A 113,444-nucleotide genomic window follows, 5' to 3' on the forward strand; every position below is an offset into this window, starting at 1 on the left:
CGCTCTGCTGAAAGGGCAAAGCGAATACCAACCAAAAGCGGCTTGAGGGCTTCCCCTCAACCATAGAATCTCCCACATTGGGTTTCCCGCATTTGGTTTTGTGGTGCATCAAGGCTGCGGCTTCTTGAACACGTAGAACAGGTTTGGCTCGCTCACCAGGTACAGGTTGCCATCGTCGTCCATGGCCAGGCCTTCGGCCTGGGGTACGGTTTGCTGCAGCCCCTGGCGGCCCTTGCTCAATGAGAGCGTGCTCAACGGTCGGCCGTCGATATCCAACTCGATAATCAACCGCGACTCATCGGACAGCGCCAGCAAATGGCCGCTGCGTTCATCGTATTGCAGGCTTGAAAGGTCGCGTACGAATAGCCCGGCATCGCGCTTGGGGTTGTTGATCACATGGACCGCGTAGGATTTTTCCGGATTGTGATGGGGAAACCCATGCACTTCATAAATCAGCATCGGGTCGCGTTCCTTTGCCACGAACAGGCGCTTGCCCACCGCATCGTAGGCCAATCCTTCGAACCCCTTGTTGCTCCTCATGTGCACGCCGAGGGTGATCTGTTCGGCGTCGGCGGCGTCGAGGAATTGGGTGTTGTCTTCCAAGTGAATCTTGATCAGCCGTTGCTGGCGCTCGTCAGTGATGACGTAGGTGTCTTCGCTGATGAACTCCACCGCCTCCGGGTCGCCAAAGCCGATCAGGGCGATGCGCCGCAGAATCTTGCCATCCAGCGACAGCTCGATCAGCTCGGCGTTTTTATTGGTGACAGTGAAAAGGCTCTTGCGGACCGGATCGAACGTCAGCGCGGAAACGTCATCGTCCAGGCCTTCGATCACCCGCGCCTCGACGGTGACTCGGTATTGATCCAGGGCAATGGCCTGTTCGCTGGTATTTTTCCAGAGCGTATTCAGGTTGAACCAGGCGCGTTCGAACAGGCGCAGGTGCTGGCCGACGGTGATCAGGCTGATCAGCACCAGCGTCAGCAGTATCAGCATCAAGGGTTTGGGGTGGGCGAGTCGACGCATGTTGGAGTGGGCTCGGATAAGAACAGGTGGGTGGAAATACCACGGCTGCCTGAACTGAAACTTAATGGCCGCGTGCCACACCCTACAACGAAGGAGGACTTATCCTACAGAGTTAGTTGTTAGCGCTGTTTTTCGAAACGATAGAACAGGTTCGGCTCGCTGACCATGTACAGGTTACCGGCCTCATCGATGGTGACACCTTCGGCACGAGGGATCGTGTCTTTCAGGCCGTTGAAGCCGCCCAGCAAGGTCATGAAGCTGACCTGCTCGCCTTCTTCGTCCAGCTCCAGCAATAGATGGGAGTCGGCTGACAGCACCAGCATGTGACCGGTGCGGGGATCTACGGCCAATGCTGAAAGGTTGCGCAGGTCCAATTCGTTGCTGACATGGATCTGCTTATCGCCCTTGAGCAACTGGCTACCGTCACTTTTCCAGGTGAACAGCGCAGGTGGGCGCTCCTCGCCGAGGACCAGTCGCTGATTTTTCAGGGCCCAGACGATGGCTTCGAATCCCTTGTTCTGATTCTTCGACGTGCCCAGGTCATAGCGAGGAAAGTCATTGATGTTCAGCGCGCGGGTGTCGTCATCGACCTGAACGATCGACAACAGGTGCTTTCGTTCATCGGTAATGGCCAGCAGACCGTTTTCCATAAACGCCACGCCTTCCGGATTGCCCCAGCCCACCAATGGCATCTTGCGCAATACATCGCCTTGCAGGGTCAGTTCCACCAGGAATGGGTTCTTGCCCATGACTGCGAACAGGGTCTTGGTCTGCGGGTTATAGGTCACATCGGACGCTTCGTCCTTCTCCATGCCCGGTAGCGGCTTGGCGTCGATCACGGCGCGATAGTCTGGCAACCAGATGCTTTCCTGGCGCTGGACCGGGCTCTGGAAGTGTTCCGACAGCCAAAGCAGGCCGCGGTCGTCCCAATGCATCGCAAACGCCAAGCCATAGGCTGCAGCCACCGCCAGCAGCGACCAGGCATACCAGGGCAGGGCGAAGCGAGAGCGGCGGGCAGGCTTGGCGGCAGGCAGTGTGTGGGTTTTGGCCATCGGGGAATGCGTTCCAGAAAGTTCGGCTAAGGGAGTGGCTGGCTCAGATGCCGCATTCCTCGGAATTATCCGGATGGCATGTGAATAAAACGGTAAATGATCGGATATGCACCCTCTATACCCTGTGGGAGCGAGCTTGCTCGCGATAGCGGTGTGTCAGCCCACATTGATGTGTCGGATAGATCGCTATCGCGAGCAAGCTCGCTCCCACAGGCGGCATAGGTGTAGCTGTTAGCGAACGCTGCTCTCGAAGCGGCTCGCCCCTGGCAGTTCCAGGACCAGTTCATCGCCCGCATTCAGTGGCCCGACGCCCGCCGGGGTGCCGGTGAGGATCACGTCGCCGGCCTGCAGCGAGAAGCAACCGGCCATGTATTGGATCATCGGCACGATGGGGTTGAGCATCAGGCTGCTGTTGCCGTCCTGGCGCACTTCACCGTTGATGGGCAGGCGCACGGGAATGTCGGTCAGGTCGGCAAACGTATCCTTCGAGACAAATGGCGCGATCACTGCCGCGCCGTCGAAGGACTTGGCGACCTCCCACGGCAGGCCCTTGGCCTTGAGCTCGGCCTGCTTGTCCCGCAGGGTCAGGTCCAGGGCCGGGGCGAAGCCGGAGATCGCGTCCAGCACCTCTTCAACGCTGGGCTTGGTGGACAGCGGCTTGCCGATCAACACGGCGATTTCCGCCTCGTAGTGCACCGAGCCACGGTCGGCGGGAATGCTGAAACCGCCTTCCAGCGGCACCACGCAGCTGCCCGGCTTGATGAACAACAAGGGTTCGGTGGGCACCGGGTTATCCAGTTCCTTGGCATGTTCGGCGTAGTTGCGGCCAATGCACACCACTTTCCCTAGCGGAAAATGAATACGTGTACCGTCGACATACTGGTGCTGATAGCTCATTTACCGACTCCTGCTCTGGGGTTCATCAGGTGTTTTTTAGGCGTTAACCGCGAAAATCTTGCCCGGGTTCATGATGCCGTTCGGGTCGAATACGGCTTTCACGGCTTTCATGTATTCGATCTCCACTGGCGAACGACTATAAGTCAGGTAGTCGCGCTTGGTCATGCCCACGCCGTGTTCGGCGGAAATCGAGCCGTTGTACTTCTCGACGGTTTCAAAGACCCATTTGTTCACGGTCGCGCACTTGGCGAAGAATTCATCCTTGCTCAGGTTTTCTGGCTTGAGGATGTTCAAGTGCAGGTTGCCGTCGCCGATGTGACCGAACCAGACGATTTCGAAGTCCGGGTAATGTTCGCCAACGATCCCGTCGATTTCCTGCAAGAAGGCTGGGACTTTGGAGACGGTCACTGAAATGTCGTTCTTGTACGGCGTCCAGTGGGAGATGGTTTCGGAGATGTACTCGCGCAATTTCCACAGGTTTTGCAGTTGGGTTTCGCTCTGGCTCATCACACCGTCCAGCACCCAGCCCTGCTCCACGCAGTGCTCGAAGGTCTCCAAGGCCTGGTTGGCGACCTCTTCGGTGGTGGCTTCGAATTCCAGCAGCGCGTAGAACGGGCACTCGGTTTCGAATGGCGCCGGTACGTCGCCACGACCGAGGACCTTGGCCAGGGCCTTGTCGGAGAAAAATTCGAAGGCGGTCAGGTCCAGCTTGCCCTGGAAGGCGTGCAGCACCGGCATGATGGAGTCGAAGTCCGAGGTGCCGAGCACCATGGCGGTGAGGTTCTTCGGCGCACGGTCCAGGCGCATGGTGGCCTCGACCACGAAGCCCAGGGTGCCTTCGGCGCCGATGAACAGCTGCCGCAAGTCGTAGCCGGTGGCGTTCTTGATCAGGTCCTTGTTCAGCTCCAGCAGGTCGCCCTTGCCGGTGACGACCTTCATGCCCGCCACCCAGTTGCGGGTCATGCCGTAGCGAATGACCTTGATTCCGCCGGCATTGGTGCCGATATTGCCGCCAATCTGGCTGGAACCTGCCGAAGCGAAGTCAACCGGGTAGTACAGCCCATGTTCTTCAGCCTTGTTCTGCAGTTGCTCGGTGACCACGCCCGGCTGGCACAAGGCAGTGCGGTCGGTAAGGTTCACGTCGAGAATCTGGTTCATGTAGTCGAATGACACCACCACTTCGCCGTTGGCAGCCACGGCGGCGGCGGACAACCCGGTGCGCCCGCCCGAGGGCACCAGCGCGACTTTGTGCGCATTGGCCCAGCGCACAATGGCCTGGACCTGTTCGGAGGTCTTGGGAAAGACGATGGCCGAAGGCGCCGGGGCGAAATGCTTGGTCCAATCCTTGCCGTAAGCGTTCAGGGAGTCAGCATCGGTCAAGACCTTGCCAGGCTCAACCAGGGTCTTCAGCTCATCTATCACGGCAGGATGGGTCATCGACAGAACTCTCGAACAATTCATGGTCATCCTGAGAACGCTTCACGTCGCAGGAATGAGTGTTTGCGGGGGGCATATGCTAGCATACCGACCCCGCAGCGTAGTGCCCAACGGCTGTTCTGCGGCGACGGCTGTCACGCCGGTCGGGCCAGCATGCGCTGTCCGATTCCCTGCCATTTTTCTCCGGGACACAGGTTTACGCAGATGAGCAAGACTTCTCTCGATAAGAGCAAGATCAAGTTCCTTCTTCTCGAAGGCGTCCACCAATCGGCTGTCGACGTCCTCAAGTCGGCGGGCTACACCAGCATCGAGTACATCACCAGTTCTCTGCCGGAAGCCCAGCTCAAGGAAAAGATCGCCGATGCTCACTTCATCGGCATTCGCTCCCGTACTCAACTGACCGAAGAGATCTTCGACCACGCCAAGAAACTGGTCGCGGTTGGCTGCTTCTGCATCGGCACCAACCAGGTTGACCTCAACGCGGCGCGCGAGCGCGGTATCGCGGTGTTCAACGCGCCGTACTCCAACACCCGTTCCGTTGCCGAGCTGGTATTGGCCGAAGCGATCCTGCTGCTGCGCGGCATCCCCGAGAAGAACGCTTCCTGCCACCGTGGCGGCTGGATCTAGAGCGCGGCCAACTCCTTCGAAATCCGCGGCAAGAAGCTGGGTATCGTCGGCTACGGCTCGATCGGCACGCAGTTGTCGGTACTGGCTGAAGGCCTTGGCATGCAGGTGTTCTTCTATGACACCGTGACCAAGCTGCCCCTGGGCAACGCCACCCAGGTCAACGACTTGCATGAGTTGTTGGGCATGTCCGACATCGTGACCCTGCATGTGCCGGAAACCGCTGCCACCCAGTGGATGATCGGCGAGAAGGAAATCCGTGCCATCAAGAAGGGCGGGATCCTGATCAACGCCGCGCGTGGCACCGTGGTCAAGCTCGACGCCCTGGCCGACGCGATCAAGGACAAGCACCTGATCGGCGCCGCCATCGACGTGTTCCCGGTGGAGCCACGCTCCAACGACGACATTTTCGAAAGCCCGCTGCGTGGCCTGGACAACGTGATCCTGACCCCGCACATCGGCGGTTCCACCGCTGAAGCCCAAGCCAACATCGGCCTGGAAGTGGCGGAGAAGCTGGTCAAGTACAGCGACAACGGTACGTCGGTATCGTCGGTGAACTTCCCGGAAGTGGCCCTGCCTGCCCACCCTGGCAAGCACCGCCTGTTGCACATCCACGAGAACATCCCGGGTGTGATGAGCGAGATCAACAAGGTCTTCGCCGAAAACGGCATCAACATTTCCGGTCAGTTCCTGCAGACCAACGAGAAAGTCGGCTACGTCGTGATCGACGTCGACGCCGAATACTCGGACCTGGCGCAAGAGAAGCTACAGCACATCAATGGCACGATTCGTTGCCGCGTGTTGTTCTAAACAGCTCTGGCTTGCAATGAAAAACGGGAGCCCCAAAGGGCTCCCGTTTTTTTTCCTGACACAATCTGGAAACCCTGTGGGAGCGAGCTTGCTCGCGATGGCGGTGTGTCAGAAAAAAGAGCTATCGACTGAACCACCGCTATCGCGAGCAAGCTCGCTCCCACAGGGGGGGCTGCACTTTCCCAGTCTTACTTCACATTGACAGTGATTTTCTTGGACACAATCGACGGGTCGAACGGCATGTGGCCGCTGTCGCCCAGGATCAATTGCAAGGTGTGCTTGCCCGGGGCCAGTTTGATGGTGGCCTCGGTCTGTGCCTTGCCGAAGTGCATGTGGTGGGCGTCGGTCGGAATCGGCGCGCCTTCGGCGGGTACGTCGTCGACATCGATCAGCAAATGATGGTGGCCGGTATTCTTGGTCACATCGCCCGCCGGGGCCAGGGCGATGTTCTTGACGCCGAACTTGACCTTGAATTCCTGGGCGACCGTGGCGCCGTCTTCCGGGGAAACGATGAATACTTCGGCGCCTTTGGGCGCCGGCGTCGCGGCGCTTGCCAGCATCGAAGCGCCCAATAACAGACCGGCCAACGCGGCACGAGACATAAAGCTTTTCATTTTTTTCTCCAGTTTTTCCATGAAATCCGCCTGGCCATCACAACTTCATGGCCAATCGTTGTCGAAGCCTGCAACAACCATAGCAAAGCGAGCCTGAAACGAGCGTCGCTTGTATAAATACTAGGAGTGACCATGCGTTTCCTGCCTGGCCTGATCTGCCTGCTACCCCTTTTGAGCCCCCTGGCTCATGCCGAACTGATCGACGACATCAATGACCGTGGCGAGCTGCGCATCGCTCTCGAGGCCAACACCGCGCCCTTCAACTTCAAGGAAGACGGCAAACTCACCGGTTTCGAAGTGGAGCTGGGTGAAATGCTCGCGGCCGAGCTCGATGTACGCCCCGACTTCGTCGTCACCGATGCCGCGGATCTGCTGCCCGGTGTGGAAAGCGGCAAATACGACGTCGCCATCAACCACATAGCAATGACCCCGGAACTGGCGGAACGGTTCGACCTCAGTGCGGCTTATAGCCGTCCGGATGCGCAACTGCTGGCGAGCAAGGAAGAGCCGCAGCGTCCGTTGGTCATGGCGCAGTCGTTCCAGCCGGAAGAAAAGAGCGGCCCGCCGCCGAGCCTGGTGATTCCGTTCCAGAAGGGCAACCCGGCGTTCAAGGCCAGCCTGGATAATGCCCTGGCGCGGATCATGGATGATGGGAGGCTGGAGCAGTTGTCGCAGAAGTGGTTGAAAAAGCAGGAGTGAGGAAAACCTTGAATCAAGCGCAACTCTTGTGGCGAGGGAGCTTGCTCCCGCTCGGCGGCGCAGCCGTCGTAAAGCCGATGACGCCGTCTGCCTGGAAAAATCACATCATCCGGATTGGGGCCGCTTCGCGGCCCAGCGGGAGCAAGCTCCCTCGCCACAGGGGCCAGCGTCCATCCGGTTCGGGCGGGTTTGCCTTCAAGGTCTACGCCACACACTCGCCAGCCAAGGCTGTTGCTCCCGTGGCAGCCCCGCCGGTCGGTAGTAGTGCTCCAGCTCCACGAAGCCTGCTTCGCCAAGCAGCGTTTGCCAGGCCGCGAGGTCGTGGTAGGCGCCGAAGCGCTGGCCATTCCAGCCTTCCTGGTTTTCGCCCCGGGGGTTGGAGCTGAACAGCACGCCGCCGGGCTTGAGCGTGGCGTGCAATTGCTTGAGCACCCGGGGCAGCTCCTGGACGGGGACATGAAACAGCACCGCGTTGGCGAAAATCCCGTCAAAACGTTCGGCCGGCAGGTCGAGCGCCAGGAAGTCTTGTTGCCACACCTCGCAGCCGCTGTCCTGGCGCGCCATTCGGGCAAATTCTTCTGAGCCGTCGAGGCCGACCGCGACATGGCCCAAGGCCGTGAATGTGCGCAGGTCGCGCCCCGGGCCGCAGCCCAGATCCAGGATGTGCAGCGGTGCCTGGCCCTGGATATGGCGCAGCAAGGCGTCGATGTTCTGGCTGACATCGTGGTCGCGGGTGCCTTCGCGGAAACTTTCCGCCACGGCGTTGTAGTGGCCCAGGGTCGTGGCGGTGATGGCGTGCAGGTCTTCGGAGGTGTGTTTCATGATCGCGGGCTTGGGTAGGGAGCGTCAGGTGACTATACCGCAAGCGTACTGACCGCTTTGCGGTCAATCGCGAGCAAGCTCGCTCCCACAGTGAAATGCATTTCAGCGTTTATTCAAGCCCCGTGCCAGGCGGTCACCACCCAACTGGATCACCGCCACCAACGCCACCAGCAATACGATCACCGTGAGCATGATCTGGCTGTCGAAACGCTGGTAGCCATAACGGTAGGCAATGTCGCCCAGGCCACCGGCACCGATCGCTCCGGCCATGGCCGAGGAGTTGATCATGGTCACCAGCGTAATGGTAAAACCACCGACGATGCCCGGCAGGGCTTCGGGCAGCAGCACATGCCAGACAATGTGCCAGCGCCTGCAACCCATGGCCTGGGCCGCTTCGATCAGGCCATGGTCGACTTCCCGCAGGCTGACTTCGGCGATGCGGGCGAAGAACGGCGTGGCGGCGATGGTCAGCGGTACGACCGCAGCCCACACGCCATAGGTGGTGCCGACGATCAGCCGGGTAAACGGAATCAGCGCCACCATCAGGATCAGGAACGGTATCGAGCGGAACAGGTTCACGAACGCGCCCAGGGCCTTGTTCAAGACTGGCGCTTCATAGATCCCGCCCTTGCCGCTGGTGACCAGGATCACCGCCAGCGGTATGCCCGCCATCAATGCGATCAACGACGACACGCCGACCATCAGGAACGTGTCGATGAAACCCTGCAACAACCGATCAAACCACATAACCCAGTACCTCCACCCGTTGCGCCCAATTGCCCGCCCGTTGGCGCAGCTCCTCGGCACCCCACGACGAACCACTCACGGCCAGCAGCAACTGACCCAGCCCGTGGCCCTGAATCCGTTCGATGCCGCCGTGCAGCAAGCGCACCCGCCCACCGAGGGCACTGAACAAGGCGGCCAGGTCTACTTCATCATCACCTGCGCCAGTGAATTGCAGGCGCAGCACCGTCGCCGCGTCAGCCGGCGCCGGCTGCACCTGCAAGCGACTTTGCAGTTCCTCCGGGATGGCGTGTTGCAACGGCGCCAGCCGCGTCCGGCTGACCTCGTGTCGAGGGTTGCCGAAAACTTCCCAGACCGGGCCCTGCTCGACGATTCGTCCTTGCTCGAGCACCACCACCCGGTCGCAGACTTCGCGAATCACCGCCATCTCGTGGGTGATCAAGACGATGGTCAGGCCCAGCCGCTGGTTGATCTCGCGCAGCAGCCCGAGGATCGATTGGGTGGGCTCCGGGTCCAGGGCCGAGGTGGCCTCGTCGCACAGCAGGATCTGCGGGTCGTGCACCAGCGCCCGGGCAATCCCGACCCGCTGCTTCTGCCCACCGGAAAGTTGTGCCGGATAGGCCAGGTGCTTGCCTTGCAGGCCCACCAGTTCCAGCAGCTCGCGGACTTTGCGCTGGCGCTGCGCCTTGGGCATGCCAGCGACTTTCAAGGGCAGTTCAACGTTCTGCCACACGGTCTTTGCCGACATCAGGTTGAAGTGCTGGAAGATCATGCCGATGCGTCGGCGCAGTTCCACCAGGTGGTCTTCATCGAATTCGCCAATGTCCACCCGATCGATCAACACCCGGCCGCTGGTGGGTCGTTCGCGCCGGTTGATGGTGCGGATCAGCGACGACTTGCCGGCGCCGCTGCGGCCGATGATCCCGAACACTTCGCCGTGTTGGATCGCCAGGTCGATGCCTTGCAGGGCAGCCACCGGCCCTTGGGCGCCATTGTAGGTCTTGCCCAGGCCGATGAAGCGCACGTGGGCGCGGTTCAGCTCCGGGTGCAGTTCGGTCTGGTCGGCGCTTTGCGGCGCGGGGGCTTCGTGGCGGAGTCGAGCGTTGACGGCGTTCATGTCAGCCTTCCCAGCCGGCTTGGTAGAGCTTGCCGTGGGCCTTGTCCAGGGCGGCGCGCACGGCGGGCGAGTGTTGGTAGATGTCGACGAACTTGATCAGCCGCGGGTCGTCCTTGCTCTTGGGCTGGATCACGAACTGAATCACGTATTCCTTGTGATCGAGGCCGTCGAACAGCAAGGCGGAACTGGCATCGAAAGTCTTGGCCAGGCGGATGTAGGCCGGATATCCCTGCACCAGGTCGGCGTCTTCATAAGCGCGCACCAGTTGCACGGCTTCGACTTGCAGGATCTTGAGTTGCTTCGGGTTAGCGACGATGTCGTCTTCGGTGGCCTTGTAGCCGACGCCCGGCTTGAGGCTGATCAGCCCGGCCTTGGCCAGCAATTGCAGGCCGCGACCGCTGTTGATCGGGTCGTTGGCGATGGCGCCGCTGGCGCCTTTAGGCAGTTCGGCGAAGCTTTTGTATTTTATCGATTAGAGGCCGACGTTGTTGATGATCCCCGGGGCGAAGGGCACCAGGTCGAATCCGGCGGCAGCCTTGGCATTTTCCAGGAACGGGATGTGCTGGAAGTAATTCACGTCGATATCACCGGAGGCCAGGCTGACGTTGGGCGCAATCCAGTCGCTGAACTCCACCAACTCGACTTTCAGGCCCTGCTTGTCGGCTTCTTCGACCGCCGCTTCCAGGGGAATGGCGAAGGCGGCGGTGGTGCCGATCTTCAACGGTGCGTCGGCGGCAAACAGCGCCGAGCTGAACAGGCCGAGGGCCAGGGCCAGGGTTTTGACTGGCAGGGTGAGGAAGTGTTTGGTCATGTCGGTTATTCCAGTCATTAATGGATGAGTCTCAGGCCTTTGTGGCGAGGGAGCTTGCTCCCGCTGGGCTACGAAGTGACCACAAAGCCTTTTTGGGCGGGCTTCGCCCACCAGCGGGAGCAAGCTCCCTCGCCACAGGATCAGTGTCGGTAGCCCCGGGGTCAGTGCCGGTAGGTCGAGCCAGTGTGTTGTTCGGGCAACTGGTCCCCGGCGTGAAACAGCTTCTCGCGCAGGGTGCCGCTGGCGTATTCGGTCTTGTACGAGCCGCGTCGCTGCAACTCGGGGATCACCAGGTCGATGAAGTCCACGTAGCTTTGCGGCGTGACGATGCGGGTCAGGTTGAAGCCGTCGAGGCCGGTTTCGGTGATCCACGATTCCAGCTCATCGGCCACCTGTTCGGGTGAGCCAACCACCGTGATGTAGCGACCGCCCAGGGCGTGCTGTTCGAGCAATTTGCGCCGGGTCCAATCGTTGTTCTGCAAGGTCTTGGTGGCCGACTGGATCGCGTTGCTCTTGACGTACTGGATCGGCTCGTCCAGTTCGTACTGGGAAAAATCGATCCCTGTTGACGCGGAGAAGTGCGCCACCCCGGCCTCGGCGCTGGCGTACCCCAAGTACTCGGCATGCTTGGCCCAGGCGGCGGCTTCGGTCTCACCGACGATCACGTTCAGGCCCATGAACACCTTGATGTCTTCGGGGTTGCGCCCGGCCTCGGCGGCGCTGGCGCGGACCTTGTCCACCTGGACCTTGGTCGTCGGTTTGTTCTGGCCACTGATGAACACGCACTCGGCATGCCGCCCGGCGAACGTCAAGCCGCGCTCGGAGCTGCCGGCCTGGAACAGCACCGGCGTGCGTTGGGGCGAGGGCTCGCACAGGTGATAGCCCTCGACCTGGTAGAACTCGCCTTGGTGCCGGACCTTGTGCACTTTTTCCGGTTGGGCATAGATTCGCTGTTCGCGGTCGTTGATGACCGCGTCGTTTTCCCAGCTGCCCTCCCACAATTTGTAGAGCACTTGCAGGTATTCGTCGGCCTGGTCGTAGCGGCGGTCATGCTCGACCTGCGCCGTCAGGCCCATGGCTTTGGCGGCACTGTCCAGGTAGCCGGTAACGATGTTCCAGCCGACCCGGCCGCGACTCAGGTGGTCGAGGGTGCTCATGCGCCGGGCGAACAGGTAGGGCGGTTCGTAGGTCAGGTTGGCGGTGAGGCCGAAACCCAGGTTTTTCGTCACGGCGGCCATCGCGGACACCAGCAGTAGCGGGTCATTGACCGGCAGTTGGATCGACTCCTTTAGCGTCACGTCCACCGACTGTTGATACACGTCGTAGACCCCGACGATGTCGGCGATGAACAACCCGTCGAACAATCCGCGCTCGAGCAATTGGGCCAGGGCGGTCCAGTATTCGATCGTGTTGTACTGGGTCGATGTGTCCTGTGGATGGGTCCACAGGCCATGATTGATGTGCCCGATGCAGTTCATGTTGAACGCATTGAGGAGGATTTTCTTCTTCCCGACCGCCATCAGATCGTCCCCCGCAGCGGCGGTTTTTCATCGTTGAGGTAGAAGTTGCCTACGGCGTGGTATTTCCAGCGCACCGGGTCATGCAGGGTGTGCACCCGGGCGTTGCGCCAGTGGCGGTCGAGACCATGCTCGGCCAGGGTCGCCTGGCTGCCGGCCAATTCGAACAGCGTGCTGCCGGCGGCCAGGGAAATCTCGGTGCTGATGGCGCGGGCTTCGGCCACGGCAATCGAGGCGGCGGCGACCGTGTCGGCCTGGGTGTCGGCCTGGGCCCGGTCGAGGAATTCACCAGCGCGTTCCAACAGGGCTTCGGCGGCGTGCAGGCGGATACTCAGTTGGCCGAAACTCTTGAGGGTGTGCGGGTCTTCGGTGGCGACATCGCTGGTGGCGTCGATCCAGGGACGGGTTTTGCTACGGACAAAATGCAAGGCGTCTTCATAGGCGGCGCGGGCAATGCCGGTGTCGATGGCGGCGTGAAGAATCTGCGCCAGCGGCCCCACCGGTGTGGGACGTTCGAAGGCGCTCTGGAAGGGCACGATGTCGTCGGCAGCGACGTACACGTCTTCGAACACCACCGAACCGCTGCCGGTGGTGCGCTGGCCGAAACCGCTCCAGTCATCGATCACCGTCAGGCCTTGGCTGTCGCGAGGGACGAACGCCAGTTGCTGCACGCCGTTTTCATCCACCACCGACGAGGGGATGCGCTGGGCGTAAATCGCACCAGTGGCGTAGAACTTGCGCCCGTTGATGCGGTAGCCCTCGCCGTCGCGTCGCAGTTGAGTGACGCGGTCGTGGGCGGTCTTGGTGCCAAGCTCGGCCAGGGCATTGCCAAAGCGTTGGCCGGCCAGGACTTCGGCGTACAAACGTTGCTTCTGCGCTTCGTTGCCATTTACCCGCAGCACTTCCAGCGCGTAGAAATGATTCTGGGGAATCTGCCCAAGAGAGCCGTCGGCCTGGGAAATCAAGGCGATCACTTTGGCCAGGGTGACGTTGGACACACCGGCGCCGCCGTAGGCCTTGGGCACACTGATGCCCCACAGGCCGGAGCGGGAGAAAGCTTCCAGTTCCGGATACGGCAAGCGGCGCTCACGGTCGCGCAGTGCGCTGTCGCGCTTGAAGTCATCGGCCAGGTCACTGGCCACGATCAGGGCTTGTTCATCGCTGGTGATCACCGCGACGTGTTGGGAAAACGGCATGTGCTGCTCCAGAGGTCGGGTCGTCAGATCCAGGAATGTCGGGCCGGCAAGGTGCCGTTCAGGTGGTAGGCGCCTATCGCGTGATATTTCCAGCGCACCGGGTCGTGCAGGGTGTGGACCCGGGCGTTGCGCCAGTGGCGATCGAGGTTGAATTCAGCGAGGGTGGCGCGGCTGCCGGCCAGTTCGAACAGTTTTTCGCTGGCTTGCAGGGCGATCTCGGTGGTGAGCGCCTTGGCTTCGGCCACGGCAATCGAGGCGCGGGCGGACGATTGCGCCGTGATGGGGGCGGCGCTGACCTGGTCCAGTACCTGTCCAGCCTTGCGCAGCAATGCTTCGGCGGCGTGCAGTTCGATTTTCAGCTTGCCGATGTCGGCGATCACGTAGAGGTCATCACGGGCCCGGTCGACCTTGGCGTCGATCCAGGGCCGGGCGCGTTCGCGCACGAAGGCGATGGCATCGTCGATGGCGCCGCGGGCGATGCCGGCATCGATGGCGGCCTGGATCAGTTGGGAAATCGCCCCTTGCACACCGGGCGTATCGTTGATGCGCCAGTTATCCAGGACCAACTCGGCATCCACCCGTACATTGTTCAGCAGCACGGTGCCACTGGCCGTGGTGCGCTGGCCGAAGCCTGACCAATCGTCGACGATCCGCAGGCCCGGGGTGCCGCGCCGCACGAACGCTAGCACCTGCCGACCTTCGTCGTTCAGCGCCTTGACCGCGACCCAGTGGGCAAACAGTGCCCCGGTGGAATAGAACTTCTGGCCATTGATGACAAACCCATCACCGTCGGCGCTGATCCGGGCCTTGAGTTCAAGGGTATTGCGAGTGCCACGTTCGGGCCCGGCGTTACCGATGCGCCAGCCTTCGAGCACGCTTTGCAGCAGGATTTTCTTCTGCCGCTCGGTGCCGGTGCCGAGAATCAGTTGGAGCACGCCAAATTGGTTTTGCGGAATCTGCCCGAGGGCCGGGTCGGCGGCGGAAATGATCGCGAACACATCGGCCAGGGTGACGAACGAAACCTGCGGGCCGCCGTATGCCCGGGGAATGGCGATGCTGCCCAGGCCGCTGCGGGTGAATTGCTCGATTTCAGCCCAAGGCAGCTTGCGTTGTTGGTCACGACGCGCCGCTTGTTGACGGGCGACCTGTGCCAGTTCGTGGGCGGCTTTGATCGCTTCGGCATCGTTGCGCAGCACTTGTGCGGGCAACAGCAGGGGTGCGATGTCCAGGTCGCTCTGGACCTTTGCTTGCGCCAGATCCGACATTACAGCCACTCCGTGGCTGCGGGCAGAGCCTTGGCATACTGCACTGGGCTGATTGTGTTCCGTTCCATACCCACCTCACATCTCAAGAAGCGCCGCGATGATTGCGGCGAGTAAAAATCAAGAATGTCCGGTGGTCCGGTTCATATACCCTAAGCGTGCATAAATTATTTTCAAACTAACTTTTAGGAATATGAATAGGTTGGTTTTAATTTGAAGGCCATACACTCAGCGAGGCCAGGCAGCTTTTGTGGCGAGGGAGCTTGCTCCCGCTGGGTTGCGCAGCGACCCTTCTTTGTTTGCCAGTGGGTGCTACGCACCCAAGCGGGAGCAAGCTCCCTCGCCACAAAAGCCTGTAGGCCGCAAAAAGGGTTGCATCAGGGCTCTCGGCGGCGCGTTTCAGCGACCATGAGCGCCTGTCTCGGTGAAGTGTCCAGATACGAATTGGCACAACCAATCTTCAACGTCCGTGGCGGTGCCCAGTGGGAGTTGTTGCCCACGCGGTCGAGGACGCAATAGGGCACTTCCAGGCGCAGGTCTTCTCCCGCTTCCAGAATGATCTGCGGCGGGACCCAGATATTGATTGGCTGGCCGACGTCGCTGGCGGTGACCGCCGGCAGGTCCATGCGCACGTCGCCCCAGCGCAGGGGCACGGCATCACCGGCGGCCATGTTCAGGTAGGGTTCGATGGTCAGCGGTACGCCACGTTTGATCTGGTTCGGGTTCACCCCTTGGCGTCGGATGGTGGCGGGAATGCGCACTGGCGCCAGGCCCTGGTTTTCATCGCCGCTCAAGGCCGAGGGCTGGCCGCCGGGACAGTCGAGCTTGACCTGCACGCGTTGCTTGGTTGACAGCGCCGGCCCGCGACCAACCCGCATCACCCGATAATGGATGCGCGAGGTCCCGTTGACGATGAAACTCTCCGGGATGCGCATCGTGATGCCGTCCAGCACGTCGGCCTGTGAGAGCACGCGCGAGCCGACGTAGCAGTCGTCCCAGAACAGTTCGATCAGGTCACCCGCGTCCATGCCGGGGTAAGGTGCGATGGCAACTTCCAGGTGAGCGGCGCTGGCGATGTTGATGCCCGCAGGGTGGGCATTGGCCAGGGTCGGGGCGGCCAGTTCGGGACTCTTCGACTTACATGTCATGGTGTTCTCCTTGATGCTTGAAAACTAAGTCCGTTTCAGAAAGATCAAAGGCGACGGATAATACGGCCTATTTTTATTTAGGCAGCTATATGGGCTGTCTGCGCTAAATCATTGCGCAACTAACGTCATGTACGTCGCCTGTTGGCCACTAGATAAGGCTCTATAGTTTCAGTGTCAATAGAGTGGGTTGCCTAATAACTCATTGTGAATGGCTTCAGAAACGTCCTACGCTTGTCTGTCAAGAATACTCGGCGCCACAGGTCGTTTTCCCAGGCTGTTCGGTATTTGAAACTGTATAAATAGTTGAGGAGGTTGGTGAGGCAGAAGTTGCAAGTTGTGTTGTCTGGATAAAATGAGTAGCGAGACGCGTTAGTTGTGTAATGGCATGACTTCCATCCCTGGAAGTGATGCACACTTACTTACTGATCGCCGTGTCCGGCAGAGAGGAACTTGCTGAGGAACTGTCGCGTGCGTTCTTCCTTGGGCGCTGCAAACAAGGCCTTGGCTTCGCCTTGTTCGACGATCACGCCTTTGTCGAAAAACACCACACGGTTGGCCACGTCCCGGGCAAAGCCCATTTCGTGGGTCACGATGACCATGGTGCGTTTTTCTTCGGCCAGGCCACGGATGGGTGCCAGGACCTCGCCTACCAGTTCCGGAGCGAGGGCCGAGGTTGGCTCGTCGAACAGGATCACCGCCGGCTCCATCGCCAGCGCCCGGGCAATCGCCACGCGCTGTTGCTGGCCGCCGGAAAGGCGCCGTGGGTAGGCGTCCTCCTTGCCGGCCAGTCCGACCTTGGCCAACAGCTTGCGCCCCAGGGCTTCGGCTTCGGCCCGGGGAACCTTCTTCACCACCTGCGGGCCTTCGGTGACGTTTTCCAACGCGGTGCGATGGGGGAACAGGTTGAAGTTTTGGAACACGAAGCCCACCTGCTGGCGCAAGCGGCGCACCAGGCCCTGTTGCTGGTTCAGCGGGCGACTGCCATCGATCTCGATGTCGCCGACCTTGATCCGGCCGCTGGTAGGCTCTTCGAGGAAGTTCAGGCAGCGCAGGAACGTGGTCTTGCCCGCGCCGCTGGGGCCGATGATCGCAACCACTTCGCCTTCTTCGATCTTCAGGTCGATACCGTTGAGCACCACCTGACCCTTGAACTGCTTTGTCAGTTTTTCCACGACAATCATGGGTCAGGACTCCTGGTCGTGCCGATTGACCCGGGCTTCCAATACGTTCTGCAGGTGCGAGAGCACGGTGGCAAGAACCCAGTAGATCAGCGCGGCGGCAAGGTACATGGTGAAGATATCGAAGGTTCGCGCGGTGATCAACTGCGCCTGGCGGAACAGCTCCGGTACCTGGAGGGTCGCCGCCAGCGCGGTGTCCTTGACCAGGGAAATGAAGCTGTTGCCCAGCGGTGGCAGGGCCGTGCGTGCGGCTTGCGGCAGGATGGCCCGGCGCAGGGTCTGCGCACGGGTCATGCCAATACTCGCCGCGGCTTCCCACTGGCCGCGCTCGATGGAACTGATGGCGGCCCGCAGGATTTCACACGCATAGGCAGCCATGTTCAGCGAGAAACCGATCAGCGCCGCCGGCAGTGGGTCAAGTTCGAGGCCCAGTTGCGGCAGTCCGTAGTAGATCAGGAATAACTGCACCAGCAATGGCGTGCCGCGAAAGAACGACACGTACATGCGGGCGATCCAGTTGATCACCTTGAGACGCGACAGGCGCATCAGCGCCAGGCCGAACCCCAGCAGCAAGCCGAAGAACATGCCGCCGAGGCTGAGGATGACCGTGTAGTACGCGCCCTTGAGCAAGAAGGGCGCGGAGTCCAGCGCGAGTTGAAGAGCTGCTTCCATTATTGGGTGACGTCAGCGTCGAAATATTTTTCCGAGAGTTTTTTCAGCGTACCGTCGGCGCGAAGTTTTTCGATGGCTTTGTTCACAGCGGCCAGCAGTTCAGGCTCGCCTTTGCGCAGGGCAATACCGGATTCCTGGCGCGAGAAGGCTTCGCCGGCGGCCGTCGTGTCCTTGGCTTTCTTGGCGTATTCCAGCGCGGCCAGACGATCGATCAGGATGGCGTCAATGCGGCCTACGCGTAGATCCTGGAACTTGGTCGGGTCATCTTCGTAGGTGCGCACATCGGCGGTGGGTACGTTGGCTTTGACCCACTGTTCGTAATTGGTGCCCAAGCCGACGCCGACTTTTTTACCGCCTAGGTCAGCTGCCGATTTGATGTTCAGATCGGCTGCTTTCTTGGTCAGGACCAGCGCTTGAATCCCGGAAACGGTGTACGGCTCGGAGAAATCGTATTTTTTCTTACGTTCCTCGGAGATGGTCACTTGGTTGACCACGGCGTCCAGACGCTTGGATTCCAACGCCGCGAGGATGCCCGCCCATGGGGTGGTCTGCAGTTTGACCTTCACACCCAGCTCCTTGGCCAGGGCTTCGGAAAACTCCACTTCGAAGCCGGTCAGTTTGCCGCTTTCATCCACGAAGCTGAACGGTGGATAAGTGCCTTCCAAGCCGATCTTGATTTCACCGGCATCCTTGATTTTCTGCAGTTGCTCACCGGCAACCGCTTGCCCCAACAGGCCGGCGCTCAATGCCAGGCCCAGCGAACCCACCAACAGGTTGCGACGTAATGCGGAAAAATTCATGACAAGCCCCTGTGTTTTCTTATGAAGAGGTTATTTTGGCTGAGATAAGGCGTAGCCGCGATCCAAAAAGATTGCCACATCCTGCCTTAAAGCAGCCTGGGCGTCTCGCGGCAAATGTGCCTGCGGCGAGACTATAGGGTGGCTTTTATAGATTGGAAAATAATATTAAATCAAGCATCTATGCTTATTTGGAATGAAAGCCTGTGGGAGCGAGCTTGCTCGCGATGGCGGTGTGTCAGTTAAACAATTGTCGGCTGATCGACCGCTATCGCGAGCAAGCTCGCTCCCACAAAAAGCCTTCCATCGAGTCTTCCACTAAGCCTGGAACGCTGCGTCATAGGCAAACAGCGCCGGTGCGCCGCCGGTGTGCAGGAAGATGATCGGGCCTTCGTCGAAACGGTTGCGACCCACGCCGTCAAGCAGGCCGGCCATGGCCTTGCCAGTGTAGACCGGATCGAGCAACAGCCCTTCCTGGCTGGCCAGCAGCTTGATCGCCGCCAGTGTCCCGGCGTTCGGTTCGCCGTAGCGGGGGGCGAAATACTCTTCCCACAGGTTCACTTTGAACGCTTCTGGAAGGGCGACTTCGAGTAACGCGGCCGTGCGCTCGGCCAGGCCCTGGACCTTCGGAAACTGGTCTTCCTCGCTGCGCGAAACCGTGACGCCAATGACCGGAAGCGCCGGCAGGCTTTCGCTCAAGGCCAACGCCAGGCCACTGTGGGTCCCGGCACTGCCCGAGGCCAATACCACGGCGGCGAACTCGATCCCGGTGTCCTTGATCTGCTCGGCCAGTTCCAGGCCGGCGCGTACATAACCCAGCGCACCCAAGGCGTTCGAACCACCAATCGGCACCAGATAGGGCTTTTTCCCATTGCTGCGCAGGCGACCGGCGAGGGCCTGCAATTGCTCATCGGCATTGTCCAGGTTTGCCACCAATTCGACCTTGGCATCGAACAGCTCCAGCAGCAGCCGGTTGCCGTTGCCCAGGTAATTGCTGTCTTCGGTGCCGATGGGGTTTTCCAGCAAGGCCACGCAACCCAGGCCGAGCTTCGCGGCCAGGGCGGCGGTCTGGCGCACGTGGTTGGATTGGATCGCCCCGGCGGTGACGAGGGTATCGGCGCCCTGGGCGATGGCATCGGCGGCCAGGTATTCGAGCTTGCGCAGCTTGTTGCCGCCCAAGGCCAGGGGCGTCAGGTCGTCGCGCTTGATATAGAGGTCGCGGCCGAGCCAGGTGGAGAGGCGGTCGAGTTTTTCCAGCGGTGTCGGATGGCCGAGCAGGTCGAGACGGTTAAAGCGAGACAGCTGTTGTTTGATCATGGGTCCGTACTGGTTGTAGGCGATGCCTGGACTATAGGCACGCCGATATTCAGGGGCAACCGGCATGTTTTTGTCCGAGCGTGAATCTGGCGACACCGTCGTCGGTTTGTCTTGTTGCCGGACCGTGGGGGCGGGCTGGTTTAGAGAACGGTACACGTCCCGTGGCAAGGGCGCTTGCTCCCGCTGGGGCGCGTAGCGGCCCCCAAAAAGTGATGAGTGCTTCGCACTCAAGCGGGAGCAAGCTCCCTCGCCACAAAAGCCATCACCCCATGAATCAGCCGACAACAAACACTGTGGGAGCGAGCTTGCTCGCGATAGCGGCATATCAGTAAATAAATTGCCGGCTGAACGACCGCTATCGCGAGCAAGCCCGCTCCCACATGGTCTCTGTTTGGCTGGACATATGTCTTTGAACGCTGAACGAATGCTCCCCAGGCACCGTCATACCCACCCGTAAGCTAGTGTAGGAAACATGCCGTTTAGCCCTGCGATTAGTCCTTAGCTGCCTATTCATGTTTAACTTGAACGTTCATTCAAGTTAAACCGTCGGTTTGCTGCCCGCTCACAACAGGAGGCTTGCCTTTGCCGAGTCCGTATTTCACTGCCGCCCTTTCGCTTCCCGAGGTGCTTCGTCCATGAGCGCTTCGTCCCTTCCACCCAGCGGCCTGGTCCGCATGAACCCGCCGGTCTTTTACTTCGCCGCGACTTTCATTCTGCTGTTCGGCCTGGTGGTGATCGCCATGCCCGCGCAGGCCGGCGCCTGGTTGCTGGCGGCGCAGAACTGGGCGGCCAATACGGTCGGCTGGTACTACATGTTGGCGATGACGCTGTATCTGGTCTTCGTGGTGGTCACCGCCTTGTCCGGCTACGGCAAGATCAAGCTCGGTGCCGACCACGACGAGCCCGAATTCAGTTATCTGTCCTGGGCCGGCATGTTGTTCGCCGCCGGCATCAGCATCACGCTGTTTTTCTTCTGCGTGTCCGAGCCACTCACTCACATGGTGCAACCACCCCAGGGCGAAGCCGGTACCGCGGAGGCAGCGCGCCAGGCCATGCAGATCTTGTTCTTGCACTGGGGCCTGCATGGCTGGGGCGTTTTTGCATTCGTCGGCATGGCCCTGGCGTACTTCGCCTACCGGCACAATTTGCCCCTGGCCCTGCGCTCGGCGCTTTACCCGCTGATCGGCAAGCGCATCAACGGTCCCATCGGTTACGCCGTGGACGGCTTCGGCATTATCGCGACGGTGTTCGGCCTCGGCGCGGACATGGGCTTTGGTGTGCTGCACCTCAATTCCGGGCTCGATTATCTGTTCGGCATCGCCCATACCCAATGGATTCAGGTCGGCCTGATCGTGCTGATGATGGGGGCGGCGATCATCGTCGCCGTGGCCGGCGTCGACAAGGGCGTGCGGGTCATGTCCGACATCAACATGCTGCTGGCCTGCGCGTTGTTGCTGTTCGTGCTGTTCGCCGGCCCGACCCAGCATTTGCTCAACACCTTGATCCAGAACATCGGCGATTACCTCGGCGCCCTGCCGATGAAGAGTTTCGACCTGTATGCCTACAACGAACCCAGCGACTGGCTGGGTGGCTGGACGGTGTTCTACTGGGCCTGGTGGATCGCGTGGTCGCCGTTCGTGGGGCTGTTCATCGCCCGGATTTCCCGCGGTCGCACCATCCGTGAATTTGTCTTTGGTGTGCTGCTGATTCCCCTGGGGTTCACCTTGGCGTGGATGTCGATCTTCGGCAACAGCGCCATCGACCAGGTGTTGAACCACGGCATGAGTGCCTTGGGCATGTCCGCCTTGGAAAACCCATCGATGAGCCTTTACCTGCTGCTGGAGACCTACCCCTGGAGCAAGACCGTCATCGCGGTCACGGTGTTCATCAGCTTCGTGTTTTTCGTCACGTCCGCCGACTCAGGCACCGTGGTGCTGTCGACGCTGTCGGCCAAGGGTGGCAACCCCGACGAGGACGGGCCGAAATGGTTGCGAGTGTTCTGGGGCGCGATGACCGCCCTGGTGACCAGTGCGTTGTTGTTCTCCGGCAGCATCGATGCCTTGAAGTCGGCGGTGGTGCTGACGTCCCTGCCGTTCTCGCTGATTCTCTTGCTGATGATGTGGGGCCTGCACAAGGCGTTCTACCTGGAATCCCAGAAGCAGATCGCACAATTGCATTCCCTGGCCCCGGTCTCGGGTTCACGTCGGGGCACGGGCGGCTGGCGCCAACGCTTGAGCCAGGCGGTGCATTTCCCGTCCCGTGATGAGGTGTACCGTTTCCTCGACACCACGGTGCGCCCGGCCATTGAAGAAGTGACCGCGGTGTTTGCCGAGAAGGGCCTGACGGTGGTGACCCAGCCCGACCCGGCCAACGACAGCGTCAGCCTGGAGATTGGCCATGGCGAGCAGCATCCGTTCATCTACCAGGTGCAGATGCGCGGCTACTTCACGCCGTCCTTCGCCCGTGGCGGCATGGGGGCCAAGCAATTGAACAACCGTCGTTACTACCGCGCCGAGGTGCACTTGAGCGAAGGCAGCCAGGATTACGACCTGGTGGGCTACACCAAGGAGCAAGTCATCAACGACATCCTCGACCAGTACGAGCGGCACCTGCAGTTCCTGCACTTGGTGCGGTGACCGAGGCGCCAGATCTTCCATCTTCACCGGCCTCATCGCGAGCAAGCTCGCTCCCACAGGGTTAAGTGGTTCCCTGTGGGAGCGAGCTTGCTCGCGATAGCGCCTTGACTGGCGACGCGGGAAAAAGTCTCAGACCAGCCCACCGTTGGCCCGCAAGATCTGGCCATTCACCCATCCAGCGGCCGGGCTCACCAGGAACGCGATGATGCTGGCAATGTCCTGCGGCTGGCCGAGGCGCTCCAGGGGCGGCATCTTGGCGTAGTGTTGCACTTGCTCCTCACTCTTGCCGTGCATGAACAACTCAGTGGCGACCGGGCCGGGAGCTACGGCATTGACCGTGATCTGGCGACCGCGCAGTTCCTTGGCAAATACCTGGGTCAAGGATTCCACCGCCGCCTTGCTGGCGATGTACACCGAGTAGCCGGGCAGGTTCAGGCCTACGGTGCTACTGGAAAAATTCACGATCCGGCCACCGTCGTTCAGGCGGGTCGCGGCTTCGCGCAGGGTGTTGAAGGTGCCACGGGTGTTGATGGCGAACGTCTGGTCGAACAACTCGTCGCTGTGCTGCGCCAGGGGCATCACTTGGAGGATGCCGGCGTTGTTGATCAACACATCGACCTTGCCCAACTGCGCTTCGGTCTCATCGAACAACCGACGCACATCGGCGGCAGATGACACGTCGGCCTTGACCGCTATGGCTTGGTGGCCGGCCTGGCGCAATTGCACCACCAGCTTGGACGCTTCGCTGGCGCTGTTGGCGTAATTGACGACAACGGCGAAGCCTTCGCTGGCCAGGTGCTTGGCGATTTCGGCGCCGATGCCGCGGGAGGCGCCGGTCACGATGGCAACTTTCGAGTTTTGAACAGTCATGTGAGGGTTCCTTTGTTGTTGAGGCTTGAGTTGTTGAAGCCAGATTCACATGTTTACTCTTGACGATAAATGCCGGAAAGTTGCCTTGACTGTTCAACATTTCCCAACAATCAGAGCGCAGGATTCAGATGGATCAGGTCAAGGCAATGAGGGTGTTTGTCCGCATCTACGAGCGCAGCAGTTTCACCCTGGCCGCTGAAGACCTGAACATGCCCCGGGCCACGCTGACCCACACACTCAACCAATTCGAAGCCTGGCTGGGCGTGCGTTTGCTGGAGCGCAGCACCCGCAAGGTGCGCCCGACCCTCGACGGCGAAGCCTATTACCCGCGCTGCGTGCAATTGCTGGCGGAGCTGGAAGAAGCCGAGCTGGCGTTTCGCGGCGTGGCGCCAAAAGGCAAACTGAGGGTGGACCTGCATGGCACCCAGGCCAGGTATTTCGTGATTCCGGCGTTGCCGCAATTCATGGCCCGCTACCCCGAAATAGAACTGTTCATCAGCGAAGCAGATCGTTTCGTCGACCTGATTGCCGAAGGCGTCGATTGCGTGCTGCGCTCCGGTTCGCTGGCGGACTCTTCATTGATTGGCCGGCGTGTCGCCAATCTTCGGCAGATCACCTGTGCCAGTCCCGGTTACCTGCGCCAGTACGGCGAGCCGAAGAGCCTCGATGACTTGAAACATCACCGGGCAGTGAATTACGTCTCGCGGACCACCGCCAAGCTCTATCCGTTTGAGTTCATGGTCGATGGCGAACTCAAGGAGGTACCGATCGGGGGCACGTTGTCGGTGTCCGGCGCGGAAATCTACGCCGCCTCGGCCATCGCCGGCCTGGGCCTGATCCAATGCCCGCATTACCGAATGGAAGAGCCGATCCGGCAGGGCCTGATGCAGGAGGTCCTCACCAACACCCCACCACCGTCCATGCCGGTGTCAGTGCTCTATCCGCACAACCGACTCATGTCGCCGCGGGTTCGCGTGTTCGTGGATTGGGTGGCGGAGGTGTTTGCGCAGGCGCGTTAACGTGGTCCCCGATTTCCTCGCACTGCAAAACCCTGTGGGATGGGTACCCAATTCCGGCCATTGCCAAGCCCCTGTGGCGAGGGAGCTTGCTCCCGCTCGGCTGCGCAGCAGTCGTAAAATCAAACAACGCGTTCTGCCTGTCAGCATGCTGGGGCCCTGCTGCGCAGGCCAGCGGGAGCAAGCTCCCTCGCCACGGGTTCTGGGTTGTCTGGGCAGATGCGTTCGCGAGCAAGCTCGCTCCCACACCTGATTCGCGAACTTTCCGCCTGACCGAGGCGTCTGTGAAATGTTAGTTTCTGCCTCCAGCCGTCCGAACAGAGAGCCTTTTCGATGACCTACACCGCTGCGCAAAACCGCTACGAGTCCATTCCTTACCGCCGCGTCGGGCGCAGCGGGCTGGTGCTGCCGGCGTTGTCGCTGGGGTTGTGGCATAACTTTGGCGACAGCACGCCCATCGACACCCAGCGCGCCTTGCTGCGCACGGCGTTCGACCTGGGCATCAACCATTTCGACCTGGCGAACAATTACGGCCCGCCCTACGGCAGCGCCGAAATCAATTTTGGCCGCTTGCTACGTGAAGACTTCAAGCAGTACCGCGATGAGTTGATCATCTCCAGCAAGGCCGGTTGGGACATGTGGCCGGGGCCTTACGGCCAGGGCGGGGGCTCGCGCAAATATGTGCTGGCCAGCCTCGACCAGAGCCTGCAGCGCCTGGGGCTGGACTATGTGGATATCTTTTATTCCCACCGTTTCGACCCCGATACGCCCCTGGAAGAAACCGCCAGTGCGCTGGCCACTGCGGTGCAGCAGGGCAAGGCGCTGTACATCGGCATTTCCTCGTATTCCGGAGTGAAGACCCGGGAAATGGCGGCGCTGCTCAAGGAATGGAAAGTCCCAGTGCTGATTCACCAGCCGGCCTACAACCTGCTCAACCGCTGGGTGGAAAAAGACCTGCTGGATGCCACCGAGGAATTGGGTACGGGTGTGATCGCCTTCACGCCATTGGCCCAAGGCCTGCTGCCCGACAAGTACCTCAAGGGTGTTCCGGCCGATGCCCGGGTGAATCGTCCGGGGGGCGGTTCGTTGCAGGCTTCGCACTTGTCGCAGGAGAACCTTGCCCACGTGCGAGCGCTCAATGAGATCGCCCAGCGACGCGGCCAGAGCCTGGCCCAGATGGCCCTGGCCTGGACTTTGCGCGACCCACGGATCACCTCCGCCCTGATCGGCGCCAGCCGGCCGGAGCAGATCATCGAGAACGTCGCGGCGTTGCAGAATTTGAATTTCAGCGCCGACGAACTGGCCGAGATCGACCGGTTTGCCCAGGAAGGCGGGATCAATCTTTGGGAGAAGCCTTCGTCGGCTGAGTAACGCAAGTAGGGTGCACACAAATCCCTGTGGCGAGGGAGCTTGCTCCCGCTGGGCCGCGAAGCGACCCCAAACCCATTCAACACTGCGTATCAGGAAAAGCAGTGGGACAGGTTTTGCGACTGCTGCGCAGTCGAGCGGGAGCAAGCTCCCTCGCCACGGGGATATGCGTTACCCCAGAAAACCATTCGGGCAAGACACTCACCTGAAAAACGGTACATCCCCCAACACCGTCGCCCGGTGCATCACCCGCCGGGCAGGGCGGTAGTCGTCCACGGCAAAATGCTGGGTGACGCGGTTGTCCCAGAACGCCACGTCGTTGACCTGCCAGCGCCAGCGCAGGGTGAACTCCGGGCGGGTGGCGTGGGCGAAGAGCAGTTTCAGGATCACCTCGCTCTCGGTGTCCGACAGCTCGTTGATGCGCGTGGTGAAGCCTTCATTGACGAACAGCGACCGTCGCCCGCTCACCGGAGGAGTGCGGATCACCGGATGGGACAGCGGCGGGTTTTTTCGCCGTGCTTCTTCCCAGCGCGCGAGGTCCTCGGCGCTATTGCCAAACCGCTCCAACGGAAACGAGCGGGTGAAATCGTGGGTCGCCGTCAGGCCTTCCAGCAAACGTTTCATGGGCGTCGACAAGGCTTCGTAGGCGGCGATGCCACTGGCCCACAACGTATCGCCACCCACCGTCGGTAGCAGCTTGGCACTGAGCACCGCGCCCAGGGCGGGCGTCGGGAGAAAGGTCACGTCGGTGTGCCACACGGCGTTGTCGCGCACATCGGTGACGGCGGTGTCGAGCACCAATACTTCGGGCTGCTCCGGCACGTTGGGGTAGATCGGATGAATGTGCAGGTCGCCAAAATACGCGGCGAAGCGTGCCTGCTGGGGCGGCTCGATCGGCTGGTCGCGGAAAAACAATACCTGATGCTCAAGCAGCGCCTGCTCAACGGTGTCGCGATCCGCCAGGCTCAGCGGCTGGCTGATGTCGATCCCATCGATCTGCGCGCCGAGGGCGGTGCTCAAAGGCGTAATGGTCGGACGGTTCATCGCAATGTTCTCGGTCTGGGGCGCCGAATGGTCGGCGTGGTCATTGGATATCAATGGGTCTGGCCGTGCCACGGCACCAGTTTGCGTTGCAGGGCGCGCAGGCCCATTTCCATGGCGAAGGCGATCAGTGCGATCACCAGGATGCCCAGCACCACCACGTCAGTAACGAGGAACTGCGCCGCCGACTGCACCATGAACCCCAGGCCACTGGTGGCGGCGATCAGTTCGGCGGCCACCAGCGTCGACCAACCCACGCCCAGGCCAATGCGAATGCCGGTGAGAATGTCCGGCAGGGCACTGGGCACGATCACATGGCGAATCAACTGAGCCCGCGTGGCACCCAACGATTGCGCCGCGCGCAGTTTGGCCCGATCGACCGTGCGCACGCCGGTGGCGGTGGCAATGGCAATCGGGGCGAAGATCGCCAGGTAGATCAGCAGCACCTTCGACAGCTCGCCGATGCCGCACCAGATCACGATCAACGGCAGGTACGCCAACGGTGGAATCGGCCGGTAGAACTCAATCAATGGATCGAGCACGCCGCGCGCGATGCGGTTGGCGCCGATGGCGATGCCCACCGGCACCGCCGTCAGCACCGCGAACAACAGTCCCAGGCCAATGCGTTCAAGGCTGGCGGCCAAGTGCTGCCAGAGGGTGGAATCCATGTAGCCGCGAGTCGCCAGCAGCCAGCCTTTTTCCAGCACGGCCGACGGTGAGGGCAGGAACAGCGGTTCGATCAGGCCGCTGGCGGTGACGGCCCACCAGATCGCCAGCAAGGCGATCAGGGTCAAGCCGCTGATCCAGCGCGTGCTCAGGTGGGGTCTCAAGCCACGGGCCGTGGGCTTGGTCGCCGCGTCACGGACCACCGCTGGAATTTCATAGCTGCTCATGCGCGCTCCTGTGGCCGAGTGGTGCTGCGTTGGGAGAACACTTTGGCGAGCACATGCTCGCGGGTTTCGATGAAGCGCGGGTCGGACTTGATCGAGCGCGCCGATTCCCCGGCCCCGTAGCGCTGGCCGAAATCCAGGCTCAGGCGCTCGACGATCTGCCCCGGGTTCGGTGCCAGCAGAATCAAGTCAGTGGCAAGGAACACGGCTTCTTCAATGTCATGGGTGATCAGGAACACCGGCTTGGCGGTGCGCTGCCAGACCTGCAGCAACAGTTCCTGCATCTGCTCGCGGGTGAAGGCATCCAGGGCACCGAACGGTTCGTCCATCAACAGCACGCGCGGGTCGGCCGCCAATGCCCGGGCCAGGCCAACACGTTGTTTCTGGCCGCCGGAGAGCTGCCAGACGCGGCGTTGCTCGAAGCCGGCCAGGTCCACCAGTGCCAGCATTTCCCGAGCCCGGGCTTCGCGCGTTTGCTTGGCGACCCCGGCCAGTTCCAGGCCGAACCCAACGTTTGCCAACACGTCCTGCCAAGGCAGCAGCGCATCGTCCTGGAACACCACGCCGCGCTCGGCGCCCGGGCCCTTGACGGGTGTGCCGTCGAGGGTGATCTGTCCGGCGCTGGGCTCGACGAACCCGGCAATCAGGTTCAACAGCGAGGTCTTGCCGCTGCCGGACGGGCCGAGGGCAACCAGCAATTGCTTCGGCCCCAGGGTCAGGGATATATCCGCCAGCACCGGTTCCGTCGCGCCGGGGTACTGTGCGCTGATGCGCTCCAGCTGTAGCAAGGCCATCGCGTGTCTCCCTTTTTCGATCAGCGAGTGATGTATTTGGCGCTGACGTACGGTGCGTAGTCCGGCAGCACGGCGTCGACCTTGCCTTGTTCCTTCAGGAACGCTGCGGTGTCGGTGATGGCTTGGGTAGTCGGTGCGCCGAGGCTCACGACCTGATCGGCTGCCAAGGGGAAGACGTTGCCTTGCAGCAACAGCGGGATATCGCTGGCCTTGGCGCCGGAAAGCTTCACCAGTTTGTCGACGTTGGACGCATCGGCCAGCCAGGCCTGTGGGTCCTTGCGGTACTGGGCGTAGGCGTCCAGGGTCACTTTAGCGAAGGCGGTGACAATCTCGGGATGCTTCTGGGCGAAGTCCTTGCGCACGATCCAGGCGTCGAAGGTCGGTGCGCCGAACTTGGCCAGCTCCGCGGAGGTGATCAGCACCTTGCCGTTTTCCTTGGCCACGCCCAGGGCCGGGTCCCAGACATAAGTGGCGTCGATGTCGCCACGCTTCCAGGCAGCGATGATGGCCGGTGGCGCCAGGTTGAGCACGGTGACTGTCGACGGGTCGATGTTCCAGTGTTTCAACGCGGCGAGCAGGCTGTAGTGGCCCGGGGAGACGAACGGCACGGCGATTTTCTTGCCGATCAGGTCTTTTGGCGATTTGATGCCGGAACCGTCACGCACCACCAAGGCTTCGGCGGCGCCGATCTGCGTGGCGATGAGGAAGGGTTCCACCGGGACCTGGCGGGTAATGGCCGCGGTCAAAGGGCTGGAACCGAGGTAGCCGATTTGCACATCGCCCGAGGCGAGGGCGGTGAGGACGTCGGCGCCATTGTCGCACTTGCGCCAGTCGATCTTGGCTTGGGTGGCTTTTTCATAGGCGCCATCGGCCTGGGCGACTTTGGCCGGGTCGACGGTGGTCTGGTAGGCGACAGTCAGGTCGGCCGCCTGGGCAAAAAGACTCGTTGCAGCCAGGGAGGCGGCTGCGAGAAGGCGAAGGGGGAAGCGCAAAGACATGGGGAAACTCCTCAACAGGCCGCCGGGAGTTCGGCGTTGGAGGAGACTAAATGATCTAAGAATTGGAAAATAAATAACTTTTTCGAATGAGCTTATTTTCGAAAAAATCTATTGGAACCGACCAATACCCTTTGTGGCGAGGGAGCTTGCTCCCGCTGGACTGCGCAGCAGGCCCGTTTTTACGACTGCTGCGCAGCCGAGCGGGAGCAAGCTCCCTCGCCACAAAAGCGTTCTCGCCAGCGGGGAGTCAGTTACTGATCGCCAGGATGCTCGCCTGATACGAGCCCACGAACACATCGAAATCCCCCACCTCGTTCTGTTCCAGCTCGGCCTGCTGGACCAATGACTTACGGGCAGTTTCCTCGAACGTCGCTTGCTCCTGGGCAGGCAACGGCTCGGCGCGGAAGAATTCGGCGTGGGCCTTGCTCTGGCGCAGGGAGAACTGGGCGAAGCTTTCCTGGTGTTCGGCCATGGCGGCCAGCACCTGGGCGGAAGGGGTCAAGGACGGGTCGCGGACTTTCGCCAGTTGCGCATCCAGGGCCTGGCGGTGGGCATCGCCACCCTGGCTCTGGTCGAGCAACGAGGCCAGCGGGGCGATTTTTTCCAGCAATTCGACGGCCCAGGCCTGCATATCCACCGCTTGGCCCTGACGCTGCAATTGCAGGCCAGGCTTGCGACCTTCCTTGACCACGGTCAGGAAGTTGTTGGTGGCGTTGCCGCACTCGTTGTTTTCCAACTGCGGGCTGTCATTGAGGCCGCAATACAGCAGGAACGCATCGAGGAAGCGCGACTCGGTGAGGTCGATGCCCATCGGCAGGAACGGGTTGATGTCCAGGCAACGCACTTCGACGTACTGGATGCCCCGGGCCATCAGGGCCTGGATCGGCCGCTCGCCGGTGTAGGTCACGCGGTTGGGGCGGATATTGGAGTAGTACTCGTTTTCGATCTGCAGGATGTTGGTGTTGAGCTGTACCCACTCGCCGTTCTGGTGCGTGCCGACTTCGACGTACGGCGCATAGGGCGTCGCCACCGCTTTGCGCAGGCTGTCGGTGTAGCTCGCCAGGTCGTTGTAGCACGGCGTGAGGCCGGCTTGGGCGTTGCTTTGGTAACCCAGGTCGCTCATGCGCAGGCTGGTGGCGTAGGGCAGGTACAAGGTGTCCGGATCCAACTGCTCCAACTGGTGCGGACGGCCTCGCAGGAAACCGATGTCCAGGGCCGGCGAGGCACCGAACAGGTACATCAGCAACCAGCTGTAGCGGCGGAAATTGCGGATCAATGCGATGTAGGCCGACGACTGGAAGTCACGGTCGCTCACATCGGCGGCTTCGTCCTGCCGGAGCAGCGGCCAGAGTTTTTCCGGCAGGGAAAAGTTGTAGTGGATCCCGGCAATGCATTGCATGGTCTTGCCGTAGCGCAGGGCCAGGCCCTGGCGATAGACGTACTTGAGTCGACCGATATTCGAGGTGCCGTAATACGCGATCGGGATGTCTTCTTCCGCCGGCAACGGGCACGGCATCGAGGGGCTCCACAAGTACTCGTCGCCGAGCTTGCTGTAGGCGAACCGGTGGATCTTGTCGAGGCTGCGCAGGGTATCGGCCGGGTCGGCCAGGGCCGGAGTGATGAACTCCAGCAGCGACTCGGAATAGTCGGTGGTGATCTGTTCGTTGGTCAGCGCCGAGCCCAGGGCCTCGGGATGCGGGGTCTGCGCCAGGCGCCCATCGCCAGTGACGCGCAGGCATTCACGCTCGATGCCGTGCAGGCACTGTTCGAGCAGGGAGAGGTTGGCGCGCTCGCCGAGCAGGGCCAGGCGGCGGTTTAAAAGGTCGCTCAAGTTGAATTCCTTCACGCGTCAGTCGCCCCAATATGGGGGTGGGCAAGACGGTCTACAAGGGTGAAGTTAAAACTGGCGTTTTCGCCTGGTTTTTGTGCCAAAGGCTAGCCACCGCAACCTTACTGTGGGAGCGAGCTTGCTCGCGATAGCGGTGGATCAGCAACATTGATCTTGACTGATCCTGCGCTATCGCGAGCAAGCTCGCTCCCACAGGAAAGCTTTGACGCGGCATTCGTGGCATCGAAATTACCCCAAATCGATGACAGGGAGCTATAGGACAGCGAACGTGCCTTGCGCTTTTGCGACCAGTTTGTCGCCTTGCACCACCTCGGCCTCGACCACCAGCGTGCGCCGGCCGGGGTGGATGACCCGGGCGGTGCACAACACGTCGCCGTCGGACACGGCGCGAATGTAGTTGATCTTGCATTCGATGGTCGCGCTCTGCTGGTCAAAGCCATGGACACTGGAGCAGGCCAGTCCCATGGCAATGTCCACCAGGCTGAACAGCGCGCCGCCGTGCAGCTTGCCGCCGCGGTTGCGCAGCGGCGGCTCGAGGCTCAGGGCGACTTGCGCCACCCCATCCCCAAGGCTCTGCAGACGGCAGCCGAGCAGCTTGAAGAACGCGCTCTCCACCAACCCGGCCGGTGCGTCCATCAGCGGTTCTTCAACTGCTTGGCGTTGGCGAACAACGAAGCCATGGCGTTGTTCGCCGGGGCTGCGGTGGCGGTTTCCTTGCGTGGCGCGGTGTTTTGCGACTGGCGTGGCGTCGAGCCAGGACGCGCACCACGGGCACCGTCGACTTTCTCGCCCGGCGTGTCGCTCATGCGCATCGACAAGCCGACGCGTTTGCGCGGGATGTCGACTTCCATGACCTTCACTTTCACCACATCACCGGCCTTCACCGCTTCGCGCGGGTCCTTGATGAACTTCTCGGACAAGGCCGAGATGTGTACCAGACCGTCCTGGTGCACGCCGATGTCGACGAAGGCACCGAAGTTGGTGACATTGGTCACCACGCCTTCGAGGATCATGCCCGGTTGCAGGTCCTTGAGGTCTTCGACGCCGTCCTGGAACTCGGCGGTCTTGAACTCGGGACGCGGGTCGCGGCCCGGTTTCTCCAGTTCTTGCAGGATGTCGGTCACGGTCGGCAGGCCGAAGGTTTCGTCGGTGAATTTCTTCGGATCCAGGCGCTTGAGGAACGCGGCATCACCGATCAGCGAGCGGATGTCGCGGTCGGTCTGGGCGGCGATACGTTGCACCAGCGGGTAGGCTTCAGGGTGGACCGCCGACGAATCCAGCGGATTGTCGCCATTCATGACTCGCAGGAAACCGGCGGCCTGTTCGAAGGTTTTCTCGCCCAGGCGTGGGACCTTCTTCAGCGCGGCGCGGGTCTTGAACGCGCCGTGTTCGTCACGGTGGGTGACGATGTTCTGCGCCAGCGTGGCGTTCAGGCCGGAAATGCGCGCCAACAGCGCCACCGAAGCGGTGTTCACGTCCACGCCCACGGCGTTCACGCAATCTTCCACCACGGCGTCCAGGCCGCGCGCCAGTTTCAGTTGGGAGACGTCGTGCTGGTACTGGCCGACACCGATGGATTTAGGGTCGATCTTCACCAGCTCTGCCAGTGGATCCTGCAGGCGACGGGCGATGGACACCGCGCCACGGATCGACACGTCCAGGTCCGGGAATTCCTTGGAAGCCAGTTCCGACGCCGAGTAAACCGAAGCGCCGGCCTCGGAGACCATGACCTTGGTCATCTTCATGGCAGGGTATTTCTTGATCAGCTCGGCGGCCAGCTTGTCGGTCTCACGGCTGGCGGTGCCGTTGCCGATGGCGATCAGGTCCACCGAATGCTTGGCGCACAGGGCGGCGAGCACGGCGAGGGTCTGGTCCCACTTGTTGTGCGGCACGTGCGGGTAGACCGTGGCGTGGTCCAGCAGTTTGCCGGTGGAATCCACTACGGCCACCTTGCAACCGGTGCGCAGGCCCGGGTCAAGGCCCAGGGTGGCGCGCGGCCCGGCCGGCGCGGCCAGCAGCAGGTCGTGCAGGTTATGGGCGAACACGTTGATCGCCTCGGTCTCGGCGTTATCGCGCAACTCGCCCAGCAGGTCGGTTTCCAGGTGGGTGTAGAGCTTGACCTTCCAGGTCCAGCGCACCACTTCGGCCAGCCATTTGTCGGCGGCGCGGGTCTGGTTCTGGATGCCAAACTGCTGGCCGATCATGCCTTCGCACGGGTGCATGGTGCCGGGCAGTTCTTCGCCGACCTTCAGCGCAGAACTGAGGATGCCTTCGTTGCGACCACGGAAAATCGCCAGGGCGCGGTGGGACGGCATGCTCTTGAGCGGTTCGTCGTGTTCGAAGTAGTCGCGGAACTTCGCGCCTTCCTCTTCCTTGCCGGCGATGACCCGGGCGCTGAGGGTGGCTTCCTGCTTGAGGTAGCTGCGCAGCTTTTCCAGCAGGTTGGCGTCTTCGGCGAAACGCTCCATGAGGATGTACTTGGCGCCTTCCAGCGCCGCCTTCACGTCCGCCACGCCTTTTTCGGCATCGACGAAGCGCGCGGCTTCGGTTTCCGGGGCCAGGGTCGGGTCGTTGAACAGGCCGTCGGCCAGCTCGCCGAGGCCTGCTTCCAGGGCGATCTGGCCCTTGGTGCGGCGCTTTTGCTTGTAGGGCAGGTACAAGTCTTCGAGACGAGTCTTGGTGTCGGCCAGCTTGATGTCGCGCTCGAGTTGCGGGGTCAGCTTGCCCTGCTCCTGGATGCTGGAAAGGATGCTGATGCGCCGTTCGTCGAGTTCTCGCAGGTAGCGCAGGCGCTCTTCCAGATGCCGCAATTGGGTGTCATCGAGGCTGCCGGTCACTTCTTTCCGGTAACGGGCGATGAAAGGCACCGTGGAGCCTTCATCGAGTAGCGCGACGGCCGCTTCGACCTGCTGTGGGCGTACACCGAGTTCCTCGGCGATGCGGCTGTTGATGCTGTCCATAAAACCACCTGACAAATTGTGAAATCAGGCTCGCCACCGCGCAAACGGGGCTCGGCGAGACTGGTTGAGCGGCCTGGCATGCGCCGCTGCCTGGGTCAAAAGGCTGCCTGTTGACCCGCGAAATTCAAAAAGTGCTGCCTTGCCAGGATAATAAAGCGCGGCGCCGATCCGGCGATCCGGTCTGCCCTGGCACAAAGGGCCGCGCATTATAACCAGCGTTCCGCTGTTCGGGGGGCGTTGTGGAATGTGGCTTTGATGGGCGGTTTGCTGGAGATCGAGGAAAAATCTGCTAACAATGCACACGGTGCGTATAACGGCAGCTAGGCCATAATGCGCGCCGAGATCAAAGGAGCTTCCTATGAGCAGCACTGCACAAACTGCTGAAGGCGAAAAAATTCTGATTGTTGACGACGATCCAGGGCTGAGCAGCCTGCTGGAGCGTTTTTTCGTCAGCAAGGGCTACCGCGCCCGCACCGTCCCGAACACCGAGCAAATGGATCGGTTGCTGGCCCGTGAAGTGTTCAACCTGGTCGTACTCGACCTGATGCTACCCGGCGAAGACGGCCTGACTGCCTGCCGCCGCCTGCGCGGCGCCAACAACCAGATCCCGATCATCATGCTCACCGCCAAGGGCGACGAGCTGAGCCGTATCAAGGGCCTTGAACTGGGCGCCGACGATTACCTGGCCAAGCCGTTCAACCCCGACGAGCTGATGGCCCGCGTCAAGGCGGTGCTGCGTCGCCAGTCGGCACCGGTGCCGGGTGCGCCGGGCAGCGAAGACGAAAGCGTGACCTTCGGCGACTATGAACTGTCCCTGGCCACCCGCGAGCTCAAGCGCGGCGATGAGGTCCACATGCTCACCACCGGTGAGTTCGCCGTGCTCAAGGCCCTGGTGATGAACGCCCGCCAGCCGCTGACCCGCGACAATCTGATGAACCTGGCCCGTGGCCGTGAGTGGGATGCGCTGGAGCGCTCCATCGACGTGCAGATTTCCCGCCTGCGCCGGATGATCGAGCCCGATCCTTCCAAGCCGCGGTACATCCAGACCGTCTGGGGCGTCGGTTACGTGTTCGTGCCGGATGGCGCCGCCAGCAAGTGATCGGCGATTTGTAGGAGCGGGTGGCCTGGCCGGTTGAAATGTCTTCTTCCAGGCGACTCGCGGTCTGTCATTGTGCGAGCATCGCTCGCTCCTGCAAGTGTGTAGCGGTTATTCATGAAAACCCCCGTGTGGTTCCCCCAGAGTTTCTTCTCCCGCACCCTCTGGCTGGTGCTGATCGTCGTGCTCTTCTCCAAGGCACTGACGTTGGTGTACCTGCTGATGAACGAAGACGTGCTCGTGGACCGGCAGTACAGCCATGGTGTGGCTCTGACCCTCCGGGCTTATTGGGCGGCGGACGAAACCAACCGGGCGAAAATCGCCGAGGCGGCGACGCTGATCCGCGTCGTCGGTGCCGGCGTGCCGGTGGGCGAGCAGCACTGGCCGGACAGCGAGATTTATCAACGCCAGATGCAGGCCGAACTGGGCGCCGATACCGAGGTGCGATTGCGCATGCATTCGCCGCCGGCGCTTTGGGTGCGAGCCCCGAGCCTTGGGGATGGCTGGCTGAAGGTGCCGCTGTATCCGCATCCGCTGCGCGGTCAGAAAATCTGGAACGTGCTCGGCTGGTTCCTGGCTATCGGCCTGCTGTCGACCGCGTCGGCGTGGATCTTCGTCAGCCAGCTCAACCAACCGTTGAAGCGCCTGGTCTACGCCGCTCGGCAACTGGGCCAGGGGCGCAGCGTGCGGCTGCCCATCAGCGATACACCCAGCGAGATGACGGAGGTCTACCGTGCCTTCAACCAGATGGCCGAGGATGTGGAACAGGCCGGGCGCGAGCGCGAATTGATGCTTGCGGGCGTCTCCCACGACCTGCGCACGCCGCTGACCCGGCTGCGGCTGTCGCTGGAGTTGATGGGAGAGCACACCGACCTGACCGACGAGATGGTCCGCGATATCGAGGACATGGACGCGATTCTCGACCAGTTCCTGGCGTTCATTCGCGACGGACGTGATGAGTCCGTGGAAGAGGTGGACCTCAGCGAGTTGGTGCGGGAAGTGGTCGCGCCCTATAACCAGAACGACGAGAAGGTGCAGTTGCGCCTGGAACCGATCCAGCCGTTTCCATTACGCCGGGTGTCGATGAAGCGTTTGCTGAACAACCTGATCGGCAATGCCCTGAACCATGCCGGTGCTGGCGTCGAAGTCGCCGCCTATGTCTCCGGCGACACCAGCGCGCCCTACGTGGTGCTGAGCGTCATGGACCGTGGCGCCGGCATCGATCCATCGGAGCTGGAAGCCATCTTCAATCCCTTCACCCGGGGCGATCGCGCCCGTGGGGGGAAGGGCACGGGGCTGGGCCTGGCCATCGTCAAGCGCATCGCCTCGATGCACGGCGGCAACGTCGAGCTGCGCAACCGCGCCGGTGGTGGATTGGAAGCTCGGGTGCGGTTGCCGTTGGGCTTGATGCTGCCTCGGGATGCGGTGTAGCGATCTCTCTCAAGCAAGACAGAGAGAAGCTGTGGAAGCAAGCTCGGCTCCCACAAAAGCTAGCTCCCACAGGGGTTTGTGTTGAATCAGCCCTTGCCCTTGGTCCGGGTCATGTTCGGCCCGCCATTCTTTTCCAGGTGCTCGATGATGATCCCCGCCACGTTCTTGTTCGTGGTGGTCTCGATGCCTTCCAGGCCCGGCGAGGAGTTGACCTCCATCACCAGCGGCCCATGGTTGGAGCGCAGGATATCCACGCCGGCCACGGCCAGGCCCATGACCTTTGCAGCCCGCAGGGCGGTCATGCGTTCTTCCGGCGTGATCTTGATCAGGCTGGCGCTGCCGCCGCGATGCAGGTTGGAGCGGACCTCACCGGGCTTGGCCTGGCGTTTCATCGACGCGATCACCTTGTCGCCGACCACGAAGCAGCGAATGTCTGCGCCCCCGGCTTCCTTGATGTATTCCTGGACCATGATGTTCTGCTTCAGGCCCATGAACGCTTCGATCACCGACTCCGCCGCCGTCGCGGTCTCACACAGGACCACGCCAATGCCCTGGGTGCCTTCCAGCACCTTGATTACCAGCGGTGCGCCGTTGACCATCGCAATCAGGTCGGGAATATCGTCGGGGGAGTGGGCAAAACCGGTGACCGGCAGGCCGATCCCACGCCGTGACAGCAACTGCAACGAGCGCAATTTGTCCCGGGAACGGGCGATGGCCACCGACTCGTTGAGGGGAAACACCCCCATCATTTCGAACTGGCGCAACACCGCGCAGCCATAGAACGTCACGGATGCGCCGATCCGCGGGATCACCGCGTCGAACCCTTCCAGCGGTTTGCCACGGTAATGGATCTGCGGCTTGTGGCTGGCGATGTTCATGTAGGCGCGCAGGGTGTCGATCACCACCATTTCATGGCCACGTTCGGTCCCTGCTTCGACCAGGCGACGGGTGGAATACAGACGCGGATTACGCGACAGCACAGCGATCTTCATGCAACACCTGTGGCAGAGGTAGTGGACACCGGGAATGCCGGCTTGTCTTGAACGTATTTGCTACCCGGATTGACCACCAGTTGGCCGTCGATCAAGGCTTTGGAACCCAGTAACAGGCGATATCGCATGGATTTGCGGCAGGCCAGGGTGAACTCGACCCGCCAGATCCGGTCGCCCAGCGCCAACGTGGTGCTGATCACGTAGCGGACCTGGGCGTGACCGTTGGAACTCTTGATGGTCTTGCGCGCCACCAGCGGGGCTTCGCAGCGGCGATGGCGCAATTGCACCACCGTGCCGAGGTGCGCGGTGAAGCGTACCCACTTTTCGCCATCGCGCTCGAAAGGTTCGATGTCAGTGGCATGCAGGCTTGAGGTGCTGGCCCCGGTGTCGATTTTTGCCCGCAGGCCCGCGACTCCCAGATCCGGGAGCGCCACCCACTCGCGCAGACCGACAACGGTCAAATGGTCAAAAATCTTCAATAAAAAAACCTGCGATCAGTGCATCGGATCGTGGACTCCGCGAATCGCGGTATTCACGCAGAATAATCACAAAATGGCGACAGTTATCTACGCACTTGTTTGTGCGTGTAACCGATTCCGACCCCAGCGATGCGTACGGCGTCGGTTTGACGGGCATTCTATCCGTCGGGCCGGATTCGTGCGCCCGACAAAAACGGTAGTACAGTTCCGGCTATTGGCAGAAAAGAGGAATGGCAGTGGCACAAAAAAAGGAAGAGGACGACAAGGTCCGTCTCGATAAATGGTTATGGGCGGCGCGATTCTACAAGACGCGGGCCCTGGCCAAGACCGCCATCGAAAGCGGCAAGGTCCATCACCGCGGAGAGCGTTGCAAGCCGGGCAAGGAGCCACGTATCGGCGATGAGTTTGTCATCCGCACCGGGTTCGATGAAAAGACCGTGGTGGTCGAGGCCCTGTCGATCGTGCGGCGCGGCGCGCCTGAAGCGCAGGCGCTGTATCGTGAAACCGAAGCCAGCATCGCCAAGCGCGAAGCCGCCGCCGCGCAACGCAAGGCCGGCGCCCTGGGGGGCAGCACCGACGGCAAACCGAGCAAGAAGCAGCGCCGGGACCTGTTCAAGTTTCACGGCAGCAACAACGAATAAGACGCCGGTCATTTCACCCGTGGCGAGGGAGCTTGCTCCCGCTGGCTCTGTAGGAGCTGGCGAAGCCTGCGATCTTTTGATCTTGATCTTGATCTTTCGCTCTGGATTCAACTGTCTGGGGAAAGATCGCAGCCTCGTTGCACTCGACAGCTCCTACACAGCGTCTACAGGTAGGTGGTCAATCCCTTCCCGTCAGGCAAACCCAAGCCTTGCTTGGAACCCACCCTGAATGCCCCTAAAATGCCTGCCATCATTTGTCATCACTTCAGATACCAGACCCTATGACTGATTTACCGGATACCGACTACACCCAGCGTTTCATCTTCGATGACAGCGACGCCCGTGGCGAGCTGGTGGCGTTGGAGCGTAGCTACGCCGAAGTCCTCGCCAAGCACCCCTATCCTGAGCCGGTCGCACAAATGCTCGGCGAGCTGATGGCGGCCGCAGCGTTGCTGGTGGGCACCTTGAAGTTCGATGGCTTGCTGATTCTCCAGGCGCGTTCCGAAGGTCCGGTCCCGCTGCTGATGATCGAGTGTTCCAGCGAGCGTGAGATCCGTGGCCTGGCCCGGTATGACGCCGAACAGATCGCGCCCGACGCCACCCTGGCCGACATGATGCCCAACGGCGTGCTGGCCCTGACGGTCGATCCGACCCAAGGCCAGCGTTACCAGGGCATCGTCGATCTGGACGGGGCAACCCTGGCTGAATGCTTCACCAACTACTTCGTCATGTCCCAGCAGACCAACACCCGCTTCTGGCTCTACGCCGACGGGCGGCGCGCGCGTGGTTTGCTGCTGCAACAGCTACCTGCCGATCGCCTGCGCGACCCGGAAGAACGTGATGCCAGCTGGCAGCACATCACCGCTCTGGCCAGCACCTTGAGCGCCGATGAACTACTGGGCCTGGACAACGAAACGGTGCTGCATCGCCTCTACCACGAGGAGCAGGTACGCTTGTTCGACGGCCAGCCGTTGCGCTTCCAATGCAGTTGCTCTCGTGAACGTTCCGGCAATGCGCTGGTCAGTCTGGGTCTGGAAGATGCGCAGCAACTGGTGATCGAGCATGGCGGCGCCATCGAAGTCGACTGCCAGTTCTGCAACGAACGCTACCTGTTCGACGCGGCGGACATCGCTCAATTGTTCGCCGGTGCGGGTGTCGACACACCGTCAGATACTCGACACTAAAACGGTTCAGCGCAGGTAAATCTCCTGGCAAACGCCGGATTTACGCCGTACTGACGGGAGGGCCCTACTCTTTTTGGGGTTTTCTGGCATAATCCGGCCCACTTTTTTCGGGTAGTAGTGCGCGACTTCCTACTACAAAACGTTTGGAGCACTCGGCCACGGGCCGACGGGGAATCTCATGACGCAAGCCAATAACGCCGTGTACACCGATCTGAGTGTCGATGATCTGGTCAAAGAAGCCCTGAATCGCGGTGAAGGCGAGCTTGCCGATACTGGCGCGCTGGTTGTCCGTACCGGTCATCGTACCGGTCGCTCGCCAGTCGACCGTTTCATTGTGGAAGAGCCAACCACCCAGGACGCCATCGCCTGGGGCCCGATCAACCGCAAGTTCCCGGCCGACAAGTTCGATGCCCTGTGGAGCCGCGTTGAGGCCTACCTGGGCGAGCGCGAGCGTTTTGTATCCCATGTGCATGTAGGCTCCGATCCTGCGCACTACCTGCCGGTCAAGATGACCACCGAGACGGCGTGGCACAACCTGTTCGGCCGATGCCTGTTCATCACCCCCGAGCAATACAACGCCGGCGGCAAGGATGAATGGCAGATCCTCAACGCGCCGAATTTCGTCTGCGAGCCTGAGCGCGACGGCACCAACTCCGACGGCACCGTGATCATCAACTTCGCGGCCAAGAAAGTGCTGATCGCCGGCATGCGCTACGCCGGTGAGATGAAAAAAGCCCTGTTCTCCGTGCAGAACTTCCTGCTGCCGGCTGTTGACGTGCTGCCGATGCACTGCGCCGCGAACATGGGCGAAGAGGGCGATGTGACCCTGTTCTTCGGCTTGTCGGGCACCGGCAAGACCACCCTGTCCGCCGATGAAAGCCGTTACCTGATCGGTGACGACGAGCACGGCTGGGGCGTGGGCGTGGTCTTCAACATCGAGGGCGGTTGCTATGCCAAGTGCATCGACCTGTCCGAGAAAAACGAGCCGGTCATCTGGAAAGCCATCCAGCACGGTGCCGTACTGGAAAACGTCGTTCTGGACCCCGTCACCAAGAAAGCCGACTACGCCGACGACAGCCTGACCCAGAACAGCCGCGCCGCCTACCCGCGTGAGCTGATCGAAAAACGCGCACCGAAAAACCTCGGTGGCGAGCCCAACGCTGTAATCTTCCTGACCTGCGACCTGACCGGCGTTCTGCCGCCGGTGTCGATCCTCAGCGAAGAACAAGCCGCCTATCACTTCCTGTCCGGCTACACCGCACTGGTGGGCTCGACCGAAATGGGTTCGCGCAGCGGCATCAAGTCGACCTTCTCCACCTGCTTCGGCGCCCCGATCTTCCCGCGTCCAGCCGGTGAATACGCTGAGCTGCTGATCAAGCGCATCCGTGGTGTCGGCTCCAAGGTCTACCTGGTCAACACCGGTTGGACCGGCGGTGGCTACGGCGTCGGCAAGCGCTTCAACATCCCGACCACCCGTGCTGTGATCGCAGCGATCCAGAGCGGCGCGCTGATCGGTGCTGAAACCGAACACCTGGACATCATCAACCTGGACGTGCCGCTGGCAGTTCCAGGCGTCGAGACTGGCCTGTTGAACCCACGCAACACCTGGGCCGACAAAGCCGCCTACGATGAAGCCGCCAAGGCATTGGCCGGTCTGTTCATCGAGAACTTCAAGAAGTTCGACGTGAGCGACGCGATCAAGGCGGCAGGTCCACAGCTGTAAGGCTTGGTTGTTGAATAAAAAACCGCCCTTCAATGGGCGGTTTTTTATGGGCGGTTAGTTAGGTGCGTAGGGGCTGGAAACTGTCATTATTCCAGCTGAAATCGAGCCAGACAGCCAGAATAATGCCACTTAAGGTGCTCAAATCACCTCGTTCTCCTCCACTTCCCGCGTATCCCATTTCTGTGCCTTGATCGCCTTGTAAAGCATGCCGATGGTCAATGGCAGCTTGTTCCCCCGGCCCTTGGCCCTGCGCTTTTGAAACACATCGAATCCTTCAGGCTGGAAATAGCGGTAGGCGTCGTAGTCGATGAATTCGATGGCGAACCGTTCCTCCACTGCTTCCATCAGATGCCGAGCGTCCGCGACGTCACAACCCCAGTCGAGATTGATCGCGGTGTCCAGGCGAATCGTCTTGCGTTCAGGCAGGCCGATTTCTTCGTGGAGCAGCTCCATGAGCTGGCGCATGGCGTGATCGTCGGGGAAGTCTGGGGCGAGGTGCATGGCGAGGTTTCCGGGGGTGTTGGCGTGTGTTCGTCTGGAGGGAAAGTTTAGGAGGAATCGTTGCCCATTGGAAAAAGAAGATTGCTCTCACAGTGGTCTCGGATCCGTCTGCTGAGTATTTCCCTGGCCGCTCGGTAAGGTTCGCCACGCCCTTTTAATGGGGGTTAATGGCGACCAAGCAGGGATGAGCATGACGAAAGGGAAGGCCGGTGTTCCGCAGTCCTGGGAGCATTACGGCGGCGATCGGGGCTACAGGATCCTGCGGGACATGACCCCCAGCGAACTGGCAAAAAGAGACGACGATCAACAGGCCTATGAGGCCATGCTCGCCAGGCAGACGGCGTACATGAGCGAGCGTTTGACCCAGGTCCGCGAAGCATCACCTTCCGACGTGAAGGGCTGTGTATTTGCCAAGTCCTGCAAGCTGCCTGATTCGGTGATCGACTATCACAACCCGAGCGGCTACATCCCGACTGAAGCCCTGAGGGAGTACGGCCAATTTACCTTGTTGGGCGGGCGTCAAGCTGACGAGTCAGGGCGCATTCAGCTCAAGAATCTCAGTGGGTCGTTGCCGGCAAGCTTCGGCTCGTTTGCCTTGGGTAGGGCGATGCCGGTTTCCCTTGGTGTGGCGGCGGGGGCTGCTGGCGCGGTCACTGCACCCGTGGCGGCGGGTGTACTGATCGGCCTGGTGGGGCTGCTGATGCCCACGAGCCTGGGTGACGGTTCGTTGTACACCGAAGAGCAACTGCGCTCCCTGGAGCAGGCACGTACGCGGGTGCGGTTGCACGTCGAGACCCAGGCCGATGGCACGCTCAAGGGATACGGCTATAACACCCAGGCACGACGTGACTGGGAAATGATCCCGGTGGTGACGTTCCAGGCTCGCGGCGAGCAACAAGTGGCGGACTTTGGCGATGGGGTCGAGTTGATCTGGACGCCTGCGGTCGATCCATCCGCGACGTTGGGCATCCCGGCGCTGGAGGCCGCGCCACAGGCTCCGCACATCTGGATTTTTCCGCCGACACCTGCGGCGGACAGCATCATCGTCAACCCGATCTATCCGCCGGAGTATAAGGATTTCATTCTTGTGTTTCCGGCGGATTCTGGGGTTTCGCCGTTGTATATCGTGCTCAGCATTTCTGATCACAAATATTACCCGACCCCGACAGGCGTACTTCCTGCTTTTCCTGACCTTGTTCGCGGTCGCTCTAAAACTCCCGTACAAGGAGGTGGAGGATTACGTCCACGTTGGCACGACCGCAAAGGTAATATTTATGAATGGGACCGGCAGCATGGCGCTCTTGAAAAGTACAACCCGCGTGGAAAACATTTAGGTGAGTTCAATCACATCACGGGTGAACAGACCAAAAAAGCGGATAAGGCAAGGAAGGTAGAGCCATGAGTTTTGGGGTGTTGGGTTTTTATCCTGGCAAGGATGAGCTGGTATTTGAACAGAGCATCAGCTTGTCGGTGGAGGACTTGAAGCCTGTGATGCAATGGGCAGGTAGCAATGATCACATCGGTGCGGACTTCAGACTTTCAGCAGAGCAGGTGCTTGAAATTGAACGATTGGCCTCATTGAATTTTCCGCCGGGGCTGGATCTTTATTTAACGTCTTATGACTGAACGCCAAGCTCAAACGGTCAGTTATCAAACGTCTTCTCGCTTGCGTTGCCTCTTGAGTCGATCCGCGTCGCGGCCATTCAGGCTGTATCATCCCGTATCGATTCAACCCCGACCTTTTCTCGACTCGCCGCATTGTCCCGCTAGGCTTTGGGCATCGCAGCAGTCAAAGGAGCGACCGCGCATGCACAGCACCCTGGAACAGGTTTTCGGTTATCCACAGTTTCGTCCCGGTCAGGAGGCGGCCATCGGCGCCGTGCTTGCCGGTCGGTCGGCGGCGGCCATCTTTCCCACCGGATCGGGCAAGTCCCTGTGGTATCAATTGTCGGCCCTGCTCTTGCCGCACCTGACGCTGGTGGTCTCACCGTTGCTGGCGTTGATGCAGGACCAGTTGGCGTTCCTCCAGCGCCACGGCATCGCGGCGGCCAGCATCGATTCGGCCCAGAGCCGTGACGAAGCCAGCGACGCCATGGCGCGGGCCCGTTCGGGTGAGTTGAAGATCCTGATGATTTCCGTGGAGCGCTTGAAGAACGAGCGCTTTCGCAATTTCCTGCAGCAGGTTCCGATCTCGTTGCTGGTGGTGGACGAGGCCCACTGCATTTCGGAATGGGGGCATAACTTCCGACCTGATTACCTCAAGCTTCCCGACTACCAGCACCAGTTCAATATTCCCCAGGTATTGCTGCTGACGGCCACCGCGACACCCAAGGTCATCGCCGACATGCAGACGAAATTCGCCATCGCTGCCGCCGATGTGGTGACGACCGGTTTCTACCGACCGAACCTCAATCTGCTGGTCGAGCCCGTGCGCGGTGCCGACAAGCGCGCGCGACTGGTGCAGTGGTTGGGCGAGCGTGCCGGGCAGCCGAGCATCGTCTACGTCACCTTGCAGCGAACCGCCGAGCAGATCGCTGAACACTTGGGGCGGCACGGTATCCAGGCCGAGGCCTATCACGCCGGTTTGCCCCATGAACAGCGCGAAACCATCCAGCGGCGATTCATGGGCGGCCAATCCAATTGCATCGTCGCGACCATCGCCTTTGGCATGGGCATCGACAAGAGCGACATCCGCAACGTCGTGCATTTCGACTTGCCCAAGTCCATCGAAAACTACAGCCAGGAGATCGGCCGCGCGGGACGGGACGGGCAGCCCTCCGATTGCCTGGTGCTGGCCAACCGCGACAGCCTCAACGTGCTGGAGAACTTCGTGTATGGCGATACGCCGGAGCTTACCGGCATTCGTTGCGTGCTCGATGAACTGAAGGCCGCGGCAGCCGACGGGCAGTGGGAATTCTTGTTGGGACCGCTGGCGGACCAGAGCAACATCCGGCAACTGCCGCTCAAGACGCTGCTGGTCCAGTTGGAATTGCGCCGGCTGATCGCGCCGCGTTATGCCTATTTCGCCGAGTACCGCTTCAAGTTCCTGACCGAGCCGCACGAGCTGCTGGAGCGCTTCGAAGGTGAGCGACGGGACTTCGTCGCGGCCATCATCCAAACCTCCAGTCGCGCCCGGAGTTGGGCCACGGTGGATTTTGACGGGATGTACCAGCAGTATCGCGCCGAGCGTAATCGGGTGGTGAAGGCGCTGGATTATTTCCAGGAAAAGGGCTGGATCGAGCTGGAAAGCAAACAGATGACCGAGGTGTACAGCGTGCTGGAAGCGGATCTGGATGCGCAGCTCTTGAGCACCGAGCTACACGCCTACTTCACCCGGCACGAACACGGTGAGATCGCGCGGATCCACGCCATGCTCGAATTGTTCGCCACTGCCCGTTGTCTGGGTCATCGCTTGGCGGAGTACTTCGGCGACGGCAATGCGCCACGCCAGTGCGGCCATTGTTCGGTGTGCCATGGGCATGTCGCCCGCCTGCCGGAGCCGCCCGTATTGCCGGCGCTTGTGGATAAAGATTTCGAGGCGCTGTGTGGCGATTTTATCCACACGCATGAGCAGCACAGCGGCAGCGTGCCGTCTGCCGAGCGCCTCACCCGGTTCCTGTGCGGAATCAGCGTGCCACTGTTCACCCGTTTGAAGGCACGGAAGATCCATGGGTATGCCGCACTGGAAACGTATCCATACGCTGAAGTTCGCCAGTGGGCCCAAGCGCACCTGTGAGCTGCATCCATCCGCTGAATGCCCCTCATCACACGAATAAATTTCAAAAATATTCGTTGGCTGACAAAGGTGAAGGCTGTCTTCGGATCGCCAAAACAAGAGAGCAGACATGAGCCAGACACCCTTCGATATTCAGCGCGCCGCGGTGGTCGGTGCAGGCACCATGGGACGGGGCATCGTGATGTGCCTGGCCAATGCCGGCGTGGCGGTGCAATGGGTCGACAACAATCCGCAAATGCTCGAGCAAGCGTTGGCCGCCGTAGCCGAGACCTACGCCCATGGCGTGCGCCAGGGCCGTATCGACCAGGGTGAGGCGGATGCGCGGATTGCTCGGGTGACGCGGGCGCAGGATTACGCGGCGATCCGCGACGTGGACCTGGTGATTGAGGCGGTCTACGAAAACCTGGAGCTCAAGCAGACTATCTTTCGCGAGCTGGACGGCCTGTTGAAGCCCGAGGCGATCCTGGCGAGCAATACGTCGGCACTGGACATCGATGCCATCGCCGCTGTCACTCGCAGGCCAGCCCAAGTCCTGGGCCTGCATTTCTTCAGCCCGGCGCACATCATGAAGCTGCTGGAAATCGTCCGCGGTGCGCAAACCTCCAAAGCGGTTCTGGACGCGGCCTTGGTGCTGGGCAAGCGCATGGGCAAGGTCAGCGTGATATCGGGCAACTACCATGGTTTCATCGGTAACCGGATGCTTCACCCGTATGTGCTGGAAGCGCGCAAGATGCTGCTGGAGGGGGCGTTCCCCTACCAGGTGGATGCGGCGTTGCAAGGCTTCGGCTTCGCCATGGGGCCGTTCCGCATGTACGACGTCGTCGGCATCGACCTGGAGTGGCGCGCCCGTGAGCTGGCGGGGAAGGGCCAGGAGGCGCCCGAGGTGCAAGTGGACAACCATTTGTGTGAACTGGGGCGGTTCGGCCAGAAAAGCGGCAATGGGTACTATCACTACGAGCCGGGCAGTCGACAGGCCGAGCTTGACGTCGAGGTCGATGCGCTGGTGCTGCGGGTCAGCGAAGCGTTGGGGTTCCAGCGTCGCGAGATCGGCCCGGTGGAAATCCTTGAGCGCTGCTTGCTGGCGCTGGTCAACGAGGGGGCGAAGATCTTGCAGGAAGGTATTGCCGAGTCGGCCCATGATATCGACCTGGTCTACCTCAACGGCTACGGCTTTCCCGCGGAAAAGGGCGGGCCGATGGCCTGGGCCGACGGGCAGGGGCTGGAAGCTATCCACGAGCGCCTGCTGGAGCTCGAAACGAAGCAGGGTGACCAGTGGCAGCCCGCGCGCCTGATCGGCGAACTGGCGGCGCAGGGAAAGGGGTTCGCGAGCCGATAGGCGTCATCCTGAAATCATTGAACAACCATGAAGAGCACTTGATGCCCCAACGTAGCGAATACCCACACTTGCAACCCATCACCACGCGTTGGCACGACAACGATGTGTACGGTCACGTCAACAACGTCACCTACTACAGCTTTTTCGATACCGCCGTGAATACCTACCTGATCGAGGTCGGGGGCCTGGATATCCATGACGGAGAGGTGGTGGGGTTCGTGGTGAGTTCGGCCTGCGACTATTTTGCCTCGATCGCCTTTCCAGACCGGATTGAAATCGGCCTGCGGGTCGGCAAGTTGGGCAGCAGTGCGGTGCAGTACGAGCTGGCGGTGTTCAAGGCGGGTGAGGAAGAGGCCTGCGCGGCGGGGCGTTTTGTCCACGTATTCGTGGATCGGGCATCGAATCGGCCGGTGGCGATTCCGGAGCGGCTGCGTGGGGCGATGGAGCGTTTGGTGGTCTGAAACAAAAATCGCAGCCTCCGGTCAGGCTCTGTGAAGAGCTGCCAAAGGCTGCGATCTTTTATCGGCAGGTATCAAAGCCAGCGATCAATCGTCGTAATAACGATGTTTATGCTTGTGCTTGCGATGCCCATAGGCATGGCCGCGACCCGGATGGCCGTCACGGTAGTAGCGGCGGTCGCCACGGCGGCCGTCATAACGGCGGTCATCGTCATCGTCCTTGCCCATGTAGTTACCCAGGGCGCCACCCGCGCCACCGCCCGCTGCCGCACCGATCAGACTGCCGGTGCTGCCGCCGACGCTACGGCCGACCACGTTACCGCCGGCCGCACCCAGCGCGCCGCCGATTGCCGCGTCGCCGCGGCTGTGGCTGTCTGCACCGACTGCACTACCGCCTGCACCGCCCAGCGCCGCGCCGATAGTGGAACCGGTATTGCCGCCCAGGGACTGGCCGACGACCGAACCCAAAACCCCGCCTAATGCGCCGCCCACACCTGCTTCGGCAGTACCACCGGCGGAAGCGATGCCACTGGCCAGGCTAAGGGACAACAAGAGAATGGAGGAGAACTTCATAGAGGAGCCTCAAAGGGATGACGGCGCGATCCTGAGGCTGGCTTCGCTTGCTTACAATCGAAATCCGACGAGTAGCACGACTTGTGCACAATTCTCTAAGTTATTGTTTTTCGGTGGGAACTTAAGGTGAATTGGCCGGTCTTTAGCTACTTGAGACAGGCCGTTTTCCATGGGAAACGGCCTTTTTTGTGCCCGTTCGAAAAGTCGTTTGTGGCGAGGGAGCTTGCTCCCGTTGGGGCGCGAAGCGGCCCTGAAGCTTAGCATCTCGGCGTGTCAGGTGAATGGATGGAAGGGGCTGCTACGCAGCCCAGCGGGAGCAAGCTCCCTGCCACACGACCACCATGATCCAAAAGGTTGTATCAAGCCGACTTGGCCAGGATCAGTCCGTTCTCACTCGCCGCTTCCAGGCGGATCGCGACGAATTTCGACGTCGGCGTATGGCTGCCATCACCGGTGCTTTCCAGCGGGACCAGCGGGTTCACCTCAGGGTAGTAGGCCGCAGCCTGCCCGGCCGGAATGTCGAACGCCAGCAAGGTGAAACCCTTGACCCGGCGCTCGCGACCGTCTTCCCAGAGCGAGACGATGTCAGCTTTCTGCCCCGGCTTGAAGCCCAGGCGAATGATGTCCGCTTCGTTGACGAACAACACGTCGCGCTGGCCCTTTACACCGCGATAGCGGTCGTCGAGGCCGTAAATAGTGGTGTTGTACTGATCGTGGGAACGCATGGACTGCATGATCAGGTCGGGCAACTGGCCGGTGGCACGGGTGCGCTCATGCACGAGGTCGGTCGGCAACAGGTTCGGCTTGAAGTTGGCGCGGCCCGACGGGGTGTTCCAGCGTCGCGAGCCGGCGCTGTTGCCCAGGTAGAATCCGCCGGGGTTCTTCAGCTTTTCGTTGAAGTCCTTGAAGCCGGGGACGGTCTCGGCGATCAGGTCGCGAATGCGGCTGTAGTCGGCCACCAGCCAGTTCCAATCCACCGGGCGGCTACCCAGCGTGGCGGCGGCGATGCCGGCGACGATCCACGGTTCCGAGCGCATCTGGTTCGACAGTGGCTGCAACTGACCCATGGAGGCATGCACCATGCTGAAGGAGTCTTCCACGGTCACCGCTTGCGCGCCTTCGGTTTGCAGGTCGATGTCGGTGCGGCCCAGGCACGGCAGGATCAGCGCGTCCTTGCCGTGGGCCAGGTGGCTGCGGTTGAGCTTGGTGCTGATCTGCACTGTCAGATCGCAATTGGCCAGGGCCTGGAACGTGCGGTGGCTGTCCGGCGTGGCTTGGGCGAAATTGCCGCCCAGGGCGATGAATACTTTCGCCTGGCCGTCGGCCATGGCGTGGATCGCCTCGACCACGTTGTGGCCGTTCTCACGCGGAACCTTGAACTGGAAGCGCCGCTCCAGCGTGTCGAGGAACGCCACTGGCGGACGTTCGTTGATACCCATGGTCCGGTCGCCCTGCACGTTGCTGTGGCCGCGGACCGGGCAAAGGCCAGCGCCTGGCCGGCCAATGTTGCCGCGCAGCATCATCACGTTGGCGATCTCCTGGATGGTCGCCACCGAGTGACGGTGCTGGGTGATGCCCATCGCCCAGCACATGATCACGTTCTTGCTTCTGGCGTACATGCGCGCGGCCTGTTCGATTTCGACCAGGGTCAGGCCCGATTGCTCGACGATCTGCGCCCAAGGCGTATCGTCGACCGCTGCCAGGTAATCCAGCACGTTGGCACTGTGTTCGTTGAGGAACGCGTGGTCGAACACGGCCGGCGCACCGCTGTCCTGGGCCTCCCGCTCCCATTGCAGCAAGAACTTCGCCATGCCGCGCAAGATCGCCATGTCCCCCCCCAGGGCCGGGCGGAAATACGCGGTGTTGGTCGGCTTATTGCCGTTGGTGAGCATTTCGATCGGGCTCTGCGGATGCTGGAAGCGCTCCAGGCCACGCTCCTTGAGCGGGTTGATGCAGATCACTTGGGCGCCGCGCTTCACCGCCTCGCGCAGTGGTTCGAGCATCCGCGGATGATTGGTGCCAGGGTTCTGGCCCCAGACGAAAATCGCGTCGGCGTGCTCGAAGTCGTCGAATGTCACCGTGCCCTTGCCCACGCCCACGCTCTGGGCCAGCGCTACGCCGCTGGCCTCGTGGCACATGTTCGAGCAGTCAGGGAAATTGTTGGTGCCATAGGCGCGTACGAACAGTTGATACAAATAGGCCGCTTCGTTGCTGGCCCGGCCCGAGGTGTAGAACTCGGCCTGGTTGGGGCTGGACAGCCCTTGCAGGTGCTTGCCAACCAGGGCGAACGCCGCTTCCCAACTGATGGGCTTGTAGCGGTCGGTTTCGGCATCGTAGCGCATTGGCTCGGTCAGGCGACCTTGGTATTCGAGCCAGTAGTCGCTCTGTTCCAGCAGCGAGGTCACGCTGTGCCTGGCGAAAAATGCGGCATCGACACGGCGCTTGGTAGCCTCCCAGTTCACGGCCTTGGCGCCGTTCTCGCAGAACTTGACCATGCCGCTTTCCGGCGAGTCGCCCCAGGCACAGCCCGGGCAGTCAAAACCGCCGTTCTGGTTGGTCTTGAGCATCATGCGGATGTTTTTCAGCGCGTTGTCGCTGGTCAACCAGGCCTGAGCGACACTGATCAGCGCACCCCAACCACCGGCTGGGCCCTTGTAGGGCTTGTAGCGTGGTACGGGTTTCTGGTCGGCTTGTTGATGATTGCTCACGCTTGTTTCTCCATCGCAGGGCTGTAGACCCGCGGCGCACTTTTTTGCGGCAGGTGGATGAGGTTGAGGTTGTGTTGACGGGCCCATTGCACGGCGAGGCCCGTGGGCGACGACAGGCTGACCAGGGTCTGGATGCCGGCGCGCAGTACTTTCTGGATCAGTTCGAGGCTGCAACGGCTTGTGACGATCGCCACGCCACCGGCCACCGGGATTTGTTGCCGGATCAGCGCGCCGATCAGTTTGTCGAGGGCGTTGTGCCGACCAATGTCTTCGCGACCCAGGAGCAACTCACCCTGGGCATTCATGAACAAGGCTGCATGCACCGCGCCGCAATGTTGGCCCAAGGGCTGGAACTGACCGATACGGTCACGCAGGCCATCGAGCCATTGCGCGGCAGGCAAGGGCGCGCCGGGCAGCACCTTGAGGTTGGGCAAGGCCTGTTCCACCGCTTCCACACCGCACAACCCGCAGCCACTGGTGCCCGCCAACTGTCGGCGTTGCTGCTTGAGGTTCCAGAAGGCGCGGTTGGCGATGGTCACTTGGGCGTAGTGCGCGGCACCTGTGCCGCTCAGTTGCAGGTCATAGATGTCCGATGAGTCTTCAATGATGCCGCTGCCGAGGCTGAAGCCGACGATGAAGTCTTCAAGGTCGGTGGGCGTGACCAGCATGACCGCCTGGCTGATGCCGTTATAGGCAATCGCCAGCGCCACTTCCTCGGCCAGCGCGGTGCTGTCCGATTGGGCGTGGTCCAGATTGCAGTAGCGATAGCTCTGGCTGGCGGCCGGCGCGGATGTTTCCATCCCAGGCGCTGGACTGACCGGAGGCTTGTCGTTCATAGGCATCACTGAAAGTAGGAATAGTGCTAAGACTAAATGCGGCAATCTGCCACGTCTAATCGCTATTACTGATCTTCCAATAGATGACGTCGATCAAGAAGTCGTCGATGATTTCTGATAGAGGGCAAAACAGGCCTCGGCCAACGCCGAGCGGGGGGCGCCGCGTCGCATGATCAGGCCCAGCGAAACCAGCGTCTGGGCGTTTTCAATGGGCTGGATGCGCAAGTCTTCGGTCAGGACATTCAGGCCGCTGTCCAGGGGCATCACCGCGCAACACAATCCGCCATGCACAGCTTGTAACAATTGATGCACCGCGTCGGTTTGCAACAGCGGTTGGGGCGTCAGACCCCGGCTGTGGAAATTGTGGTCGATGGACTGACGAAAATGCATGCCGCTGGTGAGCATGCCCAGCGGCAGTTCGATCAGCGCCTCCCAGCTCAGCGGTTGTTCACCGAAAAAGAAATACCGCTGGTCGTAAAGCAAACCCATGCGGGTGGGGCTGAAGGGCAGGGCCTCGAAGCGTTCATTGTCCAGCCGCTCCAAGTAGGAGATGCCCAGGTCGATGCGGTTGTTCGCCAACTGTTCGAGGATGCGTTCGGAACTCAGGGACGACAATTCGAAACGCAAGCTGGGGTGCTCGGTGTGCAAGCGCTGCATCATCGCCAGCGGGTCGAAGTCCGACAACGGCACCACGCCCAGGCGCAGCGTGCCCACCAGGTTGCCGCGGCAGGCCGCTGCTTCGGCCTGCAGCCCGTCATAGGCCGCCAGCACCGTGCGTGCCCAGGCCAGCACCCGTTCCCCCGGCGCGGTAAAACCTTCAAAGCGCTGGCCGCGGTTGACCAATGGCAGGTCGAGTTCTTCTTCAAGGCTGCGCAGGCGCATCGACAACGTCGGCTGGGTGATATGGCAACGTGCGGCGGCTTGGCCGAAGTGACGGGTTTCGTCCAGCGCGATGAGAAATTTCAGCTGCTTGATGTCCATCTTCGCTCCAGGGCGCGGGAAGATTCGGATTCTAGCGCTTGCGCGTGGCGGGGTCATTGGTCGGCTGGGAACCGGGTTCGTCTCGCCTGGTCTAGTCTTTGCGTCTGGACACTTAAATCAAGGAGCGTGTGCCATGAGTATCTTTAGCTTTGTGAAGGAAGCCGGTGAAAAGCTGATCGACCTGCTGACCCCCGGTAACGCCAATGCCAGCGAACAACTGAAAGAGCACATTGCAAAGGTCGGCCTGGGTAATCCGAATGTACAGGCGACCATCGAGGGCGACAAAGTCATCGTCACAGGTGAAGTGGCGAGCCAGGAAGAGAAGGAAAAAATCCTGTTGGCGGTGGGTAATATCGCCGGTGTCGGTAGCGTAGACGACCAGATCACCGTGACTGGCCCAGTGGCACAAGCGGCGCGCTTCGTGACTGTGAAGAAGGGGGACACCCTCAGCGCCATCTCCAAGGCCGAGTACGGCGACGCGAACAAGTACAACAAGATCTTCGAGGCCAACAAACCGATGCTGTCGCATCCGGACAAGATCTACCCGGGGCAGGTGCTGCGTATCCCTGAATAACTTCCAGGGCTGTGGTGCCTTCATCGCGAGCAAGCTCGCTCCCACAGGTTTTTTTGGTTCGCCGCGAAACCAGTGTGGGAGCGAGCTTGCTCGCGATGAAGGCACCACGGTTCAGAGCCCTTCGATCAAATCGCGATAATCCCCCAATGCCTCGAACTCCCCCGTATCCTTCGGTCCCTTGCGACTGTCCGGCTCGCTGACGGCCAGCAGGTGCGCCACGCCGAAATCCCGGGCGCTGCGCAACACCGGGAGGGTGTCGTCGATGAACAGGCTGCGGGCCGGGTCGAAATTCAGGTCGGCTTGCAGTGCGTCCCAGAACTGCGGGTTTTCCTTGGGGAAGCCGTAGTCGTGGGAGCTGATCAAACGCTCGAAGTAGGGGGCCAGTTCGATGCGCTCCAACTTCAAGGACAACGAATCGCGGTGGGCATTGGTGATCATCACCACGCGTTTGCCGGCGCGCTGAATCGCGGCCAGGAATGTATCGGCGTCCGGGCGCAAGGCGATCAGGTGGGCGGTGTCCAACTTCAGTTCGCGCACCGGCAGTTTCAGCTCGGCGCTCCAGAAATCCAGGCAATACCATTGCAACTGGCCGGCGTTGCGCTCGAACAATGGCTGCAGCGCCATCTCGGCCATCGCCCGGCTCACACCATGCAGGTCGGCGTAGCGCTGGGGCAGGTGTTCGAGCCAGAAGTGGTTGTCGTAATGCAGGTCCAGCAGGGTGCCGTCCATGTCCAGCAGAACCGTATCGATCTCATGCCAGGGCAGCAAGGCCATAAAACTTCTCCAGCGGTAATCGGATATCCGACACAAACAATCAGAATAGGCCGGGTATAGTAGCCCGCTATCGCCCAGGGAGCCGTTTATGCGCCAGAAACCCACCATACTCGATCGCCGGATCGTCGCTACCAGCCGCCTGTTCTGCGTGGAAGAACTGAAATTGCGGTTTTCCAACGGTGTGGAGCGCACTTATGAGCGTCTGGCGAGCAAGGGTGCAGGCTACGGCGCGGTGATGATCGTGGCGATGCTCGACGCCGACCATGCGGTGCTGGTGGAAGAGTATTGCGGTGGCACCGATGCTTACGAGTTATCCCTGCCCAAGGGCTTGATCGAGCCAGGGGAAGATGTACTGGCGGCGGCCGAGCGGGAGCTCAAGGAAGAGGCCGGTTTCGGGGCGCGACAGTTGGAACATCTGACCGAGTTGTCGCTGTCCCCCGGCTACATGAGCCAGAAGATCCAAGTGGTGCTGGCGACCGATCTGTATGAAGAGCGGCTGGAGGGCGACGAGCCCGAGCCGATGCGCGTGGACAAGGTCAACCTGCACGAGCTGTCGGCCCTGGCGCAAAACCCGCAATTCACCGAGGGCCGGGCCTTGGCGGCGCTGTACCTGGCCCGTGACCTGCTGGCCCAGCGTGGAGCGTTCCTGTCATGATATTTCCTCATTCGCTGATGGCCCCGGTGGTCGAGCTGGCGCTCAAGGCCGGCGAGGCGATCCTGCCGTTCTGGCGCGCCAACGTGTTGGTTAATCATAAGGCCGACGAGTCGCCGGTGACCGCTGCCGACATGGCGGCTCATGATGTGATCGTGGCCGGGCTGGCGGCGCTGGCCCCGGACATTCCAATCCTTTCCGAAGAAGACGCGGATATCGCCCAAAGCGTGCGGGCCGGCTGGCAACGCTGGTGGTTGGTGGACCCGCTGGATGGCACCAAGGAATTCATTTCCGGTAGCGAGGAATTCACCGTCAACATTGCCTTGGTGGAACAGGGCCGCGTGGTGTTCGGCGTGGTGTCGATGCCCACCAGTGGTCGCTTCTACGTGGGTGGCGCCGGGCTGGGTGCCGGGCGTGGTGACAAGGGGGGCGTACCTTTGCCTATCGCGGTCCGTGACGCAGTGGCGCCAGGCGAGGCGTTCACCGTGGTCGCCAGTCGCCGGCACACCAGCCCGGAGCAGGAGCGCCTACTCAACGGTTTGAGCGCGAGCCTGGGTGAGCTGCAACTGACCAGTATTGGCAGCTCGTTGAAGTTTTGCCTGGTGGCCGAAGGCGCGGCGGACTGTTATCCACGGTTGGCGCCAACCTCCCAGTGGGACACCGCCGCCGCCCAGGGAGTATTGGAAGGTGCGGGAGGCGCGGTGCTGGACTTGAGCGGCGAGCCGTTCTGTTATCCACCGCGTGAGTCGCTGTTGAATGCGTCGTTCCTGGCGTTGCCGGCGAAAGCGGCGTGGCGTGGGAAGCTGTTGGAGCTGGCTCGCTCCTGAGCCCTACCTGATTCTTGTGGCGAAAGCTTTTTGTCTGGCAAGAGTGCTTTTTGCCACAGGGGCTACCCACCCTACAATCCAGGCCATGTGCTGTTTCAGCGGTGCAACACGTATTGCCCCTCGAACTGCACCGCCACGTCTTCGCTCCCACTGTTCATCACCTGGGTCTGCAAGGCCAGCCGCGCCCGTCCGTAACGCCGGTAGGTGGCCAGGAAGCGTTTCCAGAGTTTTTCCTCAGGCGCTTGGCAGACGACGGCCGCATCGCGGGTCACCGGCAGCGGATAACTGATCTGCCCTTCCTGAATCACGATATGCCCGTCTTCAATGCCTTCCTCGCGCAGGGCCAGGTGCAGCCAGCCCCAGCCACCGAGTACGGCGCCGCAATACAGGCTGCCGCCGAACATGGTGCTCTTGTGGTTGACGTTGGCCGCCAACGGCAAGGACAGGCGCAGTTGCCGGGCCTGCCAATCGAGCACCTTGAGGCCCATGTCCCGGGTCAAGGGGATGTCGTGGTGCAGGATCGATTCCAGGTAACGGCTGTCGCGGTTCATTGCGGGGCCTCTTGCTTGACAGGGTAATGACGATAATTCAATCGGATTCATCGGCCGACCCCTGGCTGCTGTCGCCGAAGGTCAGGCCATGCTTGCGCAACTTGTCGTGCAGGGTCTTGCGGGGAATGCCCAAGGCCTCGGCCAGGCTGCGCACTGAGCTGTGGGGGCGGGCCAGTTCGGCGGCGATCAGGGTTTTCTCGAAGTTTTCCACCTGCTCGCTCAAGCCGCCGCTGACCAGTTCCACCGGTGCCCCAGGGTTGCCGTCGGGCGCGCTGTTGTCCAGGGCCAGCTCCAGGCCCAGGGCAAAGCGTTCTGCGGCGTTCTGCAGTTCTCGCACATTGCCCGGCCAGCTGTGGCGCAGCAGCAACGCCCGGTGCGCCGGCTGTAATTCGTGGGGCGGCAGGCCATGTCGGGCACTGGCTTCGTTGGCGAAATGCTGGAACAGCATCAGCGCATCCTCGCCCCGTTCGCGCAACGGCGGTATGCGCAGCGGCGCGACGTTGAGGCGGTAATACAGGTCGGCGCGAAAACGCCCCTGGTCGGCGGCCTGGCGCAGGTCTTCCTTGGTCGCGGCGATGACACGGATATCCAGAGGGATCTGTTGATTGCCGCCCAGCCGCTCCACCATGCGCTCTTGCAGCAGACGCAGCAGCTTGACCTGGACATCCAGGCTCATGCTCTCGATCTCATCCAGGAACAGCGTGCCGCCGTTGGCGAACTCGAACTTGCCGATGCGGCGTTTCTGCGCACCGGTAAAAGCACCGGGTTCGTGGCCGAACAGTTCGCTCTCCACCACCGACTCGGCCAGGGCACCGGCGTTGATCGCCACGAAGGGGCCATTGCGCCGGCCGGAGAGGTCGTGCAAGGCACGGGCGACCACTTCCTTGCCGGCGCCGGTTTCACCGAGGATCAGCACGTCGGCACGTGTGGCGGCTAGGGCACCGATCTGCTCGCGCAGGCGCAGCATCGGGGTCGATTGGCCGACCAGGCGGGCGCTGAGTTCATGACGATCGCTCAGGGCCAGGCGCAGGCTGCGGTTGTCCAGCACCAGGCGGCGCAAGGCCAGGGCGCGGCGTACGCTGTCGAGCAGGTGATCGCTGGCGAACGGTTTTTCCAGGAAGTCGTAGGCTCCGGCGCGCATCGCCTGCACCGCCAGCGGCACATCACCGTGGCCGGTAATCAGCAGCACCGGCAGTTCCGGGTCTTGCGCGTGGAGTTCGCCCAGCAGTTCGAGGCCGTCCATGCCCGGCATGCGAATATCACTGACCACCACCCCCGGCCAGTCACGGGGCAGCTGCCCGGCCACGCCCTTGGCTTCGGCCAGGGGCAGGATTTTCAGGCCGGCCAGGTCGAGGGTCTGGCTCAAGGCCTGACGCAGATGGGGATCGTCATCGATCAGCACCACCTCAATCCGGTTATCGATGGTCATACACTTCGGTCCTCGGACGGTTGCAGGCTCACCCCGGGCGCACCGGCCCGCAGCTTCAGGGTAATCAGGGCGCCGCCTTCCTTGTGGTTGGCGAACGACAGTTCGCCCCCGAAGGCGCGCATCAGGGTGTCGCAGATCGCCAGCCCCAGGCCAAGGCCCTGGGTGCGCGTCTTGGTGGTGTAGAAAGGCTCGCCGGCGCGGCCCAAGGCTTCCATGCAAAACCCTGGACCATTATCACGGATGTACAGGTTGACGCCGGTGTCGGTGGCCTGGGCACTGATCCAGAGTTTACGCGGCGGGCCCTTCTCGGTGAGCGCATCGAGGGCGTTGGCCAGCAGGTTGCCGAGTACCTGGCGCAGGCGGGTTTCGCCGGCCTCGACCCACAGCGTGGCGGCCGGCAAGTCGCGGATCAGCTCTACTTCCATGCTGCGCCGACGTTTGGCGAGCAGCGCCAGGGCATCGTCCAGCGCCGGCTGCAGGGCGACGCTTTCCGGGGCAGGACGGTCGCGACGGGCGAACGCGCGCAGGTGGGCGATGATCGCTGCCATGCGCCCGGTCAGTTCGCTGATCAGCTTGAGGTTGCCGCGGGCGTCTTCGGTGCGGTGGTGGTCAAGCAGGATCTCGGCGTTTTCCGCGTAGCTGCGAATCGCCGCCAGTGGCTGGTTGAGCTCGTGGCTGATGCTCGCCGACATGGTGCCCAGGGCCGACAGCTTGCCGGCCTGCACCAGGTCATCCTGGGCGCGGACCAATTCCTGCTGGGCCTGCTCGCGCTCCAGCACTTCTTGTCTCAGTCGCCGGTTCAGCCCTTCCAGGTCGCTGGTCCGTTCGGCCACCCGGCCTTCCAGCTCCTGGCGGGCCTTGGCTTCGAAGGCGATCCGATGCAGATAGTGGCGCCGGCGTTGCATCATCAACCCGAGCAACAGCATCAAGACCAGCAAGGCCGCGCCACCGGTGGCAACCACGGTACGCACGGGACGGTCGATCAGCGTGCGCGGGGCGAGGATGCTCACGCTCCAGCCGGTTTCTTCGATGGATTGGGTCTGGGGCAGCCAGGCGTTGGCATCCAGGTTCAGTGGCTTGGGATCGCGGGTTGGATAAGGTTGTACCGCGCTGATGGCCTTGCGCTCGTCGTCACTGAGGGGCCGGGTCGCGCGAAAGCGCCATTCCTGGCGCGACGTGAGAATGACCACGCCGTTGTGGTCGGTCACCAGCAATTGTTCCGGGGTCTTGCCCCATAGGCTTTCGGTGTGGTCGAGGTCGACCTTGACCACCAGCACGCCGATGACTTTTTCGCGATCGTGCACGGCGGCCGCGAAGAAATAACCGCGCTTGGCCGACGTCGTGCCCAAACCGAAGAAACGCCCCAGGCGCCCGGCCATGGCTTCGATGAAGTACGGCCGGAAGGCGAAATTACGCCCAACGAAACTGTCATGTTTGTCCCAGTTCGACGCGGCCAGCGTCTTGCCGGAAGGGTCCATCAGGTACATGACTTCGGCGCCTGTCTGGGCGCTGATGTTTTTCAGCAGCCGGTTGGCGTTGCCTTGGGTGACGCCGTCGTCCGGGGCCGACAAGGCGGCGCGCAAGGCCGGCAGCTCGCCGAGGATCTGTGGCAACACTTCATAGCGGTGCAGCGTGCCCAGCAGGTTGGCGACGTAAAGGTCCAGGGTCTGGCGGTTCTGGCCGGCCAGTTCACTGCGGTAATAACGCTCGGCCAGGTGCTCCAACGGCCACAGCAACGGCGCCAGGCACAGCGCGAGCAAGGCCAGGCTGCGCCAACGGGGTCTGCGAGGAAGGGTGGAATTCATGAACATGGGGCGCCTGTGGTGACAGGCGTATTATGCCTAGTTGTCTCGCAAATACTATTTGTAAGGCCTTACCAGGCTTGTCCGGCCAGGCACCGCTGCAACGCGCTTCGCCAGTCGGGCTGGCTCACAGCCCATTCCTTGGACAGGCGGCTGCTATCCAGGCGCGAGTTCAACGGTCGAGGGGCCGGCGTCGGATAGTCGCTGGACGCAATGGGCTCCAGTCGCGCGCACGGCTTGTGTCGCTCGAGCAGGTTTTCGCCGATGGCCTGGGCGAAACCGAACCAGGACGTCTCCCCCCGGGCCGTCAGGTGATAGGTGCCCCAGGCTCCGGCTTGACCGGCCTGCCAGCGTTCGATCAGTTGGGCGGTGCTGTCGGCAATGGTGCCCGCCCAGGTTGGTGCGCCAATCTGATCGGCCACCACCCGCAGCTGCGGTTTTTCCTGCAACAGGCGCTGCATGGTCAACAGGAAATTGCGGCCCTCGGTGGAATACACCCAGCTGGTGCGCAGGATCAGGTGCTGTCCACCTGCCTGGTGGATGGCATCTTCACCGGCCAGTTTGCTGCGTCCATAGACGCTTAGCGGATTGGGTGTGTCGTCCTCGGTGTAGGGGGCGGGCTTGAGGCCATCGAAGACGTAGTCGGTGGAGTAGTGAATCAACGGTATGCCCAGTTCGACCGCTGCCTGGGCCAGGATGCCCGGCGCCGTGGCATTGATGGCGAACGCCCGTTCCGGCTCGCTCTCGGCCTGGTCGACGGCCGTGTGGGCGGCGGCATTGATGATCAGGTCGGGCTTCAAGGCCTTGATGGGGGCGCGCAGGGAATCCGCCTGCGCCAGGTCGAGCTGGTCGCTGCCGCGTACGAGCAACTCGCCCATGCCGCTCAGGCGCGATTGGAGTGCTCGGGAAACTTGGCCATTGCGGCCGATGACCAGGATGCGCAAGGGAATACTCATGGGAACAGGTCTGCCTCGTGCAAGGCCTTGCCGTTCTGGTCCTTGGCCGAGAGGATCGGCGCGTCGTCCAGCGCCCAATCGATGGCCAGTTGCGGATCGTCCCAGCGAATGCAGCGTTCAGCTGAGGGCGCGTAGTAATCGGTGGTTTTGTAGAGGAAGTCCGCCGATTCGCTCAACACGACGAAACCGTGGGCAAACCCTGGCGGCACCCACAGCTGCCGATGGTTTTGCGCCGACAGGCGAACGCCCGCCCATTGGCCGAAGGTCGGCGAGCTGCGGCGAATGTCCACCGCGATATCCAGCACCTCTCCGGCTGTGACGCGCACGAGTTTCCCCTGGGCCTGTTCGATCTGGTAGTGCAGGCCACGCAGCACGCCCCGGGTGGAGCGGGAATGGTTGTCCTGGACGAACGGCAGGGTGCTGCCGGTCGCCTCGGCAAATACCCGGGAATTGAAGCTATCGTAGAAAATCCCCCGATCATCACCGAAGACTTTCGGTTCGATGATCAAGACGTCCGGCAAACGGGTGGCGATGACGTTCAACGTGTTTCTCCGACGATCTTGAACAGGTACTGGCCGTAGCCGGTCTTGCCAAAATACTGGGCGCGCTCAAGGATGTGCTCGCGGCTGACCCAACCTTGCTGGTAGGCAATTTCTTCCAGGCATGCCACTTTGAGGCCTTGGCGATGTTCGATGGTCTGTACGTATTGCGAGGCTTCCAGCAGGCTGTCGTGGGTGCCGGTGTCCAACCAGGCGAAACCACGGCCGAAGCGCTCGACGTGCAGGTCGCCGCGTTGCAGGTACGCATTGTTGACGTCGGTGATTTCCAGTTCGCCGCGTTTGGATGGCTTGATGGCCTTGGCGATCTCGATCACATCATTGTCGTAGAAATACAGGCCGGTCACCGCGTAGCTGGATTTAGGTGCGGTGGGTTTTTCTTCGATGGACATCGCCCGCCCTTCCGAATCGAAGTCGATCACGCCAAATCGCTCAGGGTCCTTGCCCCAGTACCCGAGCCCCGTGGCGCCACTCGGTCGGTTGATGGCGGTCCGAAGTTGCTCGCCAAAATACTGGCCGTGGAAAATGTTGTCGCCCAGGATCAGGCACACCGAATCGCTGCCAATGAACTGCTCGCCGATCAGGAACGCCTGGGCCAGGCCATCGGGTGACGGCTGCTCGGCATAGTTGAAATTCACACCAAACTGCTGACCGTCGCCCAACAGGTTGCGGTATTGCGGCAGATCCTGAGGGGTGGAAATAATCAGGATGTCCTTGATGCCTGCGAGCATCAGCACCGAGATCGGGTAATAGATCATCGGTTTGTCATAAATCGGCAATAGCTGCTTGGAAACCCCGAGGGTAATCGGGTGCAGGCGGGTGCCGGAACCGCCGGCCAGGACAATTCCTTTCATCATGCGATTGCATCCTTGTTGTCGAGCGAGCCCAGGCGCTCGCCCTGATAGCTACCGTCCTGGACCCGTTGGCACCACAGCAGGTTTTCCAGATACCACTGCACCGTCTTGCGCAGCCCGGTCTCGAAGGTTTCTTGAGGCGTCCAGCCCAGTTCCCGTTCGATCTTGCTGGCATCGATGGCGTAACGCAGGTCATGGCCGGGGCGGTCCTGGACGAAGCTGATCAGGGCGGCATAGTGCTCGACGCCTTCGGGTTTGCGTGGCGCCAGTGCTTCGAGCAGCGCGCAGATGCTGCGCACCACGTCGATGTTTTTCTGCTCGTTGTGCCCGCCGATGTTGTACGTCTCGCCGATCGCGCCTTGGGTGACGACATTGAGCAGCGCCCGGGCATGGTCTTCGACGAACAGCCAGTCGCGCACTTGCTGGCCGTTGCCGTAGACCGGCAGCGGTTTACCAGCCAGCGCGTTGAGAATCACCAGGGGAATCAGTTTCTCGGGGAAGTGGAACGGCCCGTAGTTGTTCGAGCAGTTGGTCAACAGCACGGGCAAGCCGTAGGTGCGTTGCCAGGCGCGGACCAGATGATCGGACGCCGCCTTGCTCGCTGAATACGGGGAGCTTGGGGCATAGGCAGTGGTTTCGGTGAACAGGTCATCCACGCCGTGCAAGTCGCCATACACTTCATCGGTGGAGATGTGGTGGAAGCGAAACGCGCGCTTCTGCGGTTCGGCCAAAGCCTGCCAATACGCGCGGGTGGCTTCCAGCAGGCTGTAGGTGCCCACGATGTTGGTCTGGATGAAGTCCGCCGGGCCATCGATGGAACGGTCTACATGGGACTCGGCCGCCAGGTGCATGATGGCGTCAGGTTGGAATCGCGCCAGCACCGCACTGACAGCGGCTTGATCGACAATGTCGGCGTGGACGAATTCGTAGCGGCTGTCGTGATCGATGCTGCTCAGGGACTCGAGATTGCCTGCGTAGGTCAGCTTGTCGAGGTTCAGGACCTGATGCTCGGTATCGAGAATCAGATGCCGTATGAGCGCCGAGCCGATGAAGCCAGCACCGCCAGTGATGAGAATGCGCATCCGGGTAAGCCTTTTTCCGTGGTACGACAAAGCATAGGAGCATAGCTTGTCGGCATGGCGGGAGCGGTGCAAGCGAATATCCCATGGACACACCCTCCTATTCAGCTTCCCAGGAGAGCTGTGCATATTTTTGAACAGGGGGGTTGCTTATCCCCCGACTCGGTGGCGAGATAGGCATCCGAACAAACCACCTCAGGGGTCCTTGTATGCCACTCGCTACGTTGGTTCACCGCGCCAGTTTGCCAAGCCCACAGATCAGCGCCGAGCAAGCGCTGGTGCTGTTGCGCTCGAATTACGGACTCAGCGGCGACCTGCGACCCCTTGGCAGCAACCAGGACCTCAACTACCGCGTCGACAGCGAGCGCGGGCGCTTTGTGTTGAAAATTTGCCACGGCGACTACGCTGTCCAGGAAATCCAGGCCCAACATGCCGCCCTCAAGCACTTGGCCGGACACGACGCTGTGAAAGTGCCACGGGTCATTGCGGCGATCAACGGCCAGGACCTGCTGACCTTGGACGTCGACGGCCAAGCGATTCACATGCGTCTGCTGGAATACATCGACGGACAGTCCCTCACGCAGCTCAAGCACCTGACACCCGAGCTTGTCACTGGCCTGGGCCGCCTGTGCGCGGAAATGGACCTGGCCCTGGCGACATTCGACCACCCGGGCCTGGAGCGCACCCTGCAATGGGACGCGCGCCACGCCCCGGCCCTGGTCGATTACCTACTGCCTGTCATCGAGGATGAAACACGACGCCATCGGGTCGCCGAGGTCGCGCAACAGGCCGAGCGGCGCTTGCAGCCGCTCAAGGCCAGCCTGCCGGTGCAGGCGATCCACATGGACATCACTGATGACAACGTGGTCTGGCAGCGCGATGCCCAGCGCCAATGGCAATTGCAGGGCGTTATCGATTTCGGCGACCTGGTCCGTACCTGGCGCATCACTGACTTGTCGGTGACGTGCGCAGCCCTGCTGCATCACGCCGACGGCGATCCGTTCTTTATCTTGCCGGCGATCAAGGCCTACCACGCGATCAACCCCTTGCAGCACCAGGAACTGTTGGCGCTGTGGCCGCTGATCGTGGCGCGCGCCGCAGTGCTGGTGCTCAGCGGTGAGCAGCAGGTTTCCATCGACCCGGACAACCACTACAGCCGCGACAACCTGGCCCATGAGTGGGAGATTTTCCGCGGCGCCCATTCGGTGCCCTTCGAACTGATGGAAGAGGCGATTCTCACCGCCGTCGGTCAAAACCTGCCGGCCATTGCCAGGGAGGGCTTTGTGCCGCTCTTGCCGACCCTGGTAGGGCGCGAGTTCGCCCTGATCGACCTGGGGGTGCTGAGCCCGCATTTCGAAGCCGGCAATTGGGAGCAGCCGGGAATCGACCAGCGCCTGCTGGATGAAGCCGCGGGTGTTCACGGCTTGGCGGCCAGCCGCTATGGGCAGTACCGCTTGTCTCGCACTCGGCCGGACAGCGCCGTCGAACCCGACACTTATCCCTTGCACGTGGCGTTGAGTGTGCCTCGGGGAACGCCGCTCGAATCTCCGTTCGCCGGGGTTGTGCACACGTCTGCCGACGGCATGTTGCAACTGGACAGTGCACAGTTGAGCGTGCGCTTGTGGGGCGTGACGTCGCCGCTGCATTCCGGCGCGGCGCTGGTCAAGGGGCAGGTGCTGGGCGAAGTGACGGGGCCGTTGTGTGTCCAGTTGTGCCGGGGCGCCCACGTGAATCCGCCACTGTTCTGCACGCCCTCCAGGGCCCTGGCCTGGCGGGCGCTTTGCCCTTCGCCGGCGGTGCTGCTGGGGCTGGCGTGCGATGCCGAGCCGGAGACCGATCCCGAGGCGCTGCTGGCTCGTCGCGATGCGAGCTTTGCCCGTTCGCAGAAACACTATTACGTCGATCCGCCGCGCATCGAGCGTGGCTGGCGCAACCACCTGATCGACATGCAGGGGCGCTCGTACCTGGACATGCTCAATAATGTCGCGGTGTTGGGCCACGGCCATCCGCGCATGGCGGCGGTGGCTGCCCGGCAATGGTCGCTGCTCAATACCAACTCGCGTTTCCACTATGCGGCGATCGCCGAGTTTTCCGAGCGCCTGCTGGCGCTGTCGCCCTCCAACATGGACCGAGTGTTCCTGGTCAACAGCGGCACCGAGGCCAACGACCTGGCGATCCGCCTGGCCTGGGCCTACAGCGGCGGACGGGACATGCTCAGCGTGCTGGAGGCTTACCACGGCTGGTCGGTGGCCGCCGATGCGGTATCCACCTCCATCGCCGACAACCCCCAGGCCCTGAGCAGTCGCCCGGACTGGGTGCACCCGGTGACCGCGCCGAACACCTATCGCGGCGAATTCCGCGGCCCCGACAGTGCGCCGGACTACGTGCGCAGCGTCGAACACAACTTGGCGAAAATTGCCGAGGGCAAACGTCAACTGGCCGGTTTCATCTGCGAGCCGGTGTATGGCAACGCCGGTGGGATCGCACTGCCGCCCGGTTACCTGAAGCAGGTCTACGCGATGGTGCGCGAGCGCGGTGGGGTCTGCATCGCCGACGAGGTACAGGTCGGTTACGGGCGCATGGGCGAGTTCTTCTGGGGTTTCGAAGAGCAAGGCGTGGTGCCGGATATCATCACCATGGCCAAGGGCATGGGCAACGGCCAGCCGCTGGGCGCGGTCATCACTCGCCGGGAAATCGCCGAGGCGCTGGAGGCCGAGGGGTATTTCTTCTCGTCGGCCGGCGGCAGCCCGGTCAGTTGCCAGATCGGCATGGCGGTGCTGGATGTCATGGAGGAGGACAATCTCTGGGAAAACGCCCGGGTGGTTGGCGGGCATTTCAAAGCTCGACTGGAGGCCTTGATCGATCAGTATCCATTGGTCGGCGCAGTGCACGGCTCGGGGTTCTACCTGGGCGTCGAGCTGATCCGCGACCGCGACACTCTGGAGCCGGCCACCGAGGAAACCACGGCGCTGTGCAATCGCCTGCGGGAGCTGGGCATCTTCATGCAACCGACGGGTGATTACCTGAACATCCTCAAGATCAAACCGCCGATGGTGACTACGCGCCAGAGTGTGGATTTCTTTGTCGATATGCTGATGAAGGTATTGGACGAGGGGCTGTAATCGATCTGGAATGCCGAGCTGTGAAGCTGTATTCCCCTGTGGGAGCGAGCCTGCTCGCGATAGCGATGGATCAGTCAAACTAATATTTGGCTTGGACTCCGCCATCGCGAGCAGGCTCGCTCCCACAGGTTTTTCGTAAATCGATTTTTGTCGGTATTTTTCGATGAACTATCGTGTTTATTGGTTTTTGTTACTTTATTAGTCGATATTTATCGTCTATAAAGTGACCACTGCCTATCGCCCAGGAGATGACCCATGACAACGTTGCACAGCACTCCGCGCGCGGATGGTTTCCACATGCCTGCCGAATGGGCGACCCAGACCCAGGTCTGGATGATCTGGCCCGAGCGCCCGGACAACTGGCGCCTGGGCGGCAAGCCCGCACAGGCTGCCCACGTGGCGGTCGCCAAGGCCATCGCCCGTTTTGAACCGGTGACCGTGGCGGTGTCCGCGGGCCAATACGAAAATGCCCGGGCGCGCCTCGACGTGCCGAATATCCGCCTGGTGGAAATGTCCAGCGACGACGCCTGGGTCCGCGATACCGGCCCGACGTTCGTGATCAACGACAGCGGTGAAGTGCGCGGTATCGACTGGGACTTCAATGCCTGGGGCGGCTTTGACGGCGGCCTGTACGCGCCGTGGAACCGTGATTCGCAAGTGGCCGGCAAGATCCTCGAGCTCGAGCGCAGCCCGCGTTATCGCACCGAAGGTTTCGTGCTCGAGGGTGGGTCGATCCATGTGGACGGCGAAGGCACCGTGATCACCACCGAGGAGTGCCTGCTCAACCGCAATCGCAACCCGCACATGAGCCGTGAGGAGATCGAGGCGGTGCTCAGTGCGCAATTGGCCGTGGACAAGATCATCTGGCTGCCGGACGGTCTGTTCAATGACGAAACCGACGGTCATGTGGATAACTTCTGCTGCTACGTACGGCCTGGCGAAGTCCTGCTTGCCTGGACCGACGACCCGCAAAACCCGAACTACACCCGCTGCCACGCGGCGTTGGACGTGCTGCAAAACAGCACGGATGCCAAGGGGCGCTCGTTCACAGTGCATAAAATGCCGATCCCGGGGCCGTTGTATGCCACCGAAGAGGAATGTGCGGGCGTGGATGCGGTGGAAGGTTCCCAGGAACGAAACCCAACCGTGCGACTGGCCGGTTCCTATGTGAACTTCCTGATCGTCAACGGCGGCATCATCGCGCCGAGTTTTGACGACCCGCTGGATGCACCGGCCAGGGACATCCTGCAGAACCTGTTCCCGCAGCACGAAGTGGTCATGGTGCCAGGACGCGAACTGTTACTGGGCGGCGGGAATATCCATTGCCTTACCCAACAGCAACCTGCGCCGTACGTAAAATGAGTGGCGATGTAACAGCCTGGTGATATCGCTTGCGTCGTCTCTAAGTCGGCGATTTTGGATCCATCCCGGCAAGCCCGCGGCCCGATTGGGTCGCGGGTTTTTTTGTGTCCGTTCGCCGCTGGGCAGGGATACATTGGCATAGCTCTTGTATTGGATCAGCGGCAGTTCCGGGGAAGGGAGCTGGGTTGTTTTGTCATAAACCTTGGATAAATTAGCCGCTCATCAACCAGGAGAGGGCGCTGGAATGAATATGACAAGCGAGCGCACATGCCATCCCTTGGCCGTTAATGGTGAGTCGCTTCAAGCGTTGGCGCAGTGGTTGAAGTCCAACGGAACGCGTCAGATCAGAGAACCTGATCCGCGCCGGATGATCGTTGAGCGCTACCCCGCTGGCCTGTTCAGCGAGGCTGAGCTGGAAGCGCTGTGGGATGTGATGCAAGGATAGAATTCGACGGATTGATAAAAAGCGCTGGCCGGGATGGCAGCGCTTTTTTTGTGTCTACCCGCTTTCGAATCCCCTTGAATCTCTGTGGGAGCGAGCTTGCTCGCGATAGCGGTGGGTCAAATAACACAAATGTTGACTGAAACGCTGCCATCGTGAGCAAGCTCGCTCCCACAGGGGGCCGGTGTTTAATTCAAGTGGGCATTCGCCCGATCCACGAAACACACTGAAAGCCGTTCCGGCGTTTTTCCGCAGCGCTCGCGAGGCTACCCTGCTGCCATCGAATCCCCATGGCTAGCGGAGTTTTCCATGACCACTCTCCATTACCTCTACGACCCGCTGTGCGGTTGGTGCTACGGCGCCAAACCGCTGGTGCAGGCGGCGCAGGCTGTATTGCCAGTGATCGCCCATGGCGGCGGCATGATGACCGGTACCAATCGCCAGCAGGTCTCGCCACAACTGCGCAATTATGTGATGCCCCACGACCGGCGCATCGCCGAATACTCCGGGCAGCCCTTTGGCGAGGCCTATTTCGACGGTTTGCTGCGCGACCACAGCGCGGTGTTCGATTCGGCGCCGCCGACCGCCGCCGTCCTTGCGGCCGAACAGCTCGGCGGCCATGGCCTGGAACTGCTAGGACGGCTGCAAACCGCACACTACGTCGAAGGGCGGCGCATTGCGGACGAAACCGTCCTGCTGGCGCTCGCTCAATCCATCGGCCTGCCGGCCCAGGCGTTCCTGGCGGCGTTCCGCGTGGCTGATGTGCAAGGGCATATCAAGGCCAGTCGCGCCTTGCTCGCCCAGGTTGGCGGCCAGGGCTTTCCGACCTTGGCTCTGGAGCAGGACGGCCAGTTCACGCTGATCGACATCGGTCCCTGGCTGGGCAAGCCCGAGGCATTCGCCCAATGGTTGAAGCAAGCACTGCCGGAGCAGGCCTCTGCGCCATCAGCCACTTGCGGTCTGGATGGTTGTTCGTTTTGATTGTTCTTAGACATTTTTTGCCTAATTAAAGACGATTCACGAAATTGACACGCTCTTGAGGGCACGACTAGGATTCGCCCTACGCCTGTGGCTGACAGCCATGACTCTTAAATAATAAAAAGGCCCGACACGATCAGACGTGGGCGGGCCTTTTCATTATTTCCAGGAGCAAGAGTCCGAAAAAGAGCGCAAAGCGCCATTTCGGCTGCTCGCCGCGGTGCGTATCAACCCGTACAAGGAAAATAATCATGTTGAACAAGCGCATCAGTTTGATCGCATTGGGGATCTTGAGCACGACACACGCCATGGCCAATGACCAGGCGGAGTCAAAGGGGTTCGTTGAAGACAGCAGCTTGAAAGTGCTGTTGCGCAACGCTTATATCAACCGCGACTACAAGGACGGCAGAGAGGACAAGGCCGAATGGGGCCAGGCGGCCATCGGTACGTTCTCGTCCGGTTTCACCCAAGGCACGGTGGGCGTGGGTGTCGATGCCTTTGGCCTGTACGCGTTGCGTCTGGATGGCGGCAAGGGGCGTAGCGGTGCGCAAGGCATCGATTTCTTCAAGCAAGGCGACAGCGGCAGCGCGGCCGATGACTTGTCCAAGTTCGGTGCGGCGGTCAAGTTCCGCGTTTCCAATACCGTACTGGCCTACGGTGACCAGATGCCGGCCCTGCCAGTGCTGAGCTATGACAATTCGCGCCTGCTGCCGGAAAGCTACACCGGCACGCTGATCACCTCCAAGGAGATCAAGGGGCTGGAACTGAACGCCGGTCGTTTCACCGCCGAATCGCGCAAGAGCGCCGAAGGCCATGACAGCGGTGGCCTGAAGTCGATCAACGTGTTGGGCGGCAGCTATCAGTTCACCGAGCAGTTCAAGGCATCGCTCTACGCCTCGGATGTCGAAGACGTATTGAAGAAGCAATACGTAAACGCCAACTACGTGTTCCCACTGGCCAAGGATCAATCCCTGACCCTGGACTTCAACGGTTATCGCACCAAGCTGGACGACAGCTACGTTCGTGAAAACAACGTCACCGGCGACGACAACAAGATCTGGAGCCTGGCCGCTACTTTCGCCACTGGCCCGCACAGCTTCACGCTCGCCCACCAGCGCAGCACCGGCGACAGTAACCTGGGCTACGCCTACGGCGGCTATCAGCGCGAGCAGAACCGTGTGGGTGATGGCGGCAACACGATCTACCTGGCCAACTCCTACTGGTCCGACTTCAACGCTGAAGATGAGCGCAGCTGGCAGTTGGGCTACGGCCTGGACTTCAGCACCTTCGGCGTACCGGGCCTGACCTATAACGTCGCTTATGTACGTGGCGATAACATCACCACGTCCACCAGCGAAGGCGGGACCGAGCGCGAGATCTTCAATCAGTTCAAGTACGTGGTCCAGAACGGCCCGGCCAAAGACTTGAGTGTCAGGTTGCGCAGCTCTGTGTTGCGGGTGTCGCAGAAATCCAGCGAGTACAACGTCAGCGGCAATGAGCTGCGGGTGTTCGTGGATTATCCGATCAGCGTCTTCTGAGGCCTGATCAGGTTGTAAGTCGATAGCCGTGGCGAGGGAGCAAGCTCCCTCGCCACAGTTGATTCATGCCTGCCTGAAGTGAACAGCATGGCGACGCCAAGCTCGGGTTCTTTTGGCTTTTAGCCCAAGAAAAGCCGCTGGAATCGCCTGTTTCCCCGAGAAAAAGTCGTCTTTATGTAACGTTGCCCGCCGTTTCAAGCGCCGCTTGAAATGCCTCAAATACTTTCTCATGGACGTAAATCCTGCACCTACTAGATTAGGCCGCTCAACGCAGTGGAGACCTATGAAAAATGATCGTTCTGAACAGGGAAGTGGGCGAAGCGCTGAGACGTGACAAATACGTCAACGTTCGCGGTGGGGACTTCAACCTCTACGGTCATTTCGGCGACTTTGTCCGGCTGACCAAAAGCTGGGAAAACATGGAGCCCGACAGTTACTACGGCCAAGCCGAGTCAGGCATGCGTTTTCGCCGCTACAGCGACTTCGAATACAACCCAACGACCCGCGAGCTCACGCAGCTCGAACACCGGGCCTACGTTCAGTCCAAGGCCAACAACAGCTATGTCGGCGGACTGGAGCGGCACTTCGAGGACTTCTCCAACGAAGTGATCAACTCGCCGGTGATGCGCAGCCTGATCGACACGGACTTCGAGGTGTACAAGAACGTCCTGCCGCAGGAACTGCACGATGAAATCTGGCAGTGCCAGATCCATCAGATCCGCATCGAAATCAAGCCGGGCAAACAGCTGGAAATCACTCCTGAAGGGATTCACTGCGACGGTTATCCGTTCAGCGGCGTGCACTTCTGGGGCCGTCAGAATGTGGCGGGGGCGGAAAGCCGCTTGTACACCGCCCAGGAAGAACAGCTGGCGGCGACGACCTACGAGGACATTCTCGACACCACGTTTTTCCTGGATCGCGACATGCGCCATTACGTAACCCCGGCGCGCAACACCCATAGCCATGACATGGCGTACCGGCAGATCCTCGCCATTTCGTTCTCGCGGCCCGGGACCGCTTTCGACATTGTTCGCTGAACGGCTCGAACCCATGGACGACCTGACGCAGCAAGTCCTGTTGCGTCGGGCCATGGTCCGGGACGCCGAGCGGCTGGAGCGGTTCTTTCGCGGTTTCGACGAAGTGTCGTTCTGCGAATGGCAGGACGCCCGGTTCTTGCGTGGTGTGTTGTTGCAGGACACCACCACCGCGTACCTGGCCATTGATGCGAGCGGTGAAGTGGTGGGCGCGGTGATCGGCGGTATGCTCGGCACCCGCGGCACGATCAATCACCTGGCGGTCAGCCCGCAGCATCGCACCAAAGGCCTGGGCCAGCGCCTGGTCGAAGCGGCATCGGCAGACATGAAGCGGGTGGGCGTGCTGCGCATGTTCCTTTTCGTCGACGATGCTAATCTGGCCGGCAAGCGTTTCTGGGCCGCCCAGGGGTTCTGTGAGCCTCGGGGTGAAATCACCTTCGAGAGGGATTTATGAACAAGACTTCCAGCCAGCCGCTGGCGGTCGAACCACAAGCCTCGCGTACCTTTGCTGAAGCCAGTCCGGTGGTAGCGGGTTATTTCACGGTTTCGTTTGTGTGCGGTCTGATGGCGGTCAACGCCGGGCTGCCCCTGTGGTTGCCGGTGGCGATGTGCCTGTTCGTCTACGCGGGCGCTTCGCAATTCGCGGCGCTGGCGTTGATTTCCAGCGGTGCCTCGCTGACCACCATCGTGCTCACCACGTTCCTGATCAATGCGCGGCACATGCTGATGTCGGTCTACATGGCCAAGGCCCTGCGCGCGCTGGGGCTCAGTCGTTTCGAACGCTGGTGCTACGCGGCGGGGCTGACGGACGAGTCATTCGCGTTCCACAGCGTCAAGCTCGGCAGCGGGGCGCCGGTGAGCGTGCGCTACCTGGTCGGCTTCAACCTGTTCTGCCATACATCCTGGGTGCTCGGTGGCTTGCTGGGCGCAGTGTGTGCGCAATATGCGGCGCACCTCATCAAATACCAGCTCGACTATGCCCTGACGGCGATGATGCTCTATGTGCTGGTTTCGTTATGCGACACCCGCAACAAACTGATCGCGGCCCTGGCGGCTGTCGTCTGCATGGGCGGGCTGAGCCTGCTGGGCAGCTCGCCGTTCAATGTCTTCATTGCCACGTTCGTTGGCTGCGGGGTAGGCGTATGCCTGACCAAACGTTCCTGATCCTGGTCGTGGTCCTGATGATGGCCGTGACCTTCCTGCCGCGCGCCCTGCCGTTGCAGATCAATACCGACCACTGGCCGCCCTTCGTCGCCCGTGCCCTGGAATACCTGCCCGTGGCAATTGTCGCTGCCATCAGCCTGACCCCGTTGCTGATCAAGGACCAGCAGATACAACTCGATCGCCCTGAATTCTATGCCGCGATTCCGACGCTGTAATGTGCGTATTTCAGCCGTAACCTGTTTCTCAGTGTGGCGCTGGGCACGGCGGCGTACATCGCGCTCGGTTCGTTCCTGTAGCCTCAGGTCCACCACATCGTGCAGCGCCTGCCCAGACAACTCGGGATTGTTCACCGCCAGGCGAACCTCAAGGAAATCCTCGAAGTCCGGGAAAATCGCCAAGCCGTTGCCCAGCGCGGCCTCCCGGGACACCAGGCCCAGGCCGTCGAGCTGCGTGATCAGCGACAACGTCAGCGTTTCACTGCAGGAATAGACCATGCGGTGGCTTGACCCGTATTCGCCCAGGCCAGCGTCGAGAAAACGCAGGAAACTGTGGGAATACGGACATTCTTCTGCCGGACGCACCTGAAACTTGTCACCGAGCAGGCCAAGGGAATCGTCCTCGTCGCCACAATGGGCACCGACCACCCGCACCTGCACATCCGGCATGGTGATGCTGGTAAAGCCACCCTGTTGCTGCCCGATCAGGATCGCCAGGTCAAAATCTTCATTCCTGAGCTTGCTCAGATTCTCCATCGACTCGGCGTAGCTGAACTCCAGCTGATACTGGGGAAACACTGCGATCAATCGGTCGATTATCCGCCGGTTGAACTCCGCCGGCAGGGTGGTATTGAGCGCCACTTTGAGCGTGCGCTGTCGCGGCGTCTTGAGCGCTGCGACTTTTTCTTCCAATTGCCGGGTGGCAATCAGCACCTGATCCATGAAGGGGGTCAGTTCCGAGCCCTGGCTCGTCAACGTCAGGCCTTTGTTCGAGCGGCGGAACAATCGGAAACCAAACTGCTCCTCGACCTTGTGCAATTGCGCCGCCAACGCCTGCACCGTGAGGCACGAATGCTCGGCCGCTGCCGACAACGAGCCGGTCTGCACGATACGCATGAGGTTGCGTAGGGTTCTGCTATCCATGAGGTAATGCCCTCTGCTTAAGTGGGCTCGCTATTGTTGTGCACCTGGGTCAGGCCAGGGGTCATGCTGGCTATCATCATGCACCTTGCCACGCTTGTCGCGATTTTGTGCCGAAAAGCGCCGGGAGGCGATGGTTGGAGCTTATGCGGGATCTGGGGGTTTTGCCCAGTCGTTGCTGGCCGGGATTGGTTTGCCGAGGGGTATATATGTGGACTGCTTGACGTTTTATTGATCTTGAAGTCATGCCGGGATATTCAAATGGAGAATCAATGAAATCCATTTGCGAATAAAAACTTAAAAATAATCCATATCTGTACTATCCTCTAAGCACCACCCCGCTACAAAGGAGCCCAAACCCATGGCGACTTCCTCCATCACCCTCAACGCACAGCAGCAATTGGATTCCCCGGACGCGGGTCGAGTCGCGTTGAAGTTTTTCTTCAACCTCATGGCGCTCTGGGGTTGCAGCGTCGAGCAGCAGCGTACTTTGTTGGGCAAGGTGGGCAACACGACCTTCTACAAGTACAAGCAATTGCCGGAAAACGTGAGGCTGCCTCGCGATACGCTGGAGCGCATTTCCTACCTCATGGGTATTCACAAGGCGCTGAGCATCATCTTCAGCAACAGCCGGGACCGTGCCTATCAGTGGGTCAGCAGCCCCAACACTGCTGCACCGTTCAACGGCCAGTCGGCGCTGTCCTACATGTTGACCGGTCGGGTGGTAGACATCGCTGACGTGCGGCGATACCTCGACGGAGTGCGCGGCTGATGGTGCCACCACTGGCGGACCCGCAATGGAAACGGGCCTATCGGATCGTCAACAGCAGCTTCCCGCCGATTTCGCTGTTTGAAGACGTACTTGACCCCGAAGACCTGCCCACCGCCTACGCCCTGGAAGCGTTGACCAACGATCGGCTGATGGAACAGGCTGGGGTGCTGTCCCGGGTACGCCCCGAGGACCGTATTTCCGGGCCCGGTTCCTCGCCGGTGATGGCGGCGTTTACTCACATCGGCAAGAGCAGCCGCTTCAGCGACGGCACCTTCGGCGTCTATTACGCAGCCAGCAGCCAGGAAGCGGCCATTGCCGAAACCTGCTACCACCAGGCACGATTCCTCGGCGCAACCAACGAGCCCGACCTTGAGTTGACCATGCGCACCTACGTCAACAAGGTCGTCAAACCCTTGCACGACATCCGCCACGATTATCCCCACCTCCACGACCCGGACCCTACCGCCTACGGTCCATCTCAAGTGTTCGCCCGACAACTGCGTGAAACCCTGTCGTGGGGGCTGCTGTACAACAGCGTCCGATTGCCCGGCCACGAATGCGTGGCCGCGTTTCGCCCGCCGGCGGTTTCGATTCCGGTGCAGGGCAAGCATATTCGGTATGTCTGGAGTGCCCAGAAGCGGGAGATTTCGTTTGTGTTTGAGGTGAGCGAGGTGTGAGTTGGAATAGAAAAGCACCCGGCAGAATCAGCAGTGGTCCGTACAGGAATCAATTCGTGGCGAGGGAGCTTGCTCCCGCTGGGCTGCGCAGCAGCCCCCCCGTCTGTGAATCAACTTGCCGCGATCAACGCTTGTTCTTCCAACCATATTTCCTGAACGAACGGATCTGTAATCGCGTAGATCCCATGCCCGCGACGCATGATGATATTTTCGGCCACCAACGCAATCACCACGGGTTGAATTTCCTCAATACGAACGTCTCGACCCACGGCTTTTGAGTATTCAGCTGCCGCGTCAACGGAAAAAATTCCGCGAGCATCCCCCGCTGCCGAGGCGATTTTATTGAAAATGGCTTGAGCCAGACTGCCCAATTGCTCAACCTTCTCAAGTTCGATGTTTGCTGCGGCAGAACGCAGCGTACTGGCGATGACGGGCAAGAACAGGTCCGGATTACCCTCTTGTTGCAAGACTTGCCTGAGGGCCTTGAGCATTTCTTCCGGGCGGTTGCCAAGGGTATTGAACGCTTCCGTTGCGACTTCAAGCGACGGCAGTTTGTGCCGGTTGACAGTCATTGCCAGGCTGTTCAGCAGGTACTCGACATAGTCGCCTTTCAGGACGGGATACGCCGTGGAAGTTGCGCCAGAAAAAGCCTGGTTACGTTTTGCTGTGAGTTCGCTGACCTGTGCTCGGTGAGAGCCGGTGCCGATGAACAGAAAGTAGCCTGGGGTATTGGGTCGGGGGTTGATGGCGTCGCGAGCGGCTTTCAGCGCGAGCAACATCTGGTTGCCGTCTTCAGAGGCAATGGCGTGTTGTACTTCGTCGACGATAAGCACTAGGTCGGTCTTGGCTTGATCGACAACTTCGGTGAACGCTTGCGCGAGCGTCGTGCCTCCAACATCACCGACGCTTTCAAGTTTGAAGCCGAACTTGAATCCTGCCGCACCCATATCGACGACGCCGACCCGCTTGAGTTTTTCAAACAGCCCAGAGGTGGGTGTCTGTAATTCCTGTAGCGTTTTACGAATGGCGTCGTGCAGTAAGGTGGCCGGATTGGCGAGGGTATCGCTCCAGAGGTCCACGTAAATGACGAGCACACCCTCTTTTTCCAGGGCTGGAATCAGGTCACTTCGCAAAAAAGTCGTTTTACCGGTTCTACGTAACCCAGATAGAAACAGGCCCGAACGCAAACCTTCGTCCAGAACCCCAGGATTGAGAAGCTGGTTGGCCATGCTTTCAGCCAGTTCCGGGCGCTGGAAAATGCTGCTCATGCAATTATCCTGTTTTATGGCTTAGCCATAATTATTGCTGAGCCATAATTTAGCATAAGATTTTGCGCAGGCTGGAAGCGAAACGTTTGCTCGCTGATCAGTGGAGACTGAAGGGCTGCTGTGCTCCCGGGGAGCAAGCTCCCTTGCCACCTGATGATCAAATCTTGAACTGCTGCACCGAAGCCTGCATCGACCCCGCCGCATCGTTCAATTGATCCGCCGTTTGCGTCAGGTTGTGAATGGAACGGGTGTTTTCACGGGACTGCTCGGCAATCGACTCCACACGCTGGGCCATTTCATCACTGGCTTTGGACTGCTCGGCAATGGTCTGGGATATTTCCTCCACCACTTCGGCGGCATGTCGGGCGCCGGTGCGGATTTCGCTGATGGACACCCCGGCCTGCTGGGCCAGGTTGACGCCTTCGTCCACACGGCTGACGCACGCCTGCATGTTCGACACCGCGTCTCGTGCGCTGGACTGGATGCGCTCGATCATCGCAGTGATTTCCTGGGTGGACTGCGTCGTGCGCGCCGCGAGGTTGCGCACCTCATCGGCCACCACCGCAAAACCACGGCCCGCCTCACCGGCACGAGCCGCTTCAATAGCGGCGTTGAGGGCCAGCAAGTTGGTCTGTTCAGCGATGCTCTTGATCACCTGGATAATCGAATGAATGTCTTCGGATGAGGCGTCCAGCGCCGTGATCTTGCTGGACGACTGGTTGACCACCTCGGCGATCCGGTTCATGCCTTCCACCACCCCGAGGATCACTTGGCCACCGCTGCTCGCCAAATGCTCGGACTGCGCCGAAATCGTCCGGGCGCTGTCGGCGTGCTGATGGATCTGGCTGATGTTCGCCATCATCTGCTCCATGCTCGCCGCCATGCTGGTCGCGCTCTGGGCCTGTTGATCGGCGCTGGACACAATCTGCCGCGCCGTATTACCTAAGTTCTGGGAGGTGCCGTGCAACTCATCGCTCTGGCTGCGGATCGTGGCGATCATCTGTCGCAGATTGGTCTGCATCTGCTCGATCACGCCCTGCAACTGACCCAGCTCATCCTTGCTTTGAGCGCCCATCGACCGCTGCAAATCCCCTTGGGAAATCGCTTGGGTATTGAGGATGATCTTGTTCAGCGGCGTCAGCACCGCCTTGAGCAGGCTCCACGACAACAGCGCCAGCGCCACGCAAGTGGCCAGCAACGTCGCGATCAGCCAGCGCTCCGAGGTGTGAATGCTGTGATCCTGATGCTCGCGTGATGACTGCGCCTGGTTCTCGATCAGCTCGCTCACCGCTTCGTTGCGCTCCTCCAGCGCCGAAAACGCCCCGTCGAACTCTGCCCGCAACGCCTGGCCATCCTGGGCGCCGTTCAGCGCCTTGCCAATGACTTGTTTGGCTTTATCGATGTAGGTTTCGACCTGTGGCTTAAGCTCGCCAATCGCCTTGGCGATATCTCCCGGCAACTTCGCCTCGGCGTTTTCGGCGATGACCTTGCGCATTCGCTGTGTGTGCTCATCGAACGCCTCCAACACTTCCTTCGCCCCCTGGGCATCCCCCGGCTTCACCAGCAGGGCGGCGAGCACATCGGCACGAATGGCGTCGTGCATCATGTCCGCCTCCATGTGCTTGCGCATGGCCGAGATACTGGTCTCGTTTTGCACCAGGGCCTCGGTCATGGAGTGATAACCCCATAACCCGATTCCGCCGAGCAACAGCGCAAAAGAAAGACTGACCAACCCCGAGCCTATGACCTTGGTGCGGATTTTCATCGCTTACTGCTCCTTGGAGCGGGGGAATTCTGGGAAGTGTAGTTGAGCGCAAGCGGAGCCTTGGAACAGGCAATGCCCTTATTCAAGGCTATCGGCGGGGGGAATGATTAGATGAGCCCGTGGCGAGGGAGCTTGCTCCCGCTGGGCTGCGATATAGGTAGCCCGTTCCTTTTACCTGCTCTATCGCACGCACCGGTTTTACGGCGGATTCGCCTCCGAGCGGGAGCAGGCTCCCCTTGCGACGGGGGCCGGCACGCTCAAGATCCTTGCAACCATAAGCCGAGTTCATTTTTGCGCCAATGGCTTCTCCCTGAAGCGCAACGGTGCCGAGTCATAAAGTGCGGCAAACCGGCCCGCGTCCCACTCTCCTCGCATACCCTCCAGCAACCCTCCATCGATTCGATACCCGCTGCTTGCCAGCGCCTGGCTCATCGCATCGGCGATTCGTTCGATGATCAAGGCGGGCTTATCGACTTTGCAATGCTTACGACCGAACTCGATCAATTGCTTGCGATCAGGATAAGTTTTTACCTTGTTCATCTTGATCGCCAATGTGCGGTCTACCAGCGAACGGCCAGACTTGGGGTTGTAGTGTTCATAAACCGTGGTGGTGGTGACATCAAAAACCGGCGCCAATCGCACGCTTTCCAGTGCGTCTGGATGCGTATAGATAACACCAAAGTTTTTTAGATGGGCGTCGCCGTTGCGCACCATCACCGAGAGGCACACCGAAGAAAAAAAGCGCTCCAACTCGCGAAGCGGTTCAGCATGACGGCATACCTGTTCCACTACTGCGGCAAGAATTTCGTAGCTTTGAGAGTATTTGTAATTGTCGTGGGGGTCTTTATGCAGGCCGAGCAATACCGCCATGTCTTCGAACCCCAGCCGTCCGGAAGGGGTCAGGTCGAACCTCTCCATAACAAACAACTCGCCGTTTTCCGAGAGCCAGAATGGCGGCGTTTCAAGCCCTGCCAGGCGTGCCGCCTCCAGGCAAAGGAATTCGTTTTGCGCCAGATGGGCATACTCCTCAGCACCGGATTTAACGATCAGATCGGAGCTGAGCATGGTTTTTCGATCACCCGTCAGCTTGTCCAAGTCAGGCACGAGCACCTTGGGCTGCACACCCGAAATACCCGACTCGAAATACGTATCGACCAGAAAATCAAAAACGCTTTGTGAAATGTCCGCCGACAGAATGTCCTGCAGTCCGACCTGAGCAAGAACAGGCACCGAAGCCTCGACAGGATTTAGATAGCTGAGTCGCCCGATTTGATTGCCACCTATTACCGACAACAGGCGCATATCATCAACCTGCATATGCCTGGCCATCCGACGCTTGATCTGGTCCGCCAGAAAACCCTCAGGCACATTCATGTCGAATATCGGATGAAGGACATTGCTAACTGAAGGCGTAGGGTCATAGGGCATGACCAGCGAAACCTCCCGAGGCGCCTCGGCACTGGCATACGCAAACGAGAACTGCGAACCTTTGGACAAGTCGCCGCTATAGCCTTGTGGTGTCATGACATTGAGCAACTTGACCCTACTCATCATGTTCCACCAGATCTGCCAGGGATTTGAGATCAATGCGTTTGTCGACGATTTCCAGTGCCATTCCCAATGCAGACACGACCCGAAACACGGTGTACATGGCCACGTTTTCACCGGCTTCGAGGTCGATGATCGTCTTGCGATTGCAGTGGGCTTTTTCAGCGAGACGTTGTTGGCTGTAGCCTTTGGCACGGCGCAGCGAACGTATTCTTTCGCCGAGAGCTGAAGGATTGAGAATGAGCATGATGTCCACCATAACGGACTTTTTTCGAGAGAGCCCTGAGTATGTCCTTAATAGCGGAGATTTCAAGCGTCTTGTGACGGGCATCCCGAATGGGAAAGTGACATTCAGCATACTGACCGCTGATCACAACACCTGAAACTTTGCTTCTGAAAATCTCGTAGGAATTTGCTTCCTGTGGCGAGAGAGCTTGCTCCCGCTGGGCTGAAACAGCCCTTCCCTCATCCGCTCCCGCAAATAAAATTCAATGCTGCCCTCTCAGAGCAGCATTGCAGTGGCAGCCCTTAGGCCGGATTGCTCCCTGGCGCCTCAAGCACCTTCACCACATCATCGATGACGGCCTTGCTCATATCCTGCAAATAACACGACGCCCAGGCATACCGATCCGTACTGCGAATCATCGCCGCGTCCTCGGCCAGGACCTTGGCAACGTGGAGCAGGTCGGAGGCGTGGGACAGGGCTTCGCCGATGGGGATACCGCTGTTGACGCGGAAGAGCGGGCGGTCGGAGTGGTAGCAGAAGGGGGTTAGGCCTGGGGTTTTGAGGTCTTGCGGATTTGGCATTGTCTGGCTCCTTGACTGTGAGAGCCGCAACCGTCCTTTCCTACGGGATTGGGTGGCGGCCATGCACGGGGTAGGAAAACCGGGAATCAAGGCACCCGGCACACCCGAAGGTGTCCCGCGCACAGCCGCCATAACGCATATCGCAGACACAAAAAAAGCGCCTGCAATAGTAAGCGAGACGCAGCTGATGCGCCTTGATTTACTTCGGGTTTCCTACGCCCGGTCGCTGAATTGGCAGCGACGATCAGAGAGTAGCGGGCGATTGGGTAGGGTGCAATCGTGGCGCGATGCTGGCGGGGGAGGGCTTCGTTTTGCATGCGCGGATATGCCGAAACATCTCATCGTTTTAGCGCATAAAAAACCCGCACGATTTGAGCATGCTGACCGGGTCAACCTAGGCTTGGCGGGTATTTGGCAGCCATTTTAGGTTGCTGGAAAAGGTCGTCAACGTCCTAATGAAAGCATTTGTAACCCTGGATTGGAGGTGGGTGAGTTCTGGGACTCGCCGGATTCAGGCTTTTCCTTCAATGTAAAGACCAATGTCATTACATTGAGGGCCATCTCATGGCTTCCATCAACGTCCGTATCGACGACGACCTAAAGGCGCGTGCATACCGCGAACTGGAAAAACTCGGCGTTACCCCTTCTGAGCTGATGCGCCAAGCCTTGCAGTACGTAGCGGAGCGCGGCCAGTTACCGTTCAAGCCCGTCCTGATGACCGAGGACGATGAAGCCTTGTTCGCAACGGTGCGCGAGCGACTCGCAGCCCCGCAGCGGGTCAAGGTTTCGCTAGATGACCTATAGCCTCGAATTCGATGCACGGGCACTAAAAGAATGGCAAAAGCTAGGGAATACCGTCCGTGAGAAGCTCAAAAAAAAGCTCACTACGATCCTGGCCAATTCGCGCATCGAAGCAAACCGACTGCATGCCTTTTCCTGATTGCTAAAAGATTAAGCTGCGGAGCCGCGGTTATCGGTTGGTTTATCAGGTGATTGATCAGGAGGTCGTGGTGTTTGTCGTGGCCGTCGACAAACGTGAACGAGATCAGGTTTATCGGAAAGCGGCTGAGCGATTAGGTGCTTGAGTTCGGCGGTCGGTGCGATCATCGAAAAGGTGATCAAAATAATCCATTTTTTTTGCGCCCCCCTATAAATACTCTTAGTCAGGAACAACCTCGGCCATTTTCGGCTGAGGTCCACTCCTCCTGGCTGGAGTTCAACTCATGAAAACCATGATCTTGTTTGGTAACGATACCCCGGTCGACAGTTCAACCCATATTTGGTTGATGACGATCGGTAACGTGGCTTATTTCATTCCTCGTCGGTGATCTCGATGTCCGATGGTCATTGGGGCCATCGGACATTGTTGCCTCTTAGCCCGCGTGGCGCATATGAAGGCTTATTCCACGGCACCAAAAGGGAGACTGATGGGCATCGCCCGGCAAATCGAAGCGCAACATAAATGTTGCGAGCGCATCTTTTTTGTTGCACGGTGTGCTCCACCGAAACGGCGAAGGATGCACATGAAATACAGCGAGTTTCGGCGATGGTTGAAAGCCCAAGGGGTTGAGTTTCAATCCCGGAAGGGCAGTCACCTCAGGTTCCTTGAATGGCAGGTCAACTGTGTTTCCCGACCATGGAGCCAAGGAAATGGGTGAAGGATTGAGGCCTAGCTGTACCCGTAGTTGAGGCAGAGGAGAAGCGGCATGTTTGAATATGCGTTGGAAATTCACGAGGAGCCAGGCTGCGTCTGGCTGTCGTGCGCGGAAATTCCGGAAATGCACGCCGCTGGCGATAATCTCGCTGACGCCTTGGACGGTGCCCTTGATGCGATCGAGACAGCATTGTCCATCTACGTCGATGAACGTCGGGCAATTCCCGACGGTAAACCAGATGGGAAGACAGACCATTTCCTGCTCCGCCTGCCTGCTCTAACTGCAGCCAAGGTTGGGCTGTGGAATGCGCTTCTGGAGTCTGGAATGAGCAAAGCCGAGCTGGCGCGCCGCCTGGACGTACAAAGGCCTCAAGTAGATCGTCTGGTCGACTTCTTGCACCACTCCAAGATCGAGAACGTCGAGCGCGCCTTGGAACAACTCGGTCGCCGCCTCTCGCTTTCAGTGGAAGCAGCCTAAGCCCAGTGGTTGATCGCTGGCGACAAGGCCCCACAACGTCGCTGTCGGGGGCATTTTTGTATCTGGACATTGGGAGGCGGGTGCTTCGATTGCCATTGTGGGTGAGGATCATTGGCAAAAGATGTTGTTTGGTTGAGCGAGGCCAGGAAAGGCTTCCCGTTGTCCTGGCGGAAAGATTGTCGGTGGGTTTGATGGCCTCATTGCGAGCAAGCTCGCTCCCACAGGTTTTTCAGGGGGCGGATGAAAAGTGAACACCCAGAAACAACAAAGCCCTCGCATTTCTGCGAGGGCTTCGTCTTGTATGGTGCGGCACCAGACGAACGGTAGCTTGCTGCGAGGCCAGGTTTTCTGCGGATCTGGAATTCGCTGGAAAATTCGGCGTACCCCAACTAGTAACTATAAATAAATCAGCTAGTTATGGCGTTCGGTGGAATCGAACTCGGGATTTTTTAGAGGTCAGCACGTTGTCAGTCTGCAAGTAATTCAGAGCCACATACGGAATGGTAAGCCTCCTGAACTCGAACGTTGTCGATTATCCCCTCCGTAGAGAATAGGCAGGAATCCGCCAAAAACTGCCGTGGTGACAGACAGCAGACGGCCAATTGCTGCCTGTCAACAACGATCCCTGTGACGAACCACCTTACAGGTTCAGGAATGGGCGTTGCGTCATCAGGGCGGTTAGTACCGATAAGTGGCCTGAACCGAAACCCCATTCGCACTGTTGTCGTAGTTGGCACTGTATTCCGGTTGAAGACCTGAGTTGTTCGATTGCTTTACCGAGACTTTGGAATCCCAGAGATAACCGTAAGCAAAGTCGATCGTCAGATCGGGATTCGGCGAATAAGCACCGCCCAAGGTCACGGCTTGGCGATTCCCGACCGGAACGCGCACGCTGCGATCGGCGTTCCTGATGGGCGACGGGTCATAGGCGTAGCCTGCGCGCAGTAGCCATTGCTGGTTCAATTGATAAGAGGCACCCAGAGCACCAGACCAGGTGTCACGCCAGTTCATTTCTTCGGTCACACTTCCCAGGCCAGCTGCCTGGCCCAGGGGGGAAAGACCGCTGTTGAGGGCCTCAACCTTCTGGATCCGACTCCAGCGTTTCCAGGTAGCTCCCAGGTAACCCGTCCAGCGACTGTTGAAATGATGGGTGATGGACGTATCCACGGATTCGGGCATCGTGAGATCTATCTTGTTGTCATACTTTCCATCCAGCGAAATAAAGCTCGGGGAGCCGGAAACCTCAGTATGCCCTTCAAGTTCATAGTCCACCTTCGAGTGATAGTTGATCCCCCAGCTGGTGGCCTCGGTAAAGTCAATCAAGATGCCGACGTTGTAGCCAAGTGCGGTGTCATCGCCTTTGATGGTGACCAGCGTGTCTTCGCCGTTGTTCAGGGCGCCGGTGGCCAGGTAGTTCTGAAGCTTTGCATTGAAGCGGTTTATGGTCGGTCCGCCACCAATGGACACGTAATCATTGATCCGCCAGGCAATGGTGGGCTGCAGGGTGATCTCCTTGGTCGTGCTATAGGAACCATGGTAACGGCCTTGAAAACTGCTCTCGTAATCATTGATCAGACCACTCGGAGCATACAGGCCCAGACCCATCGAAAAACGATCGTCAAGCGGCGTCGACATGTAGGCAAAGGGCACAACCCCCAAAGGGACCGAGTCCCCTTTGTTCGTTCCCGGGGCACTGCTCTGCGCGTCACTGATGTCATCGCTCACCGAGACGACCGCGGCTCCGCCGGAAATCTCGGTACGTTTCAATTTGGTCAAACCTGCAGGATTTCCAAAGATAGTGCTGGCGTCCAGCGCAGAAGACGATCTCCCCGCATAAGCAGTACCCGCACTGCTTGCACTTTGTTCATTTAAGGCAATGCCATTGGCTAGGACGCTTGTGGAAGCGCTGAGTATTGCCACGACACCTGCGAATTTAGTCCAGGCAGACACTTCTCCCACGACTGAGAGATACATGATTGCACGGTTGCTCAGTTTCATTTCCCACCTCGTATTGTTTTTATTGATTGGTGCGCAGGCAAAGCTTCACCTTCCGGTGCACTTGGCAGTGCCGGTTGGCGTTCATCGATGTTGTGAAAAGGTCCCTGTAGAAGGCACCTTGTAGCCCGATTCGCCGGCGTGCTCTGCTGCAGATGCTGCCTTGCGAGGTAATGACAAATAGCGCGGTGAGCGCGCGGAGCTACGCCGGCAACTAGCTCCGATCACGGGCGATCAGAACGCGCCTGAAGTTCCGTTATGCGCCAAAGCCGTGAGAAATCCCTCTAGCCACTCATGGCGCTGCCGGTAGGCTTCATCCGTGACATGGCCATAAGGGCAGTCGAAGAGTGTTCGGCCGGAAAGTCCCGACTCGAATCCGACATCAAAAGGCTTTTTCTCTGCCTTAGTGCTGAGCTCCTCAAGTTCATGAAGGGTGATGATCATGATCATTCCTCGTGTAGCCCAGAAGGGCGTAATTGGTCGGGCAGAAGATAAGAAGGGGCTTGAATCCGCTCCAAGGTTTCTATTACCGATCGGCAACACTTTACTTATTGCAGGCAAGGGCGCCTCACCGGAGAACTGTTCGTTGATCCAGTTCTCCTACTACTATTATTGCCAGAGTTAGATTGTTCGGTGGCTAGAAGCTATATATGATGACCCCTTCTCCGTAACGGATACCAAGTTGATGGAGACTAGAAGGTATTTAACTAATAGCCCGACAGATTCTTAATAATGGCTCTGCGCGTGCGCTGTGGCAGAAATTTAGTCACGGCACGCATCAGTCGAGGACGCCAGGTATCAACTTCCCAATGAACGCCCCTTCGGTTCTGCACGGCTTTCCATACTGTTGCAGTAACATCGCTGGCTTTTAGATGAATACCTACCGAGTCGACGATATTTCCATGTGCCGCATCCATCATTGGCGTAGCCACAAAATTTGGCATCACGTCACATACATAAATCCCGTATCGATCCCACTCGATGTTTAAGGCCTCAGTAAATCCTTTTACCCAAAACTTGCTGGCTGAATATGATGCCTCGCTTGGTACGCCATATTCAGAACTGAGGGAACACATGTTAATCATCGCCGGCTCCGCGCTTTCCTTAAGGTACGGGAGCGCATGGAAGGCACCAATCTGTATCCCCTTAGCATTGACATCGGTGACCGAGAGGTGTTTCTCAAGAGTCACTTTCTCAAAATCATCGATGAAGGCTATGCCTGCGTTGTTGAACAGCACATCAATGGCACCGCCGCTCTCGGACGCAAACTCACTTAACACGGCGGCAAACTCATCAGATTGAGTAACATCTAGACGACGATAGAAATGACTTCCACCAAGTTTCTTTTTCAGCATGACAAGGTCTGTCTCACTGATGTCTGTCGCTGCGACTCGGTATCCCTGCTTAGCAAAAAACAAGGCCGTTTCGGCACCAATTCCTTTGCCCGCGCCTGTGATGAATATAGTAGGTTTATTGTTCATCTTAATGTCCATGTGTAAGCCGCTTAAGCGGAGCAAACTTGCTGACTGCCCTCTGAGCTTGGCACTGAGAGTAATAAATCAGTTTATCTGCACAGGGCAGTTATTTTTCCATCTTGCGAATCAGCGCATGAATTCTTTTATCACGGTCCAAAGTCAAATCCGTGAGCAGATTAAAGATCCCTCGAAGAATAGAAATGGGGATCCACCGGCGCGGACAGTTAATTCGGGCAGAACGAGTCTGAACCCCCTTGACGACTGCCTCCGCGATTCTCGCTGGCTGAATAGGCGCTCTCAACACACTTGGGTACGCCAGCTTCACAAGCTCAGTGGCTTCTGCATTCCCCCCAAAAGCGCTCTTGGCGATCGCTGTCGATACCCAACCTGGGTAAAGAACACCTGCAGTAGCACCTGTCCCTGCAAGTTCAGCCCGAAGAGAGCGGCCGAACATCTCTACACCAGCTTTGGACATGGCGTAGGGCGCATTCACCACCCCATTGACGAACGCATATACGGATGACGTGACTAGGACATGACCATTGCGGGCGCAAATCTGGGGCAGACACGCACGCACCGTCCGCCAAACACCCAATAGGTCGACCTCAACGACTCGTTCGAATGTCGCCTCGTCCATATTTCTGATGGTCGTGGGCGGATCACAGGCGATACCCGCATTAGCGAACACGACGTCGATTCCACCAAAGGTCTCTACAGCCCTCGCAACCGCTCGATCCAAATCTTCGCGGGAGGTGACGCTCGCGAATATCGCTAGAGTTCGTGGGCCAAGCTCCGTTGCAAGCTCTTGGATAGCGTTTTCTGTTACGTCCAGCAGTACAACCTTCGCGCCGACGGCATGCATTGCTCGAGCGGTTGCGGCACCAATGCCTCCGCCCGCGCCAGTAATTAATACGACCTTATCCTGCAAATGAAACATGTTCATATCTCGATATTGTTATTGTTGGGCAGACAGCGATGGCGCTAAGTCATGCAGCGTGGAAGCGTGCGGCTCCGCGTGAGACGCGACGCTTTAGAAAGGAAATTTGCTTCTGGATGACATGCTCGAAGGCCTCCCCGACATAGATGTCGAAATGTCCTTCCTTGCACATATGAATTTCAGCGTCAGGAGCCCTTTTGGCATGGCGCAATGTGGGGCCTGTAGGTGCGACGCTATCTGTTTCGCAGATGCAAAATAAAATTGGGCAAAGAAGCTTCGGGGTCTTTTTCCCCGGCCTATAGAGCCCGATAGCCAGCGCAAATCGAGCCGCTACGTAATTCTTGAAAGGGTATTTAGCGGGTACCAATCCAAGATACCCAGACTCCGCATCCGGTGCGGTCATAAGCGCCGCAGACCACTTTGGCCCAGCTAATTTGGCGGTTACAGGCCCGGCACCAATTAGAGAGCAAGCCACGTCGGCGACACCCCATGCGGTCAATTTGAGCGAAGTGAACAGGTCGACCTTTAGTAATGACGCCAACCCATCAGTAAAAGGGCACTGGGCCATCACAGCTGCGATCTTTGCATCAGCCGCTGCGGTGTAGATCACGTGCCCGCCGCTAAACGAAGTGCCCCATAGGACTACCTTTGCGGCATCCAAATCGTCATGGGTTCGAGCATAGGCAACGGCTGATCGCCAATCCTCCTGCTGACGCTTGATGTCCAGCAGTTGCCTAGGTTCGCCTTGGCTTGCACCAAAGTTGCGGTAGTCGAACACCAGGCATGCGTATCCGGCCTCACAGAAGCGCTCGGCAAACGCTTCTAGGCGCATTTCTCGTACGCCACCCAGGCCGTGAGCCATCACGATGACGGGATGTGGCTTAGGTTGTTCTGGCAGGTACAGCCAAGCGGCGCACCTTGCGTCGCCGGATGGAAAAGAGACATCGAGACGTTGGAACATGGCGGGTACCTTTGTTATTTTTTTGATGCTATTCCACTTTTGGATGAACATACAACAACCAATCGTCGTGTATACTCGCGCCATGACAAATTCCACGCCCTCTACTCCCGCTCCCGCTCCCACTCGCACCCAGCGCAAGGCTGAAGCCACGCGGCTAGCGATAATCCAGAATGCCGAAGCCTTGCTTTTGGAGGGCGGAGCGGCCGCGTTTACTCTCGAGGCCGTAGCTGAACGGGCAGATATTGCGGTGCAGACCATCTACAACAGGATTGGCGGGCGATCAGCTTTGCTTATGGCTGTTGCTGAACGGGCCTTTGAGGAAAACAAGGTTTACATGGACGCAGCTTATGCGGCTGCCGGGACGCCCATGGAGCGACTTTGGATCGTTGCACAGGGTTATTTTCGCTTCGCTTGTGAGCGGCCAAATGAGTTCCGCCTGCTCGCAGATCCCCCCAATGAGCCTGAAGCGGTCGCGCGAATGAGCGATTTGATAAGGCACCAGAACAGCAAGATGGAAGCAGCCTTACGCGATGGCATAGCTGACGGCACCATTGACCCCACGATAGACCCATGCCTGGCTGCCACCTCGTTATGGGCAGCTGCAAATGGCATCCTGAGCTTGTCTTGGCGGGCGGATGCAACTCCTATAAGTCAAAACGGAATGGAGCAGTTGTGGGCGCAATGGGTGAGTATTGTCGTCAAGGGCATCTCCATACGCCGTACATGATTCTTTGCAGTCCGTCATGAAAGAAGTGACTACCCCCGCTCCGGTAGACATCCCCGGCCATGCTGGATCGCCTCTGCTTTTGTAGTCACTCGATGACCGCTTTTGGCCGATTCTGTTGAAAAGTCGGTTCGCCCAAACAGTCTGGTCATTCACTGGTTAAATCGCCTTTTTTGCACGCTGCTACGTAAAGTCTGCGTCCGGAAGCCTCTGCCGAAAGCAAAGATTTAAATCTCGGACGCATACTTTTCTGCTGCGCAAACCATGGCCGACTTTTTCAACAGAATCGACCGGAAGCAGTCGTTCCTGGACGTCCGCTTCTGGCCCAGGCTGTGTAAATAAGCAGGCACCGTTTTAAAGTCTGCGTCGCTACGTAAAATCTGGCAGTCCTTGGTTAATCAGCAGACCTGAAATTTGCGTAGGAACGCGATTTCCGTTCTGGTTCTGAACCTCAATCCTGCGCTAAAACGTTTTTACACAGCCTCGGCCGTCTTCTGACATTCGTTTAGCGGTTGAACTGAAAGGGTTTTCCTAAGCGATGAGTGAGTAATTGCATGGTCAGCAAATAGTAATACCGCGTCGATTCAGCGTGCTGGTTTAGGTGGTGATTCAAAAACCACGCCAGGTGTTTTCTTTGCCAAGTCCATGGATTGTCGCGTTGCCAGCGCTCAGCGATTGCTGTTTGGATAGCCTTCGCCTGACGTAGGTGGCGTTGGCGGGTGGTATGCGACCCGGTCAGGACGCCTGACAGGAACAGCTCCATATCGAATGGCTTGCTCATGCTCGACCACCAATGTAAGCCGACACCACGTCGATACGGCCATGCCCCAGCTCATAGCTGATTTGTACTCGGGCATCCTGATCTAGGCGTCGGTCGAGTTGATAGCAATGGCCTCCGTTGAGGGGGGCGGGATGGCGGGTGATTTGCTCATAGCGTTCGCACGCATAAGCCGCGCGCAGTTCGTGGAAGCCTTTGAAGTTGTGCGTATGGAGGATATCTCGGGCGGGGCGGACGATCCCCTGCAAGAAATCGAGGTAGCTTTCGTTCGGTGCCAGCAGGTTGCGGCCACCATCGGGCGAAACCTGTTCGGCAAACCTCAGAGCTTCTCGAATATGGTCATCTACCGTAATCCAGCGAGGTGCTGACGCACCGGATCGGCCGCCTTTGGTGCCGTCCTGGATGTTGATCTTGTCGTAGTGTTCGGCTTCACGCTTGAGTCGCGGTAGGTCGGCCAGAATCGCTTCGCGCAGACGCATGCCAGTGGCTCGCGTTAACTTAGCGATGGCCGCGGTGCGCGGCTGCTGATGTTTGCAAAGTACCTCTACGATCCGCTTCACGTGTTCGCGGTCTTGGCCTTGTGGCACCGAGCAACGAACGCTGGTGCGCCGCATTCCCAGCGCCTTGCTCGGACTCGGCACTTTCACATACTGATCACCGCGAAGCGCGGCCATGGTCCGGTTGACGCTGGACAACCGGTTTAGCGCGGTGGCGATGGCGAGCTCACCTTGGTCAACTTGCTGACGCAGATGTCCGGCGTAGTCCAGCAAGGTCTGCCAATTAATTTGCCGCGCATCGTTAAACCCCGGCCCTTCCTCCGACCGACACCAGCGTACAAACGCTTGCCACCGATCACTGTGCGCCTTGACCGTGCCGTAATGCCCGCCGCCAAACAGGTCTTTCAGTGCCTGCGGTCCTGCAAAGCTCAGTTGCCGGCCATAGCCAAAATTGCGCCCATCTCGTCTAGCTACTAATCCCATGACCATATTCCTCTCGAAGCCAAACCTTCGAAACCTTCCCCACGTCATCCCGCCAAGAATGCTGAGTGTTATCAGGGATCAAGGCCCCTGCGACCTGTGAGGGTTGTCCACTAACGCGGGACTGGCGGCTCTTTACGACCGGGAGCTTAGGCATCTCATAATCTGGCCTCCTGAGCACTTCCGCAGAAGTGGGCGGGTGGAGGCTGCACTGGCTGACGAGACCAGCGCCGCGAGATCCTGAGTCGGGTGAAGGCAGTGAGGCGACGACCGGGGCATACCTGACTGTCAGTCAGGTGCAGTCCATTCCGTGGGCTGCGGCACCATCATCGGCATCGCTGTTGCTGGTAACTTCGGTGTTTGTCACGCCGATTGTCACGAGGGGGAATGCCGCAAAGCCTTGTACGAGTTGGGCTGCAGCAGTGGTAGTAGCGCCCGTCTCTTTCCGGAAGAAAGAGACGGGCGCAGGTTGGCGCAATGAAATGGCCAAGCGGATAGGTTGCTGCAGGGCAGCGAAGTAAAGGGGCATCTGGCGCACGAGGGCCATGAGTAGAAGTGGCATCCATCACATGGGTAGTGACCGTGCGTGCTGCCGGACGCTAAACGCACTTGGGGAGAACCACCACGGTGTGGCGTAGCCTTAAAGGTCCTGGCTACCTGGGTCGCTGTCAACGACAGCGCTTTGCCAGATCTTTTCTACGCCTGTGGATAATTCGGGTCAAGGCTCGAATTTCCGGGAGTTCTGCGGCTGTGGATGAAATTATCCACCAGTGGAAATCAGTGGTTTTCCACAGACAGTTTGCGTGGGCTTTAGATTTTTTAAATGAGGTCCATCCAAGCAGGGCGGCTTTGCAGCCCCGCTTGGATGGACCCGCGTGGAAGGGCGGACTGCGGTGATCTCTTTGGCTTACCCACGTTTGGATGCGCCACGGCTATTTTGTAGGGCTGTAATGTTGTCGCCGACCGGGTGAGCGAATTCGTGGGGCGTCACATGCCCATGGCGGTTGGCGTCGATGTAGTTGCTCCACCACGCCATGATCAGCCGACGCTGTTCGAGGAATTCGGCCTTGTGGATATAAGCGGCGCGCACGCGGTTGCGTTCCTTGTGACTCATTTGCCGTTCGATGGCTGCGTCGGTCCATAACCCGGACTCCAGCAGGGCGCTACAGGCCATGGTCCTGAAGCCGTGGCCGCACACGTCCTTGCTGGTGTCATAGCCGACGTTGCGGAGCATGGTGTTCACCGTGTTCTCGGACATGGGCTTCCAGTACTTGTGGTCTCCCGGTAGCACTAACTCTGAAAAACGACTGAGGCTGCGCAGGCGCTCCAGTATTTTGATGACCTGCGGCGATAGAGGAACCATTTGAATGTCGCCGTTCATCTTGGTCCCTCGTGTGGAGTTGCGTACCCCTTCAATCGGAGCGCGTGTATCGGGGATTTCCCACATGGCGCGTTGGAGGTCGAACTCACTCCATCGCGCGAAGCGCAGTTCGCTGGAGCGGACGAATACATGCAACGTCAGCAGGACGGCGAGGCGCGTCAGCTCGCGGCCGTTGTAGTTGTCGATACGGTGCAGCAGTTCGGGTAGGCGGTTGAGGGAGAGGGCCGGGCGATGGATTGTGCGCGGCGCGTGAATCGAGCCTGCCAGATCTAGTGCAGGATTCATGGTGATCTGCCGGGCTCTTTTGGCCCCGCGCATGATGGTGGATAAGTAGTTCTGTACCCTTAACGCCACATCCATGGTGCCGCGTTCCTTGATGCGCTGGGTGATCTCTAGAAGGTCGTGGGTATCGAGCTCGGCGATGGGCCGTTGGCCGATCAGCGGGAAGACGTGGGTACGCAGTCGGCTCATCACGGTTTTTGCGTGTCCTTCGGTCCAGCGACGGGACATGTCGGCGTGCCACTCCAGAGCAACGGTTTCGAAAAGCAGTGCCGCCCGCTGGGCTACGATCTTGGCCTTCTTCTTTTCTTCCATTGGATCGAGGTTGTCTAGCAGCAACGCCTTGGCTTCGTCTCGCTTACGTCGTGCGACGGAAAGGGTAACGATGGGGTAATTGCCGATGATGAGCGTGCCTTCCTTGCCGCTGGGCTTGGTGTACTTCAAGCGCCAGGTCTTCACGCCATTGGGTTTGACGAAAAGGTACATGCCTCCGCCGTCGAACAGTTTGTAGGCGCGTTCGCGGGTTTTGGCCGTGCGGCATTGCAGGTCGCTGAGGGGGATCGCTAGACGTGGCATAGGGGTACGCGCTCCTTACCGGGAAATCGCAGTACCCCTAACATACCCTCGGGGAAGGGGGATTTTGTTGGATCCCGACAGAGGGTCCTGGAACGAAAAAACCCGCCAAAGGGCGGGTTTTCGGGGCTTCCAGAGCATTCGGTGGAATGCAATGGAGCCTAATGTGGTGCCGGCACCAGGAGTCGAACCCGGGACCTACTGATTACAAGTCAGTTGCTCTACCAACTGAGCTATACCGGCGTGTGGGCGACGATTATAGCGATTGGGCGCGTTCTGTAAACCCCTGAATTCTGACTATTTTTGCACGACCCATGCTCAAGCGCGGCGCAGCAGGGCGCGTACTTTCTGCAAGGCTCGCCACGCGCGGCTGTTTTGCATGGCGTGGAGTTGGGCTTCGGCCTGTTCCGCCCGTTGCAGTGCGGCGCTGAGCTGTAGGTCTGCATCGTCGATGGGGTGGGTGAATTTGTGGCCTTTGCAGAGCTGGAAGCCGTCGAGGTTGCACGGGGGGATGTCGAAGGCGGGTTGGAGGGCCAGGTGCTCTTCGGCGAGGTAGTAGGTGTTGATGCCGTCAAACAGGATGGATTGGTAGCCAGCGTCGGTTACCAGGTTTTCCCAGGTCTGGTCGCGGGCCCATGGGGTGTCGATGAGGATGATCCAAGGGCGCCAGCGGCTGAAGTCCATGCCGCGCAGCACGGTTTCTTCATGGCCCTCGACGTCGATTTTCAGGAAGTGGATGGGGCGGGCCTGGGCGTACTGCTCGCAGATGGAGGCCAGGGTGCGGGATTGGACGGTCTGGGTGCGCACGTCCATGCCGGCGTCGCGGTGTTGTTGGGCGACGCTGGTTTCTACTGTGGATAAGCCTGTGTCGGCGATGGTGTAGAAAGTCAGGCTGTCGGCGTTTTCGCCGGCCACGCATTGCAGGTTGATGTCGTCCGGGCGTTGTTGGCAGAGCGCGTCGTAATAGGCTGGCACCGGTTCGATGTTGATGCCGCGCCAGCCGCGGTCGTAAAACGCGCGGGTGAGCGAATCATCTGTCGGATGGTTGGCGCCGACGTCGAGGTAATAGCCGTTTTCCACCGATTGAAGGGCGCGCCACAGGCGTATGTCTTCGAAGTTTTGTGCGTAGGAAATGAACGTCACGGCCTGTCCTTGAGTGTGTCGGCATGGTGTCAATCACGATACGTGGGGCTGTTGTATAGCACGGGCGCGGTGGACGCAATTATTGGCGCGGGGCAGCACTGAATTCGGCGGTTATGTCGTTTTGCTTAGACGCTTATGCACAACGGGCTGGATGACGTGCGGGGTACCTTGCGATTTTGTGACCGCTTTCGCGTTTCGTCGCAAATACCTGTTTTCATGGTTTTTTATCCATGTGAACAAAAATTGACCAATGCTGATTCGGTCAGGAAATCACGGATTTCTTGGAGTCGAGTTTATTTCATCAACAGAGTTATCCACAGGCTGTTTCGTCTCAGTAACGCTCTGCCAGCAACAGCAGATTGCGCGGCGTCAGGGGTGTTTCACAGAAGGTGCCAAGGCGAACGTCGTAGCCCTTTTGCGTGAGGAAAAGTGCTCGGTCCAGCACCAGCCAAAGCTCCAGTGGCCGTCGGAAAAGGCCTCGCAGCAACTCCAGGTTGCGCACCTCGGCCAGGCGCTGGTGACCTGCTGCTTCCAGAGCGACCCAATCAGGCGTGCCGACTGTGGATAAGTCTTTCAGGGCCGCCAGATCGGTGCAGTACTGGGCGAAGGATTTTTCCAGCCAGGCGCTGGGCAACGACGGGGTGGGCAGGTAGTCGTCGCACCCTCTGATCTGCCGTTGCAGGAGGTCGAAACCCAGGCGCCAGGCCATGGATTGGTCCCGTTGTCTTCTTACACGCGCGCCAGCGGTGACGGTTTCGGTTTGCGGCAGGCCGAGATCGTCGAGTGATAGCTGTAGGGCAGAGACTTTGGCTGCGTCGGACAGCGCTTGATAGCGCTCGCTGCTGATGCGGTTGTAACAGCATGGCGCGATAGCCAGTTGCGCACAGCCAGCGGCGCTGGCCAGGTGCATCAGGCGCACATGCAGGTCGCCGCAAGCGTGCAGGGCCACGGGGGTATGTTCCGGATGCAGTACCTGGGCCGCGTCTGCCGCGAGCACATCTTGTTGCAGGTGCGTGGCGGGCAGGCGATGGCGCTGGCTCAACAATTGGCCGCTGGCGACCAGCGTAGGATCGTACTCCAGGCAGGTCAGTTGCTGCTCATCGTGCAGCAGGCGTCGACCGAGGTGGCCTTTGCCGGCGCACCTATCGAGCCAGTGAGTTGGCTGGGTGGCGAAGTGCAAGCGGCTGGCGAAGGCTTCGATCTGTGGCCATTTGCGCCCGGGCACGTCGACGGTCAGGCGATGGCGTGGCGCTTCGAGCGTGTTGGCGGGTAATGCTGCGACAGCACTCAACGCGCGAGAGGTAGCGGCCAGTTCCGGGAATGGCGCTGGCGCGTCTTCCATCAACCATGGCTGGTGATGATCGTTTTCCGCCGCTTTCAGCGAACGCTGGCGTAGCCATTGGGCCAATTCCGGGTGGGATGTTTCCCAAGGCAGATGCAGATAGGTGAATGGACGTGGTTTCCACAGCGCCTGGTGCGCTGTGAGAAAAACATCCAACGCCGTGAAGCGGGCGAGCAGTGCCTCGCCCGTTAGACCGCCGCTGTCAGCGTCCTTGGCAGGCATCGACACGCAACCAGCGTTCCAGTTGCTTGAATCCTTGAACCAGGACGAAGGACATCAGCAGGTAGAACATGCCCGCCGCGAAGAAGATCTCCACCGGCATATAGGTCCGGGCAATGATGGTGCGGGCCATGCCGGTGAGTTCCAGCAGGGTCACGGTGCTCGCCAGGGCGCTGGCCTTGAGCATCAGGATCACTTCGTTGCTGTAGGCCGGCAGGCCTATGCGCGCGGCGCGGGGCAGCATGATGTAGAACAGCGCCTTGGGCCGCGACATGCCCAGGGCCCGGGCGGCTTCGATCTCGCCACGGGGGATGGCCTGGATCGCGCCGCGCAGGATCTCGGCGATGTAGGCGGCCGTGTGCAGGGTCATGGTGGCCGTGGCGCACCAGAACGGATCCCGCAGGTACGGCCACAGCGCACTGCTGCGCACGGCATCGAATTGCGCCAGGCCGTAGTAGACCAGGAACAGCTGGACCAACAGCGGCGTGCCACGGAAAAAGAAGATGTAGGCGTAGGGCAATGCCCGCACCTGCCACAGGCGCGAAGAGCGGGCGATGCCCAGTGGAATCGCCAGCAGCAGTCCGGCGATCACGGCGATGGCCACCAGTTCCAGGGTCAGTGTGGCGCCTTGGGCCAGCTTCGGCAGCCACTTGATGATGATGTCCCAGTTCATTGGGTGCTCCTGGTAAATCCACGGGCGGCGCGTCGTTCCAGCAGGTGCATGCCGATCATGGCGAGCACCGTCAGGCCCAGGTACATGAAGGCGGCGACCATATAGAAGGTGAACGGTTGCTTGGACACGGTCACGCCGATTTGCGCATGGCGCATGATTTCTTCCAGGCCGATCACCGAGACCAGCGCGGTGTCCTTCATCAGGATCATGAACAGGTTGCCCAGGCCAGGCAGGGCGATGCGCCACATTTGCGGCATGATCAACCGGGTGAAGATCCGCCACTTCGACAGGCCGAGGGCGACGCCGGCCTCGCGGTGGCCCTTGGGGATCGCCAGGATCGCGCCGCGAAACACTTCGGTGGCGTAGGCGCCAAAGCACAGGCCCAGGGCAATGACCCCGGCGGCGAAGGCATCGAGGGCGAGGTCGGGGTTGCCGAAATACTCACCCAGGGCACGCATCAGGTTGACGGTGCCGAAATAGATCAGCAGTACCCAGAGTAATTCCGGGATGCCGCGAACCAGTGTCGAATAGGTGCCGCCCAGCCATTGCAGCGGCTTGTGCGGCGAGGTCTTGGCCAGGGCGCCGAGCAGGCCGAGTACCAGCCCCAGGCAGAGGGCCGTGAGCGCCAACTTGACGGTCATCAGCGCGCCGGCGGCAAGCGCCGGGCCGAATCCGTAGAGATCGATCATCATGGGTAGGAATTCATATCGCGGCAGGCTTTGCTAAGGGCCGGCGCTGCCAGAGAGCTGCGCCGGCCAGGCACGTCAATATCAATAGATATTGAACGGGAAGTACTTGTCGTTGATCTTTTTATAGGTGCCGTCGGCCACGATTTCTTTCAGGGCAGCGTTCAGCTTGTCGCGCAGCGGATCACCCTTGCGCACGGCGATACCGATCTTGTCGCTTTCCACCACCGGGTCGCCCTTGAATTCGTAAGCACGGCCAGCATCGGTTTTCAGCCAGTCGTAGTTCACGTATTTGTCCGCCAGGATCGCGTCGACGCGGCCGGAGGTCAGGTCCAGGTAGGCGTTATCCTGGGTGTCGTAAAGCTTGGTGGTGATGTCGCTGCCCATTTCATCTTCCAGCCAGGTGCCGGCGAGGGTGGAGCGTTGTGCCCCGATGACCTTGCCGTTGAGTGAGGCTTTATCGGTTTTGAAGTCGACATTTTTTGGCGCGATGAATTGCAGTTTGTTGGAGTAGTACGGGTCGGTGAAGTCCACGGCCTGCTTGCGTTCTTCAGTGATCGATAGCGACGAGACCAGGAAGTCGAACTTCTTGGCGTTCAGGGCCGGGATGATGCCGTCCCAGTCGGAAGTGACCACTTCGCACTCGACTTTCATCTTGGCGCACAAGGCATCGCCAATGTCCTTATCGAACCCCACGACCTGGCCGCTGGCGTCCTTGTTGTTGAACGGCGGATAGGCCGCTTCGATGCCCATCTTCAGCTTTTCGGCCGCCATGGCGCTGGCCGAAAAGACCAGGCTGGCCGCTGCGGCCAGGAGGAATTTCTTGTAGGTCTGCATGTGTACTGCTCCGTTAGCGGTTGCTGGACATGAATTGTTTGCAGCGCGCCGAAAGCGGGTTCTCGAAGACCTGCTGTGGCGATCCTTGCTCCTCGACCAGGCCTTGATGAAGAAACACGACTTCGCTGGAAACCTGACGGGCGAAGCCCATTTCATGGGTGACCAGCAGCATGGTGCGTCCTTCTTCGGCCAGGGCGCGGATCACACTAAGTACTTCCTGGACCATTTCCGGGTCAAGGGCGGAGGTGGGTTCGTCGAATAGAATCACCTTGGGCTGCATCGCCAGGGTGCGGGCGATGGCGGCGCGATGTTGCTGGCCGCCGGACAGCTCGGCCGGGTAGGCGGGGCGTTTGTCGGCGATTCCGACCTTGGCCAGCAGCGCTTCGGCGACTTCGACGGCCTCGGCCTTGCTCTGGCCAAGCACCCGGCGCGGGGCTTCGATGATGTTATCGAGCACGCTCATGTGCGGCCAAAGGTTGAAGTTCTGGAAGACAAAACCGATCTCGCTGCGCAGGCGATTGATCTGTTTGCCGTCGGCGGCCACCAGTTCACCGTTTTTCGCGGCCTTGAGCTTGAGCTCTTCGCCAGCCACCAGGATCTGGCCCTGGTTGGGGTTTTCCAGCAAGTTAATGCAACGCAGGAATGTGGACTTGCCGGACCCGGAGGATCCGAGGATCGAGATCACATCGCCGTCGCGGGCGGTCAGCGAGACGCCTTTGAGCACCTCCAGCTGTCCGTAGCGTTTGTGCAAATTGCGAATTTCAAGCGCGGGCGTGGCTTGGGCCATGTGCGGTCCTCATGATATGTGCTCCCTTGCTGTTGGCAGCCTTCCTTGGCGAGGCGGCCAAGCTAGCATGCGTCCGAATGGCCGCCAACAGCGCGACGGGCGGTAAACCGGTGATGTGCGGCAGGTTGTCGCATCGGCACAGCAGACTGTCGCGCCATCAACAACCGAACGGCCGTTTGAACCTTGTTTACCGGTGAAAGGCCCGGGGAGTCGCGTAAAAAAAGGCGCGATGGTGCCAGCTTTGGGCGGGGGTTGGAAGGGTTAACCGGATGAGCGTGCCTATTCCGATTGGCATTCGCCTCAACTTCCAATCGGTCTGAACGTCGGTGTTCATAAATCGATCAAACGAAGAGGCGTCCCATATCAGGAGTTGTTGTCATGAAGTCGCTATTTTGCCTCGTCGTGCTAGGCGCGCTGCTTTTTCCCGTCATGCTCAACGCCACCAACCTCGCTCCTGTAGACAACACAGGCGTCCAAGTCCAACCCATGCAGCAGAACGGCATCACTTATCTGTCCGGCGGTATCGGCGAGGACGAAGCCCGAGCCATCGAGCAGGCCCAGGGTTACAACTTGCACATGACCTTTGCGATCGGCCCGGAAAACAAATACGTCCCGGACGTGGACGTGACCGTGCAAAAGGTATCGGGAGAAATAGTGCTGACCCTCAGCGATGCAGGGCCGCTGGTTTATGTGCAACTGCCACCGGGCAAGTACAACGTGGTGGCGACGCGCAATGGTGAAGCGCGGCGCGACACGGCTGAGGTAGACAGCGGGGCCGCGCGCAAACTGGTGTTCCATTGGAACAGTGACGAATAGCCGGCCGGCTTATTCGGCGGCGGATTCTTTTTCCAGGACTTGGCGATAGCGGTCCAGCGCCTCGCTGAAGTCCTTGATGAACTCCGGTGTGCTAAGCCAGCGCTGGGCGGTCTCGCGGTCCATCTCATCGACCCACATGCGGTAGTCCACCAACATGTCGGCGGCCAGGTTGGTCGCCGCCATGCTTTCGTTTTCGGCGTTTTTCAGGTCGAGCAGACCTGGGCGTTCGATGATCATTTCGCTAACATTTGCCAGCAGCGTATCAAGCATTTCACTGCGGCTGATGGCCTCGGCGTCGCGCAACTTGGCGAACAATTCCAGGACGTAGACCGGAGGCTGGGCGGTGGCGTGGGCCGGGTCGCCATACGTCGGGATCGATTTGCGCCCGGTCATGCGGATTTGCTTGGCTGTGTCTTTGGCGCGCTTGGCGCGTTTTTGCTGTTTGTTCAATGAGGCCATTGGGCTTCGGTTTCCAATTCGTTAGGGGACGGTGCCCGGCTCAGTCGATTTTCGGCACGGTAAAGCGGAATTCGCTGCCCTGGCCTGGCCGGCTTTCGGCGTGCAGTTTACCGCCATGGGCCTGGACAATCCCCTTGGAAATGTACAACCCCAGCCCGGTGCCGTTCGGGTTGCCTTCCTTGGTCGTCCAGTAGCGCTCGAAAACATGGGGCAATTGCTCTGGCGCAATGCCTTCACCGGTGTCGCGGACACTGAACACGATCTCGTTACCGACGGACATCGCACTGATCCCCACCGAGCCCTGTTGCGGCGTGAACTTGATGGCATTGCCGATCAAGTTGGACAGTACCTGGAACAGCCGCTCGGGATCGGCGTTGATCCGCAGGTTGGGTTCGGCATGGAAGGAAATGTCGATGGCCTTGGCGGTGGCCAGCGGTGTCAGCAGCGAACAGGCGTCTTCGAAGATCTGGCTGACATTCATCGGCTGGGGATTGATGGTGTAGCGCCCGGCATCGATGCGCGAGGTGTCGAGCAGGTCTTCCAGCAGCGCGTTCATGCGGCTGGTGGCCTGCTGCATGGTATCGATGGCGGAAGAGATTCGTTTGGAACTGTGGGAGCCGTCGGAGCTGAAGGCCTTTTGCATCATGCCGCAGAGCATGGAAATGACCGTCATCGGGCTGCGCAGGTCATGGGACACCACGGCCACCAGCTCATCGCGGGCTTGCACGGCCTGGCGTTCCTTTTGCACCTGGCGGGCCAGGTCGTTTTCCAGGGCCGAGCGCCGCAGGTCGTTGGCGGCGAACAGATCGCCATGGGTCCATTGGGTGCTGATGCCGGCCATTTCGACTTTCCAGATCTCGAAAGATGTCCGGGGCCGCAGGCGCAGGCCGGTCTCGCTGTTTTCCACGGCCAGGGGTTTTTGCGGGTCGCCGCTCCATTGGAGGGTTTGCTTCACTTCGGGACGGAACCACAGCACGCCGTTTTCCACCGGTTTGGGCAGGTGGATCGCCAACACGCCGCTCGCCACATCCTGATAAGCCTTGGCAGGTGCGAAGACGCTGCCCAGGTTGTGGTGGGCGAACACCGGTTGGCCGGTTTCCAGAATCCATTTGTGCAGCTCGCGGATTTGCTCAGGTTCTGGGCATTGGCCGTGGCGATGCAGCTTGTTGTTCTCGAAAATCGCCACACCGCTGGCCCCTGTCAGGTCCATGAGGCGTTGCGGCTCGTGGGACAAGCCATCGAAGACATTGTCGCTGGACTCGGCCATGGCAGTGGCGAGGACCTTGAGGTCTTCCAACTTGGCGTCCCGTTGCCGGGTGAGTTCCAGGGCCTGCATGGCGCTGATCTGCAGCGACAGCACCTGGCCGATAGTCTGGCAGGCCATGCGCATTTCATGGGGCACCAGCAATGGCTGGCGATTGCCGCAACTGATCAGCCCCCACAAGCGCTCGCCTTCCATCAACGAGATGCTCATGGACGACAGCACGCCCATGTTTTTCATGTACTGACGGTGGAGCGGCGAGACGCTGCGCAATGTGGCAAAGCTCAGGTCCAGGGGCGCCAGGGTATCGGGCCGCAGCTCCGGGACCAGCGGTACCGGTGCGTAGTCGGCGTTGGGAATGATACGCAGCCAGTTGGTGCGATACAGCTCACGGGCCTGTTCGGGAATATCCGACGCTGGGAAAAACAGCCCTTTGTAGAGTTCCATTGAAGGTGCGCTGGCCTCGGCGATCACCTGGCCGTGGCCTTCTTCCTCGAAGCGATAGATCAGCACCCGGTCGTAACCGGTCATGGCCTGGATTTCCCGCACGCTGATTTCGTACAGGGCCTGGAGGGTTTTTGCACTTTGCAGGCGTTGCAGCATGCGGCCCAGGTTGGCCTCGCCGCTGACGCCTTCGGGGCGATAGTCGCTCAGGTGCTGTTCCAGTTCGACGATCAGGGCCCCCTGATGGCGATGCACCAGGGCATCAAAGCGCTGCTGGTTCACGACAATGGCCACGGGCACGTTGTCGCTATCCGGGGCGGCGCGACAGGCGACGAGGATCGCCTCGGCCTGTTCCAGCCCCAACAGTGCGTCGAGGGTCTGGCCCAACAGCCTGTGGGGATCGTGCGCCATCAACTGCAACACGTTGGCGCTGACCTGACGGATCACGAAATCGGGCTCGGACAGCATCAACAACACACCATGAGGCTGAATGGCCCCGGGGAAGCGAATCGGTTCGTCTGCGCAATTGGCCAGCAGTTCTTCGAAGGCTTCCTGGTTTTCCGGGGTCATAACAGTACCTTTTGGCTGTCCAGCCAGTGTTCAAAATGAGTGAACGTCGCCTTGGCGGCGCGTGTGACTTCGAGCGTCCGGGCCTCGCCAAGGTTCCTGTCGTCCAGGTATTGGAGGAAATCCTTCCAGCGTCGGCCGGTGAGTTCGCCATACACATTGAGAAAGGCCGCGCCACTGGACGCATCAAGACCGAGCTGCTCGGCCACCCTGCGCCGCAGGATCTGGCCGCCGAGGGTTGCGCCTTCCAACACATAGGAAACGCCGAGGGCGGCGGCTCGGGAGTCTATTCGTGGCAGTGCCTGGCAGGTGGGTAGTGCCTCGATAGCGGCGTCATCCAGGCCCAGAGCCGCGAGATCGGCCCGCAATACCGGGAGTTTGATGCGCAAGGATTGGTCCAGCCCGGTTGGAATCAGCGCCAGCCTGTGAAGCCGCTGCTCCAGGGGCTGATAAAAACCGTAGTAGGCCGCCATCAAGCGCCGGTATAGGTCCAGGTCCAAATCTGGCGAGAAAAACGGCAGGCGTTTTTCCAGGGCGACGTGCAGTTCCGCGGTTTCGGTCCGCAATGTCTGGATCAGGGAAGGGGGGGAAGAGGCCGGTGACACGCGGGATGGAGCTCATTGAGTGGCGCGTTGCTGGAAAAAAAGCGCATCAAGCTTACATGGGTTTTTTGAGTGCGCGACCATTGGGTATCGGCTTTTTATTCCTTGAAGTCGCTGCGCCCGATTGCCCCTTCCTCAAGGCGTGCCTGTTCGCGATCCAGCGCGTTGCGCAGCTCTTCTTCGGTGGGGAGCACCAATTGATACTGGCTGGCGAATAGCTGTTCATTGCCCTGCAACACGGAATAACGCACAACCGACTCATCCTTTTGAGCGCAGAGAATGATGCCCACGGTAGGTTTGTCGTCGGGGCCGCGCTTGAGGTCATCGTAGAGACGCACATACATATCCATCTGGCCGATGTCCTGGTGGCTGAGCTCGCCGCGCTTGAGATCGACGATCACAAAGCACTTGAGCAGGTAGTTGTAGAAGACCAGGTCGATGTAGAAGTCTGTGCTTTCGGTGCTGATGCGCTGTTGGCGTGCGACGAAGGCGAAGCCTTTTCCCAGTTCCAGAAGGAAGCCTTGTAGCTGGTCGATCAAGGCCTGTTCGAGATCGGTTTCCAGCAGCATGCCGGTATTGGGTAGCCCAAGGAACTCAAGGACCACCGGATCCCTGACGATGTCCCTGGGACCGAAATCCAGTTTCTCAAGATTGATGGCCGCTTCCTGCTCTACCGCAGGTCGGTCGCGACTTGCCAGGAGACGTTCGTAATAGAGCGTGCCGATCTGGCGTTCCAACGCGCGGGTGGACCAGTTTTGAGTGACGGCTTCGTTCATGTACCACCGACGTGCATTCGCATCTTCTATGCGTAGCAGCGTTCGATAGTGAGTCCAGCTCAATTCGTGACGCAGTGCGTCACAGATTGGAAACGCCTGATAAAAGAGGCGCATGTAGCGCAAATTTGAAGCATCAAATCCCTTCCCAAACCGCGACGTCAGCACCTTCGCCAGCGACGGTAGCAACCTTGCGCCGTAAGCCGCCCGCTCGGCGCCGCCCTGCTCGAACTCGATGATGTGCCGGCCGATCTGCCAGCAGGGTTGTACCTGGAGCGTATCGATGGCTCGCAGGACCTTCTGGCGAGCCTGACGAATCAGCTCGCCGAGTTCGTTGATCAAGGGGGCAAGCTGTGGGTCCTCCTGGGGCAGCAGTGGCGTCATCGCAGTGTCCAGCCATTGAGGGGGGGCGGACCGCAAGGATGCTCCAGGCGACGTCTCGATGATGCCGGACGGGGCTGATTGCTTGGAGGGAAAAATAACTGATTTATGCAGGACGGGGATGACGCCGTCCTATGTCCGTTGGCCTTGGTGCGTAGGAGCTATCCCTACAGCCTGTAGTCAAGCGCGAGTCCCTTCGCTGCTCAGACCTTACCTTGCGCCAGAGCCTGGGATGCGGCGACATAATCAGCCTGGAATTGCTTGCTCTCCACCCAGTCCAGCGCCGTCTGCTCATCGACACCCGTGGTCAGGCGGCGATATTCGATCAGGGCGGTAATGATGAAGTCAGTGGCTTCTTCCTCACCTTCCTGCTCCAGCACCAACTCCAGCAGTGGATGGCCCAGGAAGGCCGTGCACATGGCCTGTTGGCTGATCTTTTCGGCGGCACCCATCAGTTGGAACAGGTCCGATAGGTCCACGGTTTCCAGATCGATGCGCTCATCGTTCGGGTCGAGGAAGTCATTCGGCGCAGTGGCGCGCTTAACCCGGTTCTGCTTGGCTTTCACCTTGGCGCGCTGGTTTCGTTTCTGCTGTTTGTTGACCGATGCCATGGGTCGGTTCCTTGCTGGAAAATAAGGCCACCTATCCTACAGCTTCAACGCGGACGCTTCGAATCTCAATCCACGATGAAGAGCGTAGCCCCCGATGAAGTGGAGGATCGATGAGGTTCGGCCTGGTCGGCGACCTGGTAGCTCATGCCGGCCTTGAGCAAAAATTGCCGACCGTCTTCGAGTTCAGTATTGAGCTCGCCCTTGAGGCAAAACAGGATATGGCCCTTGGTGCACCAATGGTCGGCCAGGTAACCGGCTGTATATTCCACCATCCGTACCCGAATATGCCCGAATTGCCGCGTGCGCCAATAAGCGGTTCCGGTGATGCCCTTGTGCTCGGTGGGTTCGATGGTTGACCAATCGGTGGTGCCGAAGGGAATGCCGGTGATGTCCATGTCGACTCGCTTGCTGGAGGGGAGCGGACGAATGTAGCTGAGTCTGTGTGGCGGAGAAAGGAATCGTCGGCAACAGGCACTTTGGCAAATGTCCTTCTGATGCCGCTGGCGCCTACATGCTGTCCTGGAGTTTGGCTTGATGAGCCATCCAGCCATGGATATAACTCAATATCTGCTGGGTTCCTGCCTCGGTTTCTACCAACTCGATAGGACGATAGCCATTCAGGTGGATGTTAGGTTGTTCCATCCATTTGAACGCCTTACCTCGATTCCCTCGAATGGGAATAACCAATTCAAGGACCTGTTGTAATAAATCGGGACGTGCATACCAGGACTCTGGTTTTACCGTCGCCTTTCGTCCGGGGATTACTCGAGGTAGCTGACAGGCAGCGAGCTCCGCGTGAGTGATATGAGTACGCACCCAATGAGCCGTGTCGGCTAGCTCGGTATTAGGAATTCGTTCGTGGTTGGTCGTGGGAATAACGACACCCACCCTGACAGTCGTGTGTGTACGAATCATCTGGAGGGCCGGGGCGATATCGGTGTCGTTTGTGACAAACACAGCATGATCAATCGCCCCGGTAATCGCGTCGTGATACGCGTGCAGAGACAGGTTCACATCGCTCTGCTTTTCCTCGATTTTCCAGGCCTGGATTTCTTCGCATTCACGAGGGGCGCGATCCGGATGGCGAGAATCGACAACTTTCACCTTCATCCTATTGACCGCATAGTAGCCTTCCACCAAGTCGATGCGTTCGCCGGACAGCTTGCGCAAGGCCGTGTGATAGCGAGCTTGAGACGAAACTGAGTCCTGTGCTCGTGCCACGGATTCGATGATTTTGGCTGTGAAGAATTTTATCGAGGGGGCGGCAAGCAGTGATGGTTGTCTGACGAGGTTGTCATTGTCCTTGATCAGCACAGATGGCAGGACGTGTTTTTCAAACAGTGGCAATAAATCGAGCCATTTATATGCGGTTCCCCTCAGGCAACCGTAGTAGAAGTTGTAGCCATCGATGTAGATACGGGTGCGCAGAGGTTCGAGCTCGGGCGATCCCTACATATCTCATGCTCCAGAAACGAAAAAACCGGCTTGCGCCGGCTTTTTCCCCCTCCAACCAGATGGTCAGGCCACACCGGTCACGAGGGTTAGTTGTTGGGGGCAGTATTACGCAGATTCTGCGTGTGACGCAAATTTTCACTGCGTTTGACGCAAACTCGATTCCGGAATGGTAGAGCCCATCAGGATCGGCGTGAGGGAAGAGGTTAATCGCTCACGATGCGGCGATCAAAGACAGAAACGAGCAGCAACACTTATGCTGGCTGGTCCATCAGGGCTGCCCAAAAAAGACTGGCGGGTGGCACAAGGAAACGCGGGCAATAAAAAAACCCGATCAATTGCTTGATCGGGGTTTTCGGTATTTGGTGCCCAGAGACGGAATCGAACCGCCGACACGGGGATTTTCAATCCCCTGCTCTACCGACTGAGCTATCTGGGCAACGGGGCGCATTAAACGGGTTTTTCAGGGGGGCGTCAAGCAAGTTTTCAAAAAATATTTAATTATTACCGTCGCTTACGATCCGCCCCCGCGCTGAACAGCTTATTCGGACGGCGGTACGTAGCCTTCGGCCTTGGCGTATTCTTCGCCGGAAAAGTACTTGTCCATCTCGCCCTGAAGGTATTTGCGATCTTCGGCGTTCATCATGTTCAGGCGTTTTTCATTGATCAGCAGGGTCTGGTGTTTCTGCCAGTCGGCCCAGGCCTTGGCCGAGACGTGGTCAAAAATATCCTGGCCCTTGGCGCCCGGGAATGGAGCACGTTCCAGGGCGGGCAGTTCTTCTTTGTACTTGCGGCACATGATGGTGCGGGTCATTGCAACTCTCCTGCGTTCATTACGGCGGCCGCGCGTTCGAGCAAGGTTTTGACCGGGGCGGCAAGGCCCAGGCGCGGCGGGGTGGCGAGGTTATACCAGAGCCAGTCGGCCTCGGCCACGTGATGGCCGGTTTCCCGGACCCGGACCAGCCAGGGTTCGATCGCCAGCTGGAAGTGGCTGAAGGTGTGCACCAGGCCCGGCATTTCGTGTTGGCTGCCGAATTCCAGCGAGTGTTGCAGGGCCAGGTGCTGCAGGGCGTCGAGGTCGTCGAGTTCCGGCAGGCTCCCCAGCCCGCCCCACAGCCCGGTGGAAGGGCGACGGTAAAGCAGGATCGCGCCCGCGTGGTTGGCCAGCATGGGCATCAAGGTGCGCTTTTTCGGCACCTCCTTGCGCGGCTTGGGGATCGGATAGCGGGTTTCCAGGCCCAGCATATGGGCCTCGCAGCCTTGCTTCAGCGGGCAGAGCAGGCAACTGGGCTTGCTGCGGGTGCAGAGCGTGGCGCCCAGGTCCATCATCGCCTGGGTGTAGGCGGTGACGCGGTCCTGTGGCGTGAAACGCTCGGCGGTGGCCCAGAGCTGTTTCGCCACTTTGGGTTCGCCCGGATAGCCCTCTTGGGCGGTGAAACGCGCCAGCACCCGCTTGACGTTGCCATCGAGGATCGGCGCCCGCAGGCCCATGCTGATGCTGGCGATGGCGCCGGCGGTGGACAGGCCGATGCCCGGCAGCTCGGTGAGTTTTTCCACGTCCCGGGGGAATTCGCCGCCGTACTGCTCGACGACGATTTTCGCGGTCTTCTGCAAGTTGCGCGCACGGGTGTAGTAACCCAGCCCGGTCCACAGGTGCAGCACTTCGTCCTCCGGCGCGGCGGCCAAGGCTTGAACGGTGGGCAGCGAGGCCATGAACCGGTCAAAGTAATTGAGCACGGTACTGACCTGGGTCTGTTGCAACATGATTTCCGAGACCCACACCCGATAGGGCGAGATGGCTTGTTGCCAGGGCAAATCGTGACGCCCGTGGCGGTCGAACCAATCCAGTACCGCGGTGGAAAACTGCTCGGCTCTCATCGCTTGAACAGCCCCTTGAGCGCATCTTTCAGTTCGGGGCTGACCTTGTCGCCGAGCTTCTCATCGATCTTATCGCCGAGCCGATCGCCGGCCAGCTTCGCCGCGACCTTGCCCAGCCCGTCGTTGTCCAGGCGGCAGGCCTTCGCGCCCAGTTCCAGGGGACCGCGGCAGCGCAACGGCCATTCGACATCGGCGTAGCGCTCGTTGACCTGGCAGGCCGGGTCGGGCATGTCGCTCTTGTCGCCGTCGACGATGGCGCCGACGCGGTAGTCCATGCCCAGCACTCGCAGGTCGATATCGCCGTTGCCGTTGACGGTCATGCCGGGAATACGGACTTTCAGGTCCGGGTTGTGGGCAACGCCATTGTTGAAGGTGAGATTGCCGTTGAGTTGCTGGAACGGCGTGTCCTTGCCCCGGGGCTCGCCACTGAGGGACTTGCGAGTGAGGGTAGCGATGCCTTTGCACAATTGCTGTTCGAGATTGGCATTGAGCAGCATGCCATCGTTGATGACGAACCCGGCGTTGCCGTTGAGGCTGTCGATCAGGGCCTTCTGGCTATTGACGGTGGCGGTGATCGCGCTGTTGAGCGTGACCAGGCCTTTGACCGGCGGATTCTTGCCCTGGCTTTCGATGATCTTCTCGGCGGGGACCCGGTTGATGCGAGGCTGCAGGCTCAACTGTGGCGTAGGCTGGCGCACATCCAGGGTGCCCTTGGTTTCGAAGTTGCCGCTGTACAGATCACCCCGCAGGTTCTCCAGGGTCAGCAGGCCGCCCAGGCCGGTGGCCTTGAGCGCGGCGTTCTGGATCGGCAGTTTATCGAGGGTCAGTTGCCCGAAGGGCAGGTCGGCATCGAGGTCCAGCTTGCCCAGGCGCTCCACCGGAATCAGCCGAGCGTTACTCCAGGCACCCTGGGTCGGAGCGCTCGGCAACGGTGTGCTGCCGGCACCGGCCATGGCGCTGGCTGCGGTGTTGCTGACTTCCGCCTCACGGGCCGCCTTGGAACTGTCGGCTTCGGCGGATGTTGGCGGAAGGTAGCGGTCGACGGTGAAGGTGTCGGCCTTGAGCTGCACGCGCAGGGCCTGCTTGGCAAAGTCTGCCACGGCGATACGGCCGCTGAAGTGGCTGTCGTCGCCCTTCAGGTTGATGTCGTTGAATGCGACGCTGCTTGGCGTGCCGGCAATGCGGCTGGCCAATTCGACCTTGCTCAGGCTGCCTTCGGCCATGGCCGGGAGTGTCTGGCCGACGCTGTCGACGAACTTCGCCAGGTCGAACTGGGCGATCGATATTCCACCATTCAATTGCGGGCTCTTGTCGAGGTCGTTGACCTTCAGCTCACCGAGGGCGCGCAGTTGGTTGAGCGACAGCTTGATACCGGTCCATTCGGCGACGTTGGCCGCCTTGTCCAGGAACAGTTGCCCCTGGGCGGCGAAGTTCAGGGTCTTGCCCTGCAACGGGTCGCCGGTGGCCTCGCCGGACAGTTTCAGGTCTTCGAACTTGTAGCGCTGCAAGGCGCGCTCGAAGCGCAGTTCGCCGGTCACTTCGGTGCGTACGCGCACGGCCGGCTGGTTGCTGGACAGGAATGCAGTCAGCGTCACCGGGATATTGGTGGAGTCGTGGACCGGGCCGGTGCTCAGCTGGATGCTTTCGGCGGTGAACAGCTTGCCGGTCTGCTCGTCGGTGTATTCGACCCGGGCGTTGTTCACGGTCAGGCTGTCGATGTCCAGGCGAGTCGGCTGGGCAGGTTTTTCTGCCGGGGTGCTAGCAGGCGGGGCGGGTTGTTCGGCCGGCGTCGGTGCCGGGGTGTTCGCCGTCGTCGCGGAGGCCGGCGCTTTACCGATGTCTTCCCAGTTTCCGTGACCGTTCTTGTCACGGTTGAGCCGCAGGTTCAGGCCTTCGACGCGCACATCGCTCATCTGCACTTCCCGGCGCAGCAGCGGGATCACCCGGACCGAAAGGCCGAGCATCTGCAGGTCGGCGAAAGGTTGGGTTGGATTGGCCAAGGTCGCGACGCTGGCGTCGTGCAACTCCAGGCCCAGCCATGGAAACAGGCTCCAGCCGATATCGCCATTGAGGGTCAACTCGATGTGGGCCTTGTCGCGGGCTATCTGGCGGATCTCTTCTTTGTAGTCGTTGGGATCGAACAGGTGGGTCAGGGCAAAGCCCAGGGCCACAATGATCAGCAACAGCCCGAGAAGTACCAGACCCAGGATTTTGCCGAACGCTTTCATGGGCGAATCCTTGTAGGTTGAGTTCAAAATTTAGCCGCGAGTATAACGCCCCGAGTTGGTGGCGCGTTGAGTGATCGTTCTTCCGGCAGGCCTGCCGAACAAAGACCCATGGGGACGGGGCTGGTTTCAGCCTCGGAAAAAATAAATCGTTAGTCCCCTACAGAAATCGAGCAAGCGTGCGATAAGACAGATGGCACGAAAAAGGTGATATCACTTTGGTTTTTCTGCCGCGAGCAAATGGTAATCTTTGCCCGTTCGTCCGTCCTTCTGCGACTTGATGTCGCACACTATGGAGCTTCACCAGAAAATACAGCCATGCCTGCGTGCAATGAAGGCTGAGGGTGATGCGTGGCTGGCGAACCATTCCAATAACTGGGGGATACACAATGAGCACGAGCATCACGGCGGGCGGCGTCGCCGACCAGCCAGCGTTCCTCTCCAAGGAACGCATCATCGCCAAGCCGGGTTTCAACCGGTGGCTGGTTCCACCGGCCGCACTGGCCATTCACCTGTGCATCGGCATGGCCTACGGTTTCTCGGTGTTCTGGTTGCCACTGTCCAAAGCCTTGGGGATTACCAAGCCTGTGGCCTGTGCACCGGATATGAGCTTCATCTCGCAAGTCTTTTCGTCCCAATGTGACTGGCCGATCTCCATGCTCGGCTGGATCTACACCCTGTTCTTCATCTTCCTGGGCTGCTCGGCAGCGATCTGGGGCGGCTGGCTGGAACACGCCGGGCCACGCAAGGCCGGCGTTGTATCGGCCCTGTGCTGGTGCGGTGGCCTGCTGATTTCCGCGCTGGGTATCTATACCCATCAGATCTGGCTGATGTGGGTCGGTTCCGGCGTCATTGGCGGTATCGGCCTGGGCCTGGGCTACATCTCCCCGGTGTCCACACTGATCAAGTGGTTCCCGGACAAGCGCGGCATGGCGACCGGCATGGCGATCATGGGCTTCGGCGGTGGTGCGATGGTCGGTGCTCCGCTGGCTGCGGCGCTGATGAACCACTTCGCCTCGCCGACTGGCGTGGGCGTCTGGCAGAGCTTCCTGGTCATGGCCGCGATCTACTTCGTGTTCATGATCGGTGGCGCCTTGTCGTACCGCGTGCCGCCGACTGGCTGGAAGCCTGAAGGCTGGACCCCGGCACCGAAGAAAGCCGCGAACGCGATGATCACCCATCGCCACGTTCACGTGAATGTCGCCTGGAAAACCCCGCAGTTCCGTCTGGTATGGCTGGTGCTGTGCCTGAACGTATCCGCCGGTATCGGCATCCTCGGCATGGCTTCGCCATTGTTGCAGGAAGTGTTCGGCGGCAAGCTGCTGGGCAATGACCTGCCGTTCGGTCAGTTGGATGCTGTGCAACTGGGCCAGATCGCGGCTATCGCGGCCGGCTTCACCGGTCTGTTGAGCCTGTTCAACATCGGCGGTAGGTTCTTCTGGGCCTCGTTCTCGGATTACCAGGGTCGTAAAAACACCTATTTCGTGTTCTTCGCCCTGGGCTTTGCCCTCTACGCGCTGATCCCGAACCTCGGTCACCTGGGCAGCGTCGCGCTGTTCGTGGCGGCGTTCTGCATCATCCTGTCGATGTACGGCGGCGGTTTCGCCACCGTGCCAGCCTACCTGGCGGACCTGTTCGGTACGCAAATGGTTGGCGCCATCCACGGTCGTCTCCTGACTGCCTGGGCTGCCGCAGGCGTGCTGGGTCCGGTACTGGTGAACTACCTGCGTGAATATCAGCTGAGCATCGGCGTTGAACGTGCCGCGGCCTATGACATCACCTTGTATATCCTTGCCGGCCTGCTGGTGCTGGGCTTCCTGTGCAACCTGCTGGTCCGCCCGGTCGCCGACAAGTACTTCATGACCGACGCCGAACTGGCCGCCGAACAGGCGCTGGGCCATGACAAGGGCGCCGACAGCACCACTTCGCTGGAATGGAAAGCCGCACCGGGCACCAAGCCCCTGGCGATCGCGGCCTGGCTGGTGGTGGGCATTCCGTTGGCGTGGGGTGTGTGGGTGACCCTGCAGAAGACGGCGGTGTTGTTCCGCTAAGCGACAATATGGATAGGCCCGAATCCATTGGAGACGGGCCAACCTTGTGGGAGCGAGCTTGCTCGCGATGGGGGCGTGTCAGTCGACATCATTGTCTGCTGACCCACCGCTATCGCGAGCAAGCTCGCTCCCACAGTCGTTTTGGGTGATGGCACAGACTTGTACGCACATGTCTAGCACCGACAGCCCGGGCTTCAGCCCGTCAGTGATGTCACCTCTTTTGTTTCTGTTTGCCGCTCGCGCCCCTATAATGGCTGCCTTTTTCGCCCAATGATTTTGCGGAGCTGGTGATGGCCGAACGTAAGGCGTCTGTCGAGCGCGACACTCTGGAAACCCAGATCAAAGCCTCGATCAACCTAGATGGCACCGGTAAGGCCCGGTTTGATATCGGTGTGCCTTTTCTTGAGCACATGCTGGACCAGATCGCCCGTCACGGGCTGATCGACCTGGACATCGTCAGCAAGGGCGACCTGCATATCGACGACCACCACACGGTGGAAGACGTCGGTATCACCTTGGGCCAGGCCTTTACCAAGGCCATCGGCGACAAGAAGGGCATCCGCCGCTACGGCCATGCCTACGTGCCGCTCGATGAAGCGCTGTCGCGCGTGGTCATCGACTTCTCCGGCCGCGCTGGCCTGCAAATGCATGTGCCCTATACCCGTGCCACCGTCGGCGGCTTCGACGTTGACCTGTTCCAGGAATTCTTCCAGGGCTTCGTCAACCACGCCAACGTGACCCTGCACATCGACAACCTGCGCGGGCACAACACCCACCACCAGCTCGAAACCGTGTTCAAGGCGTTCGGCCGCGCGCTGCGCATGGCTGTGGAGCTCGACGACCGCATGGCCGGCCAGATGCCTTCCACCAAAGGCGTCCTGTAATGCAGACGGTCGCGGTTATCGACTACGGCATGGGCAACCTGCACTCGGTGGCCAAGGCCCTCGAGCACGTGGGCGCCGGCAAGGTGCTGATCACCAGCGATGCCGACGTGATTCGCGAAGCCGACCGGGTGGTGTTCCCCGGCGTCGGGGCGATTCGTGATTGCATGGCCGAGATTCGTCGCCTGGGCTTCGACAAGCTGGTGCACGAAGTCAGCCAGGACCGTCCGTTCCTCGGTATTTGCGTGGGCATGCAGGCCTTGCTCGATCGCAGTGAAGAGAACGACGGTGTCGATTGCATTTCGCTGTTTCCAGGCCAGGTGAAGTTCTTTGGCAAGGGCCTGCATGAAGACGGCGAGCACTTGAAAGTCCCGCACATGGGCTGGAACGAAGTGAAGCAGGCGGTGGATCACCCGCTGTGGCACAACATTCCGGACCTGGCGCGTTTCTACTTCGTGCACAGCTACTACATCGCCGCCGGCAATGCGCGGCAGGTGGTGGGCAGCGGTCACTATGGCGTCGATTTCGCCGCGGCCCTGGCCGACGGTTCGCGCTTCGCCGTGCAGTTCCACCCGGAGAAGAGCCATACCCACGGCCTGCAACTGTTGCAGAACTTCGCGGCATGGGACGGGCGCTGGTAAT

At 60.2% G+C, this 113,444-nt stretch carries 104 protein-coding genes, 2 tRNA genes and 5 pseudogenes (1 of these 111 running past the window's edge); 39 read left to right on the forward strand and 72 right to left on the reverse strand.

Features of this window, described 5'->3' with window-relative positions; translation table 11 throughout:
• Positions 1-108: 108 nt before the first annotated feature.
• The 4 genes from HGO40_RS02905 to HGO40_RS02920 form a co-directional block, all read right to left on the reverse strand.
• On the reverse strand, positions 109-1,023 hold the full coding sequence (locus HGO40_RS02905) for an SdiA-regulated domain-containing protein (protein ID WP_250961818.1): 915 nt from the start codon (positions 1,021-1,023) through the stop codon (positions 109-111).
• A 119-nt stretch (positions 1,024-1,142) separates the two neighbouring features.
• Entirely contained in the window at positions 1,143-2,075 is a 933-nt protein-coding gene (locus tag HGO40_RS02910; RefSeq protein WP_250961819.1) for an SdiA-regulated domain-containing protein, read from the reverse strand.
• A 231-nt stretch (positions 2,076-2,306) separates the two neighbouring features.
• Complete coding sequence (locus tag HGO40_RS02915; protein ID WP_250961820.1) at positions 2,307-2,972, reverse strand: fumarylacetoacetate hydrolase family protein; 666 nt, start codon at positions 2,970-2,972, stop codon at positions 2,307-2,309.
• Positions 2,973-3,008: 36 nt separating this feature from the next.
• Positions 3,009-4,409, reverse strand: coding sequence for a D-2-hydroxyglutarate dehydrogenase (locus HGO40_RS02920; protein ID WP_250961821.1), 1,401 nt, complete (start codon positions 4,407-4,409; stop codon positions 3,009-3,011).
• A 204-nt stretch (positions 4,410-4,613) separates the two neighbouring features.
• On the opposite strand from HGO40_RS02920, the pseudogene serA reads away from it, so the two are divergent.
• A pseudogene (serA, locus tag HGO40_RS02925) lies at positions 4,614-5,843 on the forward strand (phosphoglycerate dehydrogenase).
• A gap of 188 nt (positions 5,844-6,031) precedes the next feature.
• On the opposite strand, the gene HGO40_RS02930 reads toward serA, so the two are convergent.
• Positions 6,032-6,457 (reverse strand): DUF4399 domain-containing protein, encoded by a 426-nt coding sequence (locus HGO40_RS02930; RefSeq protein ID WP_250961822.1) that lies wholly within the window; start codon positions 6,455-6,457, stop codon positions 6,032-6,034.
• 132 nt (positions 6,458-6,589) lie between these two features.
• Between HGO40_RS02930 and HGO40_RS02935 the strand changes: the two genes are divergently transcribed.
• Complete coding sequence (locus HGO40_RS02935) at positions 6,590-7,156, forward strand: transporter substrate-binding domain-containing protein (RefSeq protein ID WP_250961823.1); 567 nt, start codon at positions 6,590-6,592, stop codon at positions 7,154-7,156.
• A gap of 195 nt (positions 7,157-7,351) precedes the next feature.
• Here HGO40_RS02935 and HGO40_RS02940 read toward each other — a convergent pair whose 3' ends face one another.
• The 12 genes and pseudogenes from HGO40_RS02940 to HGO40_RS02995 form a co-directional block, all read right to left on the reverse strand.
• Complete coding sequence (locus HGO40_RS02940) at positions 7,352-7,978, reverse strand: class I SAM-dependent methyltransferase (RefSeq protein WP_250961824.1); 627 nt, start codon at positions 7,976-7,978, stop codon at positions 7,352-7,354.
• Between the two features lie 102 nt (positions 7,979-8,080).
• On the reverse strand, positions 8,081-8,725 hold the full coding sequence (locus tag HGO40_RS02945) for a methionine ABC transporter permease (RefSeq protein ID WP_186707322.1): 645 nt from the start codon (positions 8,723-8,725) through the stop codon (positions 8,081-8,083).
• Complete coding sequence (locus tag HGO40_RS02950) at positions 8,715-9,839, reverse strand: methionine ABC transporter ATP-binding protein (RefSeq protein ID WP_250961825.1); 1,125 nt, start codon at positions 9,837-9,839, stop codon at positions 8,715-8,717. The genes HGO40_RS02945 and HGO40_RS02950 overlap by 11 nt, the downstream gene beginning before the upstream one ends.
• 1 nt (position 9,840) lies before the next feature.
• A pseudogene (locus tag HGO40_RS02955) lies at positions 9,841-10,650 on the reverse strand (MetQ/NlpA family ABC transporter substrate-binding protein).
• A gap of 161 nt (positions 10,651-10,811) precedes the next feature.
• A complete protein-coding gene (locus tag HGO40_RS02960) occupies positions 10,812-12,170 on the reverse strand; it encodes an LLM class flavin-dependent oxidoreductase (protein WP_250961826.1) in 1,359 nt (452 codons plus the stop codon).
• Positions 12,170-13,363: an SfnB family sulfur acquisition oxidoreductase gene (locus HGO40_RS02965; protein ID WP_250961827.1), complete on the reverse strand. Its 1,194-nt coding sequence runs from the start codon at positions 13,361-13,363 to the stop codon at positions 12,170-12,172. The genes HGO40_RS02960 and HGO40_RS02965 overlap by 1 nt, the downstream gene beginning before the upstream one ends.
• Positions 13,364-13,386: 23 nt before the next feature.
• Positions 13,387-14,628 carry an SfnB family sulfur acquisition oxidoreductase gene (locus tag HGO40_RS02970; RefSeq protein WP_250961828.1) on the reverse strand — a complete coding sequence of 414 codons (1,242 nt, stop codon included), beginning with the start codon at positions 14,626-14,628 and terminating at the stop codon, positions 13,387-13,389.
• A gap of 374 nt (positions 14,629-15,002) precedes the next feature.
• Positions 15,003-15,773, reverse strand: coding sequence for a hypothetical protein (locus HGO40_RS02975; protein WP_250961829.1), 771 nt, complete (start codon positions 15,771-15,773; stop codon positions 15,003-15,005).
• Positions 15,774-16,192: 419 nt separating this feature from the next.
• Positions 16,193-16,954 (reverse strand): L-cystine ABC transporter ATP-binding protein TcyN, encoded by a 762-nt coding sequence (gene tcyN, locus HGO40_RS02980; RefSeq protein WP_250961830.1) that lies wholly within the window; start codon positions 16,952-16,954, stop codon positions 16,193-16,195.
• 3 nt (positions 16,955-16,957) lie between these two features.
• Entirely contained in the window at positions 16,958-17,623 is a 666-nt protein-coding gene (gene tcyL / locus HGO40_RS02985; protein ID WP_250961831.1) for a cystine ABC transporter permease, read from the reverse strand.
• Positions 17,623-18,423 carry a cystine ABC transporter substrate-binding protein gene (gene tcyJ, locus HGO40_RS02990; RefSeq protein ID WP_186707313.1) on the reverse strand — a complete coding sequence of 267 codons (801 nt, stop codon included), beginning with the start codon at positions 18,421-18,423 and terminating at the stop codon, positions 17,623-17,625. The genes tcyL and tcyJ overlap by 1 nt, the downstream gene beginning before the upstream one ends.
• A gap of 315 nt (positions 18,424-18,738) precedes the next feature.
• Entirely contained in the window at positions 18,739-19,737 is a 999-nt protein-coding gene (locus tag HGO40_RS02995; protein ID WP_250961926.1) for a D-cysteine desulfhydrase, read from the reverse strand.
• Positions 19,738-20,411: 674 nt separating this feature from the next.
• Here HGO40_RS02995 and betT point away from each other — a divergent pair.
• Entirely contained in the window at positions 20,412-22,373 is a 1,962-nt protein-coding gene (betT, locus tag HGO40_RS03000) for a choline transporter BetT (protein WP_250961927.1), read from the forward strand.
• Between the two features lie 129 nt (positions 22,374-22,502).
• Here the strand turns inward: betT and HGO40_RS03005 are convergent, their stop codons facing one another.
• On the reverse strand, positions 22,503-23,243 hold the full coding sequence (locus tag HGO40_RS03005; RefSeq protein ID WP_186729766.1) for an SDR family oxidoreductase: 741 nt from the start codon (positions 23,241-23,243) through the stop codon (positions 22,503-22,505).
• Positions 23,244-23,371: 128 nt separating this feature from the next.
• Between HGO40_RS03005 and HGO40_RS03010 the strand changes: the two genes are divergently transcribed.
• On the forward strand, positions 23,372-24,262 hold the full coding sequence (locus HGO40_RS03010; RefSeq protein ID WP_250961832.1) for a LysR family transcriptional regulator: 891 nt from the start codon (positions 23,372-23,374) through the stop codon (positions 24,260-24,262).
• A gap of 330 nt (positions 24,263-24,592) precedes the next feature.
• Positions 24,593-25,630: an L-glyceraldehyde 3-phosphate reductase gene (gene mgrA, locus HGO40_RS03015; protein WP_250961833.1), complete on the forward strand. Its 1,038-nt coding sequence runs from the start codon at positions 24,593-24,595 to the stop codon at positions 25,628-25,630.
• A gap of 198 nt (positions 25,631-25,828) precedes the next feature.
• Here the strand turns inward: mgrA and tauD are convergent, their stop codons facing one another.
• The 7 genes from tauD to HGO40_RS03050 all read right to left on the reverse strand — a co-directional run bounded on the left by tauD (position 25,829) and on the right by HGO40_RS03050 (position 34,159).
• Positions 25,829-26,671 (reverse strand): taurine dioxygenase, encoded by an 843-nt coding sequence (tauD, locus tag HGO40_RS03020; protein ID WP_250961928.1) that lies wholly within the window; start codon positions 26,669-26,671, stop codon positions 25,829-25,831.
• Positions 26,672-26,721: 50 nt separating this feature from the next.
• Positions 26,722-27,561 carry a taurine ABC transporter permease TauC gene (gene tauC, locus HGO40_RS03025; protein WP_250961834.1) on the reverse strand — a complete coding sequence of 280 codons (840 nt, stop codon included), beginning with the start codon at positions 27,559-27,561 and terminating at the stop codon, positions 26,722-26,724.
• Positions 27,558-28,352: a taurine ABC transporter ATP-binding subunit gene (gene tauB, locus HGO40_RS03030; RefSeq protein WP_186707307.1), complete on the reverse strand. Its 795-nt coding sequence runs from the start codon at positions 28,350-28,352 to the stop codon at positions 27,558-27,560. Before tauB ends, tauC begins: the two co-directional genes overlap by 4 nt.
• Before the next feature lie 20 nt (positions 28,353-28,372).
• The gene (tauA, locus tag HGO40_RS03035; RefSeq protein WP_250961835.1) at positions 28,373-29,350 is read right to left on the reverse strand and encodes a taurine ABC transporter substrate-binding protein; all 978 of its coding nucleotides are present in this window, start codon (positions 29,348-29,350) and stop codon (positions 28,373-28,375) included.
• Between the two features lie 247 nt (positions 29,351-29,597).
• Positions 29,598-31,181 (reverse strand): glutamate--cysteine ligase, encoded by a 1,584-nt coding sequence (gshA, locus tag HGO40_RS03040; protein ID WP_250961836.1) that lies wholly within the window; start codon positions 31,179-31,181, stop codon positions 29,598-29,600.
• Between the two features lie 270 nt (positions 31,182-31,451).
• Positions 31,452-31,835: a PaaI family thioesterase gene (locus tag HGO40_RS03045; protein ID WP_250961837.1), complete on the reverse strand. Its 384-nt coding sequence runs from the start codon at positions 31,833-31,835 to the stop codon at positions 31,452-31,454.
• Entirely contained in the window at positions 31,835-34,159 is a 2,325-nt protein-coding gene (locus tag HGO40_RS03050; RefSeq protein ID WP_250961838.1) for a Tex family protein, read from the reverse strand. The genes HGO40_RS03045 and HGO40_RS03050 overlap by 1 nt, the downstream gene beginning before the upstream one ends.
• Before the next feature lie 358 nt (positions 34,160-34,517).
• Here HGO40_RS03050 and ompR point away from each other — a divergent pair, with 358 nt between their 5' ends.
• Together ompR and HGO40_RS03060 are read left to right on the forward strand one after the other, a co-directional pair.
• The gene (gene ompR, locus HGO40_RS03055; RefSeq protein WP_250961839.1) at positions 34,518-35,258 is read left to right on the forward strand and encodes an osmolarity response regulator transcription factor OmpR; all 741 of its coding nucleotides are present in this window, start codon (positions 34,518-34,520) and stop codon (positions 35,256-35,258) included.
• Positions 35,259-35,372: 114 nt separating this feature from the next.
• Positions 35,373-36,686 (forward strand): ATP-binding protein, encoded by a 1,314-nt coding sequence (locus tag HGO40_RS03060; RefSeq protein WP_250961840.1) that lies wholly within the window; start codon positions 35,373-35,375, stop codon positions 36,684-36,686.
• Between the two features lie 86 nt (positions 36,687-36,772).
• Here HGO40_RS03060 and rimK read toward each other — a convergent pair whose 3' ends face one another.
• Both rimK and rimB read right to left on the reverse strand, forming a co-directional pair.
• Positions 36,773-37,678, reverse strand: a complete 906-nt coding sequence (rimK, locus tag HGO40_RS03065; protein WP_250961841.1) for a 30S ribosomal protein S6--L-glutamate ligase — start codon at positions 37,676-37,678, stop codon at positions 36,773-36,775.
• Positions 37,675-38,157: a retropepsin-like aspartic endopeptidase RimB gene (gene rimB, locus HGO40_RS03070; protein WP_446534749.1), complete on the reverse strand. Its 483-nt coding sequence runs from the start codon at positions 38,155-38,157 to the stop codon at positions 37,675-37,677. The genes rimK and rimB overlap by 4 nt, the downstream gene beginning before the upstream one ends.
• A 236-nt stretch (positions 38,158-38,393) precedes the next feature.
• Between rimB and HGO40_RS03075 the strand changes: the two genes are divergently transcribed.
• The 3 genes from HGO40_RS03075 to HGO40_RS03085 all read left to right on the forward strand — a co-directional run bounded on the left by HGO40_RS03075 (position 38,394) and on the right by HGO40_RS03085 (position 41,705).
• Positions 38,394-38,798 carry an RNA-binding S4 domain-containing protein gene (locus tag HGO40_RS03075; RefSeq protein ID WP_250961842.1) on the forward strand — a complete coding sequence of 135 codons (405 nt, stop codon included), beginning with the start codon at positions 38,394-38,396 and terminating at the stop codon, positions 38,796-38,798.
• A 281-nt stretch (positions 38,799-39,079) separates the two neighbouring features.
• Positions 39,080-39,982 (forward strand): Hsp33 family molecular chaperone HslO, encoded by a 903-nt coding sequence (hslO, locus tag HGO40_RS03080; RefSeq protein ID WP_186707302.1) that lies wholly within the window; start codon positions 39,080-39,082, stop codon positions 39,980-39,982.
• 178 nt (positions 39,983-40,160) lie between these two features.
• Positions 40,161-41,705 (forward strand): phosphoenolpyruvate carboxykinase, encoded by a 1,545-nt coding sequence (locus HGO40_RS03085; RefSeq protein ID WP_250961843.1) that lies wholly within the window; start codon positions 40,161-40,163, stop codon positions 41,703-41,705.
• Positions 41,706-41,843: 138 nt separating this feature from the next.
• Here the strand turns inward: HGO40_RS03085 and HGO40_RS03090 are convergent, their stop codons facing one another.
• Positions 41,844-42,206, reverse strand: a complete 363-nt coding sequence (locus HGO40_RS03090; protein ID WP_250961844.1) for a DUF1493 family protein — start codon at positions 42,204-42,206, stop codon at positions 41,844-41,846.
• A gap of 190 nt (positions 42,207-42,396) precedes the next feature.
• On the opposite strand from HGO40_RS03090, the gene HGO40_RS03095 reads away from it, so the two are divergent.
• The 5 genes from HGO40_RS03095 (at position 42,397) to HGO40_RS03115 (ending at position 47,739) form a co-directional block, all read left to right on the forward strand.
• Positions 42,397-43,608 carry a colicin E3/pyocin S6 family cytotoxin gene (locus HGO40_RS03095; RefSeq protein ID WP_250961845.1) on the forward strand — a complete coding sequence of 404 codons (1,212 nt, stop codon included), beginning with the start codon at positions 42,397-42,399 and terminating at the stop codon, positions 43,606-43,608.
• Positions 43,605-43,832: a DUF7683 domain-containing protein gene (locus HGO40_RS03100; RefSeq protein ID WP_250961846.1), complete on the forward strand. Its 228-nt coding sequence runs from the start codon at positions 43,605-43,607 to the stop codon at positions 43,830-43,832. Before HGO40_RS03095 ends, HGO40_RS03100 begins: the two co-directional genes overlap by 4 nt.
• 181 nt (positions 43,833-44,013) lie before the next feature.
• Positions 44,014-45,942, forward strand: a complete 1,929-nt coding sequence (locus tag HGO40_RS03105) for a RecQ family ATP-dependent DNA helicase (RefSeq protein ID WP_250961847.1) — start codon at positions 44,014-44,016, stop codon at positions 45,940-45,942.
• A 109-nt stretch (positions 45,943-46,051) separates the two neighbouring features.
• Complete coding sequence (locus tag HGO40_RS03110) at positions 46,052-47,278, forward strand: 3-hydroxyacyl-CoA dehydrogenase (RefSeq protein ID WP_250961848.1); 1,227 nt, start codon at positions 46,052-46,054, stop codon at positions 47,276-47,278.
• Between the two features lie 41 nt (positions 47,279-47,319).
• Positions 47,320-47,739, forward strand: a complete 420-nt coding sequence (locus HGO40_RS03115; protein ID WP_250961849.1) for an acyl-CoA thioesterase — start codon at positions 47,320-47,322, stop codon at positions 47,737-47,739.
• 84 nt (positions 47,740-47,823) lie between these two features.
• Here the strand turns inward: HGO40_RS03115 and HGO40_RS03120 are convergent, their stop codons facing one another.
• The 4 genes from HGO40_RS03120 to HGO40_RS03135 form a co-directional block, all read right to left on the reverse strand.
• On the reverse strand, positions 47,824-48,309 hold the full coding sequence (locus tag HGO40_RS03120) for a glycine zipper domain-containing protein (RefSeq protein ID WP_250961850.1): 486 nt from the start codon (positions 48,307-48,309) through the stop codon (positions 47,824-47,826).
• 359 nt (positions 48,310-48,668) lie between these two features.
• Entirely contained in the window at positions 48,669-51,017 is a 2,349-nt protein-coding gene (locus HGO40_RS03125; RefSeq protein WP_250961851.1) for an FdhF/YdeP family oxidoreductase, read from the reverse strand.
• Positions 51,014-51,853, reverse strand: a complete 840-nt coding sequence (fdhD, locus tag HGO40_RS03130; protein WP_250961852.1) for a formate dehydrogenase accessory sulfurtransferase FdhD — start codon at positions 51,851-51,853, stop codon at positions 51,014-51,016. Before fdhD ends, HGO40_RS03125 begins: the two co-directional genes overlap by 4 nt.
• A 93-nt stretch (positions 51,854-51,946) precedes the next feature.
• A complete protein-coding gene (locus HGO40_RS03135) occupies positions 51,947-52,834 on the reverse strand; it encodes a LysR family transcriptional regulator (protein ID WP_250961853.1) in 888 nt (295 codons plus the stop codon).
• A gap of 133 nt (positions 52,835-52,967) precedes the next feature.
• Here HGO40_RS03135 and lysM point away from each other — a divergent pair, with 133 nt between their 5' ends.
• Positions 52,968-53,408 carry a peptidoglycan-binding protein LysM gene (lysM, locus tag HGO40_RS03140; protein WP_186707290.1) on the forward strand — a complete coding sequence of 147 codons (441 nt, stop codon included), beginning with the start codon at positions 52,968-52,970 and terminating at the stop codon, positions 53,406-53,408.
• A gap of 111 nt (positions 53,409-53,519) precedes the next feature.
• On the opposite strand, the gene yrfG is transcribed toward lysM, so the two are convergent.
• Complete coding sequence (gene yrfG, locus HGO40_RS03145) at positions 53,520-54,182, reverse strand: GMP/IMP nucleotidase (RefSeq protein WP_250961854.1); 663 nt, start codon at positions 54,180-54,182, stop codon at positions 53,520-53,522.
• Between the two features lie 88 nt (positions 54,183-54,270).
• Between yrfG and nudE the strand changes: the two genes are divergently transcribed.
• Together nudE and cysQ are read left to right on the forward strand one after the other, a co-directional pair.
• A complete protein-coding gene (nudE, locus tag HGO40_RS03150; protein WP_186707288.1) occupies positions 54,271-54,837 on the forward strand; it encodes an ADP compounds hydrolase NudE in 567 nt (188 codons plus the stop codon).
• Positions 54,834-55,661 carry a 3'(2'),5'-bisphosphate nucleotidase CysQ gene (cysQ, locus tag HGO40_RS03155; protein WP_250961855.1) on the forward strand — a complete coding sequence of 276 codons (828 nt, stop codon included), beginning with the start codon at positions 54,834-54,836 and terminating at the stop codon, positions 55,659-55,661. The genes nudE and cysQ overlap by 4 nt, the downstream gene beginning before the upstream one ends.
• Positions 55,662-55,756: 95 nt before the next feature.
• On the opposite strand, the gene HGO40_RS03160 is transcribed toward cysQ, so the two are convergent.
• The 7 genes from HGO40_RS03160 to rfbB all read right to left on the reverse strand — a co-directional run bounded on the left by HGO40_RS03160 (position 55,757) and on the right by rfbB (position 62,892).
• Positions 55,757-56,212, reverse strand: a complete 456-nt coding sequence (locus HGO40_RS03160) for a YiiD C-terminal domain-containing protein (protein WP_186707286.1) — start codon at positions 56,210-56,212, stop codon at positions 55,757-55,759.
• 37 nt (positions 56,213-56,249) lie between these two features.
• Positions 56,250-57,641, reverse strand: a complete 1,392-nt coding sequence (locus HGO40_RS03165; RefSeq protein ID WP_250961856.1) for a sigma-54-dependent transcriptional regulator — start codon at positions 57,639-57,641, stop codon at positions 56,250-56,252.
• Positions 57,638-59,446 carry a sensor histidine kinase gene (locus HGO40_RS03170; RefSeq protein ID WP_250961857.1) on the reverse strand — a complete coding sequence of 603 codons (1,809 nt, stop codon included), beginning with the start codon at positions 59,444-59,446 and terminating at the stop codon, positions 57,638-57,640. The genes HGO40_RS03165 and HGO40_RS03170 overlap by 4 nt, the downstream gene beginning before the upstream one ends.
• A gap of 68 nt (positions 59,447-59,514) precedes the next feature.
• Positions 59,515-60,399, reverse strand: a complete 885-nt coding sequence (gene rfbD, locus HGO40_RS03175) for a dTDP-4-dehydrorhamnose reductase (protein WP_250961858.1) — start codon at positions 60,397-60,399, stop codon at positions 59,515-59,517.
• A complete protein-coding gene (gene rfbC, locus HGO40_RS03180; protein ID WP_250961859.1) occupies positions 60,396-60,941 on the reverse strand; it encodes a dTDP-4-dehydrorhamnose 3,5-epimerase in 546 nt (181 codons plus the stop codon). Before rfbC ends, rfbD begins: the two co-directional genes overlap by 4 nt.
• On the reverse strand, positions 60,938-61,813 hold the full coding sequence (gene rfbA / locus HGO40_RS03185; protein ID WP_250961860.1) for a glucose-1-phosphate thymidylyltransferase RfbA: 876 nt from the start codon (positions 61,811-61,813) through the stop codon (positions 60,938-60,940). The genes rfbC and rfbA overlap by 4 nt, the downstream gene beginning before the upstream one ends.
• On the reverse strand, positions 61,810-62,892 hold the full coding sequence (gene rfbB, locus HGO40_RS03190; RefSeq protein WP_250961861.1) for a dTDP-glucose 4,6-dehydratase: 1,083 nt from the start codon (positions 62,890-62,892) through the stop codon (positions 61,810-61,812). Before rfbB ends, rfbA begins: the two co-directional genes overlap by 4 nt.
• Positions 62,893-63,098: 206 nt before the next feature.
• Here rfbB and HGO40_RS03195 point away from each other — a divergent pair, with 206 nt between their 5' ends.
• From HGO40_RS03195 to HGO40_RS30615, 9 genes are all read left to right on the forward strand, one after another.
• Positions 63,099-66,011 carry an aminotransferase gene (locus tag HGO40_RS03195; RefSeq protein ID WP_250961862.1) on the forward strand — a complete coding sequence of 971 codons (2,913 nt, stop codon included), beginning with the start codon at positions 63,099-63,101 and terminating at the stop codon, positions 66,009-66,011.
• 255 nt (positions 66,012-66,266) lie between these two features.
• Positions 66,267-67,373, forward strand: a complete 1,107-nt coding sequence (gene aguA / locus HGO40_RS03200; protein ID WP_250961863.1) for an agmatine deiminase — start codon at positions 66,267-66,269, stop codon at positions 67,371-67,373.
• Positions 67,374-67,617: 244 nt separating this feature from the next.
• The gene (locus HGO40_RS03205; RefSeq protein WP_057449186.1) at positions 67,618-67,818 is read left to right on the forward strand and encodes a hypothetical protein; all 201 of its coding nucleotides are present in this window, start codon (positions 67,618-67,620) and stop codon (positions 67,816-67,818) included.
• 306 nt (positions 67,819-68,124) lie between these two features.
• A complete protein-coding gene (locus tag HGO40_RS03210) occupies positions 68,125-68,796 on the forward strand; it encodes a DsbA family protein (protein WP_250961864.1) in 672 nt (223 codons plus the stop codon).
• A 248-nt stretch (positions 68,797-69,044) separates the two neighbouring features.
• On the forward strand, positions 69,045-70,331 hold the full coding sequence (locus HGO40_RS03215; protein ID WP_250961865.1) for an OprD family porin: 1,287 nt from the start codon (positions 69,045-69,047) through the stop codon (positions 70,329-70,331).
• A gap of 290 nt (positions 70,332-70,621) precedes the next feature.
• Positions 70,622-71,368 carry a 2OG-Fe dioxygenase family protein gene (locus HGO40_RS03220; protein WP_250961866.1) on the forward strand — a complete coding sequence of 249 codons (747 nt, stop codon included), beginning with the start codon at positions 70,622-70,624 and terminating at the stop codon, positions 71,366-71,368.
• A gap of 13 nt (positions 71,369-71,381) precedes the next feature.
• Entirely contained in the window at positions 71,382-71,819 is a 438-nt protein-coding gene (locus tag HGO40_RS03225; protein WP_186707274.1) for a GNAT family N-acetyltransferase, read from the forward strand.
• Entirely contained in the window at positions 71,816-72,529 is a 714-nt protein-coding gene (locus tag HGO40_RS03230; protein WP_250961867.1) for an AzlC family ABC transporter permease, read from the forward strand. Before HGO40_RS03225 ends, HGO40_RS03230 begins: the two co-directional genes overlap by 4 nt.
• A gap of 20 nt (positions 72,530-72,549) precedes the next feature.
• Positions 72,550-72,744 carry an AzlD domain-containing protein gene (locus tag HGO40_RS30615; protein WP_353050712.1) on the forward strand — a complete coding sequence of 65 codons (195 nt, stop codon included), beginning with the start codon at positions 72,550-72,552 and terminating at the stop codon, positions 72,742-72,744.
• On the opposite strand, the pseudogene HGO40_RS03235 reads toward HGO40_RS30615, so the two are convergent.
• A pseudogene (locus tag HGO40_RS03235) lies at positions 72,745-73,668 on the reverse strand (LysR family transcriptional regulator); the annotation flags it as partial.
• A 358-nt stretch (positions 73,669-74,026) separates the two neighbouring features.
• Here HGO40_RS03235 and HGO40_RS03240 point away from each other — a divergent pair.
• Together HGO40_RS03240 and HGO40_RS03245 are read left to right on the forward strand one after the other, a co-directional pair.
• A complete protein-coding gene (locus HGO40_RS03240; protein ID WP_060739641.1) occupies positions 74,027-74,437 on the forward strand; it encodes an MbcA/ParS/Xre antitoxin family protein in 411 nt (136 codons plus the stop codon).
• On the forward strand, positions 74,437-75,114 hold the full coding sequence (locus HGO40_RS03245; protein ID WP_186707269.1) for an RES family NAD+ phosphorylase: 678 nt from the start codon (positions 74,437-74,439) through the stop codon (positions 75,112-75,114). Before HGO40_RS03240 ends, HGO40_RS03245 begins: the two co-directional genes overlap by 1 nt.
• 110 nt (positions 75,115-75,224) lie before the next feature.
• On the opposite strand, the gene HGO40_RS03250 is transcribed toward HGO40_RS03245, so the two are convergent.
• The 5 genes from HGO40_RS03250 to HGO40_RS03270 form a co-directional block, all read right to left on the reverse strand.
• The gene (locus HGO40_RS03250) at positions 75,225-76,382 is read right to left on the reverse strand and encodes an ATP-binding protein (protein WP_250961868.1); all 1,158 of its coding nucleotides are present in this window, start codon (positions 76,380-76,382) and stop codon (positions 75,225-75,227) included.
• Between the two features lie 157 nt (positions 76,383-76,539).
• Positions 76,540-78,147, reverse strand: a complete 1,608-nt coding sequence (locus HGO40_RS03255) for a methyl-accepting chemotaxis protein (protein WP_250961869.1) — start codon at positions 78,145-78,147, stop codon at positions 76,540-76,542.
• A gap of 285 nt (positions 78,148-78,432) precedes the next feature.
• A complete protein-coding gene (locus HGO40_RS03260) occupies positions 78,433-79,698 on the reverse strand; it encodes a type II toxin-antitoxin system HipA family toxin (RefSeq protein WP_250961870.1) in 1,266 nt (421 codons plus the stop codon).
• Positions 79,691-79,942 (reverse strand): helix-turn-helix transcriptional regulator, encoded by a 252-nt coding sequence (locus tag HGO40_RS03265; protein ID WP_250961871.1) that lies wholly within the window; start codon positions 79,940-79,942, stop codon positions 79,691-79,693. The genes HGO40_RS03260 and HGO40_RS03265 overlap by 8 nt, the downstream gene beginning before the upstream one ends.
• A 281-nt stretch (positions 79,943-80,223) precedes the next feature.
• A complete protein-coding gene (locus HGO40_RS03270) occupies positions 80,224-80,502 on the reverse strand; it encodes a DUF3077 domain-containing protein (RefSeq protein ID WP_024619250.1) in 279 nt (92 codons plus the stop codon).
• A 564-nt stretch (positions 80,503-81,066) separates the two neighbouring features.
• Between HGO40_RS03270 and HGO40_RS03275 the strand changes: the two genes are divergently transcribed.
• The 4 genes and pseudogenes from HGO40_RS03275 to HGO40_RS03290 all read left to right on the forward strand — a co-directional run bounded on the left by HGO40_RS03275 (position 81,067) and on the right by HGO40_RS03290 (position 82,634).
• Positions 81,067-81,306 (forward strand): type II toxin-antitoxin system RelB/DinJ family antitoxin, encoded by a 240-nt coding sequence (locus HGO40_RS03275; RefSeq protein ID WP_122317152.1) that lies wholly within the window; start codon positions 81,067-81,069, stop codon positions 81,304-81,306.
• Positions 81,296-81,587, forward strand: a pseudogene (locus tag HGO40_RS03280) (type II toxin-antitoxin system RelE family toxin). Before HGO40_RS03275 ends, HGO40_RS03280 begins: the two are co-directional and overlap by 11 nt.
• A gap of 438 nt (positions 81,588-82,025) precedes the next feature.
• Positions 82,026-82,191, forward strand: a pseudogene (locus HGO40_RS03285) (type II toxin-antitoxin system HicA family toxin).
• 17 nt (positions 82,192-82,208) lie between these two features.
• Positions 82,209-82,634: a type II toxin-antitoxin system HicB family antitoxin gene (locus HGO40_RS03290; RefSeq protein ID WP_186707265.1), complete on the forward strand. Its 426-nt coding sequence runs from the start codon at positions 82,209-82,211 to the stop codon at positions 82,632-82,634.
• Between the two features lie 678 nt (positions 82,635-83,312).
• Here the strand turns inward: HGO40_RS03290 and HGO40_RS03295 are convergent.
• The 5 genes from HGO40_RS03295 to HGO40_RS03315 form a co-directional block, all read right to left on the reverse strand.
• Positions 83,313-84,632: an outer membrane protein transport protein gene (locus tag HGO40_RS03295; protein ID WP_108216159.1), complete on the reverse strand. Its 1,320-nt coding sequence runs from the start codon at positions 84,630-84,632 to the stop codon at positions 83,313-83,315.
• A gap of 231 nt (positions 84,633-84,863) precedes the next feature.
• Entirely contained in the window at positions 84,864-85,073 is a 210-nt protein-coding gene (locus HGO40_RS03300) for a hypothetical protein (RefSeq protein ID WP_158273936.1), read from the reverse strand.
• A gap of 263 nt (positions 85,074-85,336) precedes the next feature.
• Positions 85,337-86,110 (reverse strand): SDR family oxidoreductase, encoded by a 774-nt coding sequence (locus HGO40_RS03305; protein WP_108216483.1) that lies wholly within the window; start codon positions 86,108-86,110, stop codon positions 85,337-85,339.
• 100 nt (positions 86,111-86,210) lie between these two features.
• Positions 86,211-87,047: a short-chain dehydrogenase/reductase gene (locus HGO40_RS03310; protein ID WP_230138893.1), complete on the reverse strand. Its 837-nt coding sequence runs from the start codon at positions 87,045-87,047 to the stop codon at positions 86,211-86,213.
• Between the two features lie 43 nt (positions 87,048-87,090).
• Positions 87,091-88,002 carry an alpha/beta hydrolase gene (locus HGO40_RS03315; protein ID WP_108216161.1) on the reverse strand — a complete coding sequence of 304 codons (912 nt, stop codon included), beginning with the start codon at positions 88,000-88,002 and terminating at the stop codon, positions 87,091-87,093.
• On the opposite strand from HGO40_RS03315, the gene HGO40_RS03320 reads away from it, so the two are divergent.
• The gene (locus HGO40_RS03320; RefSeq protein WP_154861231.1) at positions 88,001-88,729 is read left to right on the forward strand and encodes a TetR/AcrR family transcriptional regulator; all 729 of its coding nucleotides are present in this window, start codon (positions 88,001-88,003) and stop codon (positions 88,727-88,729) included. The two genes, HGO40_RS03315 and HGO40_RS03320, sit on opposite strands and share 2 nt — an antisense overlap.
• A gap of 502 nt (positions 88,730-89,231) precedes the next feature.
• Here the strand turns inward: HGO40_RS03320 and HGO40_RS03325 are convergent.
• The 10 genes from HGO40_RS03325 to HGO40_RS03370 form a co-directional block, all read right to left on the reverse strand.
• Positions 89,232-89,507, reverse strand: coding sequence for a hypothetical protein (locus HGO40_RS03325; protein WP_108216163.1), 276 nt, complete (start codon positions 89,505-89,507; stop codon positions 89,232-89,234).
• Positions 89,504-90,484: an integrase domain-containing protein gene (locus HGO40_RS03330; RefSeq protein ID WP_250961872.1), complete on the reverse strand. Its 981-nt coding sequence runs from the start codon at positions 90,482-90,484 to the stop codon at positions 89,504-89,506. The genes HGO40_RS03325 and HGO40_RS03330 overlap by 4 nt, the downstream gene beginning before the upstream one ends.
• Before the next feature lie 904 nt (positions 90,485-91,388).
• Positions 91,389-92,717, reverse strand: coding sequence for a tyrosine-type recombinase/integrase (locus HGO40_RS03335; RefSeq protein ID WP_250961873.1), 1,329 nt, complete (start codon positions 92,715-92,717; stop codon positions 91,389-91,391).
• A 164-nt stretch (positions 92,718-92,881) separates the two neighbouring features.
• Positions 92,882-92,957, reverse strand: a tRNA-Thr gene (locus HGO40_RS03340).
• 75 nt (positions 92,958-93,032) lie between these two features.
• Positions 93,033-93,857, reverse strand: a complete 825-nt coding sequence (locus HGO40_RS03345) for an FkbM family methyltransferase (protein ID WP_250961874.1) — start codon at positions 93,855-93,857, stop codon at positions 93,033-93,035.
• 331 nt (positions 93,858-94,188) lie between these two features.
• Entirely contained in the window at positions 94,189-95,421 is a 1,233-nt protein-coding gene (locus HGO40_RS03350) for a methyltransferase (RefSeq protein ID WP_250961929.1), read from the reverse strand.
• On the reverse strand, positions 95,402-96,091 hold the full coding sequence (locus HGO40_RS03355; protein ID WP_250961875.1) for an ABC transporter permease: 690 nt from the start codon (positions 96,089-96,091) through the stop codon (positions 95,402-95,404). The genes HGO40_RS03350 and HGO40_RS03355 overlap by 20 nt, the downstream gene beginning before the upstream one ends.
• On the reverse strand, positions 96,088-96,783 hold the full coding sequence (locus tag HGO40_RS03360) for an ABC transporter permease (protein ID WP_250961876.1): 696 nt from the start codon (positions 96,781-96,783) through the stop codon (positions 96,088-96,090). Before HGO40_RS03360 ends, HGO40_RS03355 begins: the two co-directional genes overlap by 4 nt.
• A 78-nt stretch (positions 96,784-96,861) precedes the next feature.
• On the reverse strand, positions 96,862-97,614 hold the full coding sequence (locus HGO40_RS03365; protein ID WP_014336085.1) for an ABC transporter substrate-binding protein: 753 nt from the start codon (positions 97,612-97,614) through the stop codon (positions 96,862-96,864).
• Positions 97,615-97,627: 13 nt separating this feature from the next.
• Positions 97,628-98,401 (reverse strand): ABC transporter ATP-binding protein, encoded by a 774-nt coding sequence (locus tag HGO40_RS03370; RefSeq protein ID WP_250961877.1) that lies wholly within the window; start codon positions 98,399-98,401, stop codon positions 97,628-97,630.
• A gap of 378 nt (positions 98,402-98,779) precedes the next feature.
• On the opposite strand from HGO40_RS03370, the gene HGO40_RS03375 reads away from it, so the two are divergent.
• On the forward strand, positions 98,780-99,217 hold the full coding sequence (locus tag HGO40_RS03375; RefSeq protein WP_250961878.1) for a carboxypeptidase regulatory-like domain-containing protein: 438 nt from the start codon (positions 98,780-98,782) through the stop codon (positions 99,215-99,217).
• 9 nt (positions 99,218-99,226) lie between these two features.
• Here HGO40_RS03375 and HGO40_RS03380 read toward each other — a convergent pair whose 3' ends face one another.
• The 11 genes from HGO40_RS03380 to HGO40_RS03430 form a co-directional block, all read right to left on the reverse strand.
• Positions 99,227-99,676: a hypothetical protein gene (locus HGO40_RS03380; protein WP_250961879.1), complete on the reverse strand. Its 450-nt coding sequence runs from the start codon at positions 99,674-99,676 to the stop codon at positions 99,227-99,229.
• Positions 99,677-99,716: 40 nt separating this feature from the next.
• Positions 99,717-101,951, reverse strand: a complete 2,235-nt coding sequence (locus HGO40_RS03385; RefSeq protein ID WP_250961880.1) for an ATP-binding protein — start codon at positions 101,949-101,951, stop codon at positions 99,717-99,719.
• Positions 101,948-102,553 carry a biliverdin-producing heme oxygenase gene (locus HGO40_RS03390; protein ID WP_250961881.1) on the reverse strand — a complete coding sequence of 202 codons (606 nt, stop codon included), beginning with the start codon at positions 102,551-102,553 and terminating at the stop codon, positions 101,948-101,950. The genes HGO40_RS03385 and HGO40_RS03390 overlap by 4 nt, the downstream gene beginning before the upstream one ends.
• Positions 102,554-102,648: 95 nt before the next feature.
• Positions 102,649-103,707 (reverse strand): PDDEXK nuclease domain-containing protein, encoded by a 1,059-nt coding sequence (locus HGO40_RS03395; RefSeq protein WP_250961882.1) that lies wholly within the window; start codon positions 103,705-103,707, stop codon positions 102,649-102,651.
• Between the two features lie 200 nt (positions 103,708-103,907).
• Positions 103,908-104,315, reverse strand: a complete 408-nt coding sequence (locus tag HGO40_RS03400; protein WP_250961883.1) for a hypothetical protein — start codon at positions 104,313-104,315, stop codon at positions 103,908-103,910.
• Between the two features lie 65 nt (positions 104,316-104,380).
• Complete coding sequence (locus tag HGO40_RS03405) at positions 104,381-104,710, reverse strand: DHCW motif cupin fold protein (protein WP_186707254.1); 330 nt, start codon at positions 104,708-104,710, stop codon at positions 104,381-104,383.
• A gap of 112 nt (positions 104,711-104,822) precedes the next feature.
• On the reverse strand, positions 104,823-105,743 hold the full coding sequence (locus tag HGO40_RS03410) for an antitoxin Xre/MbcA/ParS toxin-binding domain-containing protein (RefSeq protein WP_250961930.1): 921 nt from the start codon (positions 105,741-105,743) through the stop codon (positions 104,823-104,825).
• Between the two features lie 387 nt (positions 105,744-106,130).
• Positions 106,131-106,206, reverse strand: a tRNA-Phe gene (locus tag HGO40_RS03415).
• 102 nt (positions 106,207-106,308) lie between these two features.
• Entirely contained in the window at positions 106,309-106,581 is a 273-nt protein-coding gene (locus HGO40_RS03420; protein WP_175376539.1) for an oxidative damage protection protein, read from the reverse strand.
• A complete protein-coding gene (gene mutY / locus HGO40_RS03425) occupies positions 106,578-107,645 on the reverse strand; it encodes an A/G-specific adenine glycosylase (protein ID WP_250961884.1) in 1,068 nt (355 codons plus the stop codon). Before mutY ends, HGO40_RS03420 begins: the two co-directional genes overlap by 4 nt.
• Complete coding sequence (locus HGO40_RS03430; RefSeq protein WP_250961885.1) at positions 107,642-109,873, reverse strand: AsmA family protein; 2,232 nt, start codon at positions 109,871-109,873, stop codon at positions 107,642-107,644. Before HGO40_RS03430 ends, mutY begins: the two co-directional genes overlap by 4 nt.
• Before the next feature lie 386 nt (positions 109,874-110,259).
• On the opposite strand from HGO40_RS03430, the gene HGO40_RS03435 reads away from it, so the two are divergent.
• The 4 genes from HGO40_RS03435 to HGO40_RS03450 all read left to right on the forward strand — a co-directional run.
• Complete coding sequence (locus HGO40_RS03435; RefSeq protein ID WP_250961886.1) at positions 110,260-111,921, forward strand: OFA family MFS transporter; 1,662 nt, start codon at positions 110,260-110,262, stop codon at positions 111,919-111,921.
• A 290-nt stretch (positions 111,922-112,211) separates the two neighbouring features.
• Positions 112,212-112,805 (forward strand): imidazoleglycerol-phosphate dehydratase HisB, encoded by a 594-nt coding sequence (hisB, locus tag HGO40_RS03440; RefSeq protein WP_250961887.1) that lies wholly within the window; start codon positions 112,212-112,214, stop codon positions 112,803-112,805.
• Positions 112,805-113,443 (forward strand): imidazole glycerol phosphate synthase subunit HisH, encoded by a 639-nt coding sequence (hisH, locus tag HGO40_RS03445; protein ID WP_092173371.1) that lies wholly within the window; start codon positions 112,805-112,807, stop codon positions 113,441-113,443. The genes hisB and hisH overlap by 1 nt, the downstream gene beginning before the upstream one ends.
• Positions 113,443-113,444 carry a 2-nt sliver of a DUF2164 domain-containing protein gene (locus HGO40_RS03450; RefSeq protein ID WP_030141479.1) on the forward strand. The gene runs 253 nt beyond the window's last position, so a 2-nt sliver of its 255-nt coding sequence is all that appears in the window; the start codon is cut by the window's right edge — 2 of its three bases fall inside, at positions 113,443-113,444; its stop codon lies off the right edge, out of view. The genes hisH and HGO40_RS03450 overlap by 1 nt, the downstream gene beginning before the upstream one ends.

The sequence above is a fragment of the Pseudomonas sp. CG7 genome (genome assembly GCF_023701885.1).
Lineage (GTDB): Bacteria > Pseudomonadota > Gammaproteobacteria > Pseudomonadales > Pseudomonadaceae > Aquipseudomonas > Aquipseudomonas zanjanensis.

Coding starts and splice junctions, on each gene's coding strand:
- betT (WP_250961927.1), top strand. CDS start 20,412: ATGAACCCGCCGGTCTTTTACTTCGCCGCGACTTTCATTCTGCTGTTC.
- cysQ (WP_250961855.1), top strand. CDS start 54,834: ATGATATTTCCTCATTCGCTGATGGCCCCGGTGGTCGAGCTGGCGCTC.
- ompR (WP_250961839.1), top strand. CDS start 34,518: ATGAGCAGCACTGCACAAACTGCTGAAGGCGAAAAAATTCTGATTGTT.
- HGO40_RS02915 (WP_250961820.1), bottom strand. CDS start 2,972: ATGAGCTATCAGCACCAGTATGTCGACGGTACACGTATTCATTTTCCG.
- HGO40_RS02950 (WP_250961825.1), bottom strand. CDS start 9,839: ATGAACGCCGTCAACGCTCGACTCCGCCACGAAGCCCCCGCGCCGCAA.
- HGO40_RS03315 (WP_108216161.1), bottom strand. CDS start 88,002: ATGTTCCAACGTCTCGATGTCTCTTTTCCATCCGGCGACGCAAGGTGC.
- tauD (WP_250961928.1), bottom strand. CDS start 26,671: ATGAACCGTCCGACCATTACGCCTTTGAGCACCGCCCTCGGCGCGCAG.
- HGO40_RS02945 (WP_186707322.1), bottom strand. CDS start 8,725: ATGTGGTTTGATCGGTTGTTGCAGGGTTTCATCGACACGTTCCTGATG.
- HGO40_RS03050 (WP_250961838.1), bottom strand. CDS start 34,159: ATGGACAGCATCAACAGCCGCATCGCCGAGGAACTCGGTGTACGCCCA.
- HGO40_RS03205 (WP_057449186.1), top strand. CDS start 67,618: ATGAATATGACAAGCGAGCGCACATGCCATCCCTTGGCCGTTAATGGT.
- tauB (WP_186707307.1), bottom strand. CDS start 28,352: ATGGCCTTGCTACAGCTGGAGCGCATCAGCGCACAGTACCCCGGCGCG.
- HGO40_RS03245 (WP_186707269.1), top strand. CDS start 74,437: ATGGTGCCACCACTGGCGGACCCGCAATGGAAACGGGCCTATCGGATC.
- mgrA (WP_250961833.1), top strand. CDS start 24,593: ATGACCTACACCGCTGCGCAAAACCGCTACGAGTCCATTCCTTACCGC.
- HGO40_RS03215 (WP_250961865.1), top strand. CDS start 69,045: ATGTTGAACAAGCGCATCAGTTTGATCGCATTGGGGATCTTGAGCACG.
- HGO40_RS03290 (WP_186707265.1), top strand. CDS start 82,209: ATGTTTGAATATGCGTTGGAAATTCACGAGGAGCCAGGCTGCGTCTGG.
- HGO40_RS03405 (WP_186707254.1), bottom strand. CDS start 104,710: ATGGACATCACCGGCATTCCCTTCGGCACCACCGATTGGTCAACCATC.
- HGO40_RS03045 (WP_250961837.1), bottom strand. CDS start 31,835: ATGGACGCACCGGCCGGGTTGGTGGAGAGCGCGTTCTTCAAGCTGCTC.
- HGO40_RS03240 (WP_060739641.1), top strand. CDS start 74,027: ATGGCGACTTCCTCCATCACCCTCAACGCACAGCAGCAATTGGATTCC.
- lysM (WP_186707290.1), top strand. CDS start 52,968: ATGAGTATCTTTAGCTTTGTGAAGGAAGCCGGTGAAAAGCTGATCGAC.
- nudE (WP_186707288.1), top strand. CDS start 54,271: ATGCGCCAGAAACCCACCATACTCGATCGCCGGATCGTCGCTACCAGC.
- rfbA (WP_250961860.1), bottom strand. CDS start 61,813: ATGATGAAAGGAATTGTCCTGGCCGGCGGTTCCGGCACCCGCCTGCAC.
- tcyJ (WP_186707313.1), bottom strand. CDS start 18,423: ATGAATTTTTCCGCATTACGTCGCAACCTGTTGGTGGGTTCGCTGGGC.
- fdhD (WP_250961852.1), bottom strand. CDS start 51,853: ATGAACGACAAGCCTCCGGTCAGTCCAGCGCCTGGGATGGAAACATCC.
- HGO40_RS03170 (WP_250961857.1), bottom strand. CDS start 59,446: ATGAATTCCACCCTTCCTCGCAGACCCCGTTGGCGCAGCCTGGCCTTG.
- HGO40_RS03090 (WP_250961844.1), bottom strand. CDS start 42,206: ATGCACCTCGCCCCAGACTTCCCCGACGATCACGCCATGCGCCAGCTC.
- HGO40_RS03360 (WP_250961876.1), bottom strand. CDS start 96,783: ATGATGATCGATCTCTACGGATTCGGCCCGGCGCTTGCCGCCGGCGCG.
- HGO40_RS03365 (WP_014336085.1), bottom strand. CDS start 97,614: ATGCAGACCTACAAGAAATTCCTCCTGGCCGCAGCGGCCAGCCTGGTC.
- HGO40_RS03320 (WP_154861231.1), top strand. CDS start 88,001: ATGGCGGGTACCTTTGTTATTTTTTTGATGCTATTCCACTTTTGGATG.
- HGO40_RS03430 (WP_250961885.1), bottom strand. CDS start 109,873: ATGAAAGCGTTCGGCAAAATCCTGGGTCTGGTACTTCTCGGGCTGTTG.
- HGO40_RS03350 (WP_250961929.1), bottom strand. CDS start 95,421: ATGCCTGCCAAGGACGCTGACAGCGGCGGTCTAACGGGCGAGGCACTG.
- HGO40_RS02905 (WP_250961818.1), bottom strand. CDS start 1,023: ATGCGTCGACTCGCCCACCCCAAACCCTTGATGCTGATACTGCTGACG.
- hisB (WP_250961887.1), top strand. CDS start 112,212: ATGGCCGAACGTAAGGCGTCTGTCGAGCGCGACACTCTGGAAACCCAG.
- HGO40_RS03195 (WP_250961862.1), top strand. CDS start 63,099: ATGCCACTCGCTACGTTGGTTCACCGCGCCAGTTTGCCAAGCCCACAG.
- mutY (WP_250961884.1), bottom strand. CDS start 107,645: ATGAGAGCCGAGCAGTTTTCCACCGCGGTACTGGATTGGTTCGACCGC.
- tauC (WP_250961834.1), bottom strand. CDS start 27,561: ATGAGCAGCTATGAAATTCCAGCGGTGGTCCGTGACGCGGCGACCAAG.
- HGO40_RS03135 (WP_250961853.1), bottom strand. CDS start 52,834: ATGGACATCAAGCAGCTGAAATTTCTCATCGCGCTGGACGAAACCCGT.
- HGO40_RS03230 (WP_250961867.1), top strand. CDS start 71,816: ATGAACAAGACTTCCAGCCAGCCGCTGGCGGTCGAACCACAAGCCTCG.
- HGO40_RS02920 (WP_250961821.1), bottom strand. CDS start 4,409: ATGACCCATCCTGCCGTGATAGATGAGCTGAAGACCCTGGTTGAGCCT.
- HGO40_RS02940 (WP_250961824.1), bottom strand. CDS start 7,978: ATGAAACACACCTCCGAAGACCTGCACGCCATCACCGCCACGACCCTG.
- HGO40_RS03370 (WP_250961877.1), bottom strand. CDS start 98,401: ATGGCCCAAGCCACGCCCGCGCTTGAAATTCGCAATTTGCACAAACGC.
- tauA (WP_250961835.1), bottom strand. CDS start 29,350: ATGTCTTTGCGCTTCCCCCTTCGCCTTCTCGCAGCCGCCTCCCTGGCT.
- HGO40_RS03250 (WP_250961868.1), bottom strand. CDS start 76,382: ATGAGCAGCATTTTCCAGCGCCCGGAACTGGCTGAAAGCATGGCCAAC.
- HGO40_RS03105 (WP_250961847.1), top strand. CDS start 44,014: ATGCACAGCACCCTGGAACAGGTTTTCGGTTATCCACAGTTTCGTCCC.
- HGO40_RS02935 (WP_250961823.1), top strand. CDS start 6,590: ATGCGTTTCCTGCCTGGCCTGATCTGCCTGCTACCCCTTTTGAGCCCC.
- HGO40_RS03060 (WP_250961840.1), top strand. CDS start 35,373: ATGAAAACCCCCGTGTGGTTCCCCCAGAGTTTCTTCTCCCGCACCCTC.
- aguA (WP_250961863.1), top strand. CDS start 66,267: ATGACAACGTTGCACAGCACTCCGCGCGCGGATGGTTTCCACATGCCT.
- HGO40_RS03395 (WP_250961882.1), bottom strand. CDS start 103,707: ATGACGCCACTGCTGCCCCAGGAGGACCCACAGCTTGCCCCCTTGATC.
- HGO40_RS03110 (WP_250961848.1), top strand. CDS start 46,052: ATGAGCCAGACACCCTTCGATATTCAGCGCGCCGCGGTGGTCGGTGCA.
- HGO40_RS03270 (WP_024619250.1), bottom strand. CDS start 80,502: ATGCCAAATCCGCAAGACCTCAAAACCCCAGGCCTAACCCCCTTCTGC.
- HGO40_RS03385 (WP_250961880.1), bottom strand. CDS start 101,951: ATGACCCCGGAAAACCAGGAAGCCTTCGAAGAACTGCTGGCCAATTGC.
- HGO40_RS02965 (WP_250961827.1), bottom strand. CDS start 13,363: ATGCCGTTTTCCCAACACGTCGCGGTGATCACCAGCGATGAACAAGCC.
- HGO40_RS03085 (WP_250961843.1), top strand. CDS start 40,161: ATGACGCAAGCCAATAACGCCGTGTACACCGATCTGAGTGTCGATGAT.
- HGO40_RS03010 (WP_250961832.1), top strand. CDS start 23,372: ATGGATCAGGTCAAGGCAATGAGGGTGTTTGTCCGCATCTACGAGCGC.
- HGO40_RS03265 (WP_250961871.1), bottom strand. CDS start 79,942: ATGCTCATTCTCAATCCTTCAGCTCTCGGCGAAAGAATACGTTCGCTG.
- hisH (WP_092173371.1), top strand. CDS start 112,805: ATGCAGACGGTCGCGGTTATCGACTACGGCATGGGCAACCTGCACTCG.
- HGO40_RS03165 (WP_250961856.1), bottom strand. CDS start 57,641: ATGACCATCGATAACCGGATTGAGGTGGTGCTGATCGATGACGATCCC.
- HGO40_RS03375 (WP_250961878.1), top strand. CDS start 98,780: ATGAAGTCGCTATTTTGCCTCGTCGTGCTAGGCGCGCTGCTTTTTCCC.
- HGO40_RS03210 (WP_250961864.1), top strand. CDS start 68,125: ATGACCACTCTCCATTACCTCTACGACCCGCTGTGCGGTTGGTGCTAC.
- HGO40_RS03330 (WP_250961872.1), bottom strand. CDS start 90,484: ATGGGATTAGTAGCTAGACGAGATGGGCGCAATTTTGGCTATGGCCGG.
- rfbB (WP_250961861.1), bottom strand. CDS start 62,892: ATGCGCATTCTCATCACTGGCGGTGCTGGCTTCATCGGCTCGGCGCTC.
- HGO40_RS03095 (WP_250961845.1), top strand. CDS start 42,397: ATGACGAAAGGGAAGGCCGGTGTTCCGCAGTCCTGGGAGCATTACGGC.
- yrfG (WP_250961854.1), bottom strand. CDS start 54,182: ATGGCCTTGCTGCCCTGGCATGAGATCGATACGGTTCTGCTGGACATG.
- HGO40_RS03115 (WP_250961849.1), top strand. CDS start 47,320: ATGCCCCAACGTAGCGAATACCCACACTTGCAACCCATCACCACGCGT.
- HGO40_RS02910 (WP_250961819.1), bottom strand. CDS start 2,075: ATGGCCAAAACCCACACACTGCCTGCCGCCAAGCCTGCCCGCCGCTCT.
- HGO40_RS03325 (WP_108216163.1), bottom strand. CDS start 89,507: ATGAGCAAGCCATTCGATATGGAGCTGTTCCTGTCAGGCGTCCTGACC.
- HGO40_RS03420 (WP_175376539.1), bottom strand. CDS start 106,581: ATGACCCGCACCATCATGTGCCGCAAGTACAAAGAAGAACTGCCCGCC.
- tcyL (WP_250961831.1), bottom strand. CDS start 17,623: ATGGAAGCAGCTCTTCAACTCGCGCTGGACTCCGCGCCCTTCTTGCTC.
- HGO40_RS02960 (WP_250961826.1), bottom strand. CDS start 12,170: ATGGCGGTCGGGAAGAAGAAAATCCTCCTCAATGCGTTCAACATGAAC.
- HGO40_RS03005 (WP_186729766.1), bottom strand. CDS start 23,243: ATGACTGTTCAAAACTCGAAAGTTGCCATCGTGACCGGCGCCTCCCGC.
- HGO40_RS02930 (WP_250961822.1), bottom strand. CDS start 6,457: ATGAAAAGCTTTATGTCTCGTGCCGCGTTGGCCGGTCTGTTATTGGGC.
- HGO40_RS03275 (WP_122317152.1), top strand. CDS start 81,067: ATGGCTTCCATCAACGTCCGTATCGACGACGACCTAAAGGCGCGTGCA.
- HGO40_RS03295 (WP_108216159.1), bottom strand. CDS start 84,632: ATGAAACTGAGCAACCGTGCAATCATGTATCTCTCAGTCGTGGGAGAA.
- HGO40_RS03120 (WP_250961850.1), bottom strand. CDS start 48,309: ATGAAGTTCTCCTCCATTCTCTTGTTGTCCCTTAGCCTGGCCAGTGGC.
- HGO40_RS03300 (WP_158273936.1), bottom strand. CDS start 85,073: ATGATCATCACCCTTCATGAACTTGAGGAGCTCAGCACTAAGGCAGAG.
- HGO40_RS02975 (WP_250961829.1), bottom strand. CDS start 15,773: ATGACATGTAAGTCGAAGAGTCCCGAACTGGCCGCCCCGACCCTGGCC.
- HGO40_RS02970 (WP_250961828.1), bottom strand. CDS start 14,628: ATGTCGGATCTGGCGCAAGCAAAGGTCCAGAGCGACCTGGACATCGCA.
- HGO40_RS02995 (WP_250961926.1), bottom strand. CDS start 19,737: ATGATCAAACAACAGCTGTCTCGCTTTAACCGTCTCGACCTGCTCGGC.
- HGO40_RS03220 (WP_250961866.1), top strand. CDS start 70,622: ATGATCGTTCTGAACAGGGAAGTGGGCGAAGCGCTGAGACGTGACAAA.
- HGO40_RS03310 (WP_230138893.1), bottom strand. CDS start 87,047: ATGAACATGTTTCATTTGCAGGATAAGGTCGTATTAATTACTGGCGCG.
- HGO40_RS03100 (WP_250961846.1), top strand. CDS start 43,605: ATGAGTTTTGGGGTGTTGGGTTTTTATCCTGGCAAGGATGAGCTGGTA.
- HGO40_RS03380 (WP_250961879.1), bottom strand. CDS start 99,676: ATGGCCTCATTGAACAAACAGCAAAAACGCGCCAAGCGCGCCAAAGAC.
- tcyN (WP_250961830.1), bottom strand. CDS start 16,954: ATGATTGTCGTGGAAAAACTGACAAAGCAGTTCAAGGGTCAGGTGGTG.
- HGO40_RS03260 (WP_250961870.1), bottom strand. CDS start 79,698: ATGAGTAGGGTCAAGTTGCTCAATGTCATGACACCACAAGGCTATAGC.
- rfbD (WP_250961858.1), bottom strand. CDS start 60,399: ATGAGTATTCCCTTGCGCATCCTGGTCATCGGCCGCAATGGCCAAGTT.
- HGO40_RS03355 (WP_250961875.1), bottom strand. CDS start 96,091: ATGAACTGGGACATCATCATCAAGTGGCTGCCGAAGCTGGCCCAAGGC.
- HGO40_RS03335 (WP_250961873.1), bottom strand. CDS start 92,717: ATGCCACGTCTAGCGATCCCCCTCAGCGACCTGCAATGCCGCACGGCC.
- HGO40_RS03225 (WP_186707274.1), top strand. CDS start 71,382: ATGGACGACCTGACGCAGCAAGTCCTGTTGCGTCGGGCCATGGTCCGG.
- HGO40_RS03255 (WP_250961869.1), bottom strand. CDS start 78,147: ATGAAAATCCGCACCAAGGTCATAGGCTCGGGGTTGGTCAGTCTTTCT.
- HGO40_RS03400 (WP_250961883.1), bottom strand. CDS start 104,315: ATGGCATCGGTCAACAAACAGCAGAAACGAAACCAGCGCGCCAAGGTG.
- HGO40_RS03305 (WP_108216483.1), bottom strand. CDS start 86,110: ATGAACAATAAACCTACTATATTCATCACAGGCGCGGGCAAAGGAATT.
- rimK (WP_250961841.1), bottom strand. CDS start 37,678: ATGAAGATCGCTGTGCTGTCGCGTAATCCGCGTCTGTATTCCACCCGT.
- hslO (WP_186707302.1), top strand. CDS start 39,080: ATGACTGATTTACCGGATACCGACTACACCCAGCGTTTCATCTTCGAT.
- HGO40_RS30615 (WP_353050712.1), top strand. CDS start 72,550: ATGGCCGTGACCTTCCTGCCGCGCGCCCTGCCGTTGCAGATCAATACC.
- HGO40_RS03435 (WP_250961886.1), top strand. CDS start 110,260: ATGAGCACGAGCATCACGGCGGGCGGCGTCGCCGACCAGCCAGCGTTC.
- HGO40_RS03160 (WP_186707286.1), bottom strand. CDS start 56,212: ATGAACCGCGACAGCCGTTACCTGGAATCGATCCTGCACCACGACATC.